The sequence below is a fragment of the Pseudomonas sp. Pseusp97 genome, from assembly GCF_047304025.1.
In the GTDB taxonomy this organism is placed as follows: Bacteria; Pseudomonadota; Gammaproteobacteria; order Pseudomonadales; family Pseudomonadaceae; genus Pseudomonas.
The window spans coordinates 1-111,371 of record NZ_JBGLYK010000002.1 but is presented as its reverse complement, the minus strand read 5'-3'; the positions used below and the strand labels follow the sequence as shown (position 1 = coordinate 111,371).

Sequence of the window (111,371 nt, the reverse complement as noted above, 5' to 3'; positions counted from 1 at the left end):
CGCGCGAGGCAGGCGACCTCCGCCGGCGTCGGCGAAGCCGGCGGCGGCCCGCTGCTGAGCACGGAAAAGATCTTCGCCATCGGCGCCTCCACCGGCGGTACCGAGGCGATCAAGGAGGTGCTGCTGGGCCTGCCGCCGGACTGCCCGGGTACGGTCGTCACCCTGCACATGCCGCCAGGCTTCACCAAGTCCTACGCTGAGCGACTGGACCGTCAGACGCGCCTGTCAGTACGCGAAGCCCGCGACGGCGACCGCATCCTCCCCGGCCATGTGCTGGTCGCCCCGGGCGACTACCACATGGAAGTGCAACGCAGCGGAGCCAACTACGTGGTGCGCCTGCACCGCGAGGCGGCGGTGAATGGCCACCGGCCGGCGGTGGACGTGATGTTCGAGTCCCTCGCCCGCTGCGCCGGACGCAACCTCATCGCCGCATTGCTGACCGGCATGGGCAAGGACGGCGCGCGCGGCCTGCAGGCGATCCGCCAGGCCGGCGGCCACACCGTCGCCCAGGACGAAGCAACCTGTGTGGTCTACGGCATGCCCAGGGAAGCGGTGGAATTGGGTGCGGCGAAGGAAGTCCTGCCGCTGGAGCGCATAGCAGGTTCGCTCCTACAGCAGGCGCGCCAGAGCGGAAGTGGGAACCGCGTCTAGTTCTGCGGGAATCGTCCTCTGTGGCGGAGCACCTTTTCCCACAGGGTCTAGACTCCGGCCAATCGAGTGGCGCCAATATTATGGCGATTCGATAGCAATTTGGTTTGATTGTGCCCGTACACAAACTGCACAATTGAGCTTTCGCCAAAAGACCGGCACACGGCGGGCGACACGGGGAATCGAGATAGCCATGGCGGCAAGATGGGGGTTGCGCGGCAAATCGGTGGTGGCACTGCTCATCGCCTGTCTCCTGGCGCTGGTACCGGCAGTGATGCTGGGCTGGAAGGCCATGGAAGACATCCGCACGCATTTCGGCCTCGCCTTCGCGAGGAACTTCACGCTGCTCAACCAGCAGAAGATCATCGCGCCGGTGATCCGCGAACTGGCGCTGTCGCGGCGCCTGGCCGAATCCGTGGTGACCCAGGACTGGCTGCTGGCCGAGAACGATCCGGCACGCCGCTCGCTGTTCTTCCGCGAGGCCGAAGGCTTCCGCGCCGACCAGCACAACTACTCCTACTTCGTGGTGGTCGACTCCTCGCGCCACTACTACTTCAACGACTCCAGCTCGCCGCTGTCCAATTCGCCGCGCTACACCCTCAGCGACAGCGACCCGCAGGACCGCTGGTACTTCGACACGCTGGCCAGCGACCAGACCTACAACATCAACGTCAACTACGACGCCAAGCTGAAGGTCACCAAGGTCTGGTTCAACATGGTGGTGCGCGCCGGCAACGAGAAGGTCGGGCTGGCCGGCGGCGGCCTGGACCTGACCGAGTTCCTCGACCAGTTCATCTCGCGCCGCGAGGCCGGGGTGACGCCGATGATCGTCGACCCGGACGGCGCCATCCAGGCGCATCCGGATACCCGCCTGATCGCCTACAACTCCGGCTCCAGCGGCCAGGCCAAGCACCACGTCTACGACCTGCTGGGCAGTGACCAGGAGCGCACCGCGCTGCGCCAGACCCTGCGCCAGGCGGAAACCAACCCCGGCGAAGTGGAAACCCTGTGGGCCACCCTCGACGGCAAGGAACAGCTGATCGCCACCGCCTACATCCCGCAGCTGCGCTGGCACGTGCTCAGCGCCATCGACCTGCACGCCGCGCAGGTGCTCGACAGCCGCTGGATCTGGCCGCTGGTGGGCACCCTTGCCGGGCTGCTGGCGATCCTGCTGATCGGCTTCGCCTACACCGTCGACCTGCTGGTGCTGCGCCCGCTGCGCGGCCTCAAGCAATCGGCCAAGGCGATTGCCGCCGGGCAGTACGACAGCCCGCTGCCGCGCACCCGCCCGGACGAGATCGGCGAACTCTCCAGCGCCTTCGCCAGCATGGCCGACCAGGTCCGCCGGCACACCGAGGAGCTGGAGGACAAGGTCCAGCAGCGCACCCAGGCCCTGGAAGCGGCCAACCGCGAGATGGCCGCGGCGCAGAAGAAGATCGGCGATTCCATCGACTATGCCAGCCTGATCCAGCGCGCCATCCTCCCCGACCGCCAGCTGCAGGCGTCCCTGGGCGAACATCATTTCGTCCTGTGGAAGCCGCGCGACGTGGTCGGCGGCGACTTCTACATCTACCGCGAAGGCCCCCTCGACAGCCTGATCGGCGTGGTGGACTGCGCCGGCCACGGCGTGCCCGGCGCCTTGATGACCATGCTCGCCCTGGCCGCCATCGACCATGCCATCGACAGCGTGAAGAGCCACGACCCGGCCGCCATCCTGCGCGAGACCGACCACGTGATGCGCGGCATGCTCGGCCAGGAAGAATTCACTCACTCGCTGGCCACCAACATGGACGCGGGGCTGGTGCGCGTCGACCACCCACGCCGCGTGCTGCACTTCTCCGGCGCGAAGATTTCCCTGTTCGCCAGCGATGGCAACGACGTTCGCGAATACAAGGGAGCGCGCCGCGCCATCGGCGACAAGCGCCAGGGCGACTACCAGGACGTGGAAATCCCGATGCAGGCCGGCTGGACCTACTACCTGTGTACCGACGGCTTCCTCGACCAGGCCGGCGGCGAGCACGGCTTCGGTTTCGGCAACAGCCGCTTCGCCGACCTGCTGCGCAACCACGCGCGCCGACCACTGGCCGAGCAGGCCGAGGTATTCGCCGCTACCCTCGCCCACTACCAGGGCGAGCAACCGCAGCGTGACGACATCACCATCCTCTCTTTCCGCTTCGACTAGGGGTTAATCCATGGAATCGCTAGATCTGCTGGCCATGCGCGAGAGCTTCACCCGGCAACGCATCCTGCTCTGCTTCAACGGGCCCATCTCGCGCAGCCTGATCGAGGAAATCGGCCACGCGCTGCGCAACTACATGCAGGCCGAGCAGGCGCACCCCAGCGAAGCGATGGACGTGTTCGCCGTCTATATCGAAATGACCCAGAACATCCGCCACTACGCCACCCAGCGCGGCTACAACGATCAGGAGGCCTCGGCCACCGTGGCGATCGCCCGCAACGACGAAGGCCACTACGTGGTCTCCGCCGGCAACCTGGTGGAACTGGCCGACGGCCAGGGGCTGGTGCGCAGCATCGAAGCCATCGCCGGGTTCGACAAGGCCCAGCTCAAGGCTGCCTACAAGGAACAGCTGCGCCGCCCGCGCGACGCCGAAGCTTCCACCGGCGCGGGGCTGGGCCTGCTGGACATCGCCCGCAAGTCCAGCGCGCCGCTCAAGACCTCCCTTACCGAACAACCCGACGGCCGCGCCTTCTTCAGCCTGCGCGCCGTGATCTGATCCGCGAAATTCAGGAAGACCCGATATGAGCGATCTCCACGTCAACGGCACCCAATCCACCCCACAGATCCATGGCGACTGGCAGGCCGGCATCCTCGCGATGCAGGGCGACTCCTACCCGGAGAACTCCTACGAGCTGTTCGGTCAGGTCATCGAGTGGGTGGAACGCTTCCTCACCCAGGAGCAGCGCCCGCTGGAACTCGACCTGCGCCTGCTGTACCTCAACACCAGCTCGATCAAGGCCATGATGGACATCTTCGACCTGCTCGAAGAAGCCCACGGCCAGGGCCGCGCCACCCGCGTGGCGTGGCACTACGACCGGCGCAACGAGCGCGTCGCCGAACTGGCCGAGGAATTCCGCGAGGACTGTACCTTCCCGTTCGTCATCCAAGCCTACGACGAGTAAGTGCCATGACTAGCGAGCGCGAGCTGGACCTGCTGATCGAAGACCTGCTGGCCGACCCACAGTACCAGGGGCACCCGCTGCGCGAGGCCTTGTACCTGAAACACCAGCAATCCCTCGACCAGCTCGCGCGGCTGGAGCGCATCGCGAAGATTTCCGACGGCTTCCAGTCCATGGCCCGGGCGCAGAACAGCACCCTCTCCGAGCGCTACCACAAGCAGCTGCGCCAGCTGGAAAAGGTCGCGCGCATCTCCGACCGCTACCAGGACATGATGCGCGACCTGAACATCGCGCTGAAGGAAGCCTCGACCCACGACACCCTGACCGGCATTGCCAACCGCCGCCTGCTGATGGAGCGCCTGCGCGAAGAGAGCGAGCGCGCCCAGCGCCACGGCGATCCGTACGTGCTGGCCATGCTCGACGTCGACCGCTTCAAGCAGGTCAACGACACCTGGGGCCACGAAGTCGGCGACCGCGTGCTGGTGGAAATCGGCCGCGCCATGGAAGCCGCGCTGCGCCAGTACGACCTCTGCGGCCGCTGGGGCGGCGAGGAATTCCTGCTGATCCTCCCCGATACCCGCCTGGCCGACTCCGCCGCCATCATCGAGCGCGTGCGCAACGACATCCGCTGCCTGGCCGTGCGCGTGGGCACCGACGCCCTGTCGGTCACCGCCAGCTTCGGCGTCGCCGAGCACCAGCCCGGAGAAAGCTACTCCCAGACCCTCAGCCGCGCCGACGCCGCCCTGCTCGATGCCAAGCGCAGCGGGCGGGACAAATGCGAGTTCGCCACCGCGTAACGGCGGCACCCTGAAAAAAGCCCGGCCATGGCCGGGCTTCTCTGGCGGCGCGGGATCAGTTCTGCAGCGACACCTGGCCGGCGCCCAGCTTCAGGCCTCCCAGGCGTTGCAGCAGGGTGTTGATGTTGGCGCGGGCCGAACCTTCGTTGGCCAGGCGCAGGCGCGTCACGCCATAGAACGCATCGCCCACGCCGGCAGTGAAAGGCTCCTTCACGGTTTCCTGCCAGACCACGCGGCCGCCGGCGTTTTCCACCAGGCTGTACTCGACGGTCGAGGTCACGGTGAAGTTGAAGCCGAAGACCGGCTGGTCGAGGCTGACCAGCCGGGTGCGCAGCGAATAGGCAGCCTTGTCGCCCTGGCCGAGCAGGCCGGCCTTGCCCAGCGACTGTTCCAGCGCAGCGCGGAAATCGGCGCCGTCGATCTGCGAGGTCCACAGCGGGTTGGTCTTCTTGCCGCCCTCGACGTCGCTGACCTGGAGGTTGCCGCGCAGCGCGGCGTCATAGCCCTGGGTGTGCGCCTGCTGGTCGTTGACCTGCATGTTCTCGACCTTCGCCGAAGAGGCGCAGCCGGTCAGCAGGATGGCGAAAAGGGAAACACAGAGAAAGCGAAGCATGGTCATTCCTTCGATGGCGGATGGGCGCGCAGGCGGTTCGCGCTCCAATGATGGCGCCGCGTTCCTCCCTGAACGGTGGCGGAGGATATGCCTGCGCCAATGATGGCGCAATGACTCTATCGGGATCTCGTTGGCGCTGCGGGTTGTCGCGACCGGCCACGGGCACTAAGGTCGTCGTAACCACAGCAAAGGATGCAGCATGGCCACCAAGTCCCCCGTTCCCCGCCAGCAGAAGCACCTCGCCGTGCTGATCGACGCCGACAATGCGCCCGCCGCCATCGTCGAAGGCCTGTTCGAGGAGATCGCCAAGTACGGCGTCGCCAGCGTCAAACGCATCTACGGCGACTGGACCAAGCCCAACCTGGGCAAGTGGAAACAGGTCCTTCTGGACCACTCCATCCAGCCCATGCAGCAGTTCGCCTACACCAGCGGCAAGAACGCCACCGACAGCGCGCTGATCATCGATGCCATGGACCTGCTCTACACCCGCCGCTTCGACGGTTTCTGCCTGGTCTCCAGCGACAGCGACTTCACCCGGCTCGCCGCACGCCTGCGCGAGGAAGGGCTGACCGTCTATGGCTTCGGCGAGGAGAAGACGCCCAAGCCCTTCGTCTCCGCCTGCGACAAGTTCATCTACACCGAAATCCTCCGCGCCGCCGCCGAACCGGTCGCCGAACCCGCGCCCACCACCGACAAGACCGCTGCCCCGAGTACCGCCGACGCGCCCAGGCCGGCCAGCAAACCCAAGTCGCAGAAGGTCCCGCTGGACTTCATCGCCAAGGTGCTCGACGACATCGACGGCGACGACGATGACTGGGTGCAACTGGGTGCTCTGGGACAGAACATCAGCAAGCTGCAGCCGGCGTTCGACCCGCGCCTGTATGGCTTCAAGAAGCTCAGCGACCTGATCAAGGGCCACCCCAAGCGCTTCGAACTGCAGGCACGGGGCACCAGTGGCAGCGGTGGCGTGGACCTCTACGTGCGCAACGTCGGCCCGGTGCGCTGAGCCTGCCTCAGCGCAATGAAGCACTCGCTCGTCCGGCATTAGACTGGCCGGCGAATCTGCAATGGAACCGACCATGCGCCCCTGGCTGATTGCCCTGCTCCTGTCCCTTACGGCCGCCGGTGCCGCCCAGGCCGGCACCCTGCGCTGCGGCACCAGCCTGATCAACGAGGGCGACCCGATGGACGAGGTGCTTGCCAAGTGCGGGCAGCCGGACAAGCGCGTCGTCACACCGCCCACGCAGCCACGTCGAGGGTCGGACGGCAAATTCATCCCCGGCCGGCCGCAACTGGAAACCTGGATGTACGGCCCCAGCAATGGCGCCTATCGCTATCTGTTCTTCCGTGACACGCAACTGCAACTGATCAACACCACGCGCAAGGAACTGCTCTGAGCGACACGATTTCCCGTAGGGCGCATAACCCGGAACGGGTTATCCGCCGCACGGACGGCGGATAACGCTGCGCGTTATTCGCCCTACGTCCGGGGCAGGGCCTGCGCAGGGGCGAACACCGTGCGCAATACCCTCGCGTTTTCACGCCACCTGACCGCCGCTACCAAAGGCGCCTACCCATCGAGGCTGCATCTCCCTAGACTGTTCGCCTTTGCCAGTCTGGAGGGCACCATGCAAAGCCAATTCGACTTCACCCTGGGCATCGACCCGCAAGCGCGCGACATCGTGGTCAAGGGCCTGCTCGCCTACAACCTGGGCCAGATGGGCCGCAGCAACACCTACGACGACTTCGAACTCTACGCCCGCAGCGAAGACGGCGAAGTGGTCGGCGGCATGTTCGGCCAGTCCGGCATGGGCTGGCTCTACATCGACTACCTGTGGCTGCAGGACGACCAGCGCGGCAGCGGCCTGGGCAGCCAGCTCATCGCCCTGGCCGAAGACGAAGCCCGCCGCCGCGGCTGCGTTGGCCTGTTCCTCTACACCTACAGCTTCCAGGCCCCCGGCTTCTACGAGAAACAGGGCTTCGAGCGCATGGGCGTGCTGGAGGATTGCCCGCCGGGGCATCAGCGCATCTACCTGAAGAAGCACCTGGGCTGATCGCCGAGCCTTTCCCCTGTAGGAGCGAGCTTGCTCGCGAACCCGTCCAACGCCGGCCTTGCCTGCAGATTGCCGATAGTCTGTGGTCCCGCATGACTCGTTCGCGGGGCCACCCCTCACCCTAACCCTCTCCCAGAGGGAGAGGGGACCGTTCGGCGCCGGCCGAAACCACGAATCAGCCGGCGCGGACAGCCCCATAGGGCGCATAACCCGGAACGGGTTATCCGCCAATACGGCGGATAACGCCGGGGGCGTTATCCGCCCTACTCTGTTCTGCGTTGGTCCGCTCCTACAGGTAAGCCGCGGTGCCATGCGGTTCGCGAGCAAGCTCGCTCCTACGAAGAGCCTCCAACTCCACACCGATTTGACTTTGGCTCTTGAAGACTTCCAGAGAAACACCCGCGCACTCCGAACTGCCCCGTTCAGGAGGCCTCGTTGAAGTGGAGTTTCAGGGGTTGAGCGACATGGATGTCGCGAGAGCCGCGATGGGCCAGGGATGGCCCTTCGCGGCGTGCCCCTGAAACTCCGCTTCAACGAGGGAATTTTTCGCCTAAGCGAAAAACCGGATGTCCGGGGCAAGACCTTTTGGTTCCTTTTGGGGCGTTTGCCAAAAGGGACTCGCCCGAGGGGGCGAAACCAGAGGTCCGTGCGCACGCCGAAGCGGCGCAGGACACCCGACCAAGAAGCGTCGCGAGCATGGCGCACTTCTAGACGGGAGCACTGGAACTGAGCGGTTCGCGAGCAAGCTCGCTCCTACACGCACGCCGGAAATGGCTGCTTGTTGGGCTCCCCACCCGTTCCTATCCTCGCCCAGTCACATCAGTGACCTGGGTTTGGCGACCCGGAACTAGTGGCGCGAAAGCGCTTGAAGGCGCTTGCGAGAACAGCGAATGTTCTTGCAGGTCCCCGCACGTGCAGAATTTTCTGCAACGCTCAATGGCGGATCGCGCGGGGAGACCTCCGGGTCTGCCGGGCACCACTAGCCGGTTCGCCAACCCCGCGCGGTCTGCCTCCCTTCGTTTGGCGACGTCGATGGCAGCTCTAAACTTCTAGTGGAGCTTCATCAATGCACAACACCTACACCCCAACCTTCTTCACCCGCCACAACCGCCCCCTGCGCGGCGTCCTGATCGACAACCAACCCTGGTTCGCCGCCCGCGACATCGCCCGCCTGGTCGCCTACCGCTTCCCCCACAGCATCCAGCACCGCTTCTACCCCCACGAAGTCCGCACCGTCCGCCTCACCTACAGCACCGGCAGCGACGAAGAAACCGTCATGCTCAGCGAAGCCGCCGTCTACAAGGCCCTGCTCCGCTTCGGCCACCCCGAACTCGAAGCCCTCGACCGCTGGCTCACCCAGGACGTCCTCCCCACCCTGCGCGACCAGCACACCCCCGATTCTGACTCCCCCCGCCGCGTCCTCCTCACCTGGGACGCCCGCCGCCTGATGCTGCTGAACTGGCAAGGCGACCTGTGGATGCGCTGGGACGAAATCCCCCGGATGCTCGATCGCTCCTGATCCGCCTCAGCATGGGTATCGCTGCGCTCCACGCCATCCTACAAAGGTTTCAGCCGGCTCCCGCAGAGCTGCACGTGACCTCGAACGTAGGATGGCGTGCAGCGCAGCGATACCCATCAACAATCCGGAGGATGCGCCATGACCTCATACCGCCGCGACAGAACAGACGGCGCCACCTGGTTCTTCACCCTCGCGTTGGCAGATCGCCGCTCCCAATTGCTGGTAGAAAACATCGACTCGCTCCGCGCAGCCTTTCGCTACGTGCAACAACGCCACCCCTGGCACGTCGATGCCATCGTCATCCTCCCCGACCACCTGCATGCCATCTGCACCCTTGAGCAAGGTGACGCCAATTACGCCCTGCGCTGGCGGTTGATCAAGACAGAATTCTCACGGGCGCTGCCCAGGACGGAAGTCGTCTCCGGCAGTCGTCAGACCAAGGGTGAGCGCGGCATCTGGCAGCGGCGCTATTGGGAGCATCGAATCCGCGATGACCTCGACTTCACACGGCACGCGGACTACATCCACTTCAATCCGTGCAAGCACGGCCATGTCACCCGCGCGGTCGATTGGCGATGGTCGTCGTTCCATCGCTACGTGCGTGATGGGTTGCTGGCGAGAGATTGGGGAGGACAGGCGGCGGAGGAAGTCGAGGCGGGGGAATGATGGGTATCGCTGCGCTCCACACCATCGTACAAGTGCGCTCCCGGTAAGAACGGCGCTATTGGCAAATTCGTCGGAAATAAAAAAGGCCGGTCATCCGACCGGCCTTTTTCCTACCGCTTATTCACCCTCAGCCATTGCTGGGGAAGGCGAACTGCGCCGCTTCGTGCGACTTGCGCTGCGGCCAGCGCTGGGTGATGGCCTTGCGCTTGGTGTAGAAGCGCACGCCATCCGGGCCGTAAGCGTGCAAGTCGCCGAACAGCGAACGCTTCCAGCCGCCGAAGCTGTGATAAGCGACCGGTACCGGCAGCGGTACGTTGACGCCGACCATGCCGACTTCGATCTCGTCGCAGAACAGGCGGGCCGCTTCACCGTCGCGGGTGAAGATGCAGGTGCCGTTGCCGTATTCGTGGTCGTTGATCAGCTGCATGGCTTCTTCCAGGCTGTTCACGCGCACGATGCACAGCACCGGGCCGAAGATTTCTTCCTGGTAGATGGTCATGTCCGGGGTCACCTTGTCGAACAGGGTGCCGCCGACGAAGAAGCCGTTCTCGTGACCGGCGACCTTGTAGTTGCGACCGTCGACCAGCAGCTGGGCGCCCTGCTCGACGCCGGCGTCGATGTAGCCGGTGACTTTCTGCTGGGCAGCCCCGGTGACCAGCGGGCCCATGTCGAGGCCGCAGGAGGTGCCGGCGCCGATCTTCAGGGCCTTGATCTGCGGAACGATCTTCTCGACCAGCGCGTCGCCGATCTGGTCGCCGACGCAAACGGCCACGGAGATGGCCATGCAGCGCTCGCCGCAGGAGCCGTAGGCCGCACCCATCAGGGCGCTGACGGCGTTGTCCAGATCGCAGTCGGGCATCAGTACGGCGTGGTTCTTGGCGCCGCCCAGGGCCTGTACGCGCTTGCCGCGCTTGGTGCCTTCGGAATAGATGTACTCGGCGATCGGGGTCGAGCCCACGAAGCTCAGGGCTTTGACTTCCGGGGCCTCGATCAGCGCGTCCACGGCGGTCTTGTCGCCGTGCACCACGTTCAGCACGCCCTTGGGCAGGCCGGCTTCTTCGAAGAGTTCGGCGATCAGCAGGGTGGAGCTCGGGTCACGCTCGGACGGCTTGAGGATGAAGGTGTTGCCGCAGGCGATGGCCAGCGGGTACATCCACAGGGGCACCATGGCCGGGAAGTTGAACGGGGTGATGCCGGCAACCACGCCGATCGGCTGGAAGTCGCTCCAGGCGTCGATGTTCGGGCCGACGTTGCGGCTGTATTCACCCTTGAGGATTTCCGGAGCGGCGCTGGCGTACTCGACGTTTTCGATGCCGCGCTTGAGTTCACCGGCGGCGTCTTCGAGGGTCTTGCCGTGTTCTTCGCTGATCAGCTGGCTGATGCGCGCTTCGTTGGCTTCGAGCAGTTGCTTGAAGCGGAACAGGACCTGGGCGCGCTTGGCCGGCGGGGTGTTGCGCCAGGCCGGGAAGGCAGCCTTGGCGGCGTCGATGGCCTGCTGCACGGTTTCGCGGCTGGCCAGCGGGACCTTGCGGATGGCTTCGCCGGTGGACGGGTTGAAGACGTCGGCGGTGCGGCCGGTGTCGGCGATCATCTCGCCGCCGATCAGGTGCTTGACGGTGGTCATGGGCTGTCTCTTCTCGCTTGAGTGGTTCGGGTGAAGGGCTTCGAGAGCCCCTCTCCCCAGCCCTCTCCCTGAAGGGAGAGGGAATTGTTCGGTGTGAAGCGTGGGCTGCAAGGCATGCCGACAGTCACTCTAAGGTGACTCGTCCCGGCATGCCTTCTCGCGTGCCCGCGCGCTCAGTGGCTGTGCGGGTGGTCGTCCTGCTTGAGCTCGATCTCGATGAAGGCCACTTCGTGATCGCAAGGGTTGATCACGTTGTGCTCGGTACCGATCTGGCGGGTGTAGCTCGCCCCCAGGACCAGCGGCGCGCGGCGCTCGCCCTCGGGGGTTTCCAGCAGCAGCTCGCCGTTGGTCACCGGGACCACGACATATTCCATGCCGTGGCGGTGCCAGCCGGTCTCGGCACCGGGGGCGAAGCGCCACTCGGTGACCAGGACCTTGTCGTTGTCGATCTGTACCGTGGGGACGGCCTTCGGACGCTCGCTCACTTACGCAACCCCGTTGAGGGCATCGCCCACGGCGCTGAACAGGCGGTCCAGGTCCTCGGGCTTGGCGTTGAAGGTCGGGCCGAACTGCAGGGTGTCGCCGCCGAAGCGCACGTAGAAGCCTTCCTTCCACAGCTTCATGCTGGCTTCGAACGGACGCACGATGGCGTCGCCGTCGCGGGCGCCGATCTGGATCGCGCCGGCCAGGCCGCAGTTGCGGATGTCGATGACGTTCTTTGCGCCTTTCAGGCCATGCAGGGCCTTCTCGAAGTAGGGAGCGAGTTCCAGCGACTGCTGGATCAGGTTCTCTTTTTCCAGCAGGTCCAGCGCGGCGAGGCCGGCGGCGCAGGCGACCGGGTGCGCGGAGTAGGTGTAGCCGTGGCCGAACTCGACAGCGTATTCCGGCAGGTTCTGGCCCATGAAGGTGTCGTAGATTTCGCTGCTGGCGATCACCGCGCCCATGGGAATGGCGCCGTTGGTGACCTGCTTGGCGACGTTCATGATGTCCGGCTTCACGCCGAAGAACTCGGCGCCGGTGGCCTTGCCCATGCGGCCGAAGGCGGTGATCACTTCGTCGAAGATCAGCAGGATGTTGTGCTGGTCACAGATTTCGCGCAGGCGTTGCAGGTAGCCCTTCGGCGGTACCAGGACGCCGGCGGAACCGGACATCGGCTCGACGATGACGGCAGCGATGTTCGAGGCGTCATGCAGCTCGATCAGCTTCAGCAGTTCGTTGGCCAGCTCGACGCCGCAGGTCTCGGCCATACCCTTGGTGAAGGCCAGGCCCGGCTGCAGGGTGTGCGGCAGGTGGTCGACGTCCATCAGCTGGCCGAACATCTTGCGGTTGCCACCGATGCCGCCCAGCGCGGTGCCGGCGACGTTCACGCCGTGGTAGCCACGGGCGCGGCCGATCAGCTTGGTCTTCTGCGCCTGGCCTTTCAGGCGCCAGTAGGCGCGGGCCATCTTGATCGAAGTGTCGGCGCACTCGGAGCCGGAACCGGTGAAGAACACGTGGTCCAGACCCGCCGGGGTCAGCTGGGTGATCTTCTCGGCCAGCTTGAAGGACAGCGGGTGGCCGTACTGGAAGGCCGGGGAGTAGTCGAGGGTGGTCAGCTGCTTGGCCACCGCGTCGGCGATTTCCTTGCGCGAGTGACCGGCGCCGCAGGTCCACAGGCCCGACAGGCTGTCGTAGATCTTGCGGCCCTTGTCGTCCACCAGCCAGCTGCCTTCGGCGGCGACGATGATGCGCGGATCCTTGTGGAAGTTGCGGTTGGCGCTGAAGGGCATCCAGTGGGCCTTCAGGTTCAGTTCGCTGGCCACCGACGGGGTGACGTTCACTTGCTGGTTCATGGAGCATGTCCTCGACGACAGTCTTGTTGGGCGCGCAGGCCGCGTCGTGCCTGGTGCGATGCCCGTAGATTGGGCCTGACTAAACGTGAGTTAAAGCTTATTCTTCTTACGTTCAGTTTCGAGTTGGTAAAACTAAAATGGCAAAACCCCGTGCTCCTTCCCTGGGCCAGGTCAGCGACTTCGAGATCCGCCTGCTGCGCATCTTCAAAACCATAGTCGAGTGCGGCAGCTTCTCGGCCGCGGAAAGCACGCTGGGCATCAGCCGTTCGGCCATCAGCCTGCACATGGGCGACCTGGAAAAGCGCCTGGGCATGCGCCTGTGCCAGCGCGGCCGGGCGGGATTCGCACTGACCGACGAGGGCCGCGAGGTATACCGCGCCACGCAGTCGCTGCTGGCGGCGCTGGAGGGCTTCCGCGCCGAGGTCAACGAACTGCACCAGCACCTGCGTGGCGAGCTGAACATCGGCATCATCAACAACCTGGTGACCCTGCCGCAGATGCGCATCACCCACGCCCTGCGCGCGCTGAAGGCCAGCGGGCCGGGCGTGCGGATCAATATCGGGATGACCACGCCCAACGAGATCGAACTGGGCGTTCTCGACGGACGGTTGCATGTGGGAGTGGTGCCGCTCATCAGTCCGCTGTCCGGGCTGGAGTATTCGGCTCTTTATGAGGAACGCTCGCTGCTGTTCTGCAGCCAGGAACACCCGCTGTTCGAGCGCGGCGACGCGAGCATCACGGTGGAGGAAATCCACGCCTGCGACGCGGTAGCGCCGAGCTATCGCATTCCGGCAGAGGCGCAGGAGCGACACCAGGAACTCTCGGGCAGCGCGACAGCCTCGGACCGCGAGGGCATGGCCTTCCTGATTCTCACCGGCAGCTACATCGGCTACCTGCCCGACCACTACGCCGCCGACTGGGTCGCCCAGGGCCGCCTGCGCGCGCTGCGGCCGGAGCGCTTCCACTACGACATCCCGCTGACCGTGGTGACCCGCAAGGGACGCCGGCCGAACCTGGTGCTGGAGCGGTTCATCGAGGCGGTGGCGGAAAGCCGCTGAGGCGAAGCTCTTGTAGGAGCGGACTCCGTCCGCGATTGGTTCGCATCGCGCCGGACGCCATCGCGGACAGAGTCCGCTCCTACGCTCAGGCCTGGCCCTCGACTGTAGGAGCGAGCTTGCTCGCGAACCAGCCCCCCGCAGCGGACCCTGTTCGCGAGCAAGGACCAGGCGCCCCCTCGATCCTACGAAAAAACCGCGCAAGGCATTTCTGCCTATCCAATTTGTCGCCCCAGCCACCAAAAATCCTATACCCCCACCGCTGCAGCCCGCGGGCCGCGGGGTTTGCGTGGGTGCAGCTTTTCCCTAGCCTGCGACTACAAAAAACATAATTTCGCTAATCCCAGCCTCTGAACAGAATGCGGCCAACAGCTCACCGCAGCCGCAACAAGAACAAACGTGATCAGAGTCTGAGGAAGCAAGCCATGACCGACCTGAATCCAGGCGCCTTCGGCAAGAAGTCGCTTGATAACCTGGAAATCGACACGCTGGTCGTTGGCGCCGGACAAGCCGGCGTCGCCATGAGCGAGCACCTGACCCAGCAGGGCGTGCCGCACATCGTGCTGGAAAAGAGCCGCATCGCCGAAGCCTGGCGCACCGGGCGCTGGGACTCGCTGGTCGCCAACGGCCCGGCCTGGCATGACCGCTTCCCGAACCTGGAATTCCCGGTCGGCCCGGACGATTTCCCGCACAAGGAGCAGGTCGCCGACTACTTCGTCGCCTACGCCAAGCAATTCAACGCGCCGATCCGCACCGGCGTGGAAGTGAAGAAGGTCACCCGCAACGAGGGCCGCCCCGGCTTTTCCGTGGAAACCTCCGAGGGCACCCTCCAGGCCCTGCGTATCGTCTCCGCCACCGGCCCGTTCCAGCGCCCGGTGATCCCGGCCATCGCGCCGAAGGAGGAAGGCCTCTACCAGATCCATTCGGCCAAGTACTTCAACCCGCAGCAGCTGCCCGAGGGCGCCGTGCTGGTGATCGGTGCCGGCTCCTCCGGCGTGCAGATCGCCGACGAGCTGAACCGCGCCGGCAAGAAGACCTACCTGTCCGTGGGCGCCCATGACCGTCCGCCGCGCTCCTACCGCAACCGCGACTTCGTCTGGTGGCTGGGCGTGCTCGGCCTGTGGGACGCCGAGGAAGTGCAGCCGGGCCGCGAGCACGTGACCATCGCCGTGAGCGGTGCCCGTGGCGGCGAGACCATCGACTTCCGCCGCCTGGCCAACGAGGGCATCACCCTGACCGGCCTGACCAAGTCCTTCGCTGACGGCAAGGTGACCTTCCAGGACGACCTGGTGGCCAACCTCAAGGCTGGCGACGACAACTACCTCGGCCTGCTGGACGCCGCCGACGCCTACATCGAACGCAACGGCCTGGACCTGCCGCTGGAGCCGGAAGCCCGCAAGGTCTACCCGGACGCCGAGTGCATCCGCAACCCGATCCAGCAACTGGACCTGGCCGAGGCCGGCATCACCTCGATCATCTGGGCCACCGGCTACGCCGTGGACTTCAACTGGCTGCAGGTGGACGCCTTCGACGACAAGGGCAAGCCCAAGCACCAGCGCGGCGTATCCCGCGAGCCGGGCGTGTACTTCGTCGGCCTGCCGTGGCTGTCGCGCCGTGGCTCCTCGTTCATCTGGGGCGTGTGGCACGACGCCAAGCACGTGGCCGGCCACATCGCCACCCAACGCCGTTATGTCGAATACCGGGACGCTTCGCAGCGCGAAGCCTCCGTTCAGAAAGCCGCTTCCTGGGAGTAAGAGATGCCTACCCACACTCGCATCCGCATGTTCAACACCAAGGACACCTACCCGAACCAGACCCTGGACAACGACCTCTGCCAGGCCGTGCGCGCCGGCAACACCGTGTACGTACGCGGCCAGGTCGGGACTGATTTCGAGGGCAACCTGGTGGGCCTGGGCGACCCGCGCGCCCAGGCCGAGCAGGCGATGAAGAACGTCAAGCAACTGCTGGAAGAAGCCGGCAGCGACCTGTCGCACATCGTCAAGACCACCACCTACCTGATCGACCCGCGCTACCGCGAGCCGGTGTACCAGGAAGTGGGCAAATGGCTGAAGGGCGTGTTCCCGATCTCCACCGGCCTGGTGGTTTCGGCCCTCGGCCAGCCGCAGTGGCTGATGGAGATCGACGTCATCGCGGTCATTCCGGACTGAAAGCTACTGCGCTAGGCCATGCTGCGTTGGGGCCGGTCGAGAAAATGCTCATTTGCTACAGCAAACTCCGCTTTTCTCGACCGGCCCCGCCTTGCCTGGCCGTCGCTCGTGACGCTTTCAAGCGTGAAGGCGATGCGGATTTTCCGCATCGCCCTTTGTCGTTTTAGCTATCAGAACAAGCAAGGAGCCACCATGACCTTCTCCATCGTCGGCCGCTGCGCCGAAACCGGACAACTGGGTATCGCCATCAGCTCCTCGAGCATCGCCGTGGGCGCCCGCTGCCCCTGGGTACGCGCCGGCGTCGGCGCGGTGGCCACGCAGAACATCACCCTGCCGGCCCTCGGCCCGCAGATCCTCGACCGACTCGAAGCCGGCCTCGAACCGGGCGCGGCGCTGGACCAGGCGCTGTCCAGCAACGGCTACAGCCAGTACCGCCAGGTGACGGTGATCGACCAGCACGGCAAGGTCGCGCTGTTCACCGGCAGCGAAGCGCTGGGCGTGTACAACGCCGTGGCCGGGGAGAACTGCGTGGCGGCGGGCAACCTGCTGTCGTCCACCGCGGTGATCGAAGCCATGACCCAGGCCTTCGAAAGCGCCAACGGCTGCCTGGCCGAGCGCCTGCTGGCGGCGATGCAGGCGGCGATGGCCGCCGGCGGCGAAGCCGGCCCGGTGCATTCGGCGGCGCTGAAGGTGGTCGGCGACCTGGTCTGGCCGATCGTCGACCTGCGCGTGGACTGGGCGGACGAAGCGCCCATCGATGAGCTGGAGAAACTCTGGGTGGCCTACAAGCCGCAGCTGGAAGACTACCTCGTGCGCGCCCTCGACCCGACCAAGGCACCGAGCTACGGTGTGCCGGGGGACGAGTAAGACTTAGAAATGTAGGAGCGAGCTTGCTCGCGAACCCGGCCTCGCAGCGGGTTTTGTTCGCGAGCAAGCTCGCTCCTACAGAGAGCAAAAACGCAGGACCCAACCATGCCCACCAGCCGTGAAATCCTCGCCGACCTGATCGCCTTCGACACCGTCAGCCGCAATTCCAACCTGGCGCTGATCCACTACATCCGCGACTACCTCGCAGGCCACGGCATCGCCTGCGAGCTGTTCCACGATGCCGAGGGCGGCAAGGCCAACCTCTATGCCACGCTGGGTCCGCAGGATTGCGGCGGGGTGTGCCTGTCCGGACACACCGACGTGGTGCCGACCGATGGCCAGCCGTGGACGGTCCCGCCGTTCGAGCTGACCGAACGTGACGGCCGCCTCTACGGGCGCGGCACCGCGGACATGAAGGGCTACATCGCCTGCGTGCTGGCGGCGGTACCGGCGTTCCTCGCCAAGCCGCTGCGCCTGCCGGTGCACCTGGCCTTCTCCTACGACGAGGAAGTCGGATGCCTCGGCGTGCGCTCGCTGCTCGCCGCGCTGGAGCACCGCGAGCACAAGCCGATGCTGTGCATCATCGGCGAACCCACCGAACTCAAGCCGGTGCTCGGCCACAAGGGCAAGCTCGCGATGCGCTGCCAGGTACATGGCGCGCCGTGCCACTCGGCCTATGCGCCGCAGGGCGTGAATGCCATCGAGTATGCGGCGAAGCTGATCGGCCGCCTCGGCGAGATCGGCACCCGCCTCGCCGCGCCCGAGCGCCATGACCCGCGCTTCGACCCGCCCTATTCCACCGTGCAGACCGGTGTGATCAGCGGCGGCCGCGCACTGAACATCGTGCCCGCCGAATGCCAGTTCGATTTCGAGGTGCGCGCGCTGCCCAGCGACGACCCGCAACAGGTCGCCGATGACCTGCGCGCCTTCGCCGAGGCCGAGCTGCTGCCGAAGATGCGCGCGGTGAAGGCCGAGACGGATATCCGCTTCAGCGAAATTTCCGCCTACCCGGCGCTGGTGACCGACCAGCAGGCCCAGGCCGCCGAGCTTATTGCGCTGCTGAGCGGTTCGCGCGACTTCACCACCGTGGCCTACGGCACCGAGGGCGGGCTGTTCCACCAGGCCGGCATCCCCACCGTGGTCTGCGGCCCGGGCAGCATGGACCAGGGCCACAAGCCGGACGAGTTCGTCAGCCTGGAACAGCTGGCCAAGTGCGACGAAATGATGGAGCGGCTGGCGCAGTGGTTGCGCGGCTGATTCACAGCGCGGCTCACCCCGCTGCGTAGGAGCGGACTTCGTCCGCGATGTGCCTCCGGCTCGCTCGGAGCGACCGGCAATCGATCGCGGATGAATCCGCTCGCAGGGCCCGCCGAATGCCCTGCGGCGGATAACGCTGGCGCGTTATGCGCCCTACGATCCAGGCGCTTTCAGATCAGGTTCGCGAGCAAGCTCGCTCCTACAGGGTGCGTGCGCTCTTCGTAGGACCGAGGGGGACGCCCAGTCCTTGCTCGCGAACCCAGCCCGGTCGAGGAGCTTCAGGCAAAGGCCGCGCGCAGCTCGTCCAGACTCGCGAAGTAATGCGCCGGGCTTTCCGCCATCAGCTCCTCGCGGCTGCCGAAGCCATAACCGACGCCCGCCGCCGACAGGCCATTGCGGTGCGCGCCGATCAGGTCGTGCTTGCGGTCGCCGATCATCAGGGTCTGCTGCAGATCCAGCTGCTCGATGCCCAGCAGGTGCTCGATCAGCTCGACCTTGTTGGTGCGCGTGCCGTCCAGCTCGCTGCCGTAGATCACCTTGAAGTGTTTGGCGAAATCGAAGTGGCGGGCGATTTCGGAGGCGAACACCGTTGGCTTGCTGGTGCAGATGTACAGCGTGCGGCCCTGGCCGCCGAGCAGTTGCAGCAGCTCGGCGACGCCATCGAACACCTTGTTCTCGTACAGCCCGGTGTCCTTGAAGCGCACGCGGTAGTGGTTCACCGCCTCCCAGGCGCGCGCCTCGTCGAAGTCGTAGGTACTCATGAAGCACTGCAGCAACGGCGGGCCGATGAAGTGTTCGAGCTGACGCAGGTCGGGCTCGTCGATGCCCAGCTGGGCGAGGGCGTACTGGATGGAACGGGTAATGCCCTCGCGCGGATCGGTGAGGGTGCCGTCGAGGTCGAAGAGGATGTTCTGGTAATGCATGGGTTCAGCGTCCGGCCGCGAAAGTCGGGCGGGAAGGATACGCCGTCGGGTAGCGGGCGCGAAGCACGAGTCGCCGAATGACCGGCTCAGGGCGCCGAGCCCTGCCCCTGCCGGAGCACGCGGAAGCCGCCGCTGACGCTCACCGGCTCGGCCTCGCCGGCGCCATAGGTGCGCACTTCGTCCGCTTCGGGTTCGTCCTCCGGCTGCGCCAGCCGGCCGCTGAGGCTTTCCTGCACACGGGCGCCCAGGTGATCGACGCCGGACATCACTCCGCCGTCCGGATCGCGCATCAGCGCCAGCCACTGCTCGTCGAAGGCGGCGTTGATCTCCTTGCGCAGCTGCGTCTCCACTTCGGGCCGTTCGTGGTCGTTACCAGCCATGCTGAACAGGGTGAAGGCCACCGAGATGACCGACCCGGCGACCTTGCCCGCCGCGCTTGCCACCACGCCGGCGATGCTGCGGTTGCGCAGTTCATTCACCAGCTTGGCACTGGTGCGCTGGGCCACCGGCGAGACGCCGCTGACCTTGGTGCCGGCGCCCGCCTTGCCCGCCGCCGTGCGGATGTCCTGCATCAGCGAGGCGAAGGCCGGCAGCCGGCCAATGTCCTTGGCGTACACCACGTCATACAGCGAAGCGTCGCGGCTGGCGGGCGGACCGAGGGAGATCGCCGGGATGCCCATCAGGTGCTCGTCGAAGGCCTTCTGCGGGATGCCGCGACGCTGGGGAATTTCCTTCACCGCCACGCTCAGCAGCTCGATGTAATGCCGTGTGGCCTTCTCCATCACCGCGTCGGGGTCGACCTGTTTGGCCACGGGTATCAGCACCTGCTTGCGGTACTGCTCCTGCAGGTAGACGGCCAGCTTGTCGACAGTGGGGTCGAGGTCGCCGTGGGAGCCCATCTTGTACCAGGCGACCTTCATGCTCAGCCATTCCTGGGTCCAGTAGCTGGAGAACCAGGGGATGAATTTCTCGTCGGTGCGCTGGTAGACCAGGTCCATCCACTGCTGCATGGCCTGTTCGGCATAGGCGCGGGCCTGGGACGTGGCGGCCAGCGAAGCCGCGCCGATATCGGCGTCGACCTGGTGCCAGGTGGCTTCGGTGATCGGGGCGGCGGGCTGGGCAGGGTGATGGGCGCAGCCGGGCAAAACCAGCAGAAGCAGTGCCAGCAGGAGCAGGACGAAGATACCGCCGCGCCGCCAGGGCGAAGCGGTGGCGCTGGGGGAGCACAGACTGTTCATGGCCGCTCGCCGGCTCGGCGGCGCCGGGATGGCTGGCCGCCCGCTGCTGAACCCGGCCGGGCACGCGCTGGCGTCCGGTCACCTTGGCTCAGTATAGGGCGCGAGGCTTGCGTCGACGGGCCGTCTGGCGGGACATCCTCGATGTAGGGCGTCGACAGGTGGGCGATGGTTCGCGAGCAAGCTCGCTCCTACCGGGATATGCCCGCTCTTCGTAGGAGCAAGCTTGCTCGCGAACCGCCCGAAAAGGCCGGCTTGCTCAGCCCGCAAAACCCTCGGCGATATGCTGGTCCTTCAGCTTCACGTAGTTCCCGGCGGTATAGCTGAAGAACGCCCGCTCCTTGTCGGTCAGCGGCCGGGCCTTCTTCACCGGGCTGCCGACATAGAGGAAGCCGCTCTCCAGCGTCTTGCCCGGCGGCACCAGGCTGCCGGCGCCAAGGATCACCTCGTCCTCGATCACCGCGCCGTCCATGACGATGGAGCCCATGCCCACCAGGATGCGGCTGCCGATGGTGCAGCCGTGCAGCAGCACCTTGTGGCCGATGGTCACCTCGTCGCCGATGGTCAGCGGGAAGCCATCCGGGTTGAAGGGGCCGGCGTGGGTGATGTGCAGCACACTGCCGTCCTGCACGCTGGTGCGCGCGCCGATGCGGATGCGGTGCATGTCGCCGCGGATCACCACCAGCGGCCACACCGAGCTGTCCGCGCCGATCTCCACGTCGCCGATGACCACGGCGCTGGCATCGACGAAGACGCGCTCGCCGAGGGATGGCGTTTTGCCCTGATAGGTTCGAATCGTCACGATAGCTTTCCTGTGGCTGCGTATGGGTCCGATTGTATTTAAGATGGCCGGGTGTTTCTTCAGCCAAGGTGCCACCGTGAGCGCGAATCCTCTTCTGCAGAGCTACGACCTGCCGCCCTTCTCCTCCATTCGCCCCGAGCACGTGAAGCCGGCCATCGAGCAGATCCTCGCCGACAACCGCGCCGCCATCGCGCGCCTCCTCGCCCAGCAGAACGGCACCCCGACCTGGGCCGGCCTGGTGCTGAGCATGGACGAACTGCATGACCGCCTGGGCAAGGCCTGGAGCCCGGTCAGCCACCTCAACGCGGTGTGCAACAGCGCCGAACTGCGAGAGGCCTACGAAGGCTGCCTGCCGCTGCTGTCCGCCTACTGGACCGAACTGGGCCAGAACCGCGAACTGTTCAAGGCCTACGAAGCGCTGGCTGCAAGCCCGGAGTCGAAGGACTTCGATGTCGCCCAGAAGACCATCCTCGAACACGCGCTGCGCGACTTCCGCCTGTCGGGTATCGACCTGCCGGCCGACCAGCAGCAGCGCTACGCGGAAATCCAGACGCGCTTGTCCGAGCTGGGCAGCCGCTTCTCCAACCAATTGCTGGACGCCACCCAGGCCTGGACCAAGCACGTCACCGACGAAGCGGCGCTGGCCGGCCTGACCGACTCGGCCAAGGCGCAGATGCAGCAGGCCGCCCAGGCCAAGGAGCTGGACGGCTGGCTGATCAGCCTGGAATTCCCCAGCTATTTCGCCGTGATGACCTACGCGCAGGACCGCGCCCTGCGCGAAGAGGTGTACGCCGCGTACTGCACCCGCGCCTCCGATCAGGGCCCGAACGCCGGGCAGAACGACAACGGCCCGGTGATGCAGGAAATCCTCGACCTGCGCCAGGAGCTGTCACGTCTGCTGGGCTTCAAGAACTTCGCCGAGCTGTCCCTGGCCACCAAGATGGCCGAGACGCCCGAGCAGGTCCTGCACTTCCTGCGCGACCTGGCCGTGCGCAGCAAGCCCTTCGCCGCCCAGGACCTCGAGCAGCTCAAGGCCTACGCCGCCGAACAGGGCTGCCCGAACCTCTCCAGCTGGGACGCCAGCTACTTCGGCGAGAAGCTGCGCGAAGCGCGCTACAGCGTCTCCCAGGAAGCCCTGCGCGAATACTTCCCGATCGACAAGGTGCTCTCCGGCCTGTTCGCCATCGTGCAGAAGCTCTACGGCATCCAGATCCGCGAGCTGAACGACTTCGAGCGCTGGCACCCGGACGTGCGCCTGTTCGAGATCGAGGAAAACGGCCAGCACGTCGGCCGCTTCTATTTCGACCTCTACGCCCGCGCCAACAAGCGGGGCGGCGCCTGGATGGACGGCGCCCGCGACCGTCGCCGCACCGCCGGTGGCGAGCTGCAATCGCCGGTGGCGTACCTGGTGTGCAACTTCACCCCGGCGGTCGGCGGCAAGCCGGCGCTGCTGACCCACGATGAAGTCACCACCCTGTTCCACGAATTCGGCCACGGCCTGCACCACCTGCTGACCCGCGTCGAACACGCCGGCGCCTCGGGCATCAACGGCGTGGCCTGGGACGCGGTGGAGCTGCCGAGCCAGTTCATGGAGAACTGGTGCTGGGAGTCCGAAGGCCTGGCGCTGATCTCCGGCCACTACGAAACCGGCGCGCCGCTGCCCCAGAACCTGCTGGAGAAGATGCTCGCCGCGAAGAACTTCCAGTCCGGCCTGATGATGGTCCGCCAGCTGGAGTTCTCCCTGTTCGACTTCGAACTGCACGCCACCCATGGTGATGGCCGCAGCGTCCTCGAGGTGATCGAGGCGATCCGCGATGAAGTCGCAGTGATGCGCCCGCCGGCGTACAACCGCTTCGCCAACAGCTTCGCGCACATTTTCGCCGGCGGTTACGCGGCCGGTTACTACAGCTACAAGTGGGCCGAAGTGCTGTCCGCCGACGCGTTCTCCCGCTTCGAGGAAGAAGGCGTGCTCAACCCGGCGACCGGCGCGGCCTTCCGCGAGGCGATCCTGGCCAAGGGCGGCTCCCAGGAGCCGATGGCGCTGTTCGTGGCCTTCCGTGGCCGCGAGCCGTCCATCGACGCCCTGCTGCGCCACTCGGGCCTGTCCGAGGAGGCGGCGTGATGAGCGAGGTGAGGAAACGCTTCATCGCCGGGGCCGTTTGCCCGGCGTGCAGCGAGCAGGACAAGATCGTCATGTGGGACATCGACGGCGTGCCGCACCGCGAATGCGTGGCCTGCGGCTACTCCGACACGCTCAACGCCCAGGGCCAGTCGGTACCCAAGGAGCTGTCCACCCGCGTCAACACCAGCGCGCTGGAAAAGCCCAAGGACCCGAAGGTGCAGGGCGTGCAGTTCTTCCCCAATCCGAAGCTGAAGAAGCCGCAGGAATAGCGCCCGCGTGACGCCCGGAGAATGCCCCGGCTTGCCGGGGCATTTGCTTTTTGCGGCGCCGAAATGCCGCGCATCCCCACCAACATCAAGGAATGTCGAAGCAGCCTTGCCCTAGCATGACGCCCCGCCCCGCTCGCTCCGTCAGCCCATGATCGCCACGGCCGGCTAGTCTGTAGGGCATCGCCGCAAGGAATCCACCCGATGCCGCCACCGATCCGAAGGAAGCGCCCCTGTGCTTGACCGCTTTGGCATGCTCGAGGTGATGCGCGCCTCGCGCCTGACGCAATTCCCGATCAGCCCCGTGCTGCGCGAGACACACGGATTCAAGGGTCGCCTGACCTTCTTCCTGCTGCTGGCCGCCGCGCTGGTGTTCACCTTCGCCGCGCTGGGGCACGACATCCACGCCAGCGGCACGCACCTGGAGCCGGGCTGGTCGGTGCTGGTACTGGTGGTCGCGCTGCTGATCGCCCTGGGCTTCGAGTTCATCAACGGTTTCCACGACACCGCCAACGCAGTGGCGACGGTGATCTACACCAACGCCCTGCCGCCGCGCTTCGCGGTGGCCTGGTCAGGTGTGTGGAATTTCCTCGGCGTGCTCTTCTCCAGCGGCGCTGTGGCCTTCGCCATCGTCTCGCTGCTGCCGCTGGACCTGCTGCTCAAGGTGGACAGCAGCGCCGGGCTGGCGATGATCTTCGCCCTGCTGATCGCCTCGATCCTGTGGAACCTCGGCACCTGGTGGCTGGGGTTGCCGGTGTCCTCGTCGCACACGCTTATAGGCTCCATCGTCGGCATCGGCCTGGCCCACGGCGCCATGGCCGGGCATATCGGCCTGTCCGGCAATGCCTGGTCGCAGCTGCTGACGGTGGGTTATGCGCTGTTCCTTTCGCCGGTGGTGGGCTTCTTCGGCGCTTTCGTGCTGCTGCGGGTGGCGAGCTCGACCATCCGCAACCGCGCGCTGTTCCACGCGCCGGAAGGCCGCACGCCGCCGCCCCGGTGGATTCGCGCGATCCTGATCCTGACCTGCACTGGTGTGTCCTTCGCCCATGGTTCCAACGACGGGCAAAAGGGCATCGGTCTGATCATGCTGATACTGATCGCCACCGTGCCCCTGGCGTTCGCGGTCGATCGCGCTCACTCGCCGGAACAGACCCGCCAACTGCTCGCGCTTACCCAGGCCAGCCAGCAGCAGCTGCACCGCGCCGGCGGCAGCCCGGCGGCGGACCCGCGGGACGCACTGCTGACCTACCAGGAAGACGAGGTGGTAAAGCCGGAATTGCTGCCTTCGCTGGGTAGCGTGATCGGCGACGTCAGTAAGCGGCTGGAGCGCTACGGGCAGTTGGACAAGGTGCCGGCCGAGGAGGTGCAGGACCTGCGCAACGACCTCTACCTGAGCCTGGAGACCATCCGCCTGCTGGACCGCAGCGACCAGCACTTCGAACTGGAAACCTGGAGCAGCCTGCAGGCGCTGCGCCAGGGCGGCGAACAGGCAATCCGCTTCATTCCCATCTGGGTCAAGGTCGCCGTCGCCCTGGCACTGGGCCTGGGCACGCTGGTGGGCTGGCGGCGCATCGTTACCACGGTCGGCGAGGGCATCGGCAAGACGCCGCTGACTTATGCACAGGGTGCCTCGGCGCAACTGGTAGCCATGCTCACCATCGGCGCGGCGGACGGCTTCGGCCTGCCGGTGTCGACGACCCAGGTGCTCTCCTCCGGCGTGGCCGGGACCATGGCGGCCAATGGCAGCGGACTGCAGTGGCCGACCATCCGCAACATGCTGCTGGCCTGGGTACTGACCTTGCCGGCGGCCATCGGCCTGGCGGCGGGCCTGTACTGGCTGTTCACCCGGCTGCTCTAAAGCACAAACGTAGGGCGGATAACGCTGGGGCGTTATGCGCCCTACACACCCGGCAGCTGTGGATTGTAGGAGCGAGCTTGCTCGCGAACCGCCCTGCGCCGGAGCCGCCGGAGCCGCCGGAAGGCAATGTTCGCGAGCAAGCTCGCTCCTACGAAAAGCGCCTCACTCGCCAACGCGACCGACGAACAGCAAAGTAGGGCGCATAACCTGGAACAGGTTATCCGCCGACCCCATTGGCGGATAACGCTGGCGCGTGTGCGCCCTACACACCCGGCAGCTCTGGAATGTAGGAGCGAGCTTGCTCGCGAACCGCCCTGCGCCGGAGTCGCCGGATGGCGATGTTCGCGAGCAAGGACTGGGCGTCCCCCTCGCTCCTACAAAAAGCGCCACACCCGACAACGCGACCACCGAGCAGTTAATGCTGGCTGTGGAAAACTCGGTGGATTACTGTATTCATATACAGTATTTCTTCAGAGCTTTCCCACATGAGTACTTCCCTTCCGCCCCGCGGCCGAGGCACCGCCAGCAATCCGCACAACCGCTTCGCGCCGACCACCTCGGTGCCTGTGGATAACGAATGGTACGACGAGGTCCCCAAGCCTCAGGTGACCGAAATCCGCAGCGAGCGGGCGAAGACGGTGATCTCGCGCAACCAGTCGCCGGACCTGCCCTTCGACCGCTCGATCAACCCGTACCGGGGCTGTGAACACGGCTGCATCTACTGCTACGCCCGGCCCAGCCACGCCTACTGGGACCTGTCGCCAGGCCTGGACTTCGAGACCAGGCTGATCGCCAAGACCAACGCCGCCGAAGTGCTGGAAGAGGAGCTGAGCCGCAAGGGCTACGTCTGCGCGCCGATCAACCTGGGCGCTAATACCGACCCGTACCAGCCCATCGAGCGCCAGCAGCGGCTGACCCGGCAGATCCTCGAGGTGCTGCTGCGCTTCCGCCATCCGCTGACCATTGTCACCAAGGGCTCGCTGATCCTGCGCGACCTCGATCTGCTGGCCGAACTGGCGAGGCAGAATCTGGTGGCCGTGATGATCAGCCTGACCACCCTGGACGATGAGCTGAAACGCATCCTCGAACCCCGCGCCGCTGCGCCCTCCGCACGTTTGCGGGCGATCCGGGTGATGCGCGAACAGGGCATTCCGGTGGGGGTGCTGTGTTCGCCGATGATCCCCATGGTCAACGACCGCGAGCTGGAAGCGCTGCTCGAAGCCGCCCATGACGCCGGCGCGCAGAGCGCCAGCTACATGATGCTGCGCCTGCCGCGCGAGGTCGGGCCGCTGTTCGAGGAATGGCTGGCAGCGCACTACCCGCAGCGCGCCAGTCATGTGATGAGCCTGATCCGCCAGGTGCGCGGCGGGGAAATCTACGACAGCCGTTTCGGACACCGCTTCCGCGGCGAAGGCCCGTTCGCCGACCTGCTGGCCAAGCGCTTCGAGGTCGCCATGCGCCGGCTGGGCCTGAACCGGCGCGGCAGCTTCGGCCTGGACTGCACGGCGTTCGCCCCGCCGCGCAGCCAGATGAGCCTGTTCTGACGGTTGTCTGTCAGAAATTTCGGCGAGCGCAGTACAATCACCGCAATATCGCAACGCCATGATAGCTTGCCGATATCATCTTGGAATGTCGGCGAAACATCATGCAAAAGCTCATTCCAGAGCGGTTTTTTAATTTTGGTTTAATCTTCGTTGTCTAGGGTTTGAGCACAAAGTGACTAACCGGTCACAACAGATTTTTCCTCACGGCTGTGCCTTTTCTCCCCAGGGAGAGCGTCGGCTGACGTGGGAAAATTCTTCGTCATTCTTCGAGGCTGATACATGAACGACAAAACGCACGGTGAGGAACACGCCCACGAATCTGCCGACGAGGCGCTGCGCCATATCGTCGAGGGCTTCCGCCAGTTCCGCCATGAAGTCTTCCCGCAACAGGAAGAGCTGTTCAAGAAGCTGGCCCACGCGCAGAACCCGCGCGCCATGTTCATCACCTGCGCCGACTCGCGCATCGTTCCCGAGCTGATCACCCAGAGCTCGCCGGGCGACCTGTTCGTCACCCGCAACGTCGGCAACGTGGTGCCGCCGTACGGCCAGATGAACGGCGGCGTGTCCACTGCCATCGAGTTCGCAGTGATGGCCCTGGGCGTGCAGCACATCATCGTCTGCGGCCACTCCGATTGCGGCGCGATGAAGGCGGTGCTGGCTCCGCAGACCCTGGAAGGCATGCCGACGGTCAAGGCCTGGCTGCGCCACGCCGAAGTGGCCCGCACCGTGGTCGCGCAGACCTGCGGCTGTGCCACCCAGGAACACCTGGGCGTGCTCACCGAGGAGAACGTCGTGGCCCAGCTGGACCACCTGAAGACCCACCCGTCGGTGGCCGCGCGACTGGCTTCCGGCCAGCTGTTCATCCACGGCTGGGTGTATGACATCGAGACCAGCGCCATCAAGGCCTACGATGCCCAGGAAGGCCGCTTCCGCCCGCTCGACGGCGAAGGCCCGACGCCCAGCGCCACTCCGCGCGCACGCTACTCTCCGCAGTAAGCTGCCAGCGCCTGTAACTCCCGGGGCGCGGCGGCCCAGCAGAACAAACGCCGCGCCCGCTCCTCTCTTGCTCCCTGCCTGAGGCGAACGCCCCCACCGCGCTCGCCGCCCCCTTGAATTGCGCGTGTCGATGCGGTCGAGACCAGCGTCGTGGGCTTTCGCGCGCCCGAAAAATGCTCGAAGGAGAACAGCGCCATGTCGGCCTCCCACTCTGTTCCATGCGGATTTTCCCAACTGCGCCACGTATTGCCGCGCGACCTGCTCGCTTCGGTAGTGGTATTCCTCGTCGCCCTGCCGCTGTGCATGGGCATCGCCATCGCCTCGGGCATGCCGCCGGCCAAGGGCCTGGTGACCGGCATCATCGGCGGCCTGGTTGTCGGCTTCCTGGCCGGCTCGCCCCTGCAGGTCAGCGGCCCGGCGGCGGGCCTTGCGGTGCTGGTCTTCGAACTGGTGCGTACCCACGGCATGGCCATGCTCGGGCCGATCCTGCTGCTGGCCGGAGCGCTTCAATTGCTGGCGGGAAGGCTGCGCCTGGGCTGCTGGTTCCGCGTGACCTCACCAGCCGTGGTCTACGGCATGCTCGCGGGCATCGGCATCCTCATCGTGCTGTCGCAAGTCCACGTGATGCTCGACCTTAAGCCTCAGGCGTCCGGGCTGGATAACCTGCTGGCCTTCCCGGCGGCGCTGCTGTCGGAGACCAGCGGCTTCGACGCGGCGCTGCTCGGGCTGGGCACCATGGCCTGCATGGCGCTATGGGAGCGTTTCAAACCGGGTCGGCTGCGCATGCTGCCCGGCGCTTTGATCGGCGTGAGCCTGGCAACCCTGGCGAGCATTGCGCTTAAGCTCGATGTGCTGCGGGTGAGCGTGCCGCAGAACCTCGGCGACGCCATCGACTGGGTCCGCCCGTCCGACCTCGCCGCCCTCCTGGACCCGACGCTGCTGCTGGCCGCCGTGGTGGTGGCCTTCATCGCCAGCGCCGAGACGCTGCTCTCCGCCGCAGCGGTGGATCGCATGCACAGCGGCCCGCGCTCGGACATGGACCGCGAGCTGAGCGCCCAGGGCGTGGGCAATATGCTCTGCGGGTTGGTCGGCGCACTGCCGATGACCGGCGTGATAGTGCGCAGCTCGGCCAACGTGCAGGCCGGCGCCCGCAGCCGCGCTTCGGCGATCTTCCATGGGCTGTGGCTGCTGGCATTCGTCGTGCTGCTGGGCGGGCTGCTGCGGCAGATCCCCATCGCCAGCCTGGCCGGCGTGCTGGTCTACACCGGGATCAAGCTGGTGGACCTGAAGGCGCTGCGCTCGCTGGGCCGCTATGGGCGCATGCCGGTGCTGGTGCACGCGGCGACCGCGCTGGCGATTGTCGCCACCGACCTGTTGACCGGTGTGCTGCTGGGCTTTGCGCTGACGGTATTGAAGCTGGTGTTCAAGGCGGCGCGGCTGAAGATCAACCTGCGCTATGACGAGGAGGGCATTGGTGCCGAGCTGCGCCTTGTCGGCGCCGCGACCTTCCTCAAGGTGCCGGCACTGTCCCGGGTCCTGCAGTCGATAAAACCCGGCACGCACCTGCGCGTACCGCTGCAGCACCTGAGCTACATCGATCACGCCTGCATGGAGCTGCTGGAAGACTGGGGCCGCAGCGCCGCGGCCAGCGGTTGCCGGTTGTCCCTGGAAGGCAACGGCCTGCGTCGCCGCGTGGAGGGCAGGGTACGGGCGCTACAGGGCGCGGGCTGAACCTCAGTCGCGGCCCAGCTCCAGCTCCACGCCGAACTGCCGCGACAGGCATGGCCACTGCTGCCAGGCCATGACCACCTGCGGATCGTTCAGGCGCGCGCGGTAGCTGACGGCGGATTCGGCACTGAAGGTGCTGTCATCGAGCATGCCGTCGACAGCATGGTGCACCGCCTCATCCAGCTGGTTGGCGAAGGGTTCGCCGATCAGCTGGTGCGCCACCAGGTTGGCCACCGTGGTGTCCAGCGGGATCAGCGGCTGGTTGAAGTGGGCGATGTAGCGGTCGTTCACCTCTTCCACCAGGCGATGGGCCAGATAGGCCTCGTCCAGCAGCGCGTCGAGGCCGTCGTGGCCGTCGAGCAGCGCGGGCGGGGTGAGGAAGAACTGCTCGGCGAGCTTGAGCACCGGCTTGATGCGGCCCTCGATGCCGGCCGCGCGGGCCACCGCGTTGGCGGCGTCGAGGAAGTCCGGCACCTGTTCGATATAGGCATGGACGAAGCGCGTCAGCGTGCCGCTGGGGTCCTCTCCCGTCAGGGCGATGCTCTTGTGCAGGCTTTGCAGTTGGCTCTGGATCAGGCGGGCGAGGTGGCCATGGCGGGATTCGAGCAGGTGGGCATTCCGGATCAGCTCACGCAGTGCAGCGGTGTTCATGACAACTCCAAGACAACGGGTTTGGAAAGTGAAGAATCACCTTAGCCGCACCCCGGGCGTAGCTAAGACGCGATTGTCATATTCATGAACTGGTTATGCCGAGGCGGCATATCAGACCGCCAGTATGTTACCCCAAACCCGCGTCATCCGTGGCTTTGAGATCGCACTTCGGTCTTTCAAACCGAGTTTTTACTCTGCGTTGTTATGTCGCAACCCCTGGCTATACTCCGCTTCGACACACCGAAAACCTGATGGACCCGGCCTGCCCTGCGTGCTGCCGAGGTAAGACGTCAAAGTAAGTTGTCTTGGCGGTCACTCCCTTGGCCGTTGGCTTGTTCAGGCTCGACCTCCCTGGAATGGGGGTCGCAGCCAGGGCGTTATGCCGGCGGGATAAAAACAACGATAAGGGGAACCCGAATGCTGCGACATCCACGAGTCTGGATGGGCTTCCTTTTGCTCTTGGCTTTCAGTCAGGCAAACGCCGCCTGGACGGTCAACATGGCCCCCGGTGCGACGGAAGTCAGCCGTAACGTTTTCGATCTGCACATGACGATCTTCTGGATCTGCGTGGTCATCGGCATCGTCGTGTTCGGCGCGATGTTCTGGTCGATGATCGTCCACCGCCGGTCCACCGGGCAGCAGCCCGCGCATTTCCACGAGAGCACCACGGTGGAAATCCTCTGGACCGTCATTCCGTTCCTGATCCTGGTAGTGATGGCCGTCCCGGCCACCAAGACGCTGATCCACATGTACGACACCTCGGAGCCCGAGCTGGACGTGCAGGTCACCGGCTACCAGTGGAAGTGGCAGTACAAGTACCTGGGCCAGGACGTGGAGTTCTTCTCCAACCTCGCCACGCCCCAGGACCAGATCCACAACAAGGCCGACAAGGACGAGCACTACCTGCTCGAAGTGGACAACCCGCTGGTGCTGCCGGCCGGGGTCAAGGTGCGCTTCCTGGTCACCTCCAGCGACGTGATCCACTCCTGGTGGGTGCCGGCCTTCGCGGTCAAGCGCGATGCCATTCCCGGCTTCGTCAACGAGGCCTGGACCAAGGTCGACCAGCCCGGCGTCTACCGCGGCCAGTGCGCCGAACTGTGCGGCAAGGACCACGGCTTCATGCCCATCGTGGTCGATGTGAAGTCCAAGCCGGACTTCGACAAGTGGCTGGCCGAGCGCAAGGAAGAAGCCGCCAAGCTCAAGGAGCTGACCAGCAAGGAATGGACGAAGGAAGAGCTGGTTGCCCGTGGCGACAAGGTCTACCACACCATCTGCGCCGCCTGTCACCAGCCCGAGGGCCAGGGCATGCCGCCGATGTTCCCGGCGCTCAAGGGCTCGAAGATCGTCACCGGGCCCAAGGAGCACCACCTGGAGACCGTCTTCAACGGCGTCCCGGGCACGGCCATGGCGGCCTTCGGCAAGCAGCTCTCGGAAGTCGACATCGCCGCGGTGATCACCTACGAGCGCAACGCCTGGGGCAACAACGACGGCGACATGGTGACCCCGCAGGACGTGGTCGCCTACAAGCAGAAACAACAATAAGGAGGCCGCGATGAGTACAGTGATCGATCACCCCGACCATTCTCACGCCGGCGACCACCACCACGGCCCCGCCAAGGGCCTGATGCGCTGGGTACTGACCACCAACCACAAGGACATCGGCACGCTTTACCTGTGGTTCAGCTTCTGCGCCTTCCTGCTCGGCGGCTCCTTTGCCATGGTGATCCGCGCCGAACTGTTCCAGCCGGGCCTGCAGATCGTCGAACCGGCGTTCTTCAACCAGATGACCACCATGCATGGCCTGGTGATGGTCTTCGGTGCGGTGATGCCCGCCTTCGTCGGCCTGGCCAACTGGATGGTGCCGCTGATGATCGGCGCGCCGGACATGGCCCTGCCGCGCATGAACAACTTCAGCTTCTGGTTGCTGCCGGCGGCCTTCGGCCTGCTGGTGAGCACCCTGTTCATGCCCGGCGGCGGCCCGAACTTCGGCTGGACCTTCTACGCGCCGCTCTCGACCACCTTCGCGCCACACAGCGTGACCTTCTTCATCTTCGCCATCCACCTGATGGGCATGAGTTCGATCATGGGCGCGATCAACGTGATCGCCACCATCCTCAACCTGCGCGCGCCGGGCATGACGCTGATGAAGATGCCGTTGTTCGTCTGGACCTGGCTGATCACCGCCTTCCTGCTGATCGCGGTGATGCCCGTACTGGCGGGTTGCGTGACGATGATGCTGATGGACATCCACTTCGGCACCAGCTTCTTCAGCGCGGCCGGCGGCGGCGACCCGGTGCTGTTCCAACACGTGTTCTGGTTCTTCGGCCACCCCGAGGTGTACATCATGATCCTGCCGGCGTTCGGCGCCGTCAGCTCGATCATCCCGGCCTTCAGCCGCAAGCCGCTGTTCGGCTACACCTCGATGGTCTACGCCACCGCCTCGATCGCCTTCCTGTCCTTCGTCGTGTGGGCGCACCACATGTTCGTGGTGGGCATCCCGCTGGTGGGCGAGCTGTTCTTCATGTACGCGACCATGCTGATCGCCGTGCCCACCGGGGTGAAGGTGTTCAACTGGGCGTCGACCATGTGGCAGGGCTCGCTGACCTTCGAGACGCCGATGCTGTTCGCCGTGGCCTTCGTCATCCTGTTCACCATCGGTGGCTTCTCCGGGCTGATGCTGGCCATCGCCCCGGCGGACTTCCAGTACCAGGACACCTACTTCGTGGTGGCGCACTTCCACTACGTGCTGGTACCCGGCGCGATCTTCGGCATCTTCGCCTCGGCCTACTACTGGCTGCCGAAGTGGACCGGCCACATGTACGACGAGACCCTGGGCAAGCTGCACTTCTGGATGAGCTTCATCGGCATGAACATGGCATTCTTCCCGATGCACTTCGTCGGGCTGGCCGGCATGCCGCGGCGGATTCCGGACTACAACCTGCAGTTCGCCGACTTCAACATGGTTTCGTCCATCGGCGCCTTCATGTTCGGCACCACGCAGTTGCTGTTCCTGTTCATCGTCATCAAGTGCATCAAGGGCGGCAAGCCGGCACCGGCCAAGCCGTGGGATGGCGCCGAAGGCCTGGAGTGGACCATTCCCTCGCCTGCGCCGTACCACACCTTCACCACCCCGCCCGAGGTGAAGTAAGGGCTTACCTGTAGGAGCGAGCTTGCTCGCGAACGCTTTTTCCTGAGGCCACGGCGTCAGGCAGTTCGCGAGCAGGCTAGCTCCTACAGAGGAGGAACCCCATGAGCGACGGCAACATCGAAACGCGCAAGCTGGTGACCCGGCTGGTCATAGCCGTGGTGGCCATGTTCGCCTTCGGCTTCGCCTTGGTGCCGCTGTACGACGTGATGTGCAAGGCGCTGGGCATCAACGGCAAGACCTCCGGCAGCGCCTACCAGGGCGACGGCCAGGTGGTCGATCAGTCGCGCGAGGTGAAGATCCAGTTCGTCGCCAACAACAACATCGACATGGTCTGGGAATTCCACCCCGAGTCGGAACAACTGGTGGTGCATCCGGGCGCGGTGAACCAGATGCTGTTCGTCGCCCGCAACCCCACCGACAAGCCGATGACTGCTCAGGCGATCCCGAGCATCGCGCCGTCGGTGGCGGCCACCTACTTCCACAAGACCGAATGCTTCTGCTTCACCCAGCAGGTGCTGCAGCCGGGCGAGCGCATCGAAATGCCGGTGCGCTTCATCGTCGACCGCGACCTGCCCAAGGATGTGCGTCACCTGACGCTTGCTTACACGCTGTTCGACATCACTGCCCGCAAGCCACCCGTGGCCAGTAACGAGCGCTGAAGGGCAAAGGAGAACAAGAAAGATGGCAACCCACGATCCCTATTACGTCCCCGCGCAGAGCAAGTGGCCGATCATCGCCACCATCGGCATGCTGGTGACGATGTTCGGCGTCGGCACATGGATGAACGACATGAGTGCCGGCAAGGACCACTCCCACGGCCCGTGGATCTTCTTCGCTGGCGGGCTGATCCTGGCGTACATGCTGTTCGGCTGGTTCGGCAACGTCATCAAGGAAAGCCGCGGCGGGCTCTACAGCCCGCAGATGGACCGCTCCTTCCGCTGGGGCATGAGCTGGTTCATCTTCTCCGAGGTGATGTTCTTCGCCGCCTTCTTCGGTGCGCTGTTCTACGTGCGCCACTTCGTCAACCCATGGCTGGGCGGCGAAGGCCACCATGGCATCTCGCACATGCTCTGGCCGCAGTTCGAAACCGGCTGGCCGCAGCTCAGCAACCCGGACAACAAACTCTTCCCGCCGCCCAAGGAAGTGATCGATCCGTGGAAGCTGCCGCTGATCAACACCCTGCTGCTGGTCACCTCCAGCTTCACCGTGACCTTCGCCCACCACGCGCTGAAGAAGAATCATCGCGGCCCGCTGAAGCTGTGGCTGGCGGCGACCGTGGCGCTCGGCGCGTGCTTCCTGGTGCTGCAGGCCTACGAGTACCACGAGGCCTATAGCGAGCTGGGCCTGACCCTGGGTTCGGGCATCTACGGCGCGACCTTCTTCATGCTCACCGGCTTCCACGGCGCCCACGTGACCATCGGCGCGATCATGCTCAGCATCATGCTGATCCGCATCATCCGCGGGCACTTCGACGCCGACAAACACTTCGGCTTCGAAGCGGCCAGCTGGTATTGGCACTTCGTCGACGTGGTGTGGATCGGGCTGTTCATCTTCGTTTACGTGCTGTGAGGGACTGCGGGACCTGTAGGACCGAGGGGGGCGCCTAGCCCTTGCTCGCGAACTGCCCAACCCTGAGGCATCAGGAAAAGCGTTCGCGAGCAAGCTCGCTCCTACGAAGAACAAAAGCGGGATCAGAAATGCCAGGGCGCGGAGCTGCCGAGTTGGCCGCTGAAGAAACCCCAGGCGATGAGAGCGACGGTCAGGGCGGTCAGGGTGACACGCACGGTCAGCGCGTTGACCACGCGCGAACCATGGCCCTCGTCCTTGACCAGAAAGAACAGGCCACTGAACAGACTGACGACGGTCGCCAGCAACAACAGAACGATCGCAGCTTTGAGCACTACCGGCCTCCTGTCCGCAGGGGACTGGGGTTGAGGGGGGTGTCTTGCAGTATAGCCAGCACGCATCTGATCACAGTCCGGGCCGCGCCACGCGCGCCTTCCGGCCCGGCATCGCGCCGACCCTGGTGGTCCTCGCGCTGCTGCCGGTGCTGATCGGCCTGGGCTTCTGGCAACTGTCCCGCGCCGCCGAGAAACGCACCCTGCTCGCCGCCGCCGAAGTGCAGCGCCAGCAGGACCCGATCAGCATCGCCGAGCTCGAGCGCCAACCGCCGCGCAGCTATGTTCGCGTACGCCTGCAAGGCCAGCTCGATGCCGAACACACTGCCCTGCTCGACAACCGCACCCGCAACGGCCAGGCCGGGGTCGAGGTGTTGCAACCTTTCTTCGACCGCGTCGGCCACCAGTGGCTGCTGGTCAATCGCGGCTGGGTGCCCTGGCCCGACCGCCGCGTGCCGCCGAAGGTCGATACGCCCAATCACGACCTGCTGCTGGATGCGTGGACCTACGTTCCGCCAGCCGCCGGCCCGAGCGCACCGCTCGCCAGTTGGCCACGCCTGATTACCCAGGTGGACGCGCCGTTCCTGTGGGACCAGCTCGGCCGCGAAGGCAGCCCGCTGGAGATCCGCCTGGAGCCGGGCGACGCCGCCTTCGACATCGACTGGCCGATCGTCGCCATGCCGCCGGAGCGCCACGTCGGCTACGCCGTGCAGTGGTTCGCCCTGGCCATCGCGCTTTCCGCCCTTTACCTCTACCTCGGCATCCGTCGCGCACGGGAGACCTTCGACCATGACCGCCATGACTCTGCCTGACCCCAACGCCCGCCGCCGCGGGCGCGTGCAACTGCTGCTGATCCTCGGCATGGTGCTGGGGCCGATGCTGCTCGCCACCGCCATGTACAAGCTGCAGTTCTGGGTGCCGGACGGCCGCAGCTACCACGGCGACCTGATCGCCACCGGGCAGACTCCGGCCGACCTGGGCGTGCAGGACGACAAGGCCAGCGACCAGTGGCAACTGCTGGTGACCGCGCCGGAAACCTGCACCAGTGATTGCCAGCAACTGGTCTACCTGGCGCGCCAGATCAACATCGGCCTGGGCCGCGAAGCCAGCCGCGCCGAACACGCCCTCGCCTTCGCCAAACCGCTGCCGGCCGAGTTCACCGGCCTGCTCGACAAGGACTACCCGCGCCTGCAGCGCCTGGGGCTGATGCCGAACCAGCACACCGGCGCCCAGCCGCAACTGTGGATAGTCGACCCCCACGGCAACCTGGTGCTGCGCTACGACGCCAAGGCTGACGGCAAGTCGATCCTCAAGGACCTGCAGCTGCTGCTGAAGCTGTCGAACATCGGTTAAGCCGGTCGAGCCCCACGACAACAACAAGATCGGGAGCGACGCATGATCCAGGCAAGACGCAAACCCGCCTTCTACCTCGCCGTACTGGCCACGGCGCTGGCCTTCGTGGTCATCCTGCTGGGTGCGTATACCCGCCTGACCCACGCCGGCCTCGGCTGCCCGGACTGGCCCGGCTGCTATGGCTTCGTCCACGTGCCGCTGAACGAGGCGCAACTGGCGCACGCCGAAATGCATTTCCCCGACTCGCCGGTGGAGGCGCAGAAGGGCTGGAACGAGATGATCCACCGCTACTTCGCCGGCAGCCTCGGCCTGCTGATCCTTGGCCTCGCGGTGCACGCACTGGTGCGTCGCGGCCGTGACGGGCAACCGATGCGCTTGCCGCTGGTACTGCTCGCGGTGGTGATCGCCCAGGCGGCGTTCGGCATGTGGACGGTTACCCTCAAACTCTGGCCCCAGGTGGTCACCGCGCACCTGCTGGGCGGCTTCACCACGCTGTCACTGCTGTTCCTGCTCAGCCTGCGCCTGTCCGGCGCCTTCGCCCCGCTGCAGTTGCCGTCGAAGCTGCGCGCGCTGGCGGCCCTGGCCCTGCTGATGGTGGTCGGGCAGATCGCCCTCGGCGGCTGGGTCAGCAGCAACTACGCGGCGGTGGCCTGCATCGACCTGCCGATGTGCCATGGCGAATGGTGGCCGAACATGGACTTCGCCAATGGCTTTCACCTCACCCAGCACATCGGCCCGAACTACCTGGGCGGCCAGCTCGACAGCGACGCCCGCACGGCGATCCACATGACCCACCGCATGGGCGCGCTGTGCGTGACCGCGGTGATCCTGCTGCTGGCCTGGAACCTCCAGCGCCACGGCCTGATCGGCATCACCGCGCTGATGTTGCTGGGGCTGTCCCTGCAGATCGGCCTGGGCATCAGCAACGTGCTGCTGCACCTGCCGCTGCCCGTGGCAGTGGCGCACAACGGTGGCGGCGCCTTCCTACTGCTGATGCTGGTACTGGTGAATTACCGGGTGCGCGCACCGGCGGCGAAACCCGTCGAACTGCCCGCGAGCAGCCCGATCACCCTGGACGTCCTGGAGCGGCCGGTGGCCTATCCCTCGCAGGGGTGACATTGAACAGTTGAGCACGATGGTCGGCGCCGGGGCGCGCCGGTCCCCATCAAGAAGTCAGGAGAAATGCCCATGGCCAGCGTCATCAGCACATCCAGCCAAGCCAGCTGGCGCGACCTGCTCGAACTGACCAAACCCAAGGTGGTCCTGCTGATGCTGATCACCTCGCTGATCGGCATGCTGCTCGCCACCAAGGCCGGCGTGCCCTGGCAGGTGCTGGTCTTCGGCAACCTCGGCATCGGCCTGTGCGCCGGGGGCGCGGCGGCGGTGAACCACGTGGTGGACCGGCGCATCGACTCGATCATGGCGCGCACCCACAAGCGCCCGCTGGCCGAAGGACGCGTCTCGCCGCCCATCGCGCTGGGCTTCGCCATGCTGCTGTCGGTGGCGGGGATGGCCGTGCTGCTGGTGTTCACCAATCAGCTGACGGCCTGGCTGACGCTGGCGTCGCTGCTGGGTTACGCGGCCCTCTACACCGGCTTCCTCAAGCGCGCCACGCCGCAGAACATCGTCATTGGCGGCCTCGCTGGCGCCGCTCCGCCGCTGCTGGGCTGGGTTGCGGTGACCGGGCAGATTTCCGCCGAACCGCTGCTGCTGGTGCTGATTATCTTCGCCTGGACCCCGCCGCACTTCTGGGCGCTGTGCCTGCACCGCAAGGACGAATACGCCAAGGCCGACATCCCGATGCTGCCGGTGACCCACGGCGAGCACTACACCAAGCTGCACATCCTGCTCTACACCCTGGTGCTGTTCGCCGTGACGCTGATGCCCTTCGCCATCCACATGGCCGGGCTGGTCTACCTGCTCGCCGCGCTGGCCCTGGGCGCGCGCTTCCTCGACTGGGCCTGGGCGCTCTACTGCGGCAGCCGACCCCATGCGGCGATCAAGACCTTCAAGTACTCTATCGCCTACCTGTTCCTGCTGTTCATTGCACTGCTGGTGGACCACTACCTGCCGCTGCACCTGAACTACTGAGGGTTCGCGAGCAAGCTCGCTCCTACAGTTGCGCCCAACGGCGGTGCGCTTTTCGTAGGAGCAAGCTTGCTCGCGAACATCGTCGCCGTGCTGCCAGATACGGGCACGGTACGAAGCAGCCCAAGCCCAGACGTCCCGACCCACGAGAACCCCATGTCCCGAGTCAACAAGACCGTCTTCATCCTCGTCGCCATCGTCGCGCTGATCCTCGGCCTCACCGTCCAGAAGGTGCTCAACCAGCGCCACCAGCTCGACCCGACCGTGCTGCTCGACGCCGGCATCGTGATCCTGCCGCAGACCCGCAGCGTCCCCGACCTCACCTTCACCGACCAGGACGGCCAGCCGTTCCAGACCGCCAGCCTGAAGGACAAGTGGTCCCTGCTGTTCTTCGGCTACACCTTCTGCCCGGACGTCTGCCCGACCACCCTGGCGCAACTGCGCGAGCTGCAGACCAAGCTGCCGCCGGAAGTGGCGAAAAATCTGCAGGTGGTGTTCGTCAGCGTCGACCCGCACCGCGATACCGCGCCGCGCATCAAGGAATACCTCGGCTTCTTCAATGCCGGCTTCAAGGGCATTACCGGCTCGGAAGAGAGCGTGCAGAAGCTGGCCAACGCCATGAGCATCCCCTACATCCCGGCGGACACCAGCAAGCCCAACTACACCGTCGACCACAGCGGCAACCTGGTCATCATCGGCCCGGACAATACCCAGCACGGTTTCATCCGCGCCCCGCTGCACAACGACAAGCTGGTCGCCCAGCTGCCCAGCGTGGTCGGCGCGAATCAATGACCCGCGACACCCTGTCTCACCCCAACGGCCGCCCGATAAAGGTGGCCGTTGTTTTTTCCGCGACATTTCCGCATTCAACGGACAAATCCGAAGTTTCTGCTAAACCTCTCCTCATGGCTCTGGTGCGGTGCAACACGCGGCCTTGAAGCTTTCAGATGAAATTCCTGACCCCGTAGTCAATGTAAAAAATCTGCTACAGGAAAGCAGATATCAGGAATGACTCATACTCCATATTAGAAACATTAATTAACACCTATGCCTGAGCCTGTTGCAGGATTACCGGGCCTTTCGGTGGACATGGGGAGCCTCTGATGGGTGGTCATTCACGGCGAGGATGACATTTCCGTCCGGTCACAATAGGCAATTAGGCTAAACGCCAGGGCACACGCGGCCTCGGTGGCGACCGGAAAACTACGGGTCCGAATGTGACTTGTAGTTATCGCTTCGTACCACTCCAGAACTTCTTGATGCCCTCCAGGTTCGATTGCACAATGCCGCGGCCACCGGGTCACGACCCGGCCACTAGAACAAGCTCTGAAAACAAAGAGCAGACCGTTGCCAGTTCAAAACCCGGGTCGCCAACGTAGTTGCCCGGACAATCCCAGGATCACGCAGGAGATTTGCAAGTGCAGATCGGTGTACCCCTCGAGACCCAAGCCGGTGAGACGCGGGTCGCAGCAACGCCGGAGACGGTCAAGAAACTGATCGGGCAAGGCCATCAGGTCGTCGTCCAGAGCGGTGCGGGCATCAGCGCCAGCCAGCCGGACGCCGCCTATGAGGCCGTTGGCGCAAAGATCGGCACTGCCGCCGATGCCTACGGCTCGGAGCTTGTGCTGAAGGTTGTCGCGCCCAGCGAAAGCGAGCTGGCGCAGATGAAGCCGGGTACCGTGCTGATCGGCATGCTCAATCCGTTCAACAACGAGAACATCGCTCGCATGGCCGAACGCGGCATTACCGCCTTCGCCCTCGAGGCGGCGCCGCGCACCTCCCGCGCGCAGAGCCTGGACGTGCTCTCCTCCCAGGCCAACATCGCCGGCTACAAGGCCGTGATGCTCGCTGCCAACCACTACCCGCGCTTCATGCCCATGCTGATGACCGCCGCCGGCACCGTTAAGGCCGCCCGCGTGCTGATCCTCGGCGCCGGCGTCGCTGGCCTGCAGGCCATCGCGACGGCCAAGCGCCTGGGCGCGGTGATCGAGGCGTCGGACGTACGCCCGGCGGTGAAGGAGCAGATCGAGTCCCTGGGCGCCAAGTTCGTCGACGTGCCCTACGAGACTGACGAAGAGCGCGAATGCGCCGAAGGCGTCGGCGGTTACGCCCGCCCGATGCCGGCCTCGTGGATGGAGCGCCAGGCCAAGGCCGTGCACGAGCGCGCCAAGCAGTCGGATATCGTCATCACCACCGCACTGATTCCGGGCCGCAAGGCGCCGACCCTGCTGCATGAGGCGACTGTCGCCGAAATGAAGCCGGGCTCGGTGGTCATCGACCTCGCAGCATCGCAAGGCGGCAACTGCCCGCTGACCGAGGCCGACCAGGTCGTGGTCAAGCACGGCGTGACCATCGTCGGCCTGAGCAACCTGGCCGCGCTGGTGCCGGCGGATGCCTCCGCACTCTACGCACGCAACCTGCTCGACTTCCTCAAGCTCACCCTGACCGCCGAAGGCTTCACGGTGAACCTGGAAGACGACATCGTCGCCGCGTGCCTGATGTGCCGTGACGGCCAGATCGTGCGCAAGAACGGCTGAAGCCCCTCTTATATAAGAACGCGCCGGACCCCGCGTCCGGCCCTGAAGACCGGTGAGAAACTATGGAAGACATGCTGATCTCCCACGGCATCTACAACCTGATCATCTTCGTGCTGGCGATCTACGTCGGCTACCACGTGGTCTGGAACGTCACCCCTGCCCTGCACACCCCGCTGATGGCGGTGACCAACGCCATCTCGGCGATCGTGATCGTCGGCGCCATGCTGGCCGCCGCGCTGACCGTCACCCCGCTGGGCAAGGCCATGGGCACCCTGGCCGTGGCCCTGGCTGCAGTGAATGTGTTCGGTGGCTTCCTGGTCACCCGCCGCATGCTGGAAATGTTCAAGAAGAAAGCGCCGAAGGCGGAGAAGCACTGACATGAGCATGAACCTCGTCACCCTCCTCTACCTCATCGCCTCGGTCTGCTTCATCCAGGCCCTGAAAGGCCTGTCGCACCCGACCACCTCGCGTCGCGGCAACCTGTTCGGCATGATCGGCATGGCCATCGCCGCGCTGACCACCGTGGCCCTGGTGTTCAAGATCAGCAGCGAAATCGCCACCACCGGCATCGTCTACGTGATCATCGGCCTGCTGGTCGGCGGCACTGCCGGTTCGATCATGGCCAAGCGCGTCGAGATGACCAAGATGCCGGAACTGGTCGCCTTCATGCACAGCATGATCGGCCTGGCCGCCGTGTTCATCGCCATCGCCGCCGTGGTCGAGCCGCAGTCGCTGGGCATCGTGCAGAACCTGGGCGACACCATCCCGACCGGCAACCGCCTGGAGCTGTTCCTCGGCGCGGCCATCGGTGCCATCACCTTCTCCGGTTCGGTGATCGCCTTCGGCAAGCTGTCGGGCAAGTACAAGTTCCGCCTGTTCCAGGGCGCCCCGGTGCAGTTCACCGGCCAGCACATGCTCAACCTGGTGCTGGGCCTGACCACCCTGGGCCTGGGCCTGCTGTTCATGTTCACCGGCAACCTCACCGCCTTCGTGGTGATGCTGGCCCTGGCCTTCATCCTCGGCGTGCTGATCATCATCCCGATCGGCGGCGCGGACATGCCGGTCGTCGTGTCGATGCTGAACTCCTACTCCGGCTGGGCCGCGGCAGGTATCGGCTTCTCGCTGAACAACTCGATGCTGATCATCGCCGGCTCGCTGGTGGGCTCCTCGGGCGCGATCCTCTCCTACATCATGTGCAAGGCGATGAACCGCTCGTTCTTCAACGTCATCCTCGGTGGCTTCGGCGCTGAAGCGGACGCCGGCGGCCCGGCCGGTGCGAAGGAAGCCCGCCCGGTGAAATCCGGTTCGGCCGACGACGCCTCCTTCCTGCTGACCAACGCCGACAGCGTGATCATCGTCCCCGGCTACGGCCTGGCGGTGGCCCGTGCCCAGCACGCGCTGATGGAACTGGCCGAGAAGCTGACCCATCGCGGCGTAAACGTGAAGTTCGCCATCCACCCGGTTGCCGGGCGTATGCCGGGCCACATGAACGTCCTGCTGGCCGAGGCCGAAGTGCCTTACGAGCAGGTGTTCGAGATGGAAGACATCAACTCCGAGTTCGGCCAGACCGACGTGGTGCTGGTACTGGGCGCCAACGACGTGGTGAACCCGGCCGCGAAGAACGATCCGAAGTCGCCGATCGCCGGCATGCCGATCCTCGAGGCCTACAAGGCCAAGACCGTGATCGTCAACAAGCGCTCGATGGCCAGCGGCTACGCCGGCCTGGACAACGAACTGTTCTACCTGGACAAGACCATGATGGTCTTCGGCGACGCCAAGAAAGTCATCGAAGACATGGTCAAGGCCGTCGAATAAGACGACCGCTGATCGACAAGACACCGGCCTCGCGCCGGTGTCTTGCTTTCAGGCAACACGCAAAGCGCTGGACATTGGTAGTAAGAAGGCCCCGGCCGGGCGATTTTTCGACCTTGGTATAAGAGCCAAAAATCGCCGAGTCCCTAGACTGGCGGCCTCGCACTTCCTACTGCCCGAGGTTTTCCCATGTTCCGTGATCGCGTGCGTATGTCCTCCCTGTTGGACAAGGTGATGACTGCCGACCAGGCCGCGGCCCTTATCAAGGACGGCATGACCGTCGGCATGAGCGGTTTCACCCGCGCCGGCGAAGCCAAGGCCGTCCCCAAGGCCCTCGCCGAGCGCGCCAAGCAGGAGCCGCTGCGCATCAGCCTGATGACCGGCGCAAGCCTGGGCAATGACCTCGACAAGCAGCTCACCGAAGCCGGCGTGCTGGCCCGCCGCATGCCCTTCCAGGTCGACAGCACCCTGCGCAAGGCGATCAACGCCGGCGACGTGATGTTCATCGACCAGCACCTCTCCGAGACCGTCGAGCAGCTGCGCAACCACCAGCTCAAGCTGCCGGACATCGCCGTCATCGAAGCCGTCGCCATCACCGAGGAAGGTCACATCGTGCCGACCACTTCGGTGGGCAACTCGGCCAGCTTCGCGATCTTCGCCAAGCAGGTGATCGTCGAGATCAACGTCGCGCACAACCCCAACCTGGAAGGCCTGCACGACATCTACATCCCGACCTACCGCCCGACCCGCACGCCGATCCCGCTGACCAAGGTCGACGACCGCATCGGCAGCACCGCCATCCCGATTCCAGCAGAGAAGATCGTCGCCATCGTCGTCAACGACCAGGCGGACTCCCCGTCCACCGTGCTGCCGCCGGACGACGAGACCCAGGGCATCGCCAACCACCTGATCGACTTCTTCAAGCGCGAAGTGGATGCCGGCCGCATGAGCAACAGCCTCGGCCCGCTGCAGGCCGGCATCGGCAGCATCGCCAACGCGGTGATGTGCGGCTTGATCGAGTCGCCCTTCGAGAACCTGACCATGTACTCCGAAGTGCTGCAGGACTCGACCTTCGACCTGATCGACGCCGGCAAGCTGCGCTTCGCCTCGGGTAGCTCCATCACCCTGTCGACGCGCCGCAACGCCGACGTGTTCGGCAACCTGGAGCGCTACAAGGACAAGCTGGTGCTGCGCCCGCAGGAGATCTCCAACCACCCCGAAGTGGTTCGTCGCCTGGGGATCATCGGCATCAACACCGCGCTGGAATTCGATATCTACGGCAACGTGAACTCCACCCACGTGGGCGGCACGAAGATGATGAATGGCATCGGCGGTTCGGGCGACTTCGCCCGTAATGCGCACCTGGCCATCTTCGTCACCAAGTCCATCGCCAAGGGCGGCAACATTTCCAGCGTCGTACCCATGGTCAGCCACGTCGACCACACCGAACATGACGTGGACATCCTCGTCACCGAAGTCGGCCTGGCCGACCTGCGTGGCCTGGCGCCCCGCGAGCGCGCCCGGGTGATCATCGAAAACTGTGTGCACCCGTCCTACCGCGACGCCCTGAACAGTTACTTCGATGCCGCCTGCGCGCGCGGCGGCCATACTCCGCACATCCTGCGCGAGGCCCTGGAGTGGCATATCAATCTGGAAGAACACGGCCACATGCTGGCGGCGAGCTGATTCCGGACGCTTTGCGGGTCGTTTAGCAATGAATGGCCCGCAAGGGTTTACAGCCGGAAAAAAACCACGTAAAAACACTCCTGAACAGATTTTTATCCCGCTCCAACTGTTCAGCTTCCCTCGCAGCCGCCCTGGCCGGCACCCTCGAAAAACCTCAGATTCCCGCCAATTGCGCACCAGAATGGAGCGCAACGGTACAGTTCGCCCCGAAAAAGACCATTACAGTTCAAAATTACAATCGCCTGACCAGGCGCAATACTGTGCAACTGTACCTGTCATCCCTGACCAAAAAGTCAGATCATATGCTCAATCCATTCAGCAACTGACTACTCGCCACAAGCGAGAAGGATGACCACCATGGAACGTACCCTCGGTTCCGCAGCTCTGAGCACCACCCGTAGCACCTCCAGCGCCCACCGTGGCCTCGTCGGCACCGTTCGCCTGTGGCAGCGCCGCATGGAAAGCCGCCGTCAGCTGGCCCGCCTGGACTCCCGCCTGCTGGCCGACGCCGGTATCAGCGAAGCCCAGCGTTACGCCGAACTGAACAAGCCGTTCTGGCGCTGATTCAACAGTGCAGCTGAGCCATACTCTCCAGGCTCGCCATAACTGTACTGGTAAGTTCGTTGCCCCGGCCGCTCACCCAGAGCGGCCCTCGGGCAACAGCCCTTCCTTCTCCGCCCTCTCGTCCAGCAGATTGCGATACAGATCTGCCCAGACGCGCCCCATCGCCTCAGCCGTGAACAGCTCCTGATAGCGCGCTTCCGCGTGCCGTCCCATTTCTGCTGCCGCTTGCGGATTTTCCCAACACCATCTCATCGCCTGACGGAACGCCAGCGGATCGCTCGGTGGCACCACCATCCCGGTCAGCCCATTGGCATTGATGAAGCTGGTGCCGGTGCCGATCTCGCTGGAGATCATCGGCTTGCCGTACATTGCACCTTCCAGCAGGGAAATGCCGAAGGCTTCCGAGCGCAGGTGAGAGGGGAAGACGATCGCCCGCGACAGTTGCAGCAGGGCGACCTTGTCCTCTTCGCTGACACGCCCGACAAAACGCACATGGGACTCAACGCCCAGCGCGGCCGCCTGAGCCTTCAACTGCTGTTCCAAAGGACCAGCACCTACGATCACCACCGGGTAGCCGGTGCCCTGCACGGCGTCCAGCAGGATGTGCAGGCCCTTGTAGTAGCGCATCACGCCGACGAACAGGAAGAACTGTTCGCCTACCTCACGGCGCCAGCGTGCCGTGCACTCTTCGGAAGGAACCGGGTACGCCTGCTTGTCCAGCCCATAGGGAATCACTTCCGCCTTGTGCTGATAGCGGCGCAGGGTCTCGCTGGAACCCAGGTAGTTGGGCGAAGCTGCAACGATACGGTCCACGCTGCCGAGAAAACGGTGCATCAACGGCTGGTACAGTTTGAAGAGGTGCCGCTGGCGAACGATGTCCGAGTGATAAGTCACCACCGTCGGCTTGTCGATGCCCGACAGCAGGTGCACCACGTCCATGAACGGCCAGGGAAAGTGGAAGTTGATGATGTCCGCTTCTGCCGCCAGCCGACGGAACTGCGGCACCACGCTATAGGAAAAGCCTGTAGACGCCAGTTGCAAGTCGAGGCGCGCACGGTAGACGCGATGCCCATCAACCATCAGTTCGGCCGGTTCGGGGTTCGAGCTCAGGGTGAGTACCTGGTGCTCGATGCCATGATGCCGCCCGGTACGGCAAAGCTGGTTGATCACCTGCTCGATGCCGCCCACGGAATCCGGCAGATAGGTCTTGAAGAAGTGCAATACGCGCATTCAGCCCCCCACAGCCTTTCGGTAGGCTTCGCTGGTTATCCGGGCGCATCGCTCCCAACTGAAGTCCCGGGCTTTCTCGAGCCCCAGCATCCGGCAGCGTTGCTCGAGAAAAGGATCGTCCACCAGCTCCTGCAGGGCGGAACACATCTCCTGTGGATCATGGGCATCGACATAGATGCCTGCCTCTCCCGCCACTTCCGGCAGCGAGGAGGTCCGCGTCAGCAATACCGGCACACCACTGGCCATCGCTTCCAGCACTGGCAGGCCGAAGCCTTCGTACAGCGAAGGGAAGAGCAAGGCCTTGGCCCCGGCCAGCAACTCCGCCAGCACTTCGTCACTCTGGTAGCCCAGCACCTTTGCCCAGCCACCTTTCACGGCGATATCCAGCGTCTCATCGAGCCCTTCGCTGCGCCAGCCTGGCATTCCGACTATCACCAAAGGCAGGCGCGCGCGCAGCGACGCCGGCAGCAAGGCATGAGCCCGAAGCGCCAACTGAAGGTTCTTGCGTGGCTCCAGCGTACCGACACAGATCAGGTAATGCCCTGCGGACAATCCAAACGACGCCAGCGTGTTCGCCAGCTCCTCTTCCGAGCGAGGGCGAAAGCGCGGCGCATATCCCAGCGGCGCCACCAGCACACGCTCTTCAGGTAGTGCGTAATGACGACGGACCTCTCCGGCGACATGCTCGGAGTCTGTCAGTACAAACTGTGCGCGCTCGACGCCGCGGCCGACATGGCGTTCGATTTCGGCCAGGCGATCGGCGGGCTGGGTGTGCGGGTAGTGCACATGCGTCAGGTCGTGAAGGGTCATGACCATCGGCCCATCGAACTCCAGCGGCCACAGGCTGGGCTCGTGGTAAAGGTCGATCGAGCGTTGACGCAGCCCGCGATCGAAGTTGCCCTGCTCCAGCCAGCGGCGAATGCGGTAGGCACCGGGAACCCGCTTGGCCAGCGCGGCGCGGCGGGAATAACCAGGCATCGGGGCAGGCGGCAGCTCATTCGCCCACTGACGACCCAGGAACAGCTGCAGGCTGACTTCCGCCTGCGCCTGCAAAGCCTGGGTCAGGGACGACACATACTGGCCGATACCGGTTCTCGGTGCCTGAAGGATGCGGGCGTTCAGCGCAACGTGCACGCTAACCCACTTCCACTTCAGGTCGCGGCTGCGCCAGCTTGCGCAGGCTCAGGGCGCCCAGCACACGGCTGACCAGCTGCCGGCTGGCATCGCGCCAGGTCAGCCAGCTCCAGTCCGCGGTAGCACGGATTGCCGGGAAGCGATCGCTGCCTTCGAACTCCTGCACCAGCTCGGCCAGGGTTTCCGGGCGCTGCAGATCGAAGTAGGCCACGAAGTCGCCGCCCACTTCGCGGAACACCGGAATGTCGCTGGCCATCACCGGCAGACCACGCTGCATGGCTTCCACCAGCGGAAGGCCGAAACCTTCGACGTAGGAGGGGAAGACCAGGGAGCGGGCGTTGGCGTAGGCGTACTCGAGGCCGCGGTCATTGAGCTTGTTGAACATGAACAGACGCTTGTTCAGCTCTTCGTGGCCACGGATGCGCGCCATCAGGCTTTCGCACTTCCAGCCGTAGCGACCGATGATGCATAGCCGCGCGGAAGAGCCGGCCGCCCACAGCCGCTCGAAGGCATCGAGCAGGTAGGCGTGGTTCTTGCGCGGCTCGATGGTGCTGACCATCAGGTAGACCGGCGCGCCGTCCTCGAACATCTGCACCAGCTTGCCGTCCAGCTGCGCGGCGTCGTCCACCAGGTCCAGTTCCGAGCCGAGGTAGAAATGCTCGAACCACAGGCCCTGGGCAACCTCTTCGCCGCGACGGCGCACGATCTCGGCGCGCACCTGGTCGCGGATGGTGGTGGAAATGCAGATGAAGCCGTCCGCCATTTCGACGATCCAGTCGAACCAGCGGTCGAACACCTTCACCAGTCCGGCGTCGCAGAACTGGGGGTGGGTGCAGGGAATCAGGTCATAGATTACCGAGATCAGCCCGACACCCTCAGCCTTGAGTTTTTCAGCCACCGGGAAGAAGTCGGCGTGCCAGGAAGAGTCGAGCAGCAGCAGCTGGTCGCCGGACTGGATTTCCATTGGCTCCAGGCGCTCCGGCACCACGTGGCCACGCGAGGCAAACAGGGCGAAGCGCAGCGGAAGGGTAATCGCCAGACTGGCAATCTTGCACGCCACGTAGAGGGCTCGGCGCGCGTTGTGGTAACGGCTCATCGGCCAACGGCGTTCCAGGCTCGCATGCTTCACCCAGTAGTCATTACGCATCTGCTCCAGGGCGATCTTCATGCGGCTGTGCCAGGGCAACTCCTCGGTTGACAGAGGCGCCAGGTGCAGTACCCGATGCATGCGACCGTTGATGAAGGCCACGGGAACACACTCGACACCGCCTTCGCCCTGGTCCAAGTGACGGATGACATTGCGCACCACGCGCTGAATGCCGGAGTTCACGTGGGGGTGTTCGAAGACGTAGGTGCATTCGACGAGCAGGCGCATCAGGAAGGCTCTCCACTGCGGTGGACCAGGGAATCGCTGGGGAAGTGCTCGATGCTGGCGCGGGCGTCCAGCCAGGAATAGCCGATGAAGTTCTCGCGCGTGCTGTTGACCACATGGAAGATCATCGCGCAGTCCCGCCATTCGTAGTTGCCGTCCAGGTGCGAGTCGAGCCTTGAAAGGCTCAGCGACACCGAATAGTTGCCAGCTCCCAGCCGCATGGGAAATGCGTAGCGGTACACCAGCCGGTCCCCGGCCTTCAGCCCCTTCTGCACCTGCTTGAGGCGGTGCGAGTTGATGCCATACATCGCCTGTCCGAGTCGGTCCTTGAGCATGAAGCCGAGCACCAGCCGATCAACGTCCTGACAGACCCGCACACCCACTTCCAGGACGACGTCGTGGCCGACTTCGACCAGATCGATGTCCTTGCCGGCGGCGTCCAGCAGCCGAACCGACTCGATCTCGGCCTCGCCGGTGCCGGAGATGGTCCGGGCTTTGCCGTTGGCCAGCATCTCCTGGCGCACGAGGTGGTTGAGGCCCTCGCCCATCCGGGCGTGGTAGTAGTCCATGACCATTTCCGGATCACCCTGCATCGCCACCTGGCCGAACTCCAGCAACACCGCGCGATCGCAGATCGACTGGATGGAGAAGCGGTCATGGGAAACGATCAGCAGCGTGGTACCGGCACGGCGGAAGCTGCGGATACGCTCGAAGCTCTTGTGCTGGAAGTACGAGTCACCGACAGACAGGGCCTCGTCGATGATCAGCACATCCGGGCGCCGCGCGGTGGCCACGCTGAACGCCAGGCGCATCTGCATGCCACTGGAGTAGGTGCGCACTGGCTGGTCGATGGCGTCGCCGATTTCGGCGAAGGCCTCGATCTCCGGAAACAGCGAGTCGATCTCGTCGCGCTGCAGGCCGAGCAGTTGCGCAGCCATGTAGACGTTCTGCCGGCCGGTGAATTCCGGGTGGAAGCCCATGCCCAGTTCGAGCAGGGCAGATACCGTCCCACCCACCTCGCAGGTACCACTGGTGGGCTGCGTGGTGCCAGTGATGATCTTGAGCAGGGTGCTCTTGCCGGCGCCATTGGAACCGACGATACCGACCGCCTCGCCCGGCTCGATCTCCAGGGAAATGTTCTGCAGCACCCAGTGCTTGTGATGCCGCGGCTTGCCACCGGGCGCGATCCACTCGACCAGACGCGACCAGCGTTTGGGGTACTGACGATAGGCCTTGCCCAGTTGCTGAATATGGATATGGCCCATCAGAGTTCGTCCACCATTTCTCCCGCGCGAGCGCGGTACAACGCCATGGCCAGCACACAAAGCAGAACGCCGGACACCGTTACCGGCAGCAATTGCGTGAGCTGCGGCCATTGACCGTAGAGAAACAGATTCTGGTAGGCCTGCATCAGGCCGGTCAGCGGATTGAGCTGAACCAGCCGGCCGATCGACTCCGGCAGGATGGTCAGCGGATAGACGATGGGGGTGAGCCAGAACCAGAACTGCAGAAGTATCCCGAACAATTGCCCGACATCGCGGAAGAACACGTTGAGCACGCCAACCAGCATGCCCAGGCCAACGGCGAACATCAGCTGCAGCGCCAGCAGTAGCGGGAACGACAACAGCGCAATACCGGGCAGGCGACCGGTGATCAGCAGGAAACCGACGAACAACGCGAAGATGATGGCGAAATTCAGCGACGCACTGCAAACGCTCACCACCGGCAGGCACAGGCGCGGGAAGCTCAGTTTCTTCAGCAGGTTGGCGTGCTCGAGGAACATGTTCAGGCAGCGGCTGACCACTTCGGAGAAGAGCCCCCAGGTCAACAGGCCCGCGCACAGGAACACGCTATAGGCCATCTTGTCGTCCACGCCCGGCAGGCGTGCGCGCATCACTTCGGAGAAGATCACGGTGTACACCAGGATCATCGCCAGCGGATTGAGGATGGTCCAGGCCGCTCCGAGCAACGAGCCGCGATAACGCGACTCGAATTCCCGCCGCACACTGCCCACGATGAATCCGCGGTACTGCCAGGTGCCTTTCAGACTGCTCAGCGACATCAGACGATCCTGCCGTAGATATCCTCGAAGCGGACGATATCGTCCTCACCCAGGTATTCGCCGCTTTGCACCTCGATCATCACCAGGTCGATCACGCCCGGGTTCTCCAGGCGATGGCGGTGGCCGGCGGGGATGTAGGTGGACTCGTTGCTGTTCACCAGCCGCACGGATTCGCCGTTGGTGACCTTGGCCATGCCCTGCACCACGACCCAGTGCTCGCTGCGATGATGGTGCATCTGCAGCGACAGCGCGGCGCCGGCCTTGACCACGATGCGCTTGATCTTGAAGCGCGGTCCTTCCTCGAGCACGGTGTAGGTGCCCCAGGGACGGCTGACGGTGCGGTGCAGGCGGTAGGCCTCGTTCTCGGTGTCCTTCAGCTGCTTGACCACCTTGCGAACGTCCTGCGCGCGCTCGGCGTTGGCGACCAGAATCGCGTCCGCCGTCTCCACCACGATCAGCCCCTCCACCCCGACGGTGGCGATCAGGCGATCCTCGCTCTGCACGTAATTGTTCTTGCTGTCGACGAAGATGGCATTGCCCGTCGCCCGGTTGTTATCGGCATCGGCCTCCACCAGCGCGCTCATCGCGGTCCAGGAACCGATATCGCTCCAGTCGAACGCAGCAGGGATCACCGCAACACGGTCGGAGCGCTCCATCAGGGCGTAGTCGATGGAGATGTCCTCCAGCGCGCAGAAATGCTCCGAAGGCAGCTCCTGCTGCACCAGGTTGCCGAACTCGGCCGGCTGGCTGGCCATCTGGCAACCGACGGCCAGTTCGAGCATCTCCGGCGCGTACTTCTCCAGCTCGCTGATGAAGGTGCCGACGGTGAAGCAGAACATGCCTGAGTTCCACAGGAAGGTGCCGGCCTGCAGGAAGCCCTTGGCGGTATCCAGGTCGGGCTTCTCGACGAAGCGCTTTACGCGGCTGCCGCCCTTGCTGTCCAGCGCATCGCCCATCTCGATGTAGCCAAAGCCGGTTTCCGGCGCGTTGGGCACCACACCGAAAGTCACCAGTTGCCCTGCTTCGGCCAGCTCCACGGCATGCTCGACGCAGCGGCCGAAGGTCTCGACATCGCGAATCAGGTGATCCGCGGGCATGACCACCATGGTGACGTCATCGCCATGCAGGGCCCGCAGCGCCAGCGCGGCAACCGCGATGGCCGGCGCCGTGTTGCGGCCGGCGGGTTCGAGGATGAAATGGCCGCGCTGGCGCAGCTTGGCCGACTGGAAGTGATCCTTGCTCTGGAAGTAGTAGTCACGGTTGGTCACCGTGACGATGTGTCCTTCCGCCCCCAGCAGGCTGGCCGCGCGCCGGTAGGTTTTGCTCAGCAGCGACTGCCCGTCGGGCATCGCCATGAACGGCTTGGGCTGCCCTTCACGGGAAACCGGCCACAGCCGCGTGCCGGCTCCACCGGAAAGGATGACAGGGACGAGCATGAATCACTCCTTGCCAACGCGGCGCAGGTCGGCGTCGACCATCATGTGGATGAGGTTCTCCAGGCTGGTCTTGGGACTCCAGCCCAACACTCGCTCGGCCTTTCCAGGGTTGCCCAGCAGCACATCCACTTCCGCCGGGCGGAAGAAGGCCGGGTCGATCACCACATGATCCTGGTACTTCAGGCCTACATAGTCGAAGGCGATGCGGCACATCTCGCGGACAGTGGTCGTCACACCGGTGGCGACAACGTAATCATCCGGCTGCTCCTGCTGCAGCATCAGCCACATGGCTTCGACATAGTCGCCGGCAAAGCCCCAGTCACGCTTGGCGTCGATGTTGCCCAGGCGCAGTTCGCTCTGCTTGCCCAGCTTGATGCGGGCCACCGCATCGGTGACCTTGCGCGTCACGAACTCGATGCCGCGCAGCGGTGATTCATGGTTGAAGAGGATCCCGCTGGAGGCGTGGAGCTTGAAGCTCTCGCGGTAGTTCACGGTGATCCAGTGGCCATAGAGCTTGGCCACGCCGTAGGGGCTGCGTGGGTAGAAGGGCGTGTTCTCGTCCTGCCGCTCGGCCTGGATCAGGCCGAACATCTCGCTGGTGGATGCCTGGTAGAAGCGCGTTTCCGGGCTGAACTGGCGGATCGCTTCGAGCAGGTGAGTCACGCCCAGGCCGTCGACGATGCCGGTGGTGACCGGCTGGTCCCAGGAACTGCCGACAAAGCTCTGGGCGCCGAGGTTGTAGAGTTCGTCCGGCTTGGCCTTGATTACGGCACGCTGCACCGAGGAGGCGTCCGCCAGATCGCCGTCGAGGTAGATCACCTCGGATTCGATTCCCAATTCACGCAAGCGCCAACGCGTATCGCTGCTGCGACGAGCCACCAGGCCGTGGACTTTGTAGCCCTTTTCCAGCAGCAGTTTCGCAAGGTAGGCGCCATCCTGGCCGGTCAGACCGGTGATCAGAGCACTTTTTGTCATTCTTCTGGCATCCGTGATGGCTCGCAGATGAGAGCGCTGCGAGCTCGTTGTAATTATGTCGGAGACTCGATCGGCTTCCACCCGAGCGATGCTTCCGCGTACCGCACATTACCTGGGACCCCGCTCCCCCCTGGCAGGCCTGGCGGGGTCCTGGACCGGCGACCGGAATCGCCAGCAGTGGTCGCAAAACCAGCGCGACCGGTTTCACTCCTGCAAGGCGCGGACATCCCAGTCAGCCAGGACATCCCGCAGGATCTGCTCCATCCCGTGAGCCGGCTTCCAGCCAGTCTCACTCTGCAGCTTGGCGTTGCTGCCACGAACACGCCTTTGCTCGGCCTTGCGCAGCTTCTGCGGATCCTGGCGGATCTCCAGTTCAACTCCGGCCAGCGCGGCCATCTGGCCGATCAGGTCGCGCAGGCGATACTCCTGGCCCGAACAGACGTTGTATACCTCCCCCGAGCGCCCTTTTTCGAGCAATGCGAAGTAGGCCGAAAGAACATCACGCACATCGAGGAAGTCGCGGGTGACATCGATATCCCCTACCTCGATACACGCGTCCTGCAATCCATGACGAATGCGCGCGAGCTGTCTTGCGACCGCCGGTATCACGAAATCGGCCTTCTGGCCCACTCCCACGTGGTTGAACGGGCGTGCCACCATCATGCGCCAAGGCTCGGCGAAGCTCCACTGCTGGCAGAGCAGCTCCGCCGAGAGCTTGCTCACGCCGTAGGGGTTCCTCGGCCGCGGCAACTGCAGCTCGGTAATCGGCAGTTGCTCCTCGCTCACCTGTCCGTAGACATCCCCGGAGCTGACGTACAGGAACGCTCCGGTAAAGCCGCAGCGCTTGAGCGACTCAAGCAGGTTCAGCGTGCCGATGAGGTTCACCTGCAAGGTTCCGGCAGGATCACGGAACGCCTGCGGGACGAACGTCTGGCCCGCCAAGTGAATCACTGCAGCCGGCGCCTCGCCGCGCAGGTACTCGTCGAATGCCCCGGGCTCGCACAGATCCAGGCGCGGCAGCTCCATCAACTGCCATTGCGGCCCCAGCGACGCCCGGAGTTGAGTGCCCACAAAACCGGAAAGCCCTGTAACCAGTAATCGTTTGTTCAAAGGCCAGTCTCTCTGATTGTTCTATGGAAAAAAAACCGAAAGCGGCTGACCGGTTGGTCACGCAGATCCGCAGAAACCTCTCGCCTGCTGTGACTCGGATTCAGCCGCAAGGTTTTCACCAGGCGCACACGACATGCTCATTCGGAGGCACGCACGTTTGTCGTGTCCGTCCGGATCAGCGCCTGAGGCTGGGTGTCCGGATGGGGTGCATCCACGACAGGCTTGCCGACGGCGAACCGCTCCAGCCGTTCCCGCGCCATACGCCCCCCTTTGCGCCGCAGCGGCTCTTCGACAAACCGGTAATTCAGTTCGCTGGCGATGAGCGCCGTGGCCAGCGCCGTCACCACCAGCTCGGGGGTAAAGGACTTGTCGAACTCGACGCCTTGCGCAGCAGCGTAGCGGTACCAAATCTCGCGGCTCAGGTGATAGGCGCAGATATGGATGACATACAGCCCGTAAGAGCGCGAGCCTAGCCAGAGCAGCGGGCGCGAAAGAAGCGCCGGGCAATACAGATACCCCTGCTGGTAGCTGGCGATCCATACCAGCAACAACGCAACGATAGCAACCAGCCCGACGGCGATGGGCATTGCGATGAGTTGTCCGGGAATCGCCCCCAGTAGGTAGAACAGCACAAGCGCGAACGCCAAGCGCAGCCATGCACTCTTGCCGAGGAAGGTGGGCTCGAACTGTCGAAGCAATGGCGTGCGCGCTGCCAGGCACAGCAGCACACCCCACATCATCGCGTCGAGTCGGAAGGAATTGAGCATCGCACTGGTCGGCGTCCCGAACATATTGCGATCAAGGCCAAACTGCAGGGCGATAAGGGCCAGTAGAAGCCCGACACGCCAGCGGAAAGCCGTTACACAAAGCAGGAAGAACGGCAGTACGAAGTAGAACTGCTCCTCCAGCGCCAGACTCCAGTAGACCGCGTTGGGCCCCAGCAGGCCGTTATACTGGTTTGCCAGGTTGCCGCTGAAGGTTGCGACGGCAGCAAAGCTGCGCAGGTTTTCGAACCATGAGCCAAATGCACCGCTGCGGTTGAACAACACCGACAGTGCCAGAGGAACAAGGACCCACAACCAGGCGGTCGGTAACAGCCGGTAAATACGCCGCAGCCAGAAGCTCTGGGCGGCGATGGCATAGCTGCCCTGCTGCCGGTGCTGGTCGAAATAGTCCAGATAGCTTCGGCAGACAATGTAGCCCGAGATGCAGAAGAACAGGTCAACCCCCGACCAGGGCATGTAAACGTTGAAGAAATTGAGGAAGAAGACCTCGTAGTAAGGCAGAAGCATCGGCACATGACAGAGCAATGTCATGCCTATGGCAACGGCGCGCAGGTACTCGATCTCCGGGTTTTTTCCCTTGTTCATGCGCACTCCTCGCCTTTCTTCGATTCCTGCATGGGAAGCCATTTTTCAGTCAGTACTGGGCACCCCTTGACGATCACGGCCCCACTCCCTGCTCCACTGCCAGACCACGCGAAGTGCCCGGCATCTCACCCGATACCCTTCGCGCCATCAGGGCTCCTCGGCGACGCAGTGGCGTCTCCAGCAAACGGAAGTTCAGCTCGCTCAGCACGACGATCAACGCTGTCGCGCATAGCACGAAGGGATAGAAGAAGCGCTCGTCCACGGGCAACTGCGGATACAGCCGCATCCAGAATTCGCGAACGACGAAGAACGCCGGAACGTGGATCAGGTAGATGGCATAGGAACGCGTGCCGATCCAGATAATCGCCCGGCGCCAGGGGCCGGACGGAATGAACAGCTCCGCGTCATAGGACGCCATCCAGACAAGCACGATGGAACAGATAGACACCAGGCTGAACTTGTAGATGCCCACATCGAGGGTGTCCGACCAGAACGCCCCCATGAGCAAGCTCAGTGCGACCAGCGCCAGGCTGCCGCCACGCGTGGGAAGAAGCGTGCGCAAGCGCGCGTAGGCAGTCGTCCGGCTCCATATGGCCAGCAATACCCCCAGCATCAGGGCATCGCTGCGGAACATCACCATCATCAGTCCGCGGGAAGCGAACAACTGATACACCACCAGAACGACCAGCACATGGACCAGCCAACGGCGCGCCAGCAATGCGAGAAGCGGCAGCACCATGTAAAACTGCTCCTCCAGCGACAGACTCCAGTAAACGAAGCTTGTGCCATATTCGCTGCGCATGAACGTCTCGGCAAAACGCCAATTGGCGAACTGCAGAACGCCGGCGTAAGTCGCATCAACGTTGGCGCCCCAGGTACCGAACACGCCCGAGCGATTGAAGGACAGGACTGCCAGCAGCACAACGGCCAGCCAGAACCAGGCCGAAGGCAACAGGCGCCAGGCGCGACGGACCCAGAAGGCGAGTATGCAACGCCAGGCCGAGCCGGCCTCTGTGGCGGCCTTCAGGCGCGGCAACAGATCGCGGGCGATGACGAATCCGGAAATGGCGAGGAACAGGTCCACGCCAAAGCCGCCGGAAAAATACGAGGTCAATACATCGAAGCGCGGGGAAGCCCAGGAAATCAGATTGCCATGGGCATGGTGCAGCACCACGAAGAGCACCGCGAAGGCGCGCAGAATCTCGATGTCGGCAATCCGACCCTTGCTCATTGGCTGCACCGACTGTTCATTACCACTGGCAATCCCGCCTATACCGGCTTGCGCGCAATGATCGCCTGGCTCTTGGGCATCGCCTTGTCCAGGGCCTTCTTGATCCGCGGCCCCTCTTCGGTCGCCAGCATCATGTTCCAGGTGCGCGTCCAGCTATCGAGCAGCGGATGCCACGGCGGCGACAGATCCTGCTTGCAGGCCCAGAAGAAGAACCACCACACCGACCAGTAGAAGCCGTAATGGGCCTGACGCTCGATGACCAGCCCCGCATCGCGGATCAGTTGTTCGAAGGCTTCGCGCTCGAACACTCGAATATGGTTGGGATGTTCGAAATAGGCAGGAGGAGCCAGTTCCTTCTGTACGCTTTCGCCCAGCGGATCGGGCACGGTGATCAGGTAGAGCGCGCCGGGCTTGCCGACGCGCACCAGTTCGCTCATGAACTGGGCCGGGTCTTCGACGTGCTCCAGCACCTCCATAGCAACGACCTTGTCCACCCGCGCATCGGGCAGCGGAATCGGATTCGCGTCGGTGACCAGCGGCAACATCGCACGGGCATTGGAGCCCTGCAGTGCGCGCTCGACGCCGGCCACCTTGTCGGCATCGATGTCGGCGAAGATCACCTCGGCACCACGCTGGGCGCAGAACTGCACGAAGGGACCGTCGCCACAGCCGATATCCAGCACCGAGTCCTGCGCACTGATCGGAAAGCCCTCGAACAGCTCATCGGTTTCCTGGTGGAACCAGCCGCTGAGGTAGGTATCGGTGAGCGTCGACAGGTCCTCCGTCGGCTCGGCAGGCGGGCGCGCGGCCTCCTGCGGTTCGGTAACGGGCACCGGCTTGCGCCCCAGGCTCTTGATGAACTCCAGCATGTCAGCTCCCGCTATGACTTCGTATGTGCCGCGGCGCCTTCAGGCGGCGCTTGTGGCCAGAAACGCCTCGAGGCGACCACGACCGGCCTCCAGCGAACAGTGCGCACGCATTCGTTCTATTGCTGCATCCGACATGCGCTTATAGCGCTCTGGCTGCGCCGTGTAGCATTGGAAGGCGGCACGATAGGCTTCGACCAGCGAGGCCCAGTCGATCTGGTGACGCAGCGTGCGGTAAGCCAGCCGAGGATCGTGCGGCCAGGCGGTCGCATCCAGCCAGGTGGCCACTTCAAAGGCGACGCTCTCGTCGATGTAATCAGCCATCGCCGAATGGCACGGCGCGACAGCCGGCTTGCCGCAGCTGAGGAACTCCATCAGCGGCAGGCATTGGCCCTCTCCGTGAGAGGCATTGACGATAAAAGCGGTATGACGGATCAACTCGTCGAATTCGGAACGATCCAGGTAGCCGTGCAACAGGACGACACGGCACTTGAAGGCCGGCATGCGCGCCATGCACATCAGCATGTCGTTCATCGCCGACTCGTACTCGTGGTGGCCCAACTTGAACAGCAGCGTCGCTTCAGGAGTGTCGCGGAAGGCGCTGCAGAATGCGGTGAGCATGTCGACCCAGTTCTTGCGGCCATCGTAAGGGTTGAACACGGCCGTGAAGACCACGCCGGACAGGGTCAGTCGATGCTCGCCGAATGGCAGCGACGGCATCGCCGCTTCGTCCACATCCACCTCAGGAAGACCACCGGGCTCTACCGGGTTGGGCGGCTCCATCCGCGGGGACGCGGGCTCTGCGGCGACCGATACAACCGGTACCGGCATGCGCCAGGCCAGGCGATACCACTCCACCAGGTAGCGCAGGGTGATACGCGCCAGCGACTGGCGCCCAGCTGCCCGTGGCTCCGCAGGTTCGGCCTGTGCCGCCACCATCGGTAGCTCCCGGGCGCGCGCGCTGGCCACGGCGCGAGTCACTGCATCGGCGTTGGGGATGTAGGGCGCGAGCGACAGGTCGTGGGTGTCCATGACCACGCCCGAGCGTACCGTCAGGGTCACCGGCTCGCCGGGCAAGCCCACAGCCTGCTCGCGCAGGCGCGCGAACTTGTCCCACACCGGCGCCGGAACGGAGACCACCGGAAACGCCGCGCCCAGCTCGGCGTGAGTTGCCTCGACAGTGAGCCCGGAATGGGTGATGGCACGTCCACAGCGCTGCAAGACCGCCGCCCAGTTCTGCCGGTCGTCCTCAAGCCATGGCTGGTTGGGAATGGAGTCGAACTCCCACGCGAACACCGGAATGGTCGGGCACTGCAGGTCCAGCGGCGTCTTGTGCGGGGGCGTGAAGCTGAGGAAGACACACTGCTCGCCGTTATCGAAGGCCTGCCGATAGAGGGCGTCGACCTCCCCGACCTGCTCCACCACGGTGACTTCTCCCAGGCCGCGTAGCAGCGGGAGAAACTCCTTGAGCACGAAGTAGTAGCTATAGTCCGGCAGCCCCAGGCTCGACTCGATGCGTGCGCTATTGACCTCGGAATAAACCAGGAACCTCATTCCGCCATTCCTCCCGCGACACGGGCAGGCGCTCGTACCGACCGATCGGTATCCAGGACATCGCCAATGAAGGCTTCCAGCGTACCCGCGACCGTCTTCAGGGAGCTGAATGCCTCCATGCGCGTGCAGGCCGCGCGGGACATCTGCGCATAAACCTGCGGCTCACGGATCGCCACTGCATGGCTGCGGCGGAACGCCTCCATCAGCGACTGCCAGTTCAGCCGGTGCCGGTGCGTCACCAGCATGCCGGTGGGATCATGGGGCCAGCAGGTCGGCTCCAGGGCGCCCTCGACAATGAACGCCATGCGTTCATCCAAGTAATCGGCCATCGCCGTATGCCGCGGCGCCAGTGCCGGTTTCCCCGCACTCAGGAACTCCATCAGCGGCAAGCACAGACCTTCGCACGACGATGCATTCACGTAGTAATCGGTGGCCGCGACCATCGCCTGGTACTGGTCGTCCTCGAGGAAGCCGTGCAATACGACCACCCGGCAGGAGAAGGGAGCCAGGCGGGATAGCAGCGTCATCAGCACGATCCGATAATGCTCCAGATCGTGGTGGGTCATCTTCACCAGCAATACGGCATCAGGCGTATTGCGGAACGCCCAGCAGAAGGCAGTGATCAGATCGATCCAGTTCTTCCGACCGTCAGCGGGATTGAGGACAGTTGTGTAAACCACCCCATCCAGCACCACATCACGAACGGAGGGTGCAGCCGCAACGGGGGCACTGGCCGCGGGGACGTCAGGAGCGCCGAAGACCTCCCGGCGCCAGCCGTCGAACAACAACCGGCCAATCTCCAGCCGCTGCCGCCAGCGCGAAGGCGGTTTCGCAGCCGCCACCAGCTCCGGCTGAGGCGCTGGTGACTCGGCACGACGAACCAGACCATCGGCACTGAGCCCCAGCACCGGACTGTCAATGACAACGCCAGAAAACGGGATGCTCCGCGCGCCCTGTGCCGGACGGACGGGTGCGACCTTGCCTGCGCCGAAACGCTCCCAGATCGGAGCGGGCGCGGCCAGTACAGGCAGGTCACGATGCTGCTGGGCGACCAGGGCAGCTGCCTCCCGACTCGTCGCGATGGCGCCCTGTACGCGCTCGAAGACATAGCGCCAGTCGTTGCGGGAATCGCCGTCCCAGGCAGCGTCGGGCAGGCTGTCAAACTCCCAGGCGAACAGCGGAATCGTCGGGCAGCGCAGGCCCAGGGGCGTCTGTTGCGGCGGGCTGACGCTGATGAACACCACCGGCCGGCCGGCCGCATGGTGCTGATCATAGAGAGCGTCGACCTCGGCGATGCTGCGCACTTCCACGACCGTTCCGATCGCTTCGAAGGCCGGCAAGAACTCCTTCAACAGGAAGTAGTAGCTGTACTCCGGCATGCCCAGCGAGCTGTGGATGGTGTCCTGGCTGATCTTCGAGCCAATGAGAATAAGCAGATCCATCATGCGGACGCAGGCCCCGTTCCCGCGCTATTTTTTGTTATTTAACGACCGGCTGGACCGAGTCGTTTTCAGAAGTAATGTATGCATAGCACCAGTTCTTTCAGGCGCTGGCAAGCATCCGGATACATTGTCGCGAGCGGAAGCGACAACAGAACATATCGTTGCGAAAGCCGAGAAACTGACCAGGAAAACTCGCCCCGTTCATGACCAAACGGTCATCGCCCAAGCCGAACTCATACCGCTGAACGCGGCACTGGTATCCCAATGCCAGTTCCTCTGCCTTGGATTTCGCCCGCCCCAGCTTGGCCACTGTTTCCTACCAGCGGAAGGCGCCCTGTCCCCTTCTATCTGCCGCTATTACAGCCCCGCCTGGCACCACAGTACTAGCTTGCGGTCCCGCATTCCGATAGCCTAGCTGGCCGAGCGTTCAGATCGGCCGAGTTCATGCATAACCTGAACCTCCCGCTGTCGCTGCTGAGCTATTCCCTATTCGTTCTGGCAGCAGAAAGGAACTTTCGATTTCCAGCCAGGAACTGTGCGCTCGACAGTCAGGCAACCTGGACAGCTGGCGCCGGGCCGTAAGGTTTCTCCCTGCAAGCCATGTGCTGCGGGCATACTCGGTGTTTGCTCTGGCAGGGTCGATTCTGCAGGCCACAACGCAGTTGCCAGATGCCTGGCAAACAACCCCCGAACAACTAGAGCTCGGCACATGAGCCAATTCCAGAAACTGGTTGCTTCAGCCACCTTCAGCACAACATCCCGACTCTGGAAGGACTCGCCAAGCGGGCCAACCTATCTGGCCGCGCTGCTGTTGGCCATGGCCTTGGTGCTGCATCTCTACCCGCTGTCCTTTCTGGCCGGGCACGGCCTTTATTTCGAGGGAGGAGACGCCGCCTCGCATGTAGCGGGTTGGTTGTTCTTCGAAAAGGACGACTGGCACTTCCCGCTGCTCAAATCGGTTCGCCTGAATGCACCTGAAGGCACCAGCATCGCCTTCACCGACAGCATCCCCCTTCTGGCGTTGTTACTGAAGCCATTCCGCTCGCTGCTCCCGGATGGCTTCCACTACTTCGGCCTCTGGCATGCCTTCAGCTATCTGCTCCAGGCCGCTGCAGCGGTGTTCGTCATTCGCTCGCTGGAGGTTCGCCACCTGCCTGGCGCGCTGCTTGCCGCCGCTTTCGCGATAACCTGGCCGGTGCTGACGCACCGTATGGGGCACACTGCGCTGATGACCCAGGCCTTGCTGCTGCTGGCCCTGGGAGCTTACTTCCGCGGCCATCATGCCGCCTGGACTGTTCGTAGTACCGGGCTCGGGCTTATCACCCTGAGTTGTATTGCACTCCTCGTCCATCCCTACCTCCTGGCGATGGTCTATCCGCTATTCATCGCCAGCCTGCTGAGCCTTCATCGACAGTCCCGGTTAACGCTCAGACAGGGTCTGGGTTGGGTCGTCGCCTCCCTCATTGCGCTGCTGGGCATCCTGTATGCAGGCGGCTACTTCATCGGGAAAGGGGCTGCCGCCGGAGGCTATGGCGTCTATTCGCTGAACCTGCTTTCGCCATTCTGTGGCGGACTGTTCTGCGCGCCCGTCGACGCCACTGGAGGCCAGGACGAGGGCTTCAACTACCTGGGAGCGGGCGTCCTGCTGCTGCTTCCGCTTGCCCTGATGCTGCATGGGCCCCAATTGCCGAGCAGCGCGCGCAGGCATGCCCCCCTGCTCCTGATACTGCTCGGGTTCGGACTCTACGCCGCCAGCAATCGCCTCTTTCTGGGCCAGCGCCTCTTGCTGGACCTCCATCTCCCGCAGTGGCTGGAAAGTGCCTTCGGCATATTTCGAGTCAGTGGCCGGTTCTTCTGGCTGGTTGGCTATGGAGTACTTTTCGCCGTCCTGGCGGTGCTGCTTCGCCGAAAGAGCAACGTGCTTCTGGTGATCACCCTGGCAGCACTCCTGCTCCAGTGGCACGACACCCGTCCGCTGCGAGAGCGCGTGCAGTTCCTCAGCCAACTTCCTGCGACGCTGGACCTTCAACCCTGGCGCAAGGCGCTGGCGGGCCTGCATGCCATCGAGATCTATCCCGCCTATGGCTGCGGTGATACCCCGACAGAAGATTACGTTCGCTACCAGTACATCGCTGCAAACCTCGGCATGACGATCAACAGCGCCTACACGGCGCGAATCGCGACGCAGTGCGAACAGAAGAACGCCTTCTCGCAACGTCCCGCCGAAGACGGCCAGCTTTATGTGAGAGCCGGCTTCCTGCGGAATTCGCTCAGCCTTCCCCCTCTCTTCCAGGAATCGATCAGTGCCGGCAAGTGCTCGGTTGATACCATTCACCTGATCTGCGCCAAAGGCCGCACCAGCACTGTCTGGGAAACGCTGGGAACGCCATTGACTCCAGGGCAAAGTGAATTTTCAGCCCACTGGAGCGCTGCCCAGTTACCTTCGCTCATTGGACATCTGCAGGGTGACCGCCTGGTTCCGCGTGAGGCGGGTGTGGTGGGGTATCTCAGCTACGGCCCCTATATCGAGCTTGCTGCGGGCATTTATCAGCACCGTCTCGACTACGCCAGCCAAGCCGACAGCGACACGATCGTGGGCACCTGGGATCTGATTGGACAGGGCCCTTCAGGCTCTATCGTCACACTGGCTTCGGGACCTCTTCTGGGGACACAAGGCGCCGGCCGCACGCTCACCGGTAAAGTTGCCCTGAGTGATCCGATGCAGCGAGTCGAGCTGCGCTTGCTGAGCAACGGTGGCGACCTTCAGCTCAAGGCGATTTCAATCAGCGCAGATCAGCCAGCAGTGAAGAGTGCAGCTCGATGAGCACGAGCTCGTACGCTGCAGCGACAGCCATCTACCATGCACGGAGAGGTAGAGATGACCAGTAAACTGCAAACGACTGCCCCCCCAGAGCAGGATCAGCGAGCACCGGCAAGCGCTCCTCTGGCGCTGTCACTGGTAGTGCCGGTCTACAACGAGGTCGAGACCGTCAGCCTTTTTCTCGAGCGGGTGGAAAGCGTGTTCGGCGACCCGGCACTCGTACGGGTCGAGTACATCTTCGTCAACGATGGCAGCACTGACGCGACTCTGGAGGCCCTGCTCCTGCTGCAGCGCCGCACACCCCGCATCAAGGTGATCGACCTGAGCAGGAACTTCGGCAAGGAGGCTGCGCTAAGCGCCGGCCTGCGCTGCGCAACCGGCCAGGTCGTGGTACCTATCGACGTCGACCTTCAGGATCCCCCGGAACTGATTCTGCAGATGATCGAAAAATGGCGCGAAGGATACGAAGTGGTTTTGGGTCGCCGTATCGACCGGGCCTCCGACTCCTGGGCCAAGCGTGCGTCCGCCAACTGGTTCTACCGCATCCACAACAAGATCGCTGACCCGGCCATCCCCGAGAATGTTGGCGACTTCCGTCTGATGGACCGCCAGGTGGTGGATGCTCTCAACGAATTGCCCGAATCGCGCAGGTTCATGAAAGGTCTTTTCGCCTGGGTGGGTTTCCGAACCATCTGCATCGATTACAGCCGCCCGGAGCGTATCGCCGGGTCGAGCAAATTCAACGGCTGGCGCCTATGGAACTTCGCCCTTGAAGGAATCACAAGCTTCAGCACGGACCCCCTGAAAATATGGACCTACCTGGGGATTGCGGTATCGCTGGGATCGTTCCTCTTCGCCACCCTGATCGTGCTGAAGGTCGTGTTCTTCGGAGTCGATGTTCCCGGCTACGCATCGCTCATGGTTGCCGTTACCTTCCTTGGCGGTCTTCAGCTCATCGGCATTGGCGTGCTGGGCGAGTACCTGGGGCGAACCTACCTGGAATCCAAGCGCAGGCCGGTGTATCTGGTCCGACGCATTTACGAGAACAAGGACTGAGCATGGACCTCAAGGAAACCGACATCCTCGGCGAGCACATCGATGAGCATTGGTATTACCGCTCCAAGCGCGCAGCGATGCAGAAATTCCTGGGCGATATCCGCCCCGCTTCGATTCTCGACGTCGGCGCGGGCTCCGGATTCTTTTCACGCGCCCTGCTGGAAAGCACAGCAGCCAGGGACGCCTGGTGCGTGGACATCAGCTATCCGGAGGACTCGGACGACAGTGCCGGCGGAAAGCCGATTCGCTTCAGGCGTGCAGTCGACCAGCTCGACACCGACCTGGTGCTGTTGATGGACGTGCTCGAGCATGTCGACGACGACGTGGGCCTGCTGGCGGATTACGTGGGCAAGGTTCCTGCGGGCGCCCACTTCCTCATTTCGGTCCCGGCATTCTCCTGCCTGTGGAGCGACCACGATGTTTTCCTGGAGCACAAGCGGCGCTACAGGCTGCACGAAATCGAACGCGTGGCGGCCAATGCCGGATTGCAGGTATTGCGTGGCTCCTACTACTTCGGCGCAGTCTTCCCCATCGCCGCCAGCCTGCGCCTGCTCGAACGCTGCTACGGCAAAGCAGAACGCCAGCCACAATCGCAACTCAAGCGCCACAGCCCGCTGGTCAATGCGACGCTCAATGCCCTTTGCGCGATTGAACTGCCCGTGCTTGCCAGCAACCGCTTTGCAGGCCTGACAGCCTTCTGCCTGGCGAGAAAACCGTGATCCGCAAAGAGTCCGACACCTCGCCGGGCCTCCAGCGCCGATTGTTGCGCGAGCTGCTCATCGCTGCTCGCTTCGGTGTTGTCGGATTAGGCGCCACTGCATTGCACATAAGCGTGGTGTGGAGCCTGATCACTTACACAGCTATACCGGCACTGCTCGCCAACCTGATAGCGTTCCTTTGCGCATTCGGAGTCTCATTCGGTGGCAACTACATCTGGACGTTTTCCGCTCCCGGTTCGCCGGGCAAGGCGATACGTCGATTCTTCCTGATTTCGCTGATCGCCTTCCTGATCAACAGCACACTCCTCGCCACCCTCCTGGCCAGTGGGTGGTTATCGCCGCGTCTGTCAGCGGTGGTCTCGGCAGCAGTGGTGCCAGGAATCACCTTCCTGGCCAGCCGAGTGTGGGGATTTCGTCGATAACCCCATGAGCCACCCAATCTCAATGAGAAGCTCAGGAGTCCACACGGCCATGACGGCGCCATCATCCGCCCACTCGTCACTCTGGATTCCGATCTTGCTGGGGGGCGCACTATTCTTCGCACTGGGCGGGTGGTCAGTGCTGCTCCCTTCCAGCATCGGCTGGCTCATGCGCGGACTGTTTGACCCCCCGACCAACCTCCTGGGGTGGGAGTTCTTCCGTGAAACTCCCCTCCTGCAATTCCCGCTGGGGGCCAACCCACGGTATGGAATGGAGATGGGCAGCTCCATCGTCTTTTCCGACTCTCTGCCACTCTTCGCATTACCGTTCAAGGCACTGGGGCCGCTGCTGCCAAGTACCTTCCAGTACTTCGGTCTCTGGGTATTGCTGTGCATGATCATGCAGGGAGTCTTTGCGTATCTGGCCTTGTCACGCTTCACCCAGGACAGGCGCTTGCTCGCCCTGGGCACAGTCCTGCTCCTGCTGCTGCCCCCCTATCTGATCCGCTTTGCCTTCCACCTCGCACTCGGCGGGCAATGGCTGCTACTCGGAGGCATTTACCTCTACTTCGACCCGCGCTATCGCGCTCGATTCTGGCTGGTCATGCTGGCGCTTGCCACCTTGATACATGCGTACCTGCTGGTAATGCTGGCAGCCATCTGGGGCGCCGATCTCCTGCAGCGGCTGGCCAAACGTGAAATGCGCCCGAGCCGATGCATGGTGCACGGAGTGGCCGGCAGCGCTCTTGTCCTGGTGCTCATGTGGCTCGTTGGCTACTTCATTCTTGGGTCCGCTCCGACTGTGCCAGGCCCATATGGGCGCATGAACCTGTTCTCCCTGGTGGATTCTCGCGGAGACTGGTCTCGGCTTCTGCCGGTACTTGAACGACCTGAGGGCATGGATGGCTTTCTTGACCATGATGGCTTCGCCTACATGGGTGTCGGCGTCCTCGCCCTGCTGGCAGTCTCTGTAGTACTGGTGCTGATCCCTCGTCGAGAGGATCTCAGCCGGCGATCGTTCCTGATCTGGCCGCTCGTCCTGATGAGTACGCTGCTGCTGTCTGTTTCACTCACCAACACACTGAGTGTGGGCCCCTATGTCATCGCCTGGCTGGACCTGCCGGAGTGGGCGGCTCGTCTCTATCAGGTGTTCCGCTCTCCGGGCCGAATGTTCTGGCCTGTCTTCTATCTGCTAGCCGTTGCAGCTATTGCCGTGATCTGCGTCCGGACCCGCGCCGGTGTCGCCCTCTCCCTGCTGGCGGTCGCTGCGGCGATACAGTTCTACGATCTGTCCAGCGGGCTACACGGCATGCAGAAGCTCTTCCGGCAGGAAGCCAGCTGGGAAAGCCCGTTGAAGTCGCCTCTGTGGGAACGCCTGGGCAAGCGCTATCAGCGCATATTGTACGTTTTCCCCACCCACGTTCCGGATAACTTCGTCGCTCTATCGGACTTCGCCCTTCACCACGGGATGTCAATCAACTCCGCCAACTTTGCGCGCGTCAATGCGCAGGCCCAGACGCGCGCGCGCGAGCGATTGGCCAAACAAGTGGCCAGTGGAACCTACGATGCCGATGCGCTCTATGTATTCAACGATCCTGCGCTTTGGGATCAAGCCACGCGGACGTTGAACAACGGTGCGATGGCCGGGGAGCTCGATGGTATAAAATTGGTCATACCGCAGCTCTACAGCTGCACTGACTGCCGCACTGAGGACTTCCAAGGGCAACGCTGGGGCCATTGGACAGCGGCACGCTTGCCGACGCTCATCGGCCAGCCCCAAGGCGATCGCCTGGTATCGCCCGCTGGAGCGGCGGGATACCTCAGCTATGGCCCCTACACGCTGATCCCGGCGGGACGCTATCGGTACAGGATCACCTACGCCGCCTCCGCAGACACCTCGGCAAGCGTGGGCACCTGGGATATCGTCAGCAATGCGACTGGCGCCATCTTGACGCTTGTTCAGGGCGAACTGAAAGGCACTGGCGGCAACGTAGAAACGCTCGAAGGCAGCTTCGAGCGAAAACAGGACAGTCCCGGCAGCGAAATCCGCACGTTCAGCAATGGCAGCAGCGAACTGTCGTTGATCTGCATCGAACTGCAGCCTGACAACGCAACGAGCAGCGTCACAGCAGCACAGTCTGGAGCAAAATCGCCCGGACAGTAGGCCCGGCGCACCGACTGTTACGCCAAGCAAGTCCCCAGCTGCCGCTAACCGGGAAGCGAGCGGAGGAGCATCCTGACGTTCAATGAACGAACGACAGGATGATCCAATCATGGAAAGCCATCCCGCGACTTTACCGCTCCTCTCCACGGCAGGCCTTGCTCGTTGTGCAAAAATACTCACCCGCCAGGTGCGCCATTGGCACCAGAACGCCCGCACCCGCCGCCAGCTTGCCGAGCTGACCAGCCTGCAGCTGGCCGACCTGGGCATCAGCCCCAGCGAGCGTGTGAGAGAAATCTCGAAACCATTCTGGCGCTGAATGCTGGTGACACCGGTCAGTCTTGGCTAGTCTGAGCGCAGTTAGAGTGGCCGCCCCGGCCACTTTGTCTGGCCTTATCCGGAGCCACCGCATGAAGAACAAACTTCGCCTGATCGCCGCCGCTGCCCTGATCGGCTGCACCACTGGCGCCTTTGCCACCAGCTTCGTCTACACCACCGACCTGTCGGTACGCGCCACCGGCGCCACCTCCGACGGCACCTCGGACCTGAGCAACTCCTTCAAGGACGACAAGATCGTCCTCGAGGCCCGTGACGATGCGGCCACCTTCGTCGCCAGCCAGGGCCAGATCCGCGGCGCGCACCTGGAAGCTGCCCTCGCGCACATCCGCGGCAAGCTCCCGACCCTGGCCGCCAACGACCAGCAACTGGCCCAGGCGATCCTCACCATCTGAGTGATTCGCCACTGATATCCCGCCGCGCCGGGCGCACCGCCCGGCGCTCTGCGCTGGCTCTCCACAGCGCATTCCGTTAGCCTTGTCGGCCGTGCTTTTCCGATCGTCCGAGCCCATGCGTACCCTGCTGTTCCTGCTGCCGCTACTGACCTGTTCCCTGCCCGCCCAGGCATTCGACCAGACCACCCAGTTCCCGGTCGGGACCAGCTACGCCACCAGCCAGGTCACCAGCGCGCCCTTCGACAACAAGCTGTTGCGCGGCGCCCGCGATGACGCGGCGCAGTTCGTCGCCACCGATGGGGCCCTGCGCGGCGCTCGCCTGGAGGCCGCCCTGCGCTGGCTGCGCCAGCAGCATCCGGAGCTGGCGGCGAACGATCGGGAACTGGCCGAAGCCATTCTTGCCAAATAAGTCGTGAGCAGCTCCCGCTGCCCTTTCGGAGACATCCATGCGCCTCAGCTCGCTTTCCAAGCGCCCCCTGATCCTCGGCCTGCTGCTCGCCGCCTGTGCGTCCACCGCCCAGGCCCAATCGGTGGTCCGCGTGTTCAACATCACCACCAACGCCTTCGCCCGCAGCATCGACTTCACCTCGGACACCACCACCTCGGTGCGTGACATGAAGGTCGTCCGCGAAGCCCGTGACGACGCCGCCAGCTATGTCGGCAGCGACGGCGCGATCCGCGGTGCGCAGCTGGAAGCCGCGTTCAAGGTGCTGCGCGAGCAGGTACCGCAGGCGCGCGAAGCCTCCGACCAGGACCTGGCCGAAGCCATCCTCGCTCTGTGAAGCTCCGGGTTGGCCTCTGGCTGGCGGCCCTGGCACTGCTCGTCGCCGCCAGCAGCCAAGCCGCGCTCCGCCTGGAGCTGGACGCCGACGGCCTGAGCGCCGCTCAGCGCCAGGCCAGCCAGCAACTGCTGGACGAGGCCCTGCACACCCTGCCGGACAACTTCGTGCAGCGCCTGGACCGCAGCGTCCAGGTGCAATGGCGCGACGACCTGCCCAGCAACGGCATGGGCCGCACCCTGCGCCCCGGCGCCATCGCCCTGAATACCCGCTATCTCGGCGCGCTCACCGACGGCAGCGCCGCCACCGAGCAGACCGGCCGCACCCACGGCACCCTGCGCCGCGAACTGCTGGCGACCCTGCTCCACGAGCTGACCCACCTCTACGACCGCGCCCGCCTCTGGGACACCGACGAGGGCCGGCTGATCCGCCGCTGCACGATGCGCGACAAGAGCCTCGGCCGCGTCGGCGCGCCGGACCAATGCCGCGGGCAGACCGGCCGCCGCGTAAGCCTCTCGGATGACCCGCGCCTGCTCGACCTGGCCGGCTGGCCGCAATACGCCGGCAAGCACGGCGAGCGCGAACAGCACAACCGCTTCGTGCTGCGCAGCCCGGACCGCTACGAGCTGACCAACCCGCGCGAGTACGTCGCGGTGAACATGGAGTACTTCCTCCTCGACCGCAGCTTCGCCTGCCGTCGCCCGGCGCTGTACCGCTATTACGCCGAGCGCTTCGGCGAGCGCCCGCATGACGAATGCTCGACCCAGTACGCCTACCTCAACGCCGGCCGCGATTTCGGCCGCCAGCCGCTGGGGTATCTCGACCCGGAGCGCGTCTACGAGGTCGACTACCTGATCGCCGAGGCCAACAACGAGATCGCCAGCCGCTGGGGCCACACCATGCTGCGCCTGGTGGTCTGCGCGCCGGGACGCCCGCGCGGCCCGGCCTGCCGCCTGGACCTCGACCAGCACCTGGTGCTGTCCTACCGCGCCTTTGTCGGCGACCTGCAGCTCTCCAGCTGGGACGGCCTGACCGGCGCCTACCCGTCGCGCCTGTTCGTGCTGCCGCTGTCCCAGGTGATCGAGGAATACACCAAGGTCGAGCTGCGCAGCCTCGCCTCGATTCCGCTGCGGCTCAGCCGCGACGAAGTCGCCAGCCTGGTGGAGCGCTCGGCGCAGAGCCACTGGAGCTACGACGGCAATTACTATTTCCTGTCCAACAACTGCGCGGTGGAGACGCTCAAGCTGCTGCGCAGCGGCATCCAGCGCCAGAGCCTGCAGACCATGGACAGCATCACGCCCTACGGCGTGCTCGGCCTGCTGGAGAACAAGGGCATCGCCGACGCCAGCGTGCTGGACAACCCCAAGGAAGCGCTGCGCCTGGGCTATCGCTTCGATTCCTTCCGCGACCGCTACCAGGCCATGTTCGACGTGCTGAAGAAGCGCATGAACGTGCCGCAGGACAAGGTCGAGGACTGGCTCGCCCTGCCCGCCGTCGAGCGCCGCCCATGGTTCGAGAAGGCCGACCTGCGCTCCAGCGCCGCCCTGCTGCTGCTCGAACAGGCGTCGTTGCGCCGCCAGCTGCTGCTGGCCCAGGACGAACTCAAGCGCCTGTACCTGAGCAACCCGGACGCCATGCAAAGCAAGCCCGATCTCGCAGCAGCCGGCAAGACGCTGCAGCAGATCCTCGACGACAGCGGCTTCCTCAGCCGCCCGGCCGAGCTGCTCGACGGCGGTTACGGCCTGCCCCAGGTCTCGGACACAGCGACCCTGGAGAAGCAGACGCAGCAGCGCCAGCAGCGCCTGCGCCAGCTCAGCGACAACCTCGACCGCGAGGTGCGCGCCCTGCTCACTCCGGAGCGGCGTGACGAACTGGCCGCGCTGGAAGCCAACACCAAGCAGATCGGCGCGCACCTGCGCGAGTTGCACAAGGCGTCGGGGGGGCTGGAGCTGCCCTGACAGCCTCTGGATAGCCCCGTTCGCGAGCAAGCTCGCTCCTACAAGAGCGCTACCGTGCAGCTCTTCGTAGGAGCGAGCTTGCTCGCGAACCAAAGACCAACAGCGGACGCTAGAGCTTCTCCTCCCACTCCTCCTCAAGCTGCTCATCCAGGTGAATCCAGGGCAGCCGGCTCTTCACCCAGATATGCCGGTCCGGCACTACCGTAGCCACTTCGTCCAGCGTCGCCGTGGTCAGGTCCAGCGTCTCGGGCGCATGGTCGGTGAACAGCGCCAGTTGCGCTCCGCAGGTGCCGCAGAAGTAGCGCAGGCAGGTGGCCGACGAGCGATACTCGGTCGGCTTGCCCTGGGTCCAGCGGAAGCTGCCGATGGGCACCGTCACCCAGGTAGTGACAATGCCGCCAGTGGTGCGCCGGCAGACGGAGCAATGGCAATGAGCGACGTCGGTCAACGCTGCATCGCATTCGTAACGCAGTTGGCCGCAATGGCAGCCGCCGGCATGTACATCGCTCATCAGAACCTCCATTCAGTCGTATTCAGCCGCCTCGTGGTCGCCCAGCAAGCGGCGTTGGCGCGCCGTACAGGCAGCGAGCACCTCGGGATTGAAGGTCCAGTCCAGATAGGGCGAGAACTTCTGCGCGACCATCCGACGGCCATAGTGCACCTGAAGCAGGTAGCGCGTGCGCTCGCTAAAGTTGCGGCTGCCGGCGTGCCAAAGGTCGCTGCGGAACAGCAGGCAATCGCCCGCGCCGCAGAGCACCGGCTCAGCCGCCCTGCCCGCCCATTCGCGCTCGTCCGGCGCCGGCGCGCGGCCCGCACGATGGCTGCCGGGGATCACCCAGGTGGGGCACAGCGCTTCGTCGATGTCATCGAGGTAGATCTGCCCGGTGCAGATGAACATCGGCAGATCGATATCCGCTCCGGGCAGCGCGACCGGCAGGTAGTCCTGGTGCAGGTCGGCGCCGATGAAGCCGGGATGGCAGCGCCAGGCGGTCTGGCCGATCACGTGGCAGTCCGCGCCCAGCGCGGCCTCCGCCAGCTCCACCAATCCCGGCGGATCGAGATAGGGCAACCAGCGCGGCGAACGGTTGAACACGCACTTGTAGTGATCCACCAGCCCTTCGTAGTCCCAGTGCAGCGGCCGCAGATCATCGATCAGCGAGCGCACTTCGGCCACCTGTTCGGAGCCCAGCAAGCCGCGCAGCAGGACGAAACCGTCCTCGCGCAATGCCTGCAAGCCGCCGCTCACGCCGGCTCCCCGCGACCCAGCTCGGCCTGGGCGCGCTCCAGGGCGTCCAGGAAGGCCCCCAGCACCTCGCCCGGCTCGGCGCCCTGGCGGGTCACGCAATGGAACTCCGAGACATAGGCCAGCTGCGCCGGGCGGATCGCCCGCAGGCGACCCTGTGTGACCCACTCCGCCGCATAGTGCGTGGGCAGGTAGCCGATGAAGGTGCCGCTGAACACCAGGTTGGCGATGGCTTCCATGCTGTAGGCGTTGGTGGCGCGGCTGAAGACCAGCCCGTGGGGCCGCCGGCTCTCGGTCATGTAGCCACGGCCGACGTATTCGGCGGCGCAGATCTGCTCCAGCGAAGGCTCATCCTGCGCACGCCCGAAGAACGGGTGCCCCTGGGCGCAGTAGAGGTTCTGTTCCTCGCGGAACAGCAGCTGGTAGCGCAGGCCCGACAGACGATGGTGGAAGGCGCCGATCGCCAGTTGCAGGCGTTCCTCCAGCACGGCGTTCTCCAGCTCGTCCGGGCGCTGGGTGTGCAGGTTCAGGCGCACCCGCGGATGACCCTCGCGGAACAACCGGAGCGCCAGCGGCAGCGGCCAGCAGTGCTGGCCGAGCACGCCATCGACGCAGCCCAGGTGCAGCACCTCGCGGTCACGGCCGCCGAGGCCGGTCACCTGCTCGCGGAAGCGCTCGATATCGACGAACAACCCGAGCGCCGCCTCATACAACTGCTGCCCTTCCTCGGTGAGCTGGAAGCCGCTGCTGCCGCGTCGACACAACGAGTAGCCCAGGCGCAGTTCGAGGTCGCGCACCAGCACGCTCAGCCGCGACAGGCTGGTGTTCAGGCGCACCTGGGCGGCGGTGAAGCCGCCCGCCTCGACGATGGTGCAGAAGGTGCGCAGCAGGCGCAGGTCGATATCGGAAAGATTGCCCAGCATGGGAGTTCTCGTGGCGGCGGGCGCAGGTCTTTCGTTATAGCGCCGAGCGCGCCGCCCCGTGAACCCCCAGGGCGGTCAACGGCGTGCGGCAACCGAATCGGCCAGCACGCAGAGCAGCTCGAACATCATGGTGGCGCCCACCAGTGCGGTCGCCCCGCCCTGGTCGAACGGCGGCGAAACCTCCACCACGTCGGCGCCGATCAGGTTCAACCCCTGCAGCCCGCGGATCATGTGCTGCGCCTCCAGCGTCGTCATGCCGCCGATCTCCGGCGTGCCGGTACCGGGCGCGTAGGCCGGGTCGAGCACGTCGACGTCGAAGGTCACGTAGGTCGGCCCCTGCCCCACCACCCGGCGGACTTCGGCCAGCGTGGCGGCGACGCCCAGCTCGGCGAACTCTTCCATGTGGATCACGCGAATGCCCTGCTCGCGGGCGAACGCTTCATCGTCGGCGTCGTAGATCGAGCCGCGAATGCCGATCTGCACCGTGCGCTTCGGGTCCAGCAAGCCTTCCTCGATGGCGCGGCGGAACGGCGTGCCATGGGTGTAGGGGTTGTCGCCGAAGTAGCGGTCGTTGGTGTCGGAGTGGGCATCGAAATGCACCATGCCAATGGGTCGCTCGGCGGCCAGCGCGCGGAAGATCGGCAGGGTCACCAGGTGGTCGCCGCCCACCGACAGCGGGATGGTGCCGGCGGCGTGGATGCGGCGGTAGAAGCCTTCGATCTGCTTGAGCGAATCGAGCAGGTCGATGGGGTTTACCGGGGCGTCGCCGATGTCGCCAATACGCAGCAGATCGTAGGGCGCAATGTGGCTGACGTGGTGCACCTTGCGCATCAGGCTCGACTGGTTGCGCACCTCGCGCGGGCCGTGACGGGCACCGGCGCGGTTGGTGGTGCCGCCGTCCCAGGGTACACCGAGCAGGGCGATATCCACTTGCGCCGGATCTTCGAAGATCGGCAGGCGCATGAAGCTGGGGATGCCGGCGAAACGCGGGATCTGCGCGGCGTCCAGGGGCTGCGGGAAGTCATGGGGCATGGAGCGTCTCCTGTCTGGTTGAGGTTCAGTCGGCCTGCGCCTGCAGGCTGGCGGCGGGCGCGCCAGCAAGGCTGACCACCACGAAGGTGACCAGGCTGGCGAGCAGGCCGTAGGCGATGGGGGTATTGGCGAGCACGCCGTCGACGGCCATGAAGGCGACCACCACCAGGCAGCCGACTACGATGCTGGCCATCGCCCCGCGGGCAGAGGCGCGGCGCCACAGCAAGGCACCGAGGATAGGCACCAGCAAGCCGCCGACCAGCAGGTTGTAGGCAATGCTCAGGGCGCCGATGACGTCGTTCACCAGGCACGCCAGGGCCAGCATCACCACGCCCATCATCAAGGTGAACAGGCGGCTCTCGCGCAGGCCGTTGGGTGCGCCGGGGCGCAGGAAGCGCGCGTAGATGTCCTCCTGGAACACCGTGGCCGCCGCCAGCAGGCAGCCCGAGGCGGTGGACATGATGGCCGACAGCGCCGCCGCGACCACCAGCCCTCGCAGGCCGGGCTGGAGCACCTGGCGGGTGACTTCGGCGTAGGCATTTTCCGGCACCGCCAGGTTGGGCAGCAGCACGTGCGCAGCGGCGCCGATCAGTGCGCAGGCCAGGCCGTAGAGCATGCAGTAGACGCCCGCGCCGAGGCCGGCGTAGCGCACCACTTTCTCGCTGCGCGCGGTGAACACGCGCTGCCAGATGTCCTGGCCGATCAGCGCGCCGAAGAAGTACAGCAGGAAGTAGGTGAGGATGGTGTCCAGGCCGATGTGGCCTAGATCGAAGAAGCCTGCCGGCAGCACTTCCTGCATGCGCGACAGGCCGCCCGCCTCGTGGATCGACATCGGCAGCAGCACGGCGAAGATGCCGAGGGTCTTGATCACGAACTGGATGATGTCGGTGAGAGTCAGCGACCACATGCCGCCGATCACCGAATAGACGATGACGATGCCGCCGCCACAGAGGATCGCCGGGATGCGCGGGATCTCGAAGACCACCTCGGTCACCGAGCCGATGGCGATGGTCGCGGTGACCGCCACCATCAGGTCGTAGGCGACCATCACGATGCCGCCGATCAGCCGCGAGGACGCCTGGTAGCGCTGCTCGAGGATCTGCGTGACGGTGTAGACCTTCAGCCTGGCGATCTGTCGCGAGAACACCAGACTGAGGACGATGATCCCCAGGCCCAGCATGAACACCAGCCACAGGCCGGACAGCCCGTAGAGGTAACCCAGCTTCACCGTGCCGATGGTGGACGCGCCACCGAGCACCACGGCGGCCATGGTGCCCAGATACAAACCGGGGCCGAGACGGCGGCCGGCGACGAGGAAGTCGTTCTGGTTGCGCGCCTTGCGCATTCCGTACCAGCCCAGGGCGAGCATGCCCAGGGCGTAGACCAGCATGATCAGGTAATCGAGCAGCATCGCGGGGGGCTCCTGTTGTTGTTGTGTGGGAATCAGGCCTTCGCCCCGCCAGCCTGATGCCCCTCGCCCCGCCGGCAAATCCCCGAAGCCGGAAGCCAACTTTCGCCGCCGCGAAAGTGCCCCGGCAGCCCGCGCCTGCTGGACTTCCGCGAGCTTTCACGGTGGTTTGAAGAAAAACTTCGTCCCCGCCAAGTGCTTGATTCGTATACGTATGTTATCTTCGTATACTGTGTATACAGCGTAAACGAGACTGATCAAAAAGTGACCACCGTCGTTTCTTTTAGCGCCGATGACGCCCTGGTGACAGCGCTGGACCAGCTGGCGCGCGCCACCCATCGGGACCGGCCCTACCACCTGCGCCAGGCGCTGGCGCAGTACCTGGAGCGCCAGAGCTGGCACGTGGCGGCCATCGATGAAGGGGTGGCGGACGCCGATGCCGGCCACCTGCTGGAGCACGCTGTCATCGAAGCCAAGTGGGGCCTGGCATGAGCCTGCAGTGGACGCACAAGGCCGCCGCCGACCTCGACGCCATCTACGACCTCTACGTCGTGCTGATCGGCCCGGAGAAGGCGCTGCGGGCCATTCAGGACATCGTCGAGCAGGTCAGCCCGCTGGCGAACCTGGAGCAAAGCAGCAGCGGCGCCCCCAGCGAGGTGCCCGGCGTGCGCGAGCTGCCGGTGGAGCGCTGGCCGTACCAGGCCGCTTTCCGGGTAAAGGGCCGATCTGTACAGATTTTGCGCATCGACCGTGTGGATAACTCGGGGTAAAAGTGGCCACACGGTTACAAGATGTTTCAAAGTATTGACTTTGGAATTTGGCTAAAAATCAATCGATTGCACTCCACTCAACATTCCGGTCGTTTTATCGACCAGACTGCAGTTCACGGATTTCTTGGTGACTGATCAGCGCAACTACGGTCACAAAATTTCGGCGACGCCTGGCTTTTTCCAGGCAACAAAAAACCCGGCCTTGGCCGGGTTTTTCCGTTTTTGCGCTTTTTTCGCCAGCGCTGTCAGGCGGCTCGCCAGTTCACCGGCAGTTGGCCTTCTTTCCAGGCGAAACGGTCGAGGTGGCTGACCACCACGTTCTGCAGGCGCTCGAGGCCCTCGGCATCAGCGGACTCGGCGTCCATCAGCAGCGCTTCCGGGGTCGCCTGCAGGCGACAGGTGCCGAAATCGAAGGGCAGCACACCGTGGTCGTCGGTCAGTTCGACTGGCAGCTTGTGGGCGAAGTGGTTGCACAGGCGCTTGAGGTAACGCGCGGCATCGGGGGTCGGGACGTTGGCACGGCTCGAAGGCATCTTTTCTCTTCTCCATTTTGGGAGATGACATCCTAGGCGCCGGCAATCAAGGGAAAAACCCGCTATTTTGCCTTTCACTCTTTAGCGGAGCTTCACAATGGACAATCTTCGCGGCATGGCGGTGTTCGCCACCGTGGTCACCCGCGGCTCCATGGCCGCGGCAGCCGAAGCGCTGGGCATGACGCCTTCGGCGGTCAGCCAGCAGATCCGCAAGCTCGAAGCCCACGCCCAGGTCACGCTGCTGCACCGCACCACCCGCAAGCTGACGCTGACCGAGGCCGGAGAAGCCTTCTACCGCAGCTGCGCGCAGATGCTGGCCATCGCCGAGGAAGCCGAGCAGCGCCTGGGCGAATGGCGCGAGGCACCGGTAGGGGAGTTGCGCCTGGCCGCGCCGGTGGGCTTCTCTGGCAAGCTGATCACTGAGGCACTGCGCCCGTTGCTGGAAAACCACCGCCAACTGCGCCTGCAGTTGTTCTTCCATGACGAGCAGATCGACATGATCGAGCAGCGCATCGACCTCGCCATCCGCGTCGGCAGCCTTTCGGATTCCAGCCTGGTGGCGCGTCACCTGGCCGAGTGGAACAACGTCGTCTGCGCCGCGCCCGCCTACCTGCGCCGCCTGCCGGCCATCGACCATCCGCAGCAGTTGCAGGGCGTCGACTGGCTCGCGCTGAACACCATGGCGCACCAGGGCTACCTGAACTTCAGCGGGCCGGACGGGGAGAGCTGCAAGCTGCGGCTCGAAGCGCGAGTCGCCGCCAACAGCATGATCGCCCTGCGCCAGTTCACCCTCGACGGTCTTGGCGTATCCGCCCAGCCGGAGCCTGAAGTCCGCGAGGCGCTGGAGGAGGGCAGGCTGGTGCGCCTGCTGCCGGAGTGGTCGCTGCCGCCGTTCGGCATCTATGCCGTCACCCCGCGCCGCGATGCCCAGCCGGCCAAGGTGAAGGTCGCCATCGAAGCACTGCGCCGGCACCTCGGCGGCTCGGCCACGCTGCGCTTCCACGCGCCGGTCTGAGGCGCGCTACCATGCCGCTCTGAACACGCCTGGATGATCGGAGTGAATACCCCATGGCCCTGAACTGGACCTGCAAGCACCACCGCGACCTGACCAAGGAAGAGCTCTACGCCATCCTGCAGCTGCGCACCGAAGTCTTCGTGGTGGAACAGAAATGCCCCTACCAGGAAGTCGACGGTCTGGACCTGGTCGGCGACACCTGCCACCTGATGGCGGAGGAGGCAGGCCAGCTGATCGGTTACTTGCGCCTGCTCGATCCAGAGCGCCACGACGGCGACGTGGTGATCGGCCGCGTGGTCATCGCCCCGCAGGGTCGCGGCACCGGCCTTGGCCACCAGCTCATGGAACACGCGCTGCAGGCCATCGCCCAGCGCTGGCCGGGGTTGCCGGTGTACCTCTCGGCCCAGGCGCACCTGCAGGGCTACTACGGTCGCTACGGCTTCACGCCGGTGACAGAGGTCTACCTGGAAGACGACATCCCGCACATCGGCATGCGCCGCGAGCCCTGATTCACGCCGGGTAGTGCCGGCCGAGGAAATCCTCCAGCAGCGCATTGACCCGCTCCGGCTGCTGGTTCTGGATCCAGTGGCCGCAATTCTCCAGCACATGCTGTTCGAGGTTGGGCACGTGCTCGGGCATGCGCTGCACGGTGTAGGCCTCGAAACGGCCCACCGGGTCGCGGTCGCCGATGAGGAACAGCGTCGGCTGCTCGACCTGGCGCCCGGCCAGCGATTCGGTGCGCTGCCAGCTGCGCTCGAAGTTGCGGTACCAGTTCAACGCGCCGTGGAAGCCCCGGCCTTCGAAGGTCCGCACGTACCACTGGAAGTCCTCTTCACTGCACCAGTCCGGGTGCGCCGGCGGCGGTGGCAGGCCGTCGAACAGGCGGCCGTCGGGGGATTGCTCCGGCGCCAGGCGCACGTTGTCGCCGAGGAAGTGGCGCAAGCTCAGCGCGATGTCCGCATCCAGTTCCGCCTCGGCGCGGCCGGGGTGCTGGAAGTAGAGGATGTAGAAGAACTTGCCGGCGAACACCTCGCGCATGATCTCCACCGGCGGGCGTTTTGCGCGGCCGGCGAAGGGCACCGAGAGCGCCGCCAGCACTTCCACGCGCTGCGGTTCCAGCAGCGCCAGGTGCCACGCCACCGGCGCGCCCCAGTCATGCCCGACCATCGCCACGCGCTCGTGCCCCAGCGCATCCATGGCGCCCTGGATGTCCGCACAGAGCGTCAGCACGTCGTAGGCGTCGACTTCCTGCGGCGCACTGGTCTGGCCGTAGCCGCGCATCTCCGGGACGCACACGCGATAGCCGGCAGCGGCGAGGGCGCGCATCTGGTGCTGCCACGAATGCCAGCACTCGGGGAAGCCATGCAGCATCCACACCGGCTTGCCGTCCGCCGGCCCGCAACTGTAGAGGCTGAGCTGGATGCCATTGACCGCCAGCAACTGGTGCTCGAACTCGTTCATGGGCACGCTCCGCAAAAGGTGAGCTTCACTATGCCAAGCCCGGCGCGCCGGCCGAACTCCATTCACCAGGCGAATGAACGGACTTATCCACGGGGCAAAGCGGCCACCCGGCAAAGCGACGCGGGAAAACGGCGGATAATGCACGGCGTCGCCATCGCCCCATTCCAGGAAGGACGCCCATGAAACGCCAACCCACCGCCCAGCTCTGCCCGGAACTCGACGCCATCCTGCGGGCCGAACTGCGCGCCGGCAACCACCTCGGCGAAGGCCCGGTGCGCACCGACTGGCCGCAGCCCGGCTCGATCTACGCCGCCCTGCGCGACAGCCTGAAAACGCGCCAACCGGGCGTATCCGGCCCCGTGCGCCACTCGATCTGCAGCGACCCGCACTACGGCTGGAACGACGAATGCTACTGCGAGTTGCATGGAGACCTGCTGGTCGCGGGAAGCACGCAACCACCAGCCAGGTGACATCCCTGTAGGAGCGAGGGGGACGCCATCGTTATTGCTCGCGAACCGCCCAGCATCTGAGCTACCGGTGAATTCGTTCGCGAGCAAGCTCGCTCCTACAAAAAACACCTTACTGTCTCTACTCGACAGAAGAAAAACGACATCGTATTCTGCACAGCGAAACACCATTCCGTTAAAACAATAGAAAAACGGAGCAACGCATGTCAGAAGCGGTACAGCTCGAACGCCGGGGCGCGATAGCCCTGGTGACTGTCGACAACCCACCGGTGAACGCCCTCGGACATGCCGTCCGCTCCGGGCTGCTCGCTGCCTTCCAGCAGGCCGAGGCCGATCCGCAGGTGCGCGCCGTGGTGCTGGTGTGCGCCGGGCGCACCTTCATGGCCGGCGCCGATATCCGCGAGTTCGGCAAGCCGCCGCAGGCGCCGTCCCTGCCCGACGTGGTGGATATCCTCGAAGGCGCCAGCAAGCCCAGCGTCGCCGTGATCCATGGCACCGCCCTGGGCGGCGGGCTGGAAGTCGCCCTGGCCTGCCACTACCGCATCGCCCGGCGCGACGCCCAGGTCGGACTGCCGGAGGTGAAGCTCGGCCTGCTGCCCGGCGCCGGCGGCACCCAGCGCCTGCCGCGCCTGGCCGGTGTGGAAAAGGCTCTCGACATGATCGTCTCCGGCACGCCGATCCGCGCGCCGGAAGCCCTGGAATTCGCCGTCGTCGACGAGCTGTTCGATGGCGAGCTGATCGACGCCGGTCTCGCCTTCGCCCAGCGCCTGCTGGCGGATGGCAAGGGCCCGCGTCGTACCGGCGAGCGCAACGAGCGCGTGCGGGAAAGCGGCCTTGCCGAGCTGATCGCCCACAAGCGCGGCGAAGTGCAGAAGCGCCTGCCCGGCCAGTTCTCTCCGCTGCGCTGCATCGACGCCGTGGAAGCGGCAACGCAGTTGCCGCTGCGCGAAGGCCTGCTGCGCGAGCGCGAGTTGTTCCTGCAATGCATGGAATCGCCGCAGCGCGCCGCACTCATCCACGCCTTCTTCGCCGAGCGCGAGGCGGGCAAGGTCGAAGGGCTGGCAACCGATGTGCAGCCACGGGAAATCCGCCGAGCCGCCGTCATCGGTGGCGGCACCATGGGTGTCGGCATCCTGATGTGCTTCGCCAATGCCGGCATACCGGTACAACTGCTGGAAGTGAACGAAGAGGCTCTGCAACGCGGCCTCGACCGCGCCCGCAGCCTCTACGCCGCCAGCTTGGCGCGCGGCAGCCTGGGCGCGGAAGAGATGGAACGGCGCATGGGCCTGATCAGCGGCGTGCTCGACTACGCCGCGCTGGGCGACGCCGACGTGGTGGTCGAAGCCGTGTTCGAGAGCCTGGAGGTGAAGCGCCAGGTCTTCGAACAGCTGGACGCCCACTGCAAGCCCGGCGCGATCCTCGCCAGCAACACCTCTTCGCTGGACCTCGACGAGATCGCCGCCTTCACCAAGCTTCCGCAGGACGTGGTCGGCCTGCACTTCTTCAGCCCGGCCAACGTCATGCGCCTGCTCGAAGTGGTCCGGGGCAAGGCCACCAGCGACGCCGTGCTGGCCACCGCCATGCAGCTGGGCAAGCGCCTGAAGAAGGTCTCGGTGGTGGTCAGCGTGTGCGACGGTTTTGTCGGCAACCGGATGATCTTCCCGTACGGCCGCCAGGCCGAATTCCTCCTGGAGGAAGGCGCCACTCCGGCGCAGGTCGACCGCGCGCTACGGACCTTCGGCATGGCCATGGGGCCGCTGGCGGTGCGCGACCTGTCCGGGCTGGATATCAGCCACGCGATCCGCTCGCGCCAGCGGCCGAACCTCAAGCCCGGCCAGACGCTGCCGCGGGTGCTCGACCACCTGATCGCCGCCGGCATGCTCGGGCAGAAGACCGGCACCGGCTTCTACCAGTACGGCGAAGGCGGCCGCGCCGCGCAGGACAACCCGGCGCTGCCGGCCATGCTCGAACAGGCCGCCGCCGAGCGTGGCATCACCCGCGCGCCGGTCGCTGATGAAGAGATAGTCGAGCGCTGCATTTACGCGCTGATCAACGAGGCCGCCAACATCCTCGACGAAGGCATCGCCCAGCGCGCCAGCGACGTCGATGTGATCTTCCTCAACGGCTACGGCTTCCCCGCCTGGCGCGGCGGTCCGCTGTTCTACGCCGACAGCGTGGGCCTTGCGCATGTGCTCGAACGAATCCGCGAGTTCCACCAGCGCCTCGGCGCCTGGTGGCAACCCGCTCCGCTGCTCGAACGCCTGGTGGCCGAAGGCCGCCGCTTCGCCGATCTGTAGAGGACCTGCCATGGACATCCATTTCACCCCCGACGAACTGGCGTTCCGCGATGAAGTCCGCCACTTCCTGCAAACCAGACTGCCCCAGGACATCGCCACCAAGGTGCGCCTGGGCAAACACCTGAACAAGGGCGACCACCAGCGCTGGCAACGTGTGCTCGCCGAGCAGGGCTGGTACGCCACGCACTGGCCGGAGGAGTTCGGCGGCACCGGCTGGAACGCCGTGCAGAAACACATCTTCGAAGAGGAGTGCGCCGCCTTCGGCGCGCCGCGCACCATCCCCTTCGGCGTCAACATGGTCGCGCCGGTGATCATCAAATTCGGCACGCCCGAGCAGCAGGCGCATTACCTGCCGCGCATCCTCGACGGCACCGACTGGTGGTGCCAGGGCTACTCCGAGCCGGGCGCCGGCTCCGACCTCGCGTCGCTGAAGACCCGCGCCGTGCGCGACGGCGATCACTACGTGGTGAACGGCCAGAAGACCTGGACCACCCTCGGCCAGCACGCCGACTGGATCTTCTGCCTGGTGCGCACCGACCCCGAGGCGCAGCAGCAGCGCGGCATCAGCTTCCTGCTGATCGACATGCAGACCCCCGGCATCACCGTGCGCCCGATCATCACCCTGGACGGCGAGCACGAGGTCAACGAGGTGTTCTTCGACAACGTGCGCGTACCGGTGGAAAACCTGGTGGGCCGCGAGAACGAAGGCTGGACCTGCGCCAAGTACCTGCTGACCTACGAGCGCACCGGGCTGGCCGGCATCGGCGCATCCAAGGCGGTGCTCGCGCACCTGAAACAGGTTGCCAGCCGCGAGCTGTGCGACGGCAGGCCGATGCTCGAAGACCCGCTGTTCCGCGCCCAGGTGGCGGAGGTGGAGATGCAGCTGATGGCCATCGAGATGAGCACCCTGCGCATCCTCGCCGCCGCCCGCGAAGGCGGCGTACCGGGCGCGGAAAGCTCGATCCTGAAAGTGAAGGGTACGGAGATCCGCCAGGCGATCAGCCACCTGCTGCGCAAGGTGCTCGGCCCCTACGCGCTGCCCTTCATCGAGGACGAATTCGAGCTGGGCAGCGAGGCGCTGCACGCGGACTACTCCGCCGCGCCGGCCAGCCAGTACTTCAACCTGCGCAAGCTGTCGATCTTCGGCGGCTCCAACGAAATTCAGAAGAACATCGTCTCCAAGATGATTCTCGAGCTGTGAGGCCAGGACCATGGACTTCAAACTGAGCGAAGAGCAGCAGATGCTGCAGGACACCGCGGCCCGCCTGGTCCGCGACGCATATCCGTTCGACAAGCGCGAGGGCTTCAGCAGGAGCGAACTGGGTTACAGCGCTGACTTCTGGCGCCAGCTCGGCGAGCTGGGGCTGACCTCGGTGTCGCTGCCGGAGGCCCACGGCGGCTTCGGCGGCGGCGTGGAAAGCATGCTGGTACTCACCGAACTGGGCCGTGGCCTGTGCCTGGAGCCCTATCTGCAATCGGTAGTGCACGGCGGCGGGCTGATCACCCAACTGGGCAGCGACGCGCAGAAGGACCATTGGCTGCCGCGCATCGCCAGCGGCGAGGCGCAGTTGGCGGTAGCGCTGGAAGAGCCGCAGAGCCACTACCAGCTGCACGACGTGCAGACCCGCGCGGAGCAGGCCGGCGACGGCTGGCAGCTGAGCGGGCGCAAGGCGGTGGTGATCGGCGGGCAGAGCGCCACGGCGATCCTGGTCTCGGCGCGGGTGTCCGGCGCTGCACGGGACGAGACGGGCATCGGCCTGTTCCTCGTCGATCCGCAGCAGGCCGGCGTAAGCCGCCGCGACTATCCGACTGTGGACGGCCAGCGCGCCTGCGAGCTGTTCCTCGACGGCGCCACCGGCGAGGCCATCGGCAGGCCCGGCGAGGCGCTCCCGGCGCTGCGTTATCAACAGGGCAGGGCCATCGCCGCACAGTGCGCCGAAGCCCTCGGCAGCCTGCAGGAAGCCTGCGCGCTGACCCTCGACTACCTGAAGACGCGCAAGCAGTTCGGCATCCCGATCGGCAAGTTCCAGGTGCTGCAGCACCGCATGGTGGACATGCGCAGCGAGCTGGAACAGGCCACCAGCATGGCGATCCTCGCCGCCTGCGTCGCCGACCAGCCCGACAGCGCCGAGCGCAGCCGCACCCTGGCTGCCGCCAAGTTCATCGTCACCCGCGCGGCGCGCTACGTGGCCGAGCAGGCGATCCAGCTGCACGGCGGCATCGGCATGACCTGGGAATACGTGCTGGCGCACCACGCCAAGCGGCTGGTGATGCTCAGCCACCAGCTGGGCGATGACGACCATCACCTGAAGGTGTATGCGGGGTTGATGGACGTCGCCTGAGACGCTTGCCGTCTCTTCGTAGGAGCGAGCTTGCTCGCGAACGGGATTTGCCGGCGGCTCGGGTGCCGGGCGGTTCGCGAGCAAGCTCGCTCCTACAGGAATAGCGTGCCCGGCGATCCGGTTCGGGCTCTGGCTTCTATTTCCAGAGAAACATCCATGCACTCCGGACCGCCCCTTTCAGGAGGCCTCGTTGAATCGGAGTTTCAGGGTTGAGCGACAGGGATGTCGCGAGAGCCACGATGGGCCTGGGATGGCCCTTCGGGGCGTGCCCCTGAAACTTCGATTCGACGAGGGAATTTTTCGCCTAAGCGAAAAACCGGATGGAGGGGCAAGACCTTTGCCCACTTTGGGTCGTTTGCCAAAGTGGGTCGCCCGAGGGGGCGAAAACAAAATCTAGCAGCGCACGCCGAAGCGACGCGGGAAACAAGGCGTGAGGCAGACACATCGCGGACGAAGTCCGCTCCTACGCGGGCGCATGAGGCAGGCGTTCACACAGGACACCGAGTCAGCCGCGATGGATTTCGCGGAGAAGCTCCGCTCCTACGAAAGCGGTTGTGCCTGACAGGAATCAGGCCCCGAGACTCTCGATATCCCGCGCGAGAATCTCCAGCTCATGGGCCAGGGAGCCGCGCAGCGTCTCCTCGCTGAGCTGGAACGACGGTGCGCCGCAGGTCAGCGCCATCAGCCCGCCGTCGGCCAGGCGCAGCGGTACGCCAGCGGCGCGCACGTTGCGGTCCCAGTCGCCGAGGGACAGGCAGAAACCATGCTGGCGGTATTCCTCGAAGGAAGCCTCCAGCGAGGCACGCATGACCGACCAATCGCCTTCGTGGCGCTCCTGCAAAGCCGACAGCAGGTGCTCGCGCTCCTGCTCCGGGGTCGCGGCGAGGTATGCGCGGCCGGCAGCGGTGGTCGCCAGCGGCAGGCGCACGCCGGCGTCCATGCGCAGGGAGGTAGCTTCCGGCGGACGGCAGTTTTCCACGTAGATCATCGACAGCCAGTCGCGGCAGGTCAGGCCGACCGTGGTGTTGGTGCGGCGGGAGAAGGCGTCCATGTACGGCTTGGCCAGCTGGCGTACGCGCAGGTTGGAGACGTAGGCGTAACCCAGCGCCAGCACGCCGGAATCCAGCTGGTACTTCTCGTGCTGCTGCGAGTAACAGAGGTAGCCGAGCTGGGTCAGGGTATAGGTCATGCGCGACACCGTCGCCTTGGGCAGGCCGGTGATCCGCGAGATTTCCTGGTTGCCGAGCACCACCGAGCCGTGGGTGAAGGCTCGCAAAACGTCCAGTCCGCGGGCGAGCGCCTCGACGTACTTGCGGTCCTTGGGGTTGCTGCTGTCTTCGACTTCGTCGCTCATGGGGCCTCGGCGGGGGATTGCTGGTGCGGCGCCACGCGCGGCGCGGGCGAACGATAGCAGATAGCCCCCTCGCCACACAGCGGTCCGCGTGTGCTCGTTGCGCGGGGCTAGCCTATCGCATACCATCGTTTTCGACACGATGTTTCGCTGTGCAGAACAACAATTCGAATCCAGAGCCCAAACAGGCTCGAGAAAGAACGGAGAAGTCGATGTCTGCTCAACCCTCCAGTCACGTGGCCCGCGAGATCGCCCGTCACGGCTACCAGAACCTCCACGACCTGCTGCGCGATGCCTGTCGCGAGTATCCCGAGCGCCTCGCATTCTCCTGCGGCGACAGCCACCTGAGCTTCGCCGAGCTGGAGCGCCAGGCCGACGCCTTCGCCCGCTATCTGCGCCACCGCGCCGGGCTGCAACCCGGCGACCGCCTGGCGCTGATGCTGCCCAACGCCCTGCAGTACCCCATCGCCACCTTCGGCGCGCTGAAGGCCGGCGTGGTGCTGGTGAACACCAACCCGCAGTACACCGCCAGCGAGCTGCGCCACCAGTTGGCCGATTCCGGCGCCAGCGCCGTGCTGCTGCTCGACCGCCTGCTGCCGCTGCTGCGCGGCGTGCAGGCGCAAACCGCTGTGCGACAGGTGCTGCTGACCTCGATCGATGATGTCGAGCGCCCGCAGTTCGACACCGACGAGGCTGACTGCACGCGCTTCCAGCAGGCCCTGCGCCTGGGCGCCGAGGCAGCGCCGGTAAACGCCGAACCGGGCCTGGATCGCCTCGCACTGCTGCAGTACACCGGCGGCACCACGGGTGTTTCCAAGGGCGCGATGCTCAGTCATCGCAGCCTGATCGCCAACGTCGTGCAGACCCTGGAACTGTTTCTGCGTCCCGGCCTGCTGGAGCCGGCCACCGATGTGCGCATCGCGCCGCTGCCGCTCTACCACATCATGGCCTTCGCCACGAACCTGCTGTCCTCGGTGGGCATGGGCCTGCACACGGTGTTCATCCGCGACGGCCGCAACCTCGACGAGATCATCGGCGCCATGCGCCGCTATCCCTTCACCCTGATGAGCGGGATCAACACCCTGTTCGTCGGCCTGATGAACCACGCGGATTTCCCCAGTATCGACTTCAGCCACCTGAAGTGGGTGACCTCCGGCGGCGCGCCGCTGAACCGCGAAGTGGGGCGGCGCTGGGAGGCGCTGACCGGCGCCCCGGTGCGCGAAGGTTTCGGCCTCACCGAGGCATCGCCGGTGGTTTCCACCGGCACTCTGCTGAGCCCGTACCGCGAGGGCTACGTCGGCCAGGCGCTGGTGGACACCGAGCTGCGCACCGTCGACGAGGAGGGCAACGACACCGGCCCCGACCAGCCGGGCGAGCTCTGGCTGCGCGGCCCGCAGGTGATGCAGGGCTACTGGCAGCGCCCGGAGGAGAGCGCCCAGGTGCTGACTGCCGACGGCTGGCTGAAGACCGGCGACATCGCCGAGCTGGATGCCGACGGCATGCTGAAGATCGTCGACCGCAAGAAGGACATGATCCTGGTCTCCGGCTTCAACGTGTTCCCCAACGAGGTGGAAGACGCGGTAATGCGCCACCCCGGCGTGCGCGAGTGTGTGGCCATCGGTGTGCCGGACGAGCGCAAGGGCGAGTCGGTGAAACTGTTCGTCAGCCTCAAGGACGAGACACTGGCGCCGGCGCAGATCATCGCCCACTGCCGCGAACACCTCACCGGCTACAAGGTGCCGAGCTTCGTCGAGATACTCGACGAGCTGCCCAAGACCAGCGTCGGCAAGCTGTTGCGCCGGCAATTGCGCGACCTGGAACTGGCCAGGAGGTCCACCGCGTGAGCACAACGTCTATGGTTGATGCAGATGCGCACGACGAGACCCGCAGCATGACCGAGTCCTTCCACCGTATCGGCGTGATCGGCGCCGGGGCCATGGGCCGCGGCATTGCCCAGCTGTTCGCCAGCGCTGGCCTGCCGGTACGGCTGTACGACAGCAACCCGCAGACCGTGGAGCAGGCCCTGGCCTTCAACCGCGAGCTGCTGGAGCGCGCGGTGGCCAAGGGCAAGCTCGCCGCCGACGGCCTCGACGCGACGATGCAGCGCCTGCTGCCGACCCACAGCCTCGACGAACTGGCCGACTGCGACCTGCTGATCGAGGCCATCATCGAGGACCTCGGCGCCAAGCAGGCGCTGCTCGCCGAGCTGGAAAAACGCGTGGCGCCGGACGCCGTGCTGGCGAGCAACACCTCGTCGCTCTCGGTCACCCGCATCGCCGCGCGCTGCCAGCATCCGCAGCGGGTCGCCGGCTTCCACTTCTTCAACCCGGTGACGCTGATGCGCATCGTCGAGGTGGTCCGCGGCCAGCGCACCAGCGAGGCGGTGGTGCGGCGCCTGGGTCGGCTGGCGGAGCAGGCCGGGCATTATCCGGCGGTGTCGCCGGACAGCCCCGGCTTCATCGTCAACCATGCCGGCCGCGCCTTCAGCACCGAAGCCCTGCGCATCCTCGGCGAAGGCATCGCCAGCCCGGCGCAGATCGACCGCATCCTGCGCGACGGCGTGGGCTTCCGCATGGGGCCCTTCGAACTGCTCGACCTGACCGGCCTGGACGTTTCCCACGCGGTGATGGAGTCGCTTTACCAGCAGTTCTACCAGGACCCGCGCTATACCCCGTCGCCGCTGGCCGCGCAGCGCGTCGCCGGCGGCTTGCTGGGGCGCAAGAGTGGCGAGGGCTTCTACCGCTATCGCGACGGCCAGCCCCTGCGTGAGCCCGAGGAACAGCACGAAGCCGTGCTGCTCAATCGCCCCTACTGGCTCGACAGCCAGGACCCGGAACTGCGCCACCGCGTAGCAGCGATCCTCACCCTGGGCGGCGTGGTGCTGGAGACCAGCGAAGCGCCGTCATCGCGGGCCATCTGCCTGGTCACCCCGCTGGGAACCGACGCCAGCACGCGTATCGACGCCCTCGGCCTGCCGCCGGAGCGCAGCCTGGCGCTGGAGACCTTCACCGAACTGGACCGCCGCCGCGTGCTGATGCGCCAGCCGGCGCTCGATCCAAAGCTCGAAGCCCAGGCGCGCCAGGCGCTGGGCAGCGACGGCGTACCGGTGGAAGTGATCAACGATTCGCCCGGTTTCATCTGCCAGCGCGTAGTGGCCGGCATCGTCAACCTCGGCTGCGAGATCGCCCAGCGTGGCATTGCCACCCCGGTGACGCTGGACCGCGCGGTGCAACTGGCGCTGGGGTACCCGCTGGGCCCGCTGGCCTTCGGCGAGCACTACGGCGCGGCGCGCATCCTCACCATCCTGCAAGGGCTGCAAGCCTGCTACGGCGAGGCGCGCTACCGGCCCAGCCCCTGGCTGCGCCGCCGCGTGCAGCTGGACTTGCCGCTGCATAGCCCGGATCGGGCGGAGTGACGGTCTGCAACCTGTAGCAGCGCGCCCTGCTAGGGGACCCGGCGCTGGGCGGTTCGCGAGCAAGCTCGCTCCTACGAAGAGCTGCCTCGCACTGACCTGTAGGAGCGAGCTTGCTCGCGAACCCACCCGCCGGAGGACTCACCGGAAACTGACGAACTCCCCCGCCTTCAACTTCTCCAGCGCCGCCTTGCGCTCCTCCGGCGGCAGCGCGCCGAGCTTTTCCACCCGCGCATAGAACGCCGGCCAGTTGCCGCCAACCTGGGCGAACAGCGCCGCGAACGCCGGCACCCACTGGTCGTAGAGGCCGAAGGGCAGCAGCTTGGCGTTGTTCAGCGGGCCGTTGACCCAGGCATCGAAGGGCGCCTTGCCGCCCCAATCCTGATCGCGCACCTGCGCGTAGTCGCGACGCAGGCGTTCGAATTCGGCCTGCTTGCCGGCGCGCTTCTCGGCGTCGCTGCGCGGGCTGGCGTAGAGGGTCTGCAGGCGCTCGCGAGTATCGAGCACCAGCTGGGTGAAGCGCTTGCGCTGCTCCGCCAGCAGCGGCGATTCGTCCGGCAGATGGCGGGCGGCACGCCAGCGGCGGCCACCTTCGGCCTCGACGAAGGAGGCGTAGGACTCGTTGAACGCGGTGTCGCCCGGCAGGTAGAACTTCTGGTGCGCCAGCTCGTGGAAGATCGTCTCGGCCAGGCGCTGGTCGCCCCAGCGCAGCATGCTGCTGAGAATCGGGTCGTCGAACCAGCCGAGGGTCGAATAGGCCTCGACGCCACCGACATAGACATCCAGCCCCTGTTCCTTCAGGCGCTTCGCCTCGGCCTGTGCACCCGCGTCGCCGTAGTAGCCGCGGTAGGCCACGCAGCCGGCGATGGGGAAGCAGTGGGTCAGCGGCTGCAGCGACAGCTCCGGCGTGGCGAACACGTTCCACACCACATTGGGCCGGTGGATGTCGGCGTAGAGGCGGTAGCTCTGGTTGTCCGGCAGGCCCAGCTCGGCGCTGGCGAAGGCGCGGGCCTCCTGGGACAGCTCCAGGCGCTGGCGCAGCGCGGGGTCGCGGGCGGGATCGGCGACCACTTCGGCCACCGGTTCGCGGGCGGCGAGCAGGCGCAACTGACCATTGGCCAGCTGTCCGTAATAGCCCACCGTGGAACAACCGCTCAGCGCCCAGATGGCCAGGCAGGGAACCCAGCGGCACAGGCGGCGGTCGAGTGTCGGGATAAGAAGGCGGAAGGGCATGCGCGGAACATAGCACAGGGCCTGGTCCGCTCGCTGCCGCCCCCTCGACCCAGGAGCCACCCCGATGCGCGCCCTCCTCATACCTGCCGGCCTGCTCGCCCTGAGCGGCTGTTCCATGCTGATGCCCCAGCCGGACCCGAACCGCGCCTGGGTCGACCTGGACACCAATAGCCAGAGCGATCTTGCGGCCACGGAAGTGGACAACAAGGAATGGTCCAGCACCCGTTACTTCGAGGTTGACCCGGGCTCCCACGAATTGCGCGTGCGCTTCCAGTTCCAGGTCGAGCCGGTGGATATCGGCCCGGTGGACGAGGCGCTGTGGCGCGACTGCGCGATGACCGTGCAATACAAGGACTTCAGCGCCGGCCAGCGCTACCGCCTGGAGACCGGCAGCATCGGCTTCCGCCCCTGGGCCAAGCTCTACGACGCGCAGGGCGGCGAGATCGCCCGCGGCCGCGAACGGGGCTGCGCCAAGGCCTGAGCGGGGTATGCTGTGGGATGAGCCCCTCCCACGGTGAACCTCCATGCGCCCGCGTTACCTCCCCGGCCTCCTTCCCCTGGGCTTCGCCCTGCTCGCCGGCTGCGCCAGCCCGCTGCCGGCCCACGACCCGCAGATGGCCTGGATCGACCTCTACACCACGCCGGGCAAGACCCTGATGGCCGAGCGCCTGGATGGCAAATCGGTCAGTGACGGCCGCTTCTACCAGGTGACGCCGGGGCGCCACGAGCTGGTGGTGCGCTTCCAGTACGAAGTCTCCAGCGGCGGCGGCATGGGCCAGATGACCGATCCTTCGGAGCTGACCTGCCGGGTAAAGGTGACCTACGACGACTTCGCCGCCGGCCAGCGCTACCGCCTGGAACTGCGCCCGCAACTGCGCAGCGCCCTGGCGCTGCTGACCGATGCCAACGGCAAGCTGGTGGCGAAGACGGATTTCCAGGGCGCGGTGCGCTGCGGGCCGTTCTAACAGAAGACTTCCCCGGCGCGGGTGGGGCGGATAACGCCTGGGGTGTTATCCACCGAACTGGCGGATAACCCGTGCCAGGTTATGCGCCCTACGTTCCCAGCTCACATGCGCTCGCGCGGCTGAACTTTGCGTAGGAGCGGACTTCGTCCGCGATGATTTCCACACGCGCCGGATGCCGATCGCGGACAGAGTCCGCTCCTACGCGATGGGAACGCCCGCGTGAATACCAACTCGGCCTCGCAAGGTCACGCCCTGTAGGAGCGGACCTTGTCCGCGAAGCCCTCACATCATTCGGTATCGAAGGAAGAGTCCCGCTGGGGGAGCGGGCGCCATCGCGCGGAAGAGTCCGGCCGGCCCGAATTTCGCCGCGATGGATTTCGCGGACAAGGTCCGCTCCTACGCCGCTATCAGCATCTGGCGACCAAGGCGGGCAACGCCTAAGCACGGGTCAACCTAAAGTCAGCTGTCGTTCTTCTGGTAGATGATCCGCCGCTGCCCGTTGTCGCAGGTACCGACCACCATGTTCGGGTCCTTCACCTCGGACTTGTCCACGATCTCCAGGGTGTAGGAGGTCACCCCGGCGGCTTGGATCTTGGTCTCGATCTCGGCCTTGAGCTCTTCGCAGGGCTTCACTGCCGCCCAGCTTGCGCCGCTGCCCAGCAGCAGCGCCATGCCGGTCGCGGCGGCCCATTTCATCGTCGTCATCACAGTCCCTCGTCAAAGCCCCACGGCGGGGCACCCTATCCTAACGGTGGACCGCAACCGCCGGACAGAGTGCCCCGCTGGCTCATTCGAGCGTGGCGTCGAGGGTGATGCGCGCGTTGAGCACCCGGGAGACCGGGCAGCCGGCCTTGGCCTTGTCGGCGATGGCCTGGAAGGTCTGCGCATCGGTGCCCGGCACCTTCGCCTTCAACGTGAGGTGCACGGCGGTGATGGTGAAGCCGTCGGCGAGCTTCTCCAGGCTGACTTCGGCCCGGGTGTCGATGCTGTCGGCGGTCAGGCCCGCCTCGCCGAGCATCATCGACAGGGCCATGGAGAAGCAGCCGGCATGAGCCGCGCCGATCAGTTCTTCCGGGTTGGTGCCCGGCGCGCCTTCGAAGCGCGTGTTGAAGCCGTAGGGCTGCTGCTGGAGCGCGCCGCTCTCGGTGGAGATCGTGCCCTTGCCGTCCTTCAGGCCACCCTGCCAGTGGGCCGATGCCGATTTCTTCATGTCGCGTCCTCCGCTTGGGTTGCTGTCAGGACTTTCGAGGCCAGCGACCCGCATGGGGTTCAGCTTTTCGAAGAGCTCTTCGCAGGAGCGCGGGGCGCGCCGTGGTTCTCGCTCGCGAACGGGTTGGCGCGGAGCCTCGCAGGTTCGCGAGCAAGCTCGCTCCTACATTCCCGCCATGAAAAAGGCCGGGCCCCTCGCGGAGCCCGGCCGGGTTCACATCCAGGCGCTTACTTGGAGTAAACGATTTCCTTGGTGCCGCCTTCGCAGGTGCCGACGACTTGCTTGCCGCCCGCGCTGCCCTTGTCGACGACTTCCAGGCTGTACGAAGCAACGCCCTTGGCCTTGAGCTTCGCATCGATCTCCGACTTCAGCTCTTCGCACGGCTTGCCGGCGGCAAGGACGTTGCCTGCCAGGGCGAAGACCCCCACAGCGATCAGGAACTTCTTCATTGGTAACGCTCCCTCGTCGTTCACGAAAAAAGGCCCGAACGGGCCGGAAAACCGGGCTACCCCGGTACGCACGATCACGCGTCCGGCCAGCATGGCACGGGCACGTGACAAAAGGGCCGCGCAAGCACGGCGGCCGATCTAGCTGTTGGCGATGCGGAAGCCGACCTTGATGGTCACCTGGTAGTGACCCACCGCGCCATTCTCGATGTGCCCGCGGGTATCCACCACTTCGAACCATTCCAGGAAGTCGATGCTCTTGGCCGCCTCGGCCAGGGCGTTGTTGATCGCATCCTCGATGCTGGTGCGCGAGGAGCCGACCAGCTCGATCTTCTTGTAGGTGTGGTGATTGGACATGGCCTCTCTCCTGAATCTGGCAGCGCCCGGGCAGAATGCCAGCGCGCTCAATGGACAGTAGTAGAGGGGTGGACCCACGGCAAACGGTGCGGTTCAGACTTTACGCGGGGGTGTTCAGCTCCGCCTGCAGCCAGCGCGCCAGCTTTTCCGCGCGGGGATCGGACCGCCGCGCGGGCACCCACAGCGCCAGTCGCGCAGCGGTTTCGACGAAGCCCCAGGGCGCGGCGAGGCGTCCGGCTGCGAGGTCGTCGGCTACCAGTTGCTGCGGCGCGATGGCCACGCCAAGGCCTGCCACGGCAGCTTCGAGCAGGTAATACAGATGCTCGAAGCCCTGCCCGAGCTTGAGCCGCGCAGGCTCCAGCCCGTGGCGCGCGGCCCATTCCGGCCAGGCCTGCGGGCGCGAGACGGTATGCAGCAGTGCCTCCTCCAGCAAGGCTGCGGCCGGCGCCTCGCGCAGCTGCTCGAAGCGGGCGGAGCGCGGGCTGAGCACCGGGCCGATGCTTTCCACTGCCAGCTCCAGCACGCGCATGTCCGCCGGCCACGGCGGGGCGGCGAAGCACAGGGTGGCGTCGAGACCGCCGCGGCGCGGGTCGAGGTCGCCATCGCTGGCGGAAAGTTGCAGGCGCAGGTCCGGCAGCTCGCGGTTCAGGCGGTCCAGGCGCGGGATGAACCAGCGCGCCAGCAGGCTGCCGGGGCATCCCAGGACGAAGGGCGCATCCCCGCCAGCCTGGCGCCGCAGTTCGGTGCAGACGCTGCGCAGGCGCTCGAAGGAATCGCTGGCCACCTCGCTCAGGCGGACGCCGGCATCGGTGAGTTTTACGCCGCGGCCTTCCTTGATGAACAGGGTTACGCCCAGTTCTTCCTCCAACAGGCGAATCTGCCGGCTGATCGCCCCGTGGGTGACGCTCAGCTCATCAGCCGCTGCGCTCATGCCGCGCAGGCGGGCAGCGGCTTCGAAGGCGCGCAGGGCGTTGAGCGGCGGAAGGTCTCGGCTCATGCTGGATCAATCCGTGAGTTTTTCTGACAGGTCGTGGCGATCTTATCGCTTTTCCCCGTCATCACACAGCCGTATCCTGTGCTCACTTTCGTAGGCGACTCGCGGGTAATGCCCGCCCCTGCAAGATCAAAGCCCCTCTCCCTGACCCTCTTCCGCAAGCGTGAGAGGGGACCGTTCGGTGCAGGATGAACCCTTGGTATCAGCCGGCACATACGGCTCCCTCTCCCTTCAGGGAGAGGGCTGGGGAGAGGGGAAAGCCCAGGCACGATGTCTCGGAAGAAGAGACGTTTCCACCAGGAGTGATCCCATGTCCACACTGCGCACCGGTCCAGACGCCAAGGGCCTGTTCGGCCACTTCGGCGGCCAGTACGTCGCCGAGACCCTGATGCCGCTGATCCACGACCTGGCCCGCGAGTACGAGAAGGCCAAGGACGATCCGCAGTTCCAGAAGGAACTCGCCTATTTCCAGAGCGACTACGTCGGCCGTCCGAGCCCGCTGTACTTCGCCGAGCGCCTGACCGAGCACTGCGGCGGCGCGAAGATCTACCTCAAGCGCGAAGAGCTGAACCACACCGGCGCGCACAAGATCAACAACTGCATCGGCCAGATCCTGCTGGCCAAGCGCATGGGCAAGAAACGCATCATCGCCGAGACCGGCGCCGGCATGCACGGCGTGGCCACTGCCACCGTGGCCGCGCGCTTCGGCATGGAATGCGTGATCTTCATGGGCACCACCGACATCGATCGCCAGCAGGCCAACGTGTTCCGCATGAAGCTGCTCGGCGCCGAGGTGATTCCGGTCACCGCCGGCACCGGCACCCTGAAGGACGCGATGAACGAAGCGCTGCGCGACTGGGTGACCAACGTGCACAACACCTTCTACCTGATCGGCACCGTGGCCGGCCCGCACCCGTACCCGGCAATGGTCCGCGACTTCCAGGCAGTGATCGGCAAGGAAACCCGCGAGCAGCTGGCCGAGAAGGAAGGGCGCCTGCCCGACTCGCTGGTCGCCTGCATCGGCGGCGGCTCCAACGCCATGGGCCTGTTCCACCCGTTCCTCGATGACGCCAGCGTCAAGATCATCGGCGTCGAAGCCGCCGGCCACGGCATCGAAACCGGCAAGCACGCGGCCAGCCTGAACGGCGGCGTACCGGGCGTGCTGCACGGCAACCGCACCTTCCTGCTGCAGGACGAGGACGGCCAGATCATCGACGCGCATTCCATCTCCGCCGGCCTGGATTATCCCGGCATCGGCCCGGAACACGCCTGGCTGCATGACATCGGCCGCGTCGAGTACACCTCGATCACCGACCACGAGGCGCTCGACGCCTTCCACCAGTGCTGCCGCCTGGAAGGCATCATTCCCGCGCTGGAGTCCTCCCATGCGCTGGCCGAAGTCTTCAAGCGCGCGCCGACCCTGCCCAAGGACCACATCATGGTGGTGAACCTGTCCGGTCGTGGCGACAAGGACATGCAGACCGTCATGCACCACATGCAACAGGAGCCGCAAGCATGAGCCGCCTGCAGACCCGCTTCGCCGAACTCAAGGAGCAGAACCGCGCCGCCCTGGTGACCTTCATCACCGCCGGCGATCCGGGCTACTCGACCTCGCTGGACATCCTCAAGGGCCTGCCCGAGGCCGGCGCCGACGTGATCGAGCTGGGCATGCCGTTCACCGACCCGATGGCCGACGGCCCGGCGATCCAGCTGGCCAACATCCGCGCCCTGGGCAACGGCCAGAACCTGGTGAAGACGCTGAAGATGGTCCGCGAATTCCGCCAGGGCAACAGCACTACGCCGCTGGTGCTGATGGGCTACTTCAACCCGATCCACTACTACGGCGTGGACAAGTTCATCGCCGACGCGAAAGAAGCCGGCGTCGATGGCCTGATCGTGGTGGATCTGCCGCCGGAGCACAACGAAGACCTCTGCCACCCGGCCCAGGCCGCGGGCATCGACTTCATCCGCCTGACCACCCCGACCACCGATGACCAGCGCCTGCCGACCGTGCTCGAAGGCAGCTCGGGCTTCGTCTACTACGTCTCGGTGGCCGGCGTGACCGGCGCCGGCGCGGCAACCCTCGACCACGTCGAGGAAGCGGTGGCGCGTTTGCGCCGTCATACCGACCTGCCGGTCTCGATCGGCTTCGGCATCCGCACCCCGGAACACGCGGCGAACATTGCCCGCCTGGCCGACGGCGTGGTGGTGGGCTCGGCGCTGATCGACAAGATCGCCGAAGCCACCAGCTCCGCCGACGCGGTGCAGAGCGTGCTCGGCCTTTGCCGGCAGCTGGCCGAAGGTGTGCGGAGCGCTCGCTGATCGCCTCGACCCGCTCCGCGTAGGATGGCGTGGAGCGAAGCGATACCCATCCCACGATCTGAGGCCGCCTTTCCTGTAGGAGCGAGCTTGCTCGCGAACCAGCCCGACGCCGGAGTTACCGGCAAACCCTGTTCGCGAGCAAGCTCGCTCCTACAAGGTCAGCCCTCAGAAAAAAGCCCGGCGAATGCCGGGCTTTTTCGTTTCAGGCGCGGGTTATTCCACGCTCTCTTCCTGCGGCGCTTCTTCGCCTTCGGCGCCGCCGCCCAGGCCAAGACCCTGCGCGGAGCCCATGGCGAAGGCCATGAATTCCGGCACGCTCATGTCCTTGCCGTTGAACTTCACCTGATCGTTCGCGTAGGCCAGCGAGCTGGACAGCGCGTTGCCGTCGAGCACCGCCCATTCCGACTGCAGGGCCATGCCGCTGAACAGGTCGGTCATGGCATCGGATTGCTGCTTGAGCGCCACCGGATCGACGCTGCCGGCCGCCTCGCCACCCAGCGAACCCTGCAGGGCGACGATGTCGCCGATCACCGCCTTGTCCACCTTCAGGTCGGCCTTGAGCGCGGCGAGGATGCTGCGGGCCATCTCGTCAGGCGTGGCAGCGGCTTCGTTGGGCTTGCGCAGGTCGACCGACAGCGAAGCCTTGGCCACGCCGTGGGTGGTCTGCAGGGACAGCTCGTCCAGCGACAGCACCGGCGAGCCTTCCAGCAGGGCCAGGCCCAGCTTCTTCAGCTCTTCTTCCTGCGCCGGGGTCAGCTCGGTGCTTTCCAGGCTGTCCAGGGCCATCTTGTTGTAGGACTCCTTGAAAGTCTTGAGCACGCCTTCGTCGAGGTTGCGCAGGCTCAGGTCGAGCTTCACGCCGCCGATTTCCTGGCCCTGCACCACGACCTTGCCGACGCGGTAGGAAACGCTCTGGTCCAGGCCCTTGCCGCCCTGCTTGAGGGTTTCCTCGACCACGGCGTCGCGCAGCTCGACTTCCGGTGCGCCCGGCGACTTGATGTTCAGGCTCTTGATGGTGGCGGAGCTGGGGCCGAGGGCGAAGCCGTTGGCGTTTTCCTTCTTGTCGCCCTGCATGCCCAGGTCACGCAGCTGCACCTTGGCCAACTGGCCGGTGTTCTCGTCGGTGAAATCGAGGTCGACCTCGGCGAGGTTGCCCACGGCGCTCACGTCCTTCTTGTCGCCGGACACGTTGAAGGTCAGCTTGATCGGCGACAGGCGCAGCTTGTCGCTGTCCTTGGCGAATTCCAGGGCGGCGGTTTCGACGCGGCCTTCCTGCTTCTGGTCGTAATGGATGGTCAGGTCGCCGGACAGCGGCGCCTTGCCGCCCGCGGCGGTGAACAGCGGGGCGGTGAGCTCGTTCTGCTCCAGGGCGAAATGGCTCTGCGCCATGACCGGCGCCAGCTGGCCGGCGGCCAGGCGCGAGGCGGGGAAGGGGCCGTGTTCCAGGCGATCGGTGAAGACCAGGACCTGCGGCTCTTCGCCTTCCTTGCCGGTGAAGGTCAGGTTGTAGCGCGCGGAGCTGGAGAACAGGCCGCGCTGGATGTCCACCAGGGTCAGGTAGGCGCCCAGGCCGGGGGCTTCCTGCTTGAGCAGTTCGTTGGCTTCGGTGATGCCGCGGTTCACTTCCTGCTCGACGCGGGTGCCGGTGTACCACGCGCCGGCAACGGCGGCGCCGACAAGGGCAACGGGGATGGCGATGGCCAGGGCGGTCTTCTTCATGCTGATTCCTTTCAGGTGCGGCCGTACGGGGGACGTCCTGTCGACCGTTTATGGGAGTGGGCGGCGCGATGCTAGCAGGCGCCCTGCCATCACTCCAGCACCGTTGGCGACCGACTTCACAGCGCCAGCATTGACCGACGGGGCACGGCTGTCAGGATAGAGGGCTCAATCGGTTCGAGAGGCCCTAGCCATGGCCGTGCTGCACAGCCTTCATCACGTCGCCCTGATCTGCTCGGACTATCCGCGCTCCAAGCACTTCTACGTCGATATCCTCGGCCTGAAGGTGATCGCCGAGACCTACCGCACCGCGCGCGACTCCTGGAAGCTCGACCTGGCGCTGGGCGATGCGCGGCTGGAGCTGTTCTCCTTCCCCGGCGCGCCGGCACGGCCTTCCTATCCCGAGGCGCAGGGCCTGCGCCACCTGGCATTCGCCGTGGATGACCTGGAAGCGGCGGTGGAGCACCTGCAAAGCCACGGCGTGGCCTGCGAGCCGATCCGCCTCGATGAGCTGACCGACAAGCGCTTCACCTTCTTCGCCGACCCGGACGATTTGCCGCTGGAGCTTTACGAGCGCTGAGTTCCGGCAGCCGCTCTCGCCGGAGGGCGTGGCGCGCAGCGATACCCATCCTACGGTCTGAGCCCAACCGTAAATGGGTTCGCGAGCAAGCTCGCTCCTACGAAGAGCGAAGCATGCCCAGCCTGTAGGAGCGAGCTTGCTCGCGAACAGAGTCCGCAGCGGGGCTTGTTCGCGAGCAAGCTCGCTCCTACAAGAGCCGATCCCCCCTGAACAAGCACAAAAAAGCCGCCCGAAGGCGGCTTTTCAGCAAGGCAGGAAACTCACAGCACCTGTCGCAGGAAGCTCTGCGCACGCGCATCCCTGGGCTGGGCGAAGAACTCTGCCGGGGCTGCATCTTCCAACAGCTTGCCGTGATCGAAGAACAGCACGCGGTCGGCAACTTCACGGGCAAAGCCCATCTCGTGGGTCACGCAGACCATGGTCATGCCTTCCAGCGCCAGGGTCTTCATCACGTCCAGCACCTCGCCGACCATCTCCGGGTCGAGCGCCGAGGTGGGTTCGTCGAACAGCATCACCTTCGGATCCATGCACAGCGCGCGGGCGATGGCCACACGCTGCTGCTGGCCGCCGGAGAGGCGCGACGGGTATTCGTTGGCCTTCTGGCCGATGCCGACCTTTTCCAGCAGCGCCTTCGCCTTGGCCTCGCGCTCGGCCTTGCCGCGCTTGCGTACCACTTTCTGCGCCAGGCACAGGTTCTCCAGCACGGTCATGTGCGGGAACAGGTTGAAGTGCTGGAACACCATGCCGACTTCGCGACGGTAGGCGTTGATGTCGGTCTTCGGGTTGGCGAGGTCGAGACCATCGATGCTCACCGAGCCGGAGTCGAACTCCTCCAGGCCGTTCAGGCAGCGCAGGAAGGTGGACTTGCCCGAGCCGGACGGCCCGATCACCACCACCACTTCGCCCTTGGCCACGCCGGTGGTGACGTCATCCACCGCGCGCACGACCTGCCCGCGGGTATCGAAGACCTTGGTCAGGTTACGGACTTCAATCACTTTGGCCGAGCCTCCGCTCCAAGCGCCCCGCCAGATGCGACAGCGGCAGGTTGATCACGAGATAGAGGGCGGCGACGCAGAACCAGATCTCGAAGGTAGAGAACGAGGTGGTGATCGCCTCGCGGCCGCTCTTGGTCAGCTCGGTGATGGCGATCACCGAGACCAGGGAAGTGTCCTTCACCAGGCTGATGAACTGCCCGGCCAGCGGCGGCAGCACGCGCTTGAAGGCCTGCGGCAGGATCACATGGCGCATCGACTGCGCGGCGTTCAGGCCGAGGGAGCGCGCGGCCTCGTCCTGGCCGCGGGCGATGGACTGCACGCCGGCGCGGACGATCTCGGCGACGTAGGCGCCGGTGAACAGCGCCAGCGCCGCCACCCCGGCGAACTCGCGGGACAGGTTCAGCACGGTGCCGATGAAGAAGTAGAAGATGAATATCTGCACCAGCAGCGGCGTGCCGCGCACCAGTTCGACGTAGAGGGTCGAGAGGTCGTGCAGGGTCGGGTTCTTCGACAGGCGGCAGAGCCCGGTGAACAGGCCGATGACCAGGCCGAAAGCGCCGGAAACGAAGGAGATCCACAGCGTGGTCCACAGGCCCCAGGCCAGCGGGCCGGCGGCCCAGTGGCGGGTCGCGCCAACCACATCGCCCTCGGCTACGTCATCGTTTTCGGAGAACTGCAGGCTGTCGGCGGCCACCGTCAGCACCTGCTGCTTGCCGTCCTCGTCCACCAGGGTGACGCGGGCGGCGCCGTTCAGGTCTTCGATCTTCTCTACCCGCGAGATGGCATCCGCGCGCTGCGGCTCCTCCGCCTGGTAGGCGAAGTACTGCGGGACGCGGTTCCAGCGCCACTCGTAGGAGATCAGCGAAGTGGAGTACCAGATGGCGAGGCCGATCAACAGGAGGATCAGCCCGGTCAGCCCGTGCCAGGGCCAGGTTGCGCGTTTCGTTCTAGCCACGAATCTCTACCGTGAAAATGCGAACGCGCAGGCCGGGGGCCTGCGCGTCGGGTCGACCTGGGTCAGACGCGGATTATTCCATGTCCTTGAGCCAGTCGGTGTTCTTGAACCACTTGTCGTGAATGCGATCGTAGGTGCCGTCTTCACGGATCTGCTTGAGGAAGTTGTTGATGAAGTTGATCGAGTCGTAGTCGCCCTTCTTCAGGCCGAAGGCCAGCGGCTCGTAGGTGAACGGCTGGTCCAGGTGTACCAGCTTGCCGGCGCCGAACTTGCTCACGCCGACGACGTTGTAGGGCGAGTCGTAGATGAAGGCATCGGCCTTGCCGTTGACCACGTCCATGACCGCTTCGGGCTCGTTGTCGAAGCCGTGGTACTGGGCCTTGGACAGCTGCTTCTTGGCGACGAATTCGCCGGTGGTGCCGATCTTCGAGGTGATGCGGTATTTCGCGTCGTTCAGGTCCTTGTAGGACTTGATCTCGCCTTGCAGCTCCTTGCGGATCAGCAGGGTCTGGCCGACCACGATGAAGGGATCGGAGAAGTTCAGGCGCAGGTTGCGTTCCTGGGTCAGGGTCATGCCCGAGCCGATCATGTCGAACTTGTCGGTGAGCAGGGCCGGAATGATGCCGTCGTAGGCGGTGGAGACCAGTTCCAGCTTGACGTTCATGGACTTGGCCATGGCCTTGAGCAGGTCCACTTCGAAACCGACGATCTGACCGCGCTTGTTGGTCATCTCGAACGGCATGTAGGTCGGGTCCATGCCCACGCGCAGGGTGCCGCGCTTGGCCGCTTCATCGATGGCGCCGGCCTGGGCCGCGCTCACGCTGACCAGGGCGCAGACGCCCATCACCAGCGATGCCAGGTACTTTTTCATCCCCATACTCCCGAGCAAATGAAAGAACTTGTTGTTTTTTCCAGTGATCGAACCGGGCGCGCCACGGCAGGCCGGGCGTTCAAAGGGTGCGAAGCGTACCCCATGCGACGGATATCTCAATCTTTTCTGGATAGCTGGCGCAGGGTACCAGCAGCGGTGCGCGGGGAAAACAGGCTGAACCGCCACGCCGCCCGCACCCCGGATGGGATGAGGGCGGCGCAGGATCAGGATTGCGCGGCGGGCAGCGCCATGGCGCCCTGCTCCGCGACCGGCGCCAGGGGCACGGCCGGGGCATGGGCATCGGCCTTCAGCGATTGCCGCCAGGGGCCGATCCACTGCTCCTTGTCCCCCTGCCAGAGCGCCAGGTGCAGGCGCGACAGCGCTACCGGGTCGCTCAGCAGCGCCAGGCGGCGGTTGCCGTCGAGCTGCTCGGGGCCGGCTTCCAGCGCCTTCTCGACCAGCGCGGCGCGGGTCGCCTCGATGGCAGCGGACTGGCCGTGGCGGGCAGTGCCCATGGCGCAGGCCAGGGCGTTCAGCACCGGGTCGACGGCGGAACGAACGAAGCCGTCCTTCAGCGCCTGCCAGCGGTTCTGGTAGGTGTACTCATCGGTGGCACGCAGCTCGCGCGGGGTGTCGTACTCCTCGGGGATGAGGAACAGCTTCTCATCGCGCGAGGCCAGGCCCAGCTTGACCCGGCTGCTGATCACCGAGACCGGGATCGACAGCATCAGCGCGCCGACGATGGGCGACAGCCACCACAGGAAGCGCGGGTTCAGCCATGCCACCAGCAGCGCCCAGCACAGGCCCAGCAGGGTCTGCAGGCCGTGGCGGCGGATCGCCTCGCTCCACGGGGTGTCGTCGTCGTCACGCTGCGGCGACTTCCACTGGGCTTCCCAGCCGAGGAACGCGGCCAGCACGAAGCGGGTATGGAAGAGCATGCGCACCGGGGCGAGCAGCACGGAGAAGAACATCTCCAGCAGCATGCTCAGGGTCACCTTGATCACGCCGCCGTAGCCCTTGGCGCCCTTGGCCCAGATCAGCATGACGCTGAGCAGCTTGGGCAGGAACAGCAGCGTCAGGGTGGTGGAGAACAGGGCGATGGCCTTTTCCGGGTGCCACTGCGGCCAGATCGGGAACAGCTGGCGCGGTTCCAGGAAATACTGCGGCTCCATCAACTGGTGCACCGCCAGCAGCGCGGTGGACAGCACCAGGAAGAAGAACCACAGCGGCGCCGACAGGTAGGACATCACGCCGGTGAGAAACACCGCGCGGTGCACCGGGTGCATGCCCTTGACCAGGAACAGGCGGAAGTTCATCAGGTTGCCGTGGCACCAGCGGCGGTCGCGCTTGAGCTCGTCCAGCAGGTTGGGCGGCAATTCCTCGTAGCTGCCTTCCAGGTCGTAGGCGATCCACACGCCCCAGCCGGCGCGGCGCATCAGCGCGGCTTCGACGAAGTCGTGGGAGAGGATCGCGCCGGCGAAGGAGCCCTTGCCCGGCAGCGGCGCCAGGGCGCAGTGCTCGATGAAGGGTTTCACCCGGATGATCGCGTTGTGGCCCCAGTAGTGGGATTCGCCCAGCTGCCAGAAGTGCAGGCCGGCGGTGAACAGCGGGCCGTAGACGCGGGTGGCGAACTGCTGCATGCGCGCATAGAGAGTGTCCATGCCCGACGCCTTGGGCGCGGTCTGGATGATGCCGGCCTCGGGATTGGCCTCCATCAGGCGCACCAGCTTGGTCAGGCAGTCGCCGCTCATTACGCTGTCGGCGTCCATCACGACCATGTACTTGTACTGGCCGCCCCAGCGACGGCAGAAGTCGTCGATGTTGCCGCTCTTGCGCTTCACCCGGCGCCGGCGGCGGCGGTAGAAGATGCGGCCGAAGCCCAGGGCTTCCTTGCACAGCTCGATCCAGGCCTTTTCTTCGGCCATGGCGATGTCGGGCTGGTTGGTGTCGCTGAGCACGAAGAAGTCGAAGCGATCCAGCTCGCCGCTGGCGGCCACCGATTCGTAGGTCGCCCGCAGGCCGGCAAAGACGCGCGGGACGTCCTCGTTGCAGATCGGCATGACGATGGCGGTGCGTGCATCGGCGGCAATCGGCTCGCTGCCCGCGCTGCTGCCGGAGATGCGGTAGCGGTCGCGGCCGGTGAGCAGCTCCCAGAAGCCCATCAGGGCCGTCCAGAAACCTGCCGAGACCCAGCAGAACAGGATGGCGAACAGCGCCAGCACGCCGAACTGGATGACGTACGGCAGCACCTGCTCCAGGGTCTGCAGGAAGGTCTGGCGGTTGATCTCTTCGAGATCGACGAAGGCCCAGCCCTGGTAGGGCAGGATGCCTTTCATGTAGTAGGTGGCGACGCTGGTCTGGCCGAGCATGAGCAGGACCAGGATGAACCGGCGCAGCGAGCCGACCCGCTGCCAGCGCGCCTTGGGCAGGTCGCGGGCGGGCTTGGACGGGTTGCTGCGGCCGGTCAGGCGGCGCCAGCCGCGCATGATCGGGTTGGTGCGCCAGGGCTCGGGAATCACCTTGGTGCGCTGGATCGGCGGCGCAGCCTTGAGGTAGGTGCGGCCGTTGTCGTCCATGCCCAGCATCTGGGCGTCGTCGAGGTCCGGCCCGTAGCCGTGGCGCAGGCGCGCGCCGACCGAGGCCAGCGCTGCGTCTTCGCCCTGAACATCGCCAGCGAGCTGCTCGTGCAGCTCGCTGAAGGAACCGGCCCTGGCCAGCCGCTCACGCTCCTGCGCCGAGAGGGGCAGGTGCGCGAGATAGTCGGCCACCGGCGCGGTGGTAGCGGTGGAATTATTCATCGGCAGGCAGCTGGTAGCTCCAGGTTTCGGAAATGGTCTGGCCACCGTTGACCAGGGCAGCGCGCATTTCCGTCGGCTTCTTCGGATCCTTGACCTTGATCCGCAGGGTCAGACGCCAGCCCTGGGTCACTGCGTTGTAGCGCAGGCTGTTTTCCTTCACTTCGGCGTTGTCGTCGGTGCTCACCTGGGTGCTCACCGGCGCATCGCCTGCCAGCGCCTTCAGGGTCGGGCCGACGAAATCGACGACCAGGGCGACGCTGCCGTCAGGCTGGCGGATCAGGTTCTTCTGCTTCACGTCGCCGACCGAGCGCAGGGTCTGCTTGACCCAGGCGTTCTTGGCGTCGTGCAGGGCGTCTTCGTCCTTGGTCCAGCGCATGCGGTAGGCGAAGTCCAGCGGCTCGCCGGCTTCCGGACGCTTCTCGGGGTTCCAGAAGGCCACGATATTGTCGTTGGTCTCGTCCGGGGTCGGGATCTCCACCAGCTCGATGGTGCCCTTGCCCCAGTCGCCCTGCGGCTCGACCCAGGCGGACGGACGCAGGTCGTAGCGGTCGTCCAGGTCTTCGTAGCGGGAGAACTCGCGGCCGCGCTGCAGCAGGCCGAAACCTTTCGGGTTCTCGACGCTGTAGGCGCTGACAGACAGGTGTTTGGGGTTGTTCAGCGGGCGCCAGATCCACTCGTCGTTGCCAGCATGGATCTGCAGGCCGGTGGAGTCATGCAGTTCCGGACGGAAGTTGTGTTCCGCCGAAGGCTGGTTGGAGCCGAACAGGAACATGCTGGTCAGCGGCGCCAGGCCCAGCTTGCTCACCTTGTCGCGCAGGAATACGCGGGCCTTCACATCGACTACGGTGTCGTTGCCCGGACGGATGGTGAAGCGGTACGCGCCGGTCGCACGGGGCGAATCCAGCAGGGCGAAGATCACCAGGTGCTTGTCCTTGGCCTTGGGCTTCTCGATCCAGAACTCGCGGAAGCGCGGGAACTCCTCACCCGACGGCAGTGCGGTGTCCAGCGCCAGGCCGCGCGCGGACAGGCCCCACCACTGGTCCTTGCCGATGATGCGGAAGTAGCTCGCACCCAGGAAGGTGGCGATCTCGTCCTGCTTGTCGGGGGAGTTGATCGGGTACAGCAGGCGGAAGCCGGCGTAGCCCAGGTCCTTGGTGGCATTGGCGTCGAACTTCAGGGTACCGAAGTCGAAACGGGAGGGATCGTACTTGATCTCCTTGACGTCGGTCGCCGTGACTTCGTTGATCTTCACCGGGGTGTCGAAGTGCATGCCCTGGTGATAGAAGCTGATCTTGAAGGGGGTCTTCTCGTCGGCCCAGTAGGCCTTCTCGTTGCGGAAGCGGATCTGCTGGTAATCGGCGAATTTCATTTCGCTGAATTCCGATGGCAGGTTGCTCGTCGGTGCGCTGTACTTCTCAGCAGCCAGCGCCTTGGCCTTTTCGCCAACGTCGTCGAGGTTGAAGGCCCAAGCGTGGGTTGCGCTCAACGCCAGCAGGGCGGAGCCGACCAGTCCGCGAAGGATTTGGCGCGAAAGCGGTTGTTGAACGGAACGGAAAATCACGAGTCCCCCTCGTCCGTGAACACAAAACGATTAAAGCCAGCAAAGGCGATGCCAATCTGCTGGCGATTGAATTCCGACCCCGGTGAGCCTGAATGATTCCCCGCTTTTTTCCACGGGTACTTCGAGCTCCCGGAGGCGCATTGTTCTAAGTGCATAAGCCCTAACCATCATCCCACGGCGATATGACAAGCTGCCGCGCGTTCAAGCCTCCAGTAGAAAGGTCACCGGACCATCATTGACCAGGTGGACCTGCATGTTGGCGCCAAAACGGCCAGTGGCGACCAGCGGATGACGCTCTCGCGCCTGCTCCACCAGCAGATCGAACAACGCGGCGCCCTTTTCAGGTGGCGCCGCGCTGGAAAAGCTCGGCCGCAGCCCCTTTCGGGTATCCGCGGCCAGGGTGAACTGCGAGACCAGCAGCAGACCGCCGCCGACATCGCTCAATGAAAGGTTCATCTTACCTTCATCGTCGCCAAACACTCGATAGTTAAGCAGCTTGTGCAACAAACGGTTCACGCAAGCCTCGTCATCCTGAGGCTCGACGCCCACCAGCGCCAGCAGCCCGTGGTCGATGGCGCCGACGATTTCGCCGTCGACCTCGACGCAGGCGCCACGCACGCGCTGGATCAGCCCCTTCATTCAGCCTCCGGCGGCAGGTTCAGCAGGCGCCGGCCGATCTCGTTGGTGGCGCGCACCAGCGCATCGGTGATGCCCGGCTCACCGGCGACGTGGCCGGCGTCGCGGACGATCTGCAGCTCGCTGTTGGGCCACGCCTTGTGCAGCGCCCAGGCGTTGTCCAGCGGGCAGACCACGTCGTAGCGGCCGTGGACGATCACGCCCGGCAGGTGGGCGATCTTATGCATGTCGCGCAGCAACTGGTCGGGTTCGAGGAAGCCGTTGTTGACGAAGTAGTGGTTCTCGATGCGGGCGATGGACAGCGAGCGGTGCGGGTCGGCGAAGCGCTCCACCACCGCCGGGTTCGGTCGCAGCGTCGCCGTGCGGCCTTCCCAGGTGGACCAGGCGCGGGCGGCGTGCATCTGGGCGATCTGGTCCGGGCCGGTCAGGCGACGGTGGAAGGCGTGCAGCAGGTCGTCGTGCTCGTCGGCGGGAATCGGCGCCAGGTAGTCCTCCCAGTAATCGGGGAACAGGCGGCTCGCGCCCTCCTGGTAGAACCAGCGGATTTCCTGCGGGCGACACAGGAAGATGCCGCGCACGATCAGCGCCAGCACGCGGTCGGGATGCGTCTGGGCGTAGGCCAGCGACAGGGTCGAGCCCCAGGAACCGCCGAACAGCACCCACTTGTCGATGCCCAGGTGCTCGCGGATGCGCTCGATATCCTCGACCAGGTGCCAGGTGGTGTTGTTCTCCAGGCTCGCGTAAGGCGTGGAGCGGCCACAGCCACGCTGATCGAAGGTGACGATGCGGTAGATGTTGGGGTCGAAGAAACGCCGCGACATGGCATCGCAACCGGAGCCCGGGCCGCCATGGATGAACAGAACCGGCAATCCGTCGGGCATGCCGCTCTCGTCCACATAGAGGACGTGGGGCTCCTCGACGGCCAGTTCATGGCGCGCGTAAGGCTTGATTTCCGGATACAAAGTCTGCATGGCTCGCTCCTGGATCAGTGCGTTCGGTCGCTCCGGACCAGTAACCATCCTAGGGCCTGTCGCCTTCTTAGAGAAAGTCGCGTTGCCGCGGCACGACTTCCATCGAAAGTCTTCGGCCCCCACGGTGTCGGGCATGATACTCGGGCCAGCGAAAAACCCATAAGGGAGTTAGTGAGCCATGCCACGGAAGTTGTTTCTTTCTCTATTCCTGCTGCTCCTTGCCTTGACCGGATGCGGCAAGGACGACCCGCGCGCGCAACTGGACGCCGCCGTCAAGCACTTGCAGGACAATCTCGAAGCCAAGAATAGCGGGGCCGTGATCGATCAGCTGGCCGGCGATTTCCGCGCCAACGGCGAGTTCGACCGCGACTGGGCCAGACGCACCATGACGCTGATGTTCCTGCGCCACCAGCAGGTCAGGGTGATCCTGCTCAGCAGCGAGAGCCGCGTCGATTCGACCTACGCCAATCGCGGCCATACTGACGCGCAGGTTGCCCTCACCGGCGCCGAGAACCTCATCCCCGACAGCGCTGGGCACTATTCCGTGAAGCTGGAGTGGTGGCGCGAAGGCTCCGAGTGGAAACTGGCGAGGCTCGACTGGCAATGACTTCCCCCCTGCAACACCGCATCCGCGCCGCCGGCCTGCTGCTGCGCCGCGACGAGATCCTGCTGGTGCGCCACGAGGTGGCCGGTGACGTGTACTGGATTCCGCCGGGCGGCGGCTTCGAGTCGGACAAGGACCAATCCACCCGTGACACGGTGCGCCGCGAGTGTCGGGAGGAAACCGGCCTGGCGGTGGAAGTCGGCCCGCTGGTCTACGTGCGCGAGTTCGCCGAACCGCTGGCCGGGCGCTTCCACATGGAATTGTTCTACCGCGTGGATGCCTGGGATGGCCGGGTCAGCCTGGACAACCTGCGCGGCCTGGGCGGCCTGGGCGGCGACGAGTTCGATATCCGTGAGGTCGCCTGGGTGCCGCGCCAGGAGTTGCCGCGCCTGCCCTCCTACTACCCCGCCGAATTGCTCGACGACGTCTGGGAGCGTCTGGCCGAGGCGCAGCCATTGATCCGCCACCTCGGCCTGCAACGCTAGCGGCGCTACTGCACCGGTTCGCTGGTGGGCTTGGCGATGATCGCCTGCAGCTCGGCGGTCATGGGGAATTCCAGGTTGAGGTTCTTCGGCGGAATCGGCTGCTCGAACCAGCGCTGGTAGATGCCCTTGATCTCGCCGGACGAATACAGGTCGGCCAGGGTCTGGTTGACCAGGGCGAGGAACTGCGGGTCGTCCTTGCGCACCATGCAGGCGTAGATTTCCCGCGACTGCGGCTCGCCCACCACCACCCACTGGTGCGGATCGCGGGCCTTGGCCTTCTCGCCATAAAGCAGCGCGTCGTCCATGTAGAAGGCCACGGCGCGGCCGGATTGCAGCATGAGGAAGGCTTCGCCGTGGTCCTTGGCGCTGACCACGTTCATGCCCAGCTTGTGCTCGGAGTTGTAGGCCTTGAGGTAACGCTCGTTGGTGGTGCCGGCGGTGGTCACCACATTCTTGCCCTTGAGATCGTCGAAGCCCTGGATGCCGCTGTCCTTGGCGGTCAGCAACTGGCCCTTCACGTAGATGAAGCCGTAGGAGAAGGCGACCTGCTTCAAGCGCTCGGCGGTGACGCCGGTGGAGCCGCACTCCAGGTCAACCGTGCCGTTCTGCACCAGCGGGATGCGCGTCTGCGAGGTCACCAGGTTGTATTTCACCTTGAGGTCCGGCTTGTCGAGCTTCTGTTTGATGCGCTCGACTACCTTGCCGGCCAGCTCCACCGAGTAGCCCATGGGCTGCCCGCTGTTGTCGCCCAGGTAGGAGAACGGCACCGAGGCGTCGCGATAACCCAGGGTTATCGTGCCGCGCTCGGCGACTTTCTTCAGCGTGCCGTCCAGCGCTTCGTTCGCCTGCGCCAGCGTGCAGACCAGGCTGGACGCCGCCAGCATTGCCAGTGCGAGTCGTTTCATGGGTTCGATCCCTCTTGTTGTTGTGAGTCGGGTTGAGAGTCAGGGCCGCGCTGCGATCACGGTGATTTCCACCAGCACCGACGGCCGCGCCAGCAGCGCCTGGACCGTGGTGCGGGTCGGCGCGCAGGCTTCGGGCAGCCAGGCGGACCAGACTCCGTTCATGGCCTCGAAGTCCTCGGCGATGTCCTTCAGGTAGATGGTCGCGCTGAGGATGTTCGCCTTGTCGGTACCGGCTTCGGCCAGCAGCGCGTCGATCTTCGCCAGCACCTCGCGGGTCTGGCCCTGGATATCGGTGGCCTGGCCGGGCACCTGCCCGGAGAGGAACACCAGCGAGCCGAAGACCATAGCGCCGGAAAGGCGCTCGTTGGTGGCGATGCGTGTGAGTTGCATGGTGGGTCTCCTAAATCCGATGGAATCAGCCGGCCAGCCGTTCGGGCGTCAGGCCGCTGGTGTCGATGGCTGGCCGGCGCCCGGCGATCTGCGCGGCGATCAGTTGCGCGCTGCCGCAGGCGAGGGTGAAGCCCAGCGCGCCGTGGCCTAGATTGAGCCACAGCCCGCGCGGCCCGCAGCATCGACTTCACCTCGGACACCACCACCTCGGTGCGTGACATGAAGGTCGTCCGCGAAGCCCGTGACGA

109 protein-coding genes and 2 pseudogenes are annotated in these 111,371 nt (G+C 65.2%); 64 read left to right on the top strand and 47 right to left on the bottom strand.

The window, feature by feature from the left end; translation table 11 throughout:
* From ACCC94_RS01130 to siaD, 5 genes are all read left to right on the top strand, one after another.
* Window positions 1-651, top strand: a 651-nt coding sequence (locus tag ACCC94_RS01130; protein ID WP_413347658.1) for a CheB methylesterase domain-containing protein, incomplete at its 5' end; no start/stop codon positions are given.
* Window positions 652-841: 190 nt separating this feature from the next.
* Window positions 842-2,830, top strand: a complete 1,989-nt coding sequence (siaA, locus tag ACCC94_RS01125; protein ID WP_413347657.1) for a biofilm regulation protein phosphatase SiaA — start codon at window positions 842-844, stop codon at window positions 2,828-2,830.
* Window positions 2,831-2,840: 10 nt separating this feature from the next.
* Window positions 2,841-3,383 carry a biofilm regulation protein kinase SiaB gene (siaB, locus tag ACCC94_RS01120; RefSeq protein WP_413347656.1) on the top strand — a complete coding sequence of 181 codons (543 nt, stop codon included), beginning with the start codon at window positions 2,841-2,843 and terminating at the stop codon, window positions 3,381-3,383.
* Window positions 3,384-3,408: 25 nt separating this feature from the next.
* Window positions 3,409-3,789 (top strand): biofilm regulation phosphoprotein SiaC, encoded by a 381-nt coding sequence (siaC, locus tag ACCC94_RS01115; protein ID WP_413347655.1) that lies wholly within the window; start codon window positions 3,409-3,411, stop codon window positions 3,787-3,789.
* A 5-nt stretch (window positions 3,790-3,794) separates the two neighbouring features.
* Entirely contained in the window at window positions 3,795-4,583 is a 789-nt protein-coding gene (siaD, locus tag ACCC94_RS01110; RefSeq protein WP_413347654.1) for a biofilm regulation diguanylate cyclase SiaD, read from the top strand.
* Window positions 4,584-4,638: 55 nt separating this feature from the next.
* Here siaD and ACCC94_RS01105 read toward each other — a convergent pair whose 3' ends face one another.
* Window positions 4,639-5,196 carry a hypothetical protein gene (locus tag ACCC94_RS01105; protein ID WP_413347653.1) on the bottom strand — a complete coding sequence of 186 codons (558 nt, stop codon included), beginning with the start codon at window positions 5,194-5,196 and terminating at the stop codon, window positions 4,639-4,641.
* A gap of 199 nt (window positions 5,197-5,395) precedes the next feature.
* Here ACCC94_RS01105 and ACCC94_RS01100 point away from each other — a divergent pair, with 199 nt between their 5' ends.
* The 5 genes from ACCC94_RS01100 (at window position 5,396) to ACCC94_RS01080 (ending at window position 9,435) form a co-directional block, all read left to right on the top strand.
* The gene (locus ACCC94_RS01100; protein WP_413347652.1) at window positions 5,396-6,202 is read left to right on the top strand and encodes an NYN domain-containing protein; all 807 of its coding nucleotides are present in this window, start codon (window positions 5,396-5,398) and stop codon (window positions 6,200-6,202) included.
* A 73-nt stretch (window positions 6,203-6,275) separates the two neighbouring features.
* On the top strand, window positions 6,276-6,593 hold the full coding sequence (locus ACCC94_RS01095; RefSeq protein ID WP_413347651.1) for a DUF2845 domain-containing protein: 318 nt from the start codon (window positions 6,276-6,278) through the stop codon (window positions 6,591-6,593).
* Window positions 6,594-6,824: 231 nt separating this feature from the next.
* On the top strand, window positions 6,825-7,250 hold the full coding sequence (locus ACCC94_RS01090; protein ID WP_413347650.1) for a GNAT family N-acetyltransferase: 426 nt from the start codon (window positions 6,825-6,827) through the stop codon (window positions 7,248-7,250).
* 1,066 nt (window positions 7,251-8,316) lie between these two features.
* The gene (locus tag ACCC94_RS01085) at window positions 8,317-8,769 is read left to right on the top strand and encodes a Bro-N domain-containing protein (RefSeq protein ID WP_413347649.1); all 453 of its coding nucleotides are present in this window, start codon (window positions 8,317-8,319) and stop codon (window positions 8,767-8,769) included.
* 138 nt (window positions 8,770-8,907) lie between these two features.
* The gene (locus tag ACCC94_RS01080) at window positions 8,908-9,435 is read left to right on the top strand and encodes an REP-associated tyrosine transposase (protein ID WP_413347648.1); all 528 of its coding nucleotides are present in this window, start codon (window positions 8,908-8,910) and stop codon (window positions 9,433-9,435) included.
* Window positions 9,436-9,562: 127 nt separating this feature from the next.
* Here the strand turns inward: ACCC94_RS01080 and ACCC94_RS01075 are convergent, their stop codons facing one another.
* The 3 genes from ACCC94_RS01075 to ACCC94_RS01065 form a co-directional block, all read right to left on the bottom strand.
* Window positions 9,563-11,059 carry a CoA-acylating methylmalonate-semialdehyde dehydrogenase gene (locus ACCC94_RS01075; RefSeq protein WP_024766243.1) on the bottom strand — a complete coding sequence of 499 codons (1,497 nt, stop codon included), beginning with the start codon at window positions 11,057-11,059 and terminating at the stop codon, window positions 9,563-9,565.
* A gap of 173 nt (window positions 11,060-11,232) precedes the next feature.
* A complete protein-coding gene (locus ACCC94_RS01070; RefSeq protein WP_413347647.1) occupies window positions 11,233-11,544 on the bottom strand; it encodes a cupin domain-containing protein in 312 nt (103 codons plus the stop codon).
* A complete protein-coding gene (locus tag ACCC94_RS01065) occupies window positions 11,545-12,891 on the bottom strand; it encodes an aspartate aminotransferase family protein (protein ID WP_413347646.1) in 1,347 nt (448 codons plus the stop codon).
* A gap of 137 nt (window positions 12,892-13,028) precedes the next feature.
* Here ACCC94_RS01065 and ACCC94_RS01060 point away from each other — a divergent pair, with 137 nt between their 5' ends.
* The 5 genes from ACCC94_RS01060 to argE all read left to right on the top strand — a co-directional run bounded on the left by ACCC94_RS01060 (window position 13,029) and on the right by argE (window position 18,238).
* The gene (locus tag ACCC94_RS01060) at window positions 13,029-13,949 is read left to right on the top strand and encodes a LysR family transcriptional regulator (RefSeq protein ID WP_413347645.1); all 921 of its coding nucleotides are present in this window, start codon (window positions 13,029-13,031) and stop codon (window positions 13,947-13,949) included.
* Between the two features lie 422 nt (window positions 13,950-14,371).
* Window positions 14,372-15,700: a flavin-containing monooxygenase gene (locus ACCC94_RS01055; protein WP_413347644.1), complete on the top strand. Its 1,329-nt coding sequence runs from the start codon at window positions 14,372-14,374 to the stop codon at window positions 15,698-15,700.
* Window positions 15,701-15,703: 3 nt separating this feature from the next.
* Complete coding sequence (locus tag ACCC94_RS01050) at window positions 15,704-16,114, top strand: RidA family protein (protein WP_015474916.1); 411 nt, start codon at window positions 15,704-15,706, stop codon at window positions 16,112-16,114.
* Window positions 16,115-16,306: 192 nt separating this feature from the next.
* The gene (locus ACCC94_RS01045; protein WP_413347643.1) at window positions 16,307-16,981 is read left to right on the top strand and encodes a DUF1028 domain-containing protein; all 675 of its coding nucleotides are present in this window, start codon (window positions 16,307-16,309) and stop codon (window positions 16,979-16,981) included.
* Between the two features lie 105 nt (window positions 16,982-17,086).
* Window positions 17,087-18,238, top strand: coding sequence for an acetylornithine deacetylase (gene argE / locus ACCC94_RS01040; RefSeq protein ID WP_413347642.1), 1,152 nt, complete (start codon window positions 17,087-17,089; stop codon window positions 18,236-18,238).
* A gap of 278 nt (window positions 18,239-18,516) precedes the next feature.
* Here argE and ACCC94_RS01035 read toward each other — a convergent pair whose 3' ends face one another.
* The 3 genes from ACCC94_RS01035 to ACCC94_RS01025 all read right to left on the bottom strand — a co-directional run bounded on the left by ACCC94_RS01035 (window position 18,517) and on the right by ACCC94_RS01025 (window position 21,198).
* Entirely contained in the window at window positions 18,517-19,161 is a 645-nt protein-coding gene (locus ACCC94_RS01035; protein WP_413347641.1) for an HAD family hydrolase, read from the bottom strand.
* An 86-nt stretch (window positions 19,162-19,247) separates the two neighbouring features.
* Entirely contained in the window at window positions 19,248-20,399 is a 1,152-nt protein-coding gene (locus tag ACCC94_RS01030) for a hypothetical protein (protein WP_413347640.1), read from the bottom strand.
* 256 nt (window positions 20,400-20,655) lie between these two features.
* Window positions 20,656-21,198 (bottom strand): gamma carbonic anhydrase family protein, encoded by a 543-nt coding sequence (locus ACCC94_RS01025; RefSeq protein ID WP_413347639.1) that lies wholly within the window; start codon window positions 21,196-21,198, stop codon window positions 20,656-20,658.
* Between the two features lie 76 nt (window positions 21,199-21,274).
* Between ACCC94_RS01025 and prlC the strand changes: the two genes are divergently transcribed.
* The 6 genes from prlC to ACCC94_RS00995 all read left to right on the top strand — a co-directional run bounded on the left by prlC (window position 21,275) and on the right by ACCC94_RS00995 (window position 29,715).
* A complete protein-coding gene (prlC, locus tag ACCC94_RS01020; protein WP_413347638.1) occupies window positions 21,275-23,320 on the top strand; it encodes an oligopeptidase A in 2,046 nt (681 codons plus the stop codon).
* Window positions 23,320-23,589 (top strand): YheV family putative zinc ribbon protein, encoded by a 270-nt coding sequence (locus tag ACCC94_RS01015; RefSeq protein WP_413347637.1) that lies wholly within the window; start codon window positions 23,320-23,322, stop codon window positions 23,587-23,589. The genes prlC and ACCC94_RS01015 overlap by 1 nt, the downstream gene beginning before the upstream one ends.
* Window positions 23,590-23,839: 250 nt before the next feature.
* Window positions 23,840-25,444: an inorganic phosphate transporter gene (locus tag ACCC94_RS01010; protein ID WP_413347662.1), complete on the top strand. Its 1,605-nt coding sequence runs from the start codon at window positions 23,840-23,842 to the stop codon at window positions 25,442-25,444.
* Between the two features lie 485 nt (window positions 25,445-25,929).
* On the top strand, window positions 25,930-26,988 hold the full coding sequence (locus ACCC94_RS01005) for a PA0069 family radical SAM protein (protein WP_413347636.1): 1,059 nt from the start codon (window positions 25,930-25,932) through the stop codon (window positions 26,986-26,988).
* 279 nt (window positions 26,989-27,267) lie between these two features.
* Entirely contained in the window at window positions 27,268-27,984 is a 717-nt protein-coding gene (locus ACCC94_RS01000) for a carbonic anhydrase (RefSeq protein ID WP_088420494.1), read from the top strand.
* Window positions 27,985-28,179: 195 nt separating this feature from the next.
* Entirely contained in the window at window positions 28,180-29,715 is a 1,536-nt protein-coding gene (locus ACCC94_RS00995; protein WP_413347635.1) for a SulP family inorganic anion transporter, read from the top strand.
* 3 nt (window positions 29,716-29,718) lie between these two features.
* Here the strand turns inward: ACCC94_RS00995 and ACCC94_RS00990 are convergent, their stop codons facing one another.
* Complete coding sequence (locus ACCC94_RS00990) at window positions 29,719-30,363, bottom strand: hypothetical protein (protein WP_413347634.1); 645 nt, start codon at window positions 30,361-30,363, stop codon at window positions 29,719-29,721.
* Window positions 30,364-30,780: 417 nt separating this feature from the next.
* Here ACCC94_RS00990 and coxB point away from each other — a divergent pair, with 417 nt between their 5' ends.
* The 4 genes from coxB (at window position 30,781) to ACCC94_RS00970 (ending at window position 35,080) form a co-directional block, all read left to right on the top strand.
* Entirely contained in the window at window positions 30,781-31,905 is a 1,125-nt protein-coding gene (gene coxB / locus ACCC94_RS00985; RefSeq protein ID WP_413347633.1) for a cytochrome c oxidase subunit II, read from the top strand.
* 10 nt (window positions 31,906-31,915) lie between these two features.
* On the top strand, window positions 31,916-33,511 hold the full coding sequence (gene ctaD / locus ACCC94_RS00980) for a cytochrome c oxidase subunit I (RefSeq protein WP_413347632.1): 1,596 nt from the start codon (window positions 31,916-31,918) through the stop codon (window positions 33,509-33,511).
* A 101-nt stretch (window positions 33,512-33,612) separates the two neighbouring features.
* A complete protein-coding gene (locus ACCC94_RS00975) occupies window positions 33,613-34,170 on the top strand; it encodes a cytochrome c oxidase assembly protein (RefSeq protein WP_024763721.1) in 558 nt (185 codons plus the stop codon).
* A gap of 22 nt (window positions 34,171-34,192) precedes the next feature.
* On the top strand, window positions 34,193-35,080 hold the full coding sequence (locus tag ACCC94_RS00970; protein WP_413347631.1) for a cytochrome c oxidase subunit 3: 888 nt from the start codon (window positions 34,193-34,195) through the stop codon (window positions 35,078-35,080).
* Between the two features lie 122 nt (window positions 35,081-35,202).
* Here the strand turns inward: ACCC94_RS00970 and ACCC94_RS00965 are convergent, their stop codons facing one another.
* Complete coding sequence (locus ACCC94_RS00965) at window positions 35,203-35,412, bottom strand: twin transmembrane helix small protein (protein ID WP_015474903.1); 210 nt, start codon at window positions 35,410-35,412, stop codon at window positions 35,203-35,205.
* Window positions 35,413-35,456: 44 nt separating this feature from the next.
* On the opposite strand from ACCC94_RS00965, the gene ACCC94_RS00960 reads away from it, so the two are divergent.
* The 11 genes from ACCC94_RS00960 to ACCC94_RS00910 all read left to right on the top strand — a co-directional run bounded on the left by ACCC94_RS00960 (window position 35,457) and on the right by ACCC94_RS00910 (window position 45,449).
* Complete coding sequence (locus tag ACCC94_RS00960; protein ID WP_413347630.1) at window positions 35,457-36,221, top strand: SURF1 family protein; 765 nt, start codon at window positions 35,457-35,459, stop codon at window positions 36,219-36,221.
* Window positions 36,199-36,762 carry a hypothetical protein gene (locus ACCC94_RS00955; protein WP_413347629.1) on the top strand — a complete coding sequence of 188 codons (564 nt, stop codon included), beginning with the start codon at window positions 36,199-36,201 and terminating at the stop codon, window positions 36,760-36,762. Before ACCC94_RS00960 ends, ACCC94_RS00955 begins: the two co-directional genes overlap by 23 nt.
* Window positions 36,763-36,804: 42 nt before the next feature.
* A complete protein-coding gene (locus tag ACCC94_RS00950; RefSeq protein WP_413347628.1) occupies window positions 36,805-37,878 on the top strand; it encodes a COX15/CtaA family protein in 1,074 nt (357 codons plus the stop codon).
* A gap of 72 nt (window positions 37,879-37,950) precedes the next feature.
* Complete coding sequence (cyoE, locus tag ACCC94_RS00945) at window positions 37,951-38,853, top strand: heme o synthase (RefSeq protein WP_413347627.1); 903 nt, start codon at window positions 37,951-37,953, stop codon at window positions 38,851-38,853.
* Between the two features lie 153 nt (window positions 38,854-39,006).
* A complete protein-coding gene (locus tag ACCC94_RS00940) occupies window positions 39,007-39,642 on the top strand; it encodes an SCO family protein (protein ID WP_413347626.1) in 636 nt (211 codons plus the stop codon).
* Window positions 39,643-40,268: 626 nt separating this feature from the next.
* Window positions 40,269-41,387: a Re/Si-specific NAD(P)(+) transhydrogenase subunit alpha gene (locus ACCC94_RS00935; protein WP_413347625.1), complete on the top strand. Its 1,119-nt coding sequence runs from the start codon at window positions 40,269-40,271 to the stop codon at window positions 41,385-41,387.
* Between the two features lie 62 nt (window positions 41,388-41,449).
* Window positions 41,450-41,764: an NAD(P) transhydrogenase subunit alpha gene (locus ACCC94_RS00930; protein ID WP_015474896.1), complete on the top strand. Its 315-nt coding sequence runs from the start codon at window positions 41,450-41,452 to the stop codon at window positions 41,762-41,764.
* Window position 41,765: 1 nt separating this feature from the next.
* Entirely contained in the window at window positions 41,766-43,202 is a 1,437-nt protein-coding gene (locus tag ACCC94_RS00925) for an NAD(P)(+) transhydrogenase (Re/Si-specific) subunit beta (RefSeq protein WP_081518899.1), read from the top strand.
* A gap of 186 nt (window positions 43,203-43,388) precedes the next feature.
* The gene (locus ACCC94_RS00920) at window positions 43,389-44,885 is read left to right on the top strand and encodes an acetyl-CoA hydrolase/transferase family protein (RefSeq protein ID WP_413347624.1); all 1,497 of its coding nucleotides are present in this window, start codon (window positions 43,389-43,391) and stop codon (window positions 44,883-44,885) included.
* Window positions 44,886-44,917: 32 nt separating this feature from the next.
* The gene (locus ACCC94_RS00915) at window positions 44,918-45,211 is read left to right on the top strand and encodes a hypothetical protein (RefSeq protein WP_413347623.1); all 294 of its coding nucleotides are present in this window, start codon (window positions 44,918-44,920) and stop codon (window positions 45,209-45,211) included.
* A 31-nt stretch (window positions 45,212-45,242) separates the two neighbouring features.
* On the top strand, window positions 45,243-45,449 hold the full coding sequence (locus ACCC94_RS00910) for a DUF1127 domain-containing protein (RefSeq protein ID WP_015474893.1): 207 nt from the start codon (window positions 45,243-45,245) through the stop codon (window positions 45,447-45,449).
* 72 nt (window positions 45,450-45,521) lie between these two features.
* Here ACCC94_RS00910 and ACCC94_RS00905 read toward each other — a convergent pair whose 3' ends face one another.
* From ACCC94_RS00905 to ACCC94_RS00845, 13 genes are all read right to left on the bottom strand, one after another.
* Entirely contained in the window at window positions 45,522-46,679 is a 1,158-nt protein-coding gene (locus ACCC94_RS00905) for a glycosyltransferase family 4 protein (protein ID WP_413347622.1), read from the bottom strand.
* Window positions 46,680-47,813 carry a glycosyltransferase family 4 protein gene (locus ACCC94_RS00900; RefSeq protein ID WP_413347621.1) on the bottom strand — a complete coding sequence of 378 codons (1,134 nt, stop codon included), beginning with the start codon at window positions 47,811-47,813 and terminating at the stop codon, window positions 46,680-46,682.
* Between the two features lies 1 nt (window position 47,814).
* Window positions 47,815-49,191 carry a glycosyltransferase family 4 protein gene (locus ACCC94_RS00895; RefSeq protein WP_413347661.1) on the bottom strand — a complete coding sequence of 459 codons (1,377 nt, stop codon included), beginning with the start codon at window positions 49,189-49,191 and terminating at the stop codon, window positions 47,815-47,817.
* Window positions 49,188-50,450 carry an ABC transporter ATP-binding protein gene (locus ACCC94_RS00890; protein WP_413347620.1) on the bottom strand — a complete coding sequence of 421 codons (1,263 nt, stop codon included), beginning with the start codon at window positions 50,448-50,450 and terminating at the stop codon, window positions 49,188-49,190. The genes ACCC94_RS00895 and ACCC94_RS00890 overlap by 4 nt, the downstream gene beginning before the upstream one ends.
* The gene (locus tag ACCC94_RS00885; RefSeq protein WP_413347619.1) at window positions 50,450-51,247 is read right to left on the bottom strand and encodes an ABC transporter permease; all 798 of its coding nucleotides are present in this window, start codon (window positions 51,245-51,247) and stop codon (window positions 50,450-50,452) included. The genes ACCC94_RS00890 and ACCC94_RS00885 overlap by 1 nt, the downstream gene beginning before the upstream one ends.
* The gene (locus ACCC94_RS00880) at window positions 51,247-52,683 is read right to left on the bottom strand and encodes a mannose-1-phosphate guanylyltransferase/mannose-6-phosphate isomerase (RefSeq protein ID WP_413347618.1); all 1,437 of its coding nucleotides are present in this window, start codon (window positions 52,681-52,683) and stop codon (window positions 51,247-51,249) included. Before ACCC94_RS00880 ends, ACCC94_RS00885 begins: the two co-directional genes overlap by 1 nt.
* Window positions 52,684-52,686: 3 nt before the next feature.
* Window positions 52,687-53,658, bottom strand: a complete 972-nt coding sequence (gmd, locus tag ACCC94_RS00875; protein ID WP_413347617.1) for a GDP-mannose 4,6-dehydratase — start codon at window positions 53,656-53,658, stop codon at window positions 52,687-52,689.
* A 204-nt stretch (window positions 53,659-53,862) separates the two neighbouring features.
* On the bottom strand, window positions 53,863-54,768 hold the full coding sequence (locus ACCC94_RS00870; protein WP_413347616.1) for a GDP-mannose 4,6-dehydratase: 906 nt from the start codon (window positions 54,766-54,768) through the stop codon (window positions 53,863-53,865).
* Between the two features lie 137 nt (window positions 54,769-54,905).
* Window positions 54,906-56,138, bottom strand: a complete 1,233-nt coding sequence (locus ACCC94_RS00865) for an acyltransferase family protein (protein ID WP_413347615.1) — start codon at window positions 56,136-56,138, stop codon at window positions 54,906-54,908.
* Between the two features lie 73 nt (window positions 56,139-56,211).
* Window positions 56,212-57,369, bottom strand: a complete 1,158-nt coding sequence (locus tag ACCC94_RS00860) for an acyltransferase family protein (protein WP_413347614.1) — start codon at window positions 57,367-57,369, stop codon at window positions 56,212-56,214.
* A 38-nt stretch (window positions 57,370-57,407) separates the two neighbouring features.
* Window positions 57,408-58,238 (bottom strand): class I SAM-dependent methyltransferase, encoded by an 831-nt coding sequence (locus ACCC94_RS00855; RefSeq protein ID WP_413347613.1) that lies wholly within the window; start codon window positions 58,236-58,238, stop codon window positions 57,408-57,410.
* A 39-nt stretch (window positions 58,239-58,277) separates the two neighbouring features.
* On the bottom strand, window positions 58,278-59,789 hold the full coding sequence (locus ACCC94_RS00850) for a glycosyltransferase family 1 protein (protein WP_413347612.1): 1,512 nt from the start codon (window positions 59,787-59,789) through the stop codon (window positions 58,278-58,280).
* A complete protein-coding gene (locus ACCC94_RS00845) occupies window positions 59,786-61,234 on the bottom strand; it encodes a glycosyltransferase (RefSeq protein WP_413347611.1) in 1,449 nt (482 codons plus the stop codon). The genes ACCC94_RS00850 and ACCC94_RS00845 overlap by 4 nt, the downstream gene beginning before the upstream one ends.
* A 706-nt stretch (window positions 61,235-61,940) precedes the next feature.
* On the opposite strand from ACCC94_RS00845, the gene ACCC94_RS00840 reads away from it, so the two are divergent.
* The 10 genes from ACCC94_RS00840 to ACCC94_RS00795 all read left to right on the top strand — a co-directional run bounded on the left by ACCC94_RS00840 (window position 61,941) and on the right by ACCC94_RS00795 (window position 71,875).
* The gene (locus tag ACCC94_RS00840; protein ID WP_413347610.1) at window positions 61,941-64,055 is read left to right on the top strand and encodes a DUF6311 domain-containing protein; all 2,115 of its coding nucleotides are present in this window, start codon (window positions 61,941-61,943) and stop codon (window positions 64,053-64,055) included.
* Between the two features lie 54 nt (window positions 64,056-64,109).
* The gene (locus ACCC94_RS00835; protein ID WP_413347609.1) at window positions 64,110-65,108 is read left to right on the top strand and encodes a glycosyltransferase family 2 protein; all 999 of its coding nucleotides are present in this window, start codon (window positions 64,110-64,112) and stop codon (window positions 65,106-65,108) included.
* A 2-nt stretch (window positions 65,109-65,110) separates the two neighbouring features.
* Window positions 65,111-65,827 (top strand): class I SAM-dependent methyltransferase, encoded by a 717-nt coding sequence (locus ACCC94_RS00830; RefSeq protein ID WP_413347608.1) that lies wholly within the window; start codon window positions 65,111-65,113, stop codon window positions 65,825-65,827.
* Window positions 65,824-66,249, top strand: a complete 426-nt coding sequence (locus ACCC94_RS00825; RefSeq protein ID WP_413347607.1) for a GtrA family protein — start codon at window positions 65,824-65,826, stop codon at window positions 66,247-66,249. Before ACCC94_RS00830 ends, ACCC94_RS00825 begins: the two co-directional genes overlap by 4 nt.
* A 4-nt stretch (window positions 66,250-66,253) precedes the next feature.
* Window positions 66,254-68,410: a DUF6311 domain-containing protein gene (locus tag ACCC94_RS00820; protein ID WP_413347606.1), complete on the top strand. Its 2,157-nt coding sequence runs from the start codon at window positions 66,254-66,256 to the stop codon at window positions 68,408-68,410.
* Between the two features lie 82 nt (window positions 68,411-68,492).
* Window positions 68,493-68,726, top strand: coding sequence for a DUF1127 domain-containing protein (locus ACCC94_RS00815; RefSeq protein ID WP_413347605.1), 234 nt, complete (start codon window positions 68,493-68,495; stop codon window positions 68,724-68,726).
* Window positions 68,727-68,817: 91 nt separating this feature from the next.
* Window positions 68,818-69,138: a DUF2388 domain-containing protein gene (locus tag ACCC94_RS00810; protein ID WP_413347604.1), complete on the top strand. Its 321-nt coding sequence runs from the start codon at window positions 68,818-68,820 to the stop codon at window positions 69,136-69,138.
* Window positions 69,139-69,253: 115 nt separating this feature from the next.
* A complete protein-coding gene (locus ACCC94_RS00805; RefSeq protein WP_413347603.1) occupies window positions 69,254-69,547 on the top strand; it encodes a DUF2388 domain-containing protein in 294 nt (97 codons plus the stop codon).
* A 37-nt stretch (window positions 69,548-69,584) separates the two neighbouring features.
* A complete protein-coding gene (locus ACCC94_RS00800; RefSeq protein ID WP_413347602.1) occupies window positions 69,585-69,920 on the top strand; it encodes a DUF2388 domain-containing protein in 336 nt (111 codons plus the stop codon).
* Entirely contained in the window at window positions 69,917-71,875 is a 1,959-nt protein-coding gene (locus ACCC94_RS00795; protein ID WP_413347601.1) for a DUF4105 domain-containing protein, read from the top strand. Before ACCC94_RS00800 ends, ACCC94_RS00795 begins: the two co-directional genes overlap by 4 nt.
* A gap of 109 nt (window positions 71,876-71,984) precedes the next feature.
* On the opposite strand, the gene ACCC94_RS00790 is transcribed toward ACCC94_RS00795, so the two are convergent.
* From ACCC94_RS00790 to ACCC94_RS00770, 5 genes are all read right to left on the bottom strand, one after another.
* Window positions 71,985-72,386, bottom strand: a complete 402-nt coding sequence (locus tag ACCC94_RS00790) for a GFA family protein (protein WP_413347600.1) — start codon at window positions 72,384-72,386, stop codon at window positions 71,985-71,987.
* Between the two features lie 12 nt (window positions 72,387-72,398).
* A complete protein-coding gene (locus ACCC94_RS00785; protein WP_413347599.1) occupies window positions 72,399-73,121 on the bottom strand; it encodes a phytanoyl-CoA dioxygenase family protein in 723 nt (240 codons plus the stop codon).
* The gene (locus ACCC94_RS00780; RefSeq protein ID WP_413347598.1) at window positions 73,118-74,041 is read right to left on the bottom strand and encodes a LysR family transcriptional regulator; all 924 of its coding nucleotides are present in this window, start codon (window positions 74,039-74,041) and stop codon (window positions 73,118-73,120) included. The genes ACCC94_RS00785 and ACCC94_RS00780 overlap by 4 nt, the downstream gene beginning before the upstream one ends.
* Before the next feature lie 75 nt (window positions 74,042-74,116).
* The gene (gene speB / locus ACCC94_RS00775) at window positions 74,117-75,073 is read right to left on the bottom strand and encodes an agmatinase (protein ID WP_413347597.1); all 957 of its coding nucleotides are present in this window, start codon (window positions 75,071-75,073) and stop codon (window positions 74,117-74,119) included.
* A gap of 25 nt (window positions 75,074-75,098) precedes the next feature.
* Complete coding sequence (locus ACCC94_RS00770) at window positions 75,099-76,484, bottom strand: sodium:solute symporter (RefSeq protein WP_413347596.1); 1,386 nt, start codon at window positions 76,482-76,484, stop codon at window positions 75,099-75,101.
* 261 nt (window positions 76,485-76,745) lie between these two features.
* Between ACCC94_RS00770 and ACCC94_RS00765 the strand changes: the two genes are divergently transcribed.
* Together ACCC94_RS00765 and ACCC94_RS00760 are read left to right on the top strand one after the other, a co-directional pair.
* Window positions 76,746-76,973: a CopG family ribbon-helix-helix protein gene (locus ACCC94_RS00765; protein ID WP_413347595.1), complete on the top strand. Its 228-nt coding sequence runs from the start codon at window positions 76,746-76,748 to the stop codon at window positions 76,971-76,973.
* Complete coding sequence (locus tag ACCC94_RS00760) at window positions 76,970-77,251, top strand: type II toxin-antitoxin system RelE/ParE family toxin (RefSeq protein ID WP_413347594.1); 282 nt, start codon at window positions 76,970-76,972, stop codon at window positions 77,249-77,251. The genes ACCC94_RS00765 and ACCC94_RS00760 overlap by 4 nt, the downstream gene beginning before the upstream one ends.
* A 245-nt stretch (window positions 77,252-77,496) precedes the next feature.
* On the opposite strand, the gene ACCC94_RS00755 is transcribed toward ACCC94_RS00760, so the two are convergent.
* Complete coding sequence (locus ACCC94_RS00755; RefSeq protein ID WP_413347593.1) at window positions 77,497-77,784, bottom strand: DUF2218 domain-containing protein; 288 nt, start codon at window positions 77,782-77,784, stop codon at window positions 77,497-77,499.
* A gap of 97 nt (window positions 77,785-77,881) precedes the next feature.
* Between ACCC94_RS00755 and ACCC94_RS00750 the strand changes: the two genes are divergently transcribed.
* Window positions 77,882-78,799, top strand: a complete 918-nt coding sequence (locus ACCC94_RS00750; RefSeq protein ID WP_413347592.1) for a LysR family transcriptional regulator — start codon at window positions 77,882-77,884, stop codon at window positions 78,797-78,799.
* A gap of 53 nt (window positions 78,800-78,852) precedes the next feature.
* Complete coding sequence (locus tag ACCC94_RS00745) at window positions 78,853-79,308, top strand: GNAT family N-acetyltransferase (protein WP_413347591.1); 456 nt, start codon at window positions 78,853-78,855, stop codon at window positions 79,306-79,308.
* A gap of 1 nt (window position 79,309) precedes the next feature.
* On the opposite strand, the gene ACCC94_RS00740 is transcribed toward ACCC94_RS00745, so the two are convergent.
* On the bottom strand, window positions 79,310-80,260 hold the full coding sequence (locus ACCC94_RS00740) for an alpha/beta fold hydrolase (protein ID WP_413347590.1): 951 nt from the start codon (window positions 80,258-80,260) through the stop codon (window positions 79,310-79,312).
* A gap of 179 nt (window positions 80,261-80,439) precedes the next feature.
* On the opposite strand from ACCC94_RS00740, the gene ACCC94_RS00735 reads away from it, so the two are divergent.
* The 4 genes from ACCC94_RS00735 (at window position 80,440) to ACCC94_RS00720 (ending at window position 85,366) form a co-directional block, all read left to right on the top strand.
* Window positions 80,440-80,730, top strand: a complete 291-nt coding sequence (locus ACCC94_RS00735; protein WP_413347589.1) for a hypothetical protein — start codon at window positions 80,440-80,442, stop codon at window positions 80,728-80,730.
* Between the two features lie 200 nt (window positions 80,731-80,930).
* Window positions 80,931-83,024 (top strand): 3-hydroxyacyl-CoA dehydrogenase NAD-binding domain-containing protein, encoded by a 2,094-nt coding sequence (locus ACCC94_RS00730; RefSeq protein ID WP_413347588.1) that lies wholly within the window; start codon window positions 80,931-80,933, stop codon window positions 83,022-83,024.
* Between the two features lie 10 nt (window positions 83,025-83,034).
* The gene (locus tag ACCC94_RS00725; protein WP_413347587.1) at window positions 83,035-84,225 is read left to right on the top strand and encodes an acyl-CoA dehydrogenase family protein; all 1,191 of its coding nucleotides are present in this window, start codon (window positions 83,035-83,037) and stop codon (window positions 84,223-84,225) included.
* A 10-nt stretch (window positions 84,226-84,235) separates the two neighbouring features.
* On the top strand, window positions 84,236-85,366 hold the full coding sequence (locus ACCC94_RS00720; RefSeq protein ID WP_413347586.1) for an acyl-CoA dehydrogenase family protein: 1,131 nt from the start codon (window positions 84,236-84,238) through the stop codon (window positions 85,364-85,366).
* A gap of 568 nt (window positions 85,367-85,934) precedes the next feature.
* Here ACCC94_RS00720 and ACCC94_RS00715 read toward each other — a convergent pair.
* The gene (locus tag ACCC94_RS00715; RefSeq protein WP_413347585.1) at window positions 85,935-86,720 is read right to left on the bottom strand and encodes an IclR family transcriptional regulator; all 786 of its coding nucleotides are present in this window, start codon (window positions 86,718-86,720) and stop codon (window positions 85,935-85,937) included.
* A gap of 209 nt (window positions 86,721-86,929) precedes the next feature.
* On the opposite strand from ACCC94_RS00715, the gene ACCC94_RS00710 reads away from it, so the two are divergent.
* Together ACCC94_RS00710 and ACCC94_RS00705 are read left to right on the top strand one after the other, a co-directional pair.
* Complete coding sequence (locus ACCC94_RS00710) at window positions 86,930-88,561, top strand: AMP-binding protein (RefSeq protein WP_413347584.1); 1,632 nt, start codon at window positions 86,930-86,932, stop codon at window positions 88,559-88,561.
* Window positions 88,562-88,608: 47 nt separating this feature from the next.
* Window positions 88,609-90,132, top strand: a complete 1,524-nt coding sequence (locus tag ACCC94_RS00705) for a 3-hydroxyacyl-CoA dehydrogenase (RefSeq protein ID WP_413347660.1) — start codon at window positions 88,609-88,611, stop codon at window positions 90,130-90,132.
* A 138-nt stretch (window positions 90,133-90,270) separates the two neighbouring features.
* Here the strand turns inward: ACCC94_RS00705 and ACCC94_RS00700 are convergent, their stop codons facing one another.
* Complete coding sequence (locus ACCC94_RS00700) at window positions 90,271-91,362, bottom strand: aminopeptidase (RefSeq protein WP_413347583.1); 1,092 nt, start codon at window positions 91,360-91,362, stop codon at window positions 90,271-90,273.
* 64 nt (window positions 91,363-91,426) lie between these two features.
* Between ACCC94_RS00700 and ACCC94_RS00695 the strand changes: the two genes are divergently transcribed.
* Window positions 91,427-91,843: a hypothetical protein gene (locus tag ACCC94_RS00695; protein ID WP_413347582.1), complete on the top strand. Its 417-nt coding sequence runs from the start codon at window positions 91,427-91,429 to the stop codon at window positions 91,841-91,843.
* 43 nt (window positions 91,844-91,886) lie between these two features.
* Complete coding sequence (locus tag ACCC94_RS00690) at window positions 91,887-92,327, top strand: hypothetical protein (RefSeq protein ID WP_413347581.1); 441 nt, start codon at window positions 91,887-91,889, stop codon at window positions 92,325-92,327.
* Window positions 92,328-92,786: 459 nt separating this feature from the next.
* Here ACCC94_RS00690 and ACCC94_RS00685 read toward each other — a convergent pair whose 3' ends face one another.
* The 5 genes from ACCC94_RS00685 to ACCC94_RS00665 form a co-directional block, all read right to left on the bottom strand.
* On the bottom strand, window positions 92,787-93,023 hold the full coding sequence (locus ACCC94_RS00685; protein ID WP_413347659.1) for a DUF1161 domain-containing protein: 237 nt from the start codon (window positions 93,021-93,023) through the stop codon (window positions 92,787-92,789).
* 91 nt (window positions 93,024-93,114) lie between these two features.
* Window positions 93,115-93,537 (bottom strand): OsmC family protein, encoded by a 423-nt coding sequence (locus ACCC94_RS00680; protein WP_413347580.1) that lies wholly within the window; start codon window positions 93,535-93,537, stop codon window positions 93,115-93,117.
* A gap of 227 nt (window positions 93,538-93,764) precedes the next feature.
* Entirely contained in the window at window positions 93,765-93,986 is a 222-nt protein-coding gene (locus ACCC94_RS00675; protein WP_017518906.1) for a DUF1161 domain-containing protein, read from the bottom strand.
* Window positions 93,987-94,124: 138 nt separating this feature from the next.
* Entirely contained in the window at window positions 94,125-94,340 is a 216-nt protein-coding gene (locus ACCC94_RS00670) for a dodecin (protein ID WP_017518905.1), read from the bottom strand.
* Between the two features lie 100 nt (window positions 94,341-94,440).
* Window positions 94,441-95,337 (bottom strand): LysR family transcriptional regulator, encoded by an 897-nt coding sequence (locus ACCC94_RS00665; protein WP_413347579.1) that lies wholly within the window; start codon window positions 95,335-95,337, stop codon window positions 94,441-94,443.
* A gap of 307 nt (window positions 95,338-95,644) precedes the next feature.
* Here ACCC94_RS00665 and trpB point away from each other — a divergent pair, with 307 nt between their 5' ends.
* Entirely contained in the window at window positions 95,645-96,853 is a 1,209-nt protein-coding gene (gene trpB, locus ACCC94_RS00660) for a tryptophan synthase subunit beta (RefSeq protein WP_413347578.1), read from the top strand.
* Window positions 96,850-97,656, top strand: a complete 807-nt coding sequence (gene trpA / locus ACCC94_RS00655) for a tryptophan synthase subunit alpha (RefSeq protein WP_413347577.1) — start codon at window positions 96,850-96,852, stop codon at window positions 97,654-97,656. Before trpB ends, trpA begins: the two co-directional genes overlap by 4 nt.
* A gap of 213 nt (window positions 97,657-97,869) precedes the next feature.
* Here trpA and ACCC94_RS00650 read toward each other — a convergent pair whose 3' ends face one another.
* Complete coding sequence (locus tag ACCC94_RS00650) at window positions 97,870-99,375, bottom strand: YdgA family protein (protein ID WP_413347576.1); 1,506 nt, start codon at window positions 99,373-99,375, stop codon at window positions 97,870-97,872.
* Between the two features lie 190 nt (window positions 99,376-99,565).
* Between ACCC94_RS00650 and ACCC94_RS00645 the strand changes: the two genes are divergently transcribed.
* Window positions 99,566-99,952, top strand: a complete 387-nt coding sequence (locus ACCC94_RS00645) for a VOC family protein (protein ID WP_413347575.1) — start codon at window positions 99,566-99,568, stop codon at window positions 99,950-99,952.
* Window positions 99,953-100,212: 260 nt separating this feature from the next.
* Here the strand turns inward: ACCC94_RS00645 and ACCC94_RS00640 are convergent, their stop codons facing one another.
* The 7 genes from ACCC94_RS00640 to pip form a co-directional block, all read right to left on the bottom strand.
* A complete protein-coding gene (locus ACCC94_RS00640; protein WP_413347574.1) occupies window positions 100,213-100,947 on the bottom strand; it encodes an amino acid ABC transporter ATP-binding protein in 735 nt (244 codons plus the stop codon).
* Window positions 100,940-101,902 carry an amino acid ABC transporter permease gene (locus ACCC94_RS00635; protein WP_413347573.1) on the bottom strand — a complete coding sequence of 321 codons (963 nt, stop codon included), beginning with the start codon at window positions 101,900-101,902 and terminating at the stop codon, window positions 100,940-100,942. The genes ACCC94_RS00640 and ACCC94_RS00635 overlap by 8 nt, the downstream gene beginning before the upstream one ends.
* A 73-nt stretch (window positions 101,903-101,975) precedes the next feature.
* Window positions 101,976-102,773, bottom strand: coding sequence for a transporter substrate-binding domain-containing protein (locus tag ACCC94_RS00630; protein WP_192435910.1), 798 nt, complete (start codon window positions 102,771-102,773; stop codon window positions 101,976-101,978).
* Between the two features lie 224 nt (window positions 102,774-102,997).
* Window positions 102,998-105,571 carry a glucans biosynthesis glucosyltransferase MdoH gene (gene mdoH, locus ACCC94_RS00625; protein ID WP_413347572.1) on the bottom strand — a complete coding sequence of 858 codons (2,574 nt, stop codon included), beginning with the start codon at window positions 105,569-105,571 and terminating at the stop codon, window positions 102,998-103,000.
* Window positions 105,564-107,132, bottom strand: coding sequence for a glucan biosynthesis protein G (locus tag ACCC94_RS00620; protein ID WP_413347571.1), 1,569 nt, complete (start codon window positions 107,130-107,132; stop codon window positions 105,564-105,566). The genes mdoH and ACCC94_RS00620 overlap by 8 nt, the downstream gene beginning before the upstream one ends.
* Window positions 107,133-107,333: 201 nt before the next feature.
* Window positions 107,334-107,771, bottom strand: a complete 438-nt coding sequence (gene dtd / locus ACCC94_RS00615) for a D-aminoacyl-tRNA deacylase (RefSeq protein ID WP_413347570.1) — start codon at window positions 107,769-107,771, stop codon at window positions 107,334-107,336.
* Complete coding sequence (gene pip, locus ACCC94_RS00610) at window positions 107,768-108,739, bottom strand: prolyl aminopeptidase (RefSeq protein ID WP_413347569.1); 972 nt, start codon at window positions 108,737-108,739, stop codon at window positions 107,768-107,770. Before pip ends, dtd begins: the two co-directional genes overlap by 4 nt.
* Before the next feature lie 178 nt (window positions 108,740-108,917).
* Here pip and ACCC94_RS00605 point away from each other — a divergent pair, with 178 nt between their 5' ends.
* Together ACCC94_RS00605 and ACCC94_RS00600 are read left to right on the top strand one after the other, a co-directional pair.
* Entirely contained in the window at window positions 108,918-109,346 is a 429-nt protein-coding gene (locus ACCC94_RS00605; RefSeq protein ID WP_413347568.1) for a hypothetical protein, read from the top strand.
* Window positions 109,343-109,828, top strand: a complete 486-nt coding sequence (locus tag ACCC94_RS00600; protein ID WP_413347567.1) for an NUDIX domain-containing protein — start codon at window positions 109,343-109,345, stop codon at window positions 109,826-109,828. Before ACCC94_RS00605 ends, ACCC94_RS00600 begins: the two co-directional genes overlap by 4 nt.
* 5 nt (window positions 109,829-109,833) lie before the next feature.
* On the opposite strand, the gene ACCC94_RS00595 is transcribed toward ACCC94_RS00600, so the two are convergent.
* From ACCC94_RS00595 to ACCC94_RS00585, 3 genes and pseudogenes are all read right to left on the bottom strand, one after another.
* A complete protein-coding gene (locus tag ACCC94_RS00595; RefSeq protein ID WP_413347566.1) occupies window positions 109,834-110,733 on the bottom strand; it encodes a transporter substrate-binding domain-containing protein in 900 nt (299 codons plus the stop codon).
* A 39-nt stretch (window positions 110,734-110,772) separates the two neighbouring features.
* A complete protein-coding gene (locus ACCC94_RS00590; protein WP_413347565.1) occupies window positions 110,773-111,123 on the bottom strand; it encodes a RidA family protein in 351 nt (116 codons plus the stop codon).
* A gap of 25 nt (window positions 111,124-111,148) precedes the next feature.
* Window positions 111,149-111,298: pseudogene (locus ACCC94_RS00585) on the bottom strand (amino acid dehydrogenase); the annotation flags it as partial.
* On the opposite strand from ACCC94_RS00585, the pseudogene ACCC94_RS00580 reads away from it, so the two are divergent.
* Window positions 111,298-111,371, top strand: a pseudogene (locus tag ACCC94_RS00580) (DUF2388 domain-containing protein); the annotation flags it as partial. The pseudogenes ACCC94_RS00585 and ACCC94_RS00580 sit on opposite strands and share 1 nt — an antisense overlap.

What these genes read in the sequence shown, in the direction of transcription:
- siaA (WP_413347657.1), top strand. Translation starts at nt 842, where the DNA reads ATGGCGGCAAGATGGGGGTTGCGCGGCAAATCGGTGGTGGCACTGCTC.
- siaB (WP_413347656.1), top strand. Translation starts at nt 2,841, where the DNA reads ATGGAATCGCTAGATCTGCTGGCCATGCGCGAGAGCTTCACCCGGCAA.
- siaC (WP_413347655.1), top strand. Translation starts at nt 3,409, where the DNA reads ATGAGCGATCTCCACGTCAACGGCACCCAATCCACCCCACAGATCCAT.
- siaD (WP_413347654.1), top strand. Translation starts at nt 3,795, where the DNA reads ATGACTAGCGAGCGCGAGCTGGACCTGCTGATCGAAGACCTGCTGGCC.
- ACCC94_RS01105 (WP_413347653.1), bottom strand. Translation starts at nt 5,196, where the DNA reads ATGCTTCGCTTTCTCTGTGTTTCCCTTTTCGCCATCCTGCTGACCGGC.
- ACCC94_RS01100 (WP_413347652.1), top strand. Translation starts at nt 5,396, where the DNA reads ATGGCCACCAAGTCCCCCGTTCCCCGCCAGCAGAAGCACCTCGCCGTG.
- ACCC94_RS01095 (WP_413347651.1), top strand. Translation starts at nt 6,276, where the DNA reads ATGCGCCCCTGGCTGATTGCCCTGCTCCTGTCCCTTACGGCCGCCGGT.
- ACCC94_RS01090 (WP_413347650.1), top strand. Translation starts at nt 6,825, where the DNA reads ATGCAAAGCCAATTCGACTTCACCCTGGGCATCGACCCGCAAGCGCGC.
- ACCC94_RS01085 (WP_413347649.1), top strand. Translation starts at nt 8,317, where the DNA reads ATGCACAACACCTACACCCCAACCTTCTTCACCCGCCACAACCGCCCC.
- ACCC94_RS01080 (WP_413347648.1), top strand. Translation starts at nt 8,908, where the DNA reads ATGACCTCATACCGCCGCGACAGAACAGACGGCGCCACCTGGTTCTTC.
- ACCC94_RS01075 (WP_024766243.1), bottom strand. Translation starts at nt 11,059, where the DNA reads ATGACCACCGTCAAGCACCTGATCGGCGGCGAGATGATCGCCGACACC.
- ACCC94_RS01065 (WP_413347646.1), bottom strand. Translation starts at nt 12,891, where the DNA reads ATGAACCAGCAAGTGAACGTCACCCCGTCGGTGGCCAGCGAACTGAAC.
- ACCC94_RS01060 (WP_413347645.1), top strand. Translation starts at nt 13,029, where the DNA reads ATGGCAAAACCCCGTGCTCCTTCCCTGGGCCAGGTCAGCGACTTCGAG.
- ACCC94_RS01055 (WP_413347644.1), top strand. Translation starts at nt 14,372, where the DNA reads ATGACCGACCTGAATCCAGGCGCCTTCGGCAAGAAGTCGCTTGATAAC.
- ACCC94_RS01050 (WP_015474916.1), top strand. Translation starts at nt 15,704, where the DNA reads ATGCCTACCCACACTCGCATCCGCATGTTCAACACCAAGGACACCTAC.
- ACCC94_RS01045 (WP_413347643.1), top strand. Translation starts at nt 16,307, where the DNA reads ATGACCTTCTCCATCGTCGGCCGCTGCGCCGAAACCGGACAACTGGGT.
- argE (WP_413347642.1), top strand. Translation starts at nt 17,087, where the DNA reads ATGCCCACCAGCCGTGAAATCCTCGCCGACCTGATCGCCTTCGACACC.
- ACCC94_RS01035 (WP_413347641.1), bottom strand. Translation starts at nt 19,161, where the DNA reads ATGCATTACCAGAACATCCTCTTCGACCTCGACGGCACCCTCACCGAT.
- ACCC94_RS01030 (WP_413347640.1), bottom strand. Translation starts at nt 20,399, where the DNA reads ATGAACAGTCTGTGCTCCCCCAGCGCCACCGCTTCGCCCTGGCGGCGC.
- ACCC94_RS01015 (WP_413347637.1), top strand. Translation starts at nt 23,320, where the DNA reads ATGAGCGAGGTGAGGAAACGCTTCATCGCCGGGGCCGTTTGCCCGGCG.
- ACCC94_RS01010 (WP_413347662.1), top strand. Translation starts at nt 23,840, where the DNA reads ATGCTCGAGGTGATGCGCGCCTCGCGCCTGACGCAATTCCCGATCAGC.
- ACCC94_RS01005 (WP_413347636.1), top strand. Translation starts at nt 25,930, where the DNA reads ATGAGTACTTCCCTTCCGCCCCGCGGCCGAGGCACCGCCAGCAATCCG.
- ACCC94_RS01000 (WP_088420494.1), top strand. Translation starts at nt 27,268, where the DNA reads ATGAACGACAAAACGCACGGTGAGGAACACGCCCACGAATCTGCCGAC.
- ACCC94_RS00995 (WP_413347635.1), top strand. Translation starts at nt 28,180, where the DNA reads ATGTCGGCCTCCCACTCTGTTCCATGCGGATTTTCCCAACTGCGCCAC.
- ACCC94_RS00990 (WP_413347634.1), bottom strand. Translation starts at nt 30,363, where the DNA reads ATGAACACCGCTGCACTGCGTGAGCTGATCCGGAATGCCCACCTGCTC.
- coxB (WP_413347633.1), top strand. Translation starts at nt 30,781, where the DNA reads ATGCTGCGACATCCACGAGTCTGGATGGGCTTCCTTTTGCTCTTGGCT.
- ctaD (WP_413347632.1), top strand. Translation starts at nt 31,916, where the DNA reads ATGAGTACAGTGATCGATCACCCCGACCATTCTCACGCCGGCGACCAC.
- ACCC94_RS00975 (WP_024763721.1), top strand. Translation starts at nt 33,613, where the DNA reads ATGAGCGACGGCAACATCGAAACGCGCAAGCTGGTGACCCGGCTGGTC.
- ACCC94_RS00970 (WP_413347631.1), top strand. Translation starts at nt 34,193, where the DNA reads ATGGCAACCCACGATCCCTATTACGTCCCCGCGCAGAGCAAGTGGCCG.
- ACCC94_RS00955 (WP_413347629.1), top strand. Translation starts at nt 36,199, where the DNA reads ATGACCGCCATGACTCTGCCTGACCCCAACGCCCGCCGCCGCGGGCGC.
- ACCC94_RS00950 (WP_413347628.1), top strand. Translation starts at nt 36,805, where the DNA reads ATGATCCAGGCAAGACGCAAACCCGCCTTCTACCTCGCCGTACTGGCC.
- cyoE (WP_413347627.1), top strand. Translation starts at nt 37,951, where the DNA reads ATGGCCAGCGTCATCAGCACATCCAGCCAAGCCAGCTGGCGCGACCTG.
- ACCC94_RS00940 (WP_413347626.1), top strand. Translation starts at nt 39,007, where the DNA reads ATGTCCCGAGTCAACAAGACCGTCTTCATCCTCGTCGCCATCGTCGCG.
- ACCC94_RS00930 (WP_015474896.1), top strand. Translation starts at nt 41,450, where the DNA reads ATGGAAGACATGCTGATCTCCCACGGCATCTACAACCTGATCATCTTC.
- ACCC94_RS00925 (WP_081518899.1), top strand. Translation starts at nt 41,766, where the DNA reads ATGAGCATGAACCTCGTCACCCTCCTCTACCTCATCGCCTCGGTCTGC.
- ACCC94_RS00920 (WP_413347624.1), top strand. Translation starts at nt 43,389, where the DNA reads ATGTTCCGTGATCGCGTGCGTATGTCCTCCCTGTTGGACAAGGTGATG.
- ACCC94_RS00915 (WP_413347623.1), top strand. Translation starts at nt 44,918, where the DNA reads ATGGCCCGCAAGGGTTTACAGCCGGAAAAAAACCACGTAAAAACACTC.
- ACCC94_RS00910 (WP_015474893.1), top strand. Translation starts at nt 45,243, where the DNA reads ATGGAACGTACCCTCGGTTCCGCAGCTCTGAGCACCACCCGTAGCACC.
- ACCC94_RS00905 (WP_413347622.1), bottom strand. Translation starts at nt 46,679, where the DNA reads ATGCGCGTATTGCACTTCTTCAAGACCTATCTGCCGGATTCCGTGGGC.
- ACCC94_RS00890 (WP_413347620.1), bottom strand. Translation starts at nt 50,450, where the DNA reads ATGGGCCATATCCATATTCAGCAACTGGGCAAGGCCTATCGTCAGTAC.
- ACCC94_RS00885 (WP_413347619.1), bottom strand. Translation starts at nt 51,247, where the DNA reads ATGTCGCTGAGCAGTCTGAAAGGCACCTGGCAGTACCGCGGATTCATC.
- ACCC94_RS00880 (WP_413347618.1), bottom strand. Translation starts at nt 52,683, where the DNA reads ATGCTCGTCCCTGTCATCCTTTCCGGTGGAGCCGGCACGCGGCTGTGG.
- gmd (WP_413347617.1), bottom strand. Translation starts at nt 53,658, where the DNA reads ATGACAAAAAGTGCTCTGATCACCGGTCTGACCGGCCAGGATGGCGCC.
- ACCC94_RS00865 (WP_413347615.1), bottom strand. Translation starts at nt 56,138, where the DNA reads ATGAACAAGGGAAAAAACCCGGAGATCGAGTACCTGCGCGCCGTTGCC.
- ACCC94_RS00860 (WP_413347614.1), bottom strand. Translation starts at nt 57,369, where the DNA reads ATGAGCAAGGGTCGGATTGCCGACATCGAGATTCTGCGCGCCTTCGCG.
- ACCC94_RS00855 (WP_413347613.1), bottom strand. Translation starts at nt 58,238, where the DNA reads ATGCTGGAGTTCATCAAGAGCCTGGGGCGCAAGCCGGTGCCCGTTACC.
- ACCC94_RS00850 (WP_413347612.1), bottom strand. Translation starts at nt 59,789, where the DNA reads ATGAGGTTCCTGGTTTATTCCGAGGTCAATAGCGCACGCATCGAGTCG.
- ACCC94_RS00845 (WP_413347611.1), bottom strand. Translation starts at nt 61,234, where the DNA reads ATGATGGATCTGCTTATTCTCATTGGCTCGAAGATCAGCCAGGACACC.
- ACCC94_RS00840 (WP_413347610.1), top strand. Translation starts at nt 61,941, where the DNA reads ATGAGCCAATTCCAGAAACTGGTTGCTTCAGCCACCTTCAGCACAACA.
- ACCC94_RS00835 (WP_413347609.1), top strand. Translation starts at nt 64,110, where the DNA reads ATGACCAGTAAACTGCAAACGACTGCCCCCCCAGAGCAGGATCAGCGA.
- ACCC94_RS00830 (WP_413347608.1), top strand. Translation starts at nt 65,111, where the DNA reads ATGGACCTCAAGGAAACCGACATCCTCGGCGAGCACATCGATGAGCAT.
- ACCC94_RS00820 (WP_413347606.1), top strand. Translation starts at nt 66,254, where the DNA reads ATGAGCCACCCAATCTCAATGAGAAGCTCAGGAGTCCACACGGCCATG.
- ACCC94_RS00815 (WP_413347605.1), top strand. Translation starts at nt 68,493, where the DNA reads ATGAACGAACGACAGGATGATCCAATCATGGAAAGCCATCCCGCGACT.
- ACCC94_RS00810 (WP_413347604.1), top strand. Translation starts at nt 68,818, where the DNA reads ATGAAGAACAAACTTCGCCTGATCGCCGCCGCTGCCCTGATCGGCTGC.
- ACCC94_RS00805 (WP_413347603.1), top strand. Translation starts at nt 69,254, where the DNA reads ATGCGTACCCTGCTGTTCCTGCTGCCGCTACTGACCTGTTCCCTGCCC.
- ACCC94_RS00800 (WP_413347602.1), top strand. Translation starts at nt 69,585, where the DNA reads ATGCGCCTCAGCTCGCTTTCCAAGCGCCCCCTGATCCTCGGCCTGCTG.
- ACCC94_RS00790 (WP_413347600.1), bottom strand. Translation starts at nt 72,386, where the DNA reads ATGAGCGATGTACATGCCGGCGGCTGCCATTGCGGCCAACTGCGTTAC.
- ACCC94_RS00780 (WP_413347598.1), bottom strand. Translation starts at nt 74,041, where the DNA reads ATGCTGGGCAATCTTTCCGATATCGACCTGCGCCTGCTGCGCACCTTC.
- speB (WP_413347597.1), bottom strand. Translation starts at nt 75,073, where the DNA reads ATGCCCCATGACTTCCCGCAGCCCCTGGACGCCGCGCAGATCCCGCGT.
- ACCC94_RS00770 (WP_413347596.1), bottom strand. Translation starts at nt 76,484, where the DNA reads ATGCTGCTCGATTACCTGATCATGCTGGTCTACGCCCTGGGCATGCTC.
- ACCC94_RS00760 (WP_413347594.1), top strand. Translation starts at nt 76,970, where the DNA reads ATGAGCCTGCAGTGGACGCACAAGGCCGCCGCCGACCTCGACGCCATC.
- ACCC94_RS00755 (WP_413347593.1), bottom strand. Translation starts at nt 77,784, where the DNA reads ATGCCTTCGAGCCGTGCCAACGTCCCGACCCCCGATGCCGCGCGTTAC.
- ACCC94_RS00750 (WP_413347592.1), top strand. Translation starts at nt 77,882, where the DNA reads ATGGACAATCTTCGCGGCATGGCGGTGTTCGCCACCGTGGTCACCCGC.
- ACCC94_RS00745 (WP_413347591.1), top strand. Translation starts at nt 78,853, where the DNA reads ATGGCCCTGAACTGGACCTGCAAGCACCACCGCGACCTGACCAAGGAA.
- ACCC94_RS00740 (WP_413347590.1), bottom strand. Translation starts at nt 80,260, where the DNA reads ATGAACGAGTTCGAGCACCAGTTGCTGGCGGTCAATGGCATCCAGCTC.
- ACCC94_RS00735 (WP_413347589.1), top strand. Translation starts at nt 80,440, where the DNA reads ATGAAACGCCAACCCACCGCCCAGCTCTGCCCGGAACTCGACGCCATC.
- ACCC94_RS00730 (WP_413347588.1), top strand. Translation starts at nt 80,931, where the DNA reads ATGTCAGAAGCGGTACAGCTCGAACGCCGGGGCGCGATAGCCCTGGTG.
- ACCC94_RS00725 (WP_413347587.1), top strand. Translation starts at nt 83,035, where the DNA reads ATGGACATCCATTTCACCCCCGACGAACTGGCGTTCCGCGATGAAGTC.
- ACCC94_RS00720 (WP_413347586.1), top strand. Translation starts at nt 84,236, where the DNA reads ATGGACTTCAAACTGAGCGAAGAGCAGCAGATGCTGCAGGACACCGCG.
- ACCC94_RS00715 (WP_413347585.1), bottom strand. Translation starts at nt 86,720, where the DNA reads ATGAGCGACGAAGTCGAAGACAGCAGCAACCCCAAGGACCGCAAGTAC.
- ACCC94_RS00710 (WP_413347584.1), top strand. Translation starts at nt 86,930, where the DNA reads ATGTCTGCTCAACCCTCCAGTCACGTGGCCCGCGAGATCGCCCGTCAC.
- ACCC94_RS00705 (WP_413347660.1), top strand. Translation starts at nt 88,609, where the DNA reads ATGACCGAGTCCTTCCACCGTATCGGCGTGATCGGCGCCGGGGCCATG.
- ACCC94_RS00700 (WP_413347583.1), bottom strand. Translation starts at nt 91,362, where the DNA reads ATGCCCTTCCGCCTTCTTATCCCGACACTCGACCGCCGCCTGTGCCGC.
- ACCC94_RS00695 (WP_413347582.1), top strand. Translation starts at nt 91,427, where the DNA reads ATGCGCGCCCTCCTCATACCTGCCGGCCTGCTCGCCCTGAGCGGCTGT.
- ACCC94_RS00690 (WP_413347581.1), top strand. Translation starts at nt 91,887, where the DNA reads ATGCGCCCGCGTTACCTCCCCGGCCTCCTTCCCCTGGGCTTCGCCCTG.
- ACCC94_RS00685 (WP_413347659.1), bottom strand. Translation starts at nt 93,023, where the DNA reads ATGAAATGGGCCGCCGCGACCGGCATGGCGCTGCTGCTGGGCAGCGGC.
- ACCC94_RS00680 (WP_413347580.1), bottom strand. Translation starts at nt 93,537, where the DNA reads ATGAAGAAATCGGCATCGGCCCACTGGCAGGGTGGCCTGAAGGACGGC.
- ACCC94_RS00675 (WP_017518906.1), bottom strand. Translation starts at nt 93,986, where the DNA reads ATGAAGAAGTTCCTGATCGCTGTGGGGGTCTTCGCCCTGGCAGGCAAC.
- ACCC94_RS00670 (WP_017518905.1), bottom strand. Translation starts at nt 94,340, where the DNA reads ATGTCCAATCACCACACCTACAAGAAGATCGAGCTGGTCGGCTCCTCG.
- ACCC94_RS00665 (WP_413347579.1), bottom strand. Translation starts at nt 95,337, where the DNA reads ATGAGCCGAGACCTTCCGCCGCTCAACGCCCTGCGCGCCTTCGAAGCC.
- trpB (WP_413347578.1), top strand. Translation starts at nt 95,645, where the DNA reads ATGTCCACACTGCGCACCGGTCCAGACGCCAAGGGCCTGTTCGGCCAC.
- trpA (WP_413347577.1), top strand. Translation starts at nt 96,850, where the DNA reads ATGAGCCGCCTGCAGACCCGCTTCGCCGAACTCAAGGAGCAGAACCGC.
- ACCC94_RS00650 (WP_413347576.1), bottom strand. Translation starts at nt 99,375, where the DNA reads ATGAAGAAGACCGCCCTGGCCATCGCCATCCCCGTTGCCCTTGTCGGC.
- ACCC94_RS00645 (WP_413347575.1), top strand. Translation starts at nt 99,566, where the DNA reads ATGGCCGTGCTGCACAGCCTTCATCACGTCGCCCTGATCTGCTCGGAC.
- ACCC94_RS00630 (WP_192435910.1), bottom strand. Translation starts at nt 102,773, where the DNA reads ATGAAAAAGTACCTGGCATCGCTGGTGATGGGCGTCTGCGCCCTGGTC.
- mdoH (WP_413347572.1), bottom strand. Translation starts at nt 105,571, where the DNA reads ATGAATAATTCCACCGCTACCACCGCGCCGGTGGCCGACTATCTCGCG.
- dtd (WP_413347570.1), bottom strand. Translation starts at nt 107,771, where the DNA reads ATGAAGGGGCTGATCCAGCGCGTGCGTGGCGCCTGCGTCGAGGTCGAC.
- pip (WP_413347569.1), bottom strand. Translation starts at nt 108,739, where the DNA reads ATGCAGACTTTGTATCCGGAAATCAAGCCTTACGCGCGCCATGAACTG.
- ACCC94_RS00605 (WP_413347568.1), top strand. Translation starts at nt 108,918, where the DNA reads ATGCCACGGAAGTTGTTTCTTTCTCTATTCCTGCTGCTCCTTGCCTTG.
- ACCC94_RS00600 (WP_413347567.1), top strand. Translation starts at nt 109,343, where the DNA reads ATGACTTCCCCCCTGCAACACCGCATCCGCGCCGCCGGCCTGCTGCTG.
- ACCC94_RS00595 (WP_413347566.1), bottom strand. Translation starts at nt 110,733, where the DNA reads ATGAAACGACTCGCACTGGCAATGCTGGCGGCGTCCAGCCTGGTCTGC.
- ACCC94_RS00590 (WP_413347565.1), bottom strand. Translation starts at nt 111,123, where the DNA reads ATGCAACTCACACGCATCGCCACCAACGAGCGCCTTTCCGGCGCTATG.